Below are 114048 nucleotides of genomic sequence, written 5' to 3' on the forward strand. Positions count from 1 at the left end.
AGCGCGACCTTCGACTCCGAGCCCGTATCGCAGGACCTCACCCTCGCCGGAGCGCCTCGTATCCGCCTACGAGTCAGCGCGGGGGACCCGGTCCGCGATGTCGCGTTGTTCGCCAGCCTGCGACTGGTCAGTCCCGCCGGTACCGAAACCACTCCCCCAAGGTTTGGTGGCGCCCATTCGGCTCCCCCGGTTGGGTCCCGATCCGGTCGACATCGACGTGGAGTTACCGGCCATCGCCACCCGGGTCGCTCCGGGTGACCGGCTGCGGCTGGTGGTGACCACGACCGATGCCGCCTACCGCCTCCCCGACCGAGCAGCGATCTATGAGATCGGCCTGGCCGACGGTGGCTTGATACTGCCGGTGATCGACGGGGCCTCCGATGTGGGCCGGCCGATCTCGGGCTGGCTCTTGCTCGTCTTCCCGATTCTCGCGGCGCTGTCGGGCCTCGTCGTGCTCGTCCGGCCCCGCACTCCTCGTCCCCAGTCGCGGCCCGATCTGGCTGATACTCCCGTAACGATCCGGGCTGTGAGCAAGGCCTTCTCCGGGGGCGTGGTCGCCGTGGACGATGTGAGTTTCGATGTCCCCCGCGGCATCGTCATGGGACTGCTCGGCCCGAACGGCGCCGGGAAGACCACGACGATGCGAATGCTGATGGGGCTGATCTCGGCCGACTGCCGGGCGAGATGTACGTGTTCGGCGAACGAGTGCACCCCGGGGCCCCGGTGCTGGCTCGCATCGGTTCCCTGGTCGAGGGCGCGGGCTTCCTTCCGCATCTGACGGGGCGCCAGAACCTGGATCTGTACTGGCGCGCTGCCGGCCGGGACGGGACTCCCAACTTCGACGAGGTGCTGGATATCGCCGGACTGGGTCACGCCGTCGATCGCAAAGTGAAGTCCTACAGCCAGGGCATGCGCCAGCGTCTGGGGATCGCGCAGGCGATGCTCGGCAACCCGGACATCTTGCTGCTCGATGAACCGACGAACGGCCTCGACCCGCCCCAGATCCGGGAGATGCGTGACGTGCTCCGGGACTACGCGGCCACCGGGCGGACGGTCATCGTGTCGTCGCACATGCTGGCCGAGGTCGAGATGACCTGCACTCACGTCGTGGTCATGCACCGAGGACGCATGGTTGCGCAAGGTGAGGTCGCGGACCTGATGGCGGGCCGCACGGACGGCAGGCTCGAGGATGTCTTCCTCGAGATCGTGGGCGCCGACCGAACAGTTGGAGGTGGCTGATGGTGGTGGGCACTTCCCCCCGTGGCTCGGAACCATCCCGCCGCACCCCGAATCCGAGCGCGCCTTCGACCGGGTCCCGCCGGGCACTGCCCGTGCGGGTGGAGTTCGTGCGCCAGTTCCGACGGCGGCGCACGGTCGTGACCCTGGGGCTGCTGGTTCTGTTGCCACTCATCGTGGTGGCCGCGGTGAAGTTCGGGCCGTCCGCCAACTCGTCAGGCGGAGGCGGCGGACGGTTCGGCAGCGGCAGCTTCGATCTCGTGGGTCTGGCGACGGCAGGGGCGTGGAACTTCGCGGTCACCATGTTGTTCTTCGCCACGGGATTCCTGCTCATCTTGGTGACCGCGGTGTTCTTGGGCGACACCGTAGCCAGCGAGGCGCAGTGGTCGACTCTGCGGTATCTCCTGGCAGCACCTGTTTCCCGGCGACGCCTGTTGGCCGTCAAACTCATCGTCGGGCTTGTGTCCACCGCGATCGCCATCGTGGTACTCATCGCCACGTCGTACCTGGTTGGTCTGGTGGCGTTCGGTTCCGGGCCTCTGCAGAGCCCGGCAGGTGGCTCCTTCGACGGTGTCGATGCGCTGTGGCGGGTCGCCGTGATCGCGGGCTTCATCTTCGTATCCCTGTTGTTCACCGCGGGCATCGCCTTCCTGATGACGGTGTCCACGGATGTGCCGCTCGGGGCGGTCGGGACCGCGCTGATCCTGGTGATCGTCAGCAACATCCTCGACGCCATCGAGGCCCTGGGGGACCTGCGACGCTGGTTGCCCACCGACTACACGAACGCATGGATCGGCGCACTGCAAAGTCAGATCGACTGGTCCGACATGGCTCGCGGGGCGGCGTACTCACTGGTGGCGTTCGCCATCCTGGTCGCCATCGCCGTCATCCGCTTCGACCGCAAGGACATCCTGTCCTGATCCGCGAGCAAGGGTCTGTGGCCCATCGGCCCATCGGCGGGTCGGTCGGTTGGTGAAGGCTCAGGCGGGCGCTACAGGCTCGAAGCGGCGGTCACCGTCGACCCGGCTGAACCCTGCCGACTCGTACACCTTGATGGCGGCACCGTTGTCGGCATCGACGAAGAGGTGGACCTGGGTCATCCCCCGGTCGGTCAGGTGCCACAGGCCCTGGTCGAGTAGGGCTGCCCCCAAACCGCTTCCCCGCCAGGCGCGGTCAACGGCGATGATGAACACCTCACCGGAGGTGTCTCCCCCCGCAGTGGCGGTGGGGTCGACCTTGGTCCAGTGGAAGCCGATCATGTCTCCGTCGGGGCCGCGCGCCACCAGGAAATCGTCGGATCGGTACCACGGGGCGCCCAGACGAAGTTCGAGTTCGGGGCGATCCCAAGACGCTTGGTCGAGCAGGGCGGCGAAGGCCCGTCGGTTCAGGTCCAGCCAGTCGTCAACGTCGTTGTCCACGTCGAACGAATCGAGCGTCACCCCTGGGGGCAGAGTACGTGGCTCGGTGTCGGGAGGCAGCGACCGCGCCATCAGCACCAACTCGCGCACACTGCTCATTCCGAGCGCTTGTGCTGCGGTGCGCCCGGCGGACAGATCGCCGTGAGTCCACAGCGGGAGCCCGGGGTGGGCCCGCTCGACGGCTGCGAGCAACACCAAAGCCGCCGCGCTGTCAGCGGCGGACAGCTCGGCCACCTCGTCAGTGGTCACAACCGCGTATCCGACCAGTCCTCCGTCGGCGAAACTCAGCCAGTGCTCCCGTTGGTCGAGCAACTCCGACAGCTCTGTCACCGCCAGCCGATTCACTTCGTCGAGCGGCTGCCGCCCGGTTCGTTCGGCTTCGGCGCCGAGTAGTTCGAGCACGCGGCGACGCTGGTCCGGGGACAACCGTGCCAGCCGCTGGATCATTGTGCGGGCGCGTCCGCCGGGTCGGGTACGGCGTCCTCGACGAAGCGGTATCCGACATTGCGCACCGTTCCGATGAGCGCCTCGTACTCGAGGCCGAGTTTGGCCCGCAACCGGCGGACATGGACGTCGACGGTGCGGGTGCCGCCGTAGTAGTCGTATCCCCAGACCTCTTGCAGCAGTTGTGCCCGGGTGAAGACGCGGCCCGCGTGCGTGGCCAGATAGCGCAGCAGTTCGAACTCCTTGAAGGTCAGGTCGAGTTGCTGGTCGGCCAAGGTCGCCGCATAGGCGGATTCGTCGATCACCAAGGCACCGCGACGGATCCGATCCGGCGGATCGGCCTCTTCGGCCCCGGAGTTCTGGCGCACCTTGCTCAGGTTCAGGCGTAGCCTCGCCTCCACTTCTGCGGGGCCGGCCGAGTCGACGAGCAGATCGTCCATCCCCCAGTCGAACTGAACAGCGGCCAGGCCACCCTCGGTGACGATGAGCAGTACCGGTCCGGCGACGCCCGTGGCCCGGATCAGTCGGGTCAGCGAGCGCGCTTGCGGCAGGGACTGGCGGCCGTCGACCAGGATGGCGTCGTGCGGCGGCGCGTCGAGCAGAGCGGAACCCTCGGCAGGCAGGACGCGCAGAGTGTGGGTGAGAAGTTCGATCGCGGGCAGGACGTTCGCCGCCGGCCCCGACTGCGACGTGAGGAGGAGCAGTCGCATGCCACCTCCCTGTTCCTGTGCTGCGAGAATATCCCACCGTGATCGACGCGCTCCGAAGTGATTTCGCCGAGACCGCGACCCTATTCACGCGCGATCGGGTCCGACTCCGCGCGGGTTTCGCACCCGGTCCTGGCGGCGGTACCGCCCTGTTGTTGGTCCACGGTTTCAACGCCTCACTGTCCAAGCCACCCAACCGCGCCGTTCTGGCCACGCTCACGGAGCAGTTTCCAGTCGTGGCGGTGGAACTGCGTGGGCACGGCCGCAGTCAGGGACTGTGCACTCTGGGCGACAAGGAGATCCTCGATGTCGAGGCAGCGGCACGGTGGGCCGCGGTCCTCGGCTGTTCGCAGGTCGTGACCATCGGTTTCTCGATGGGTGCTGCCGTCGTGGTGCGCCACGCAGCCATCATCGGCGGCGTCGCGGGCGTCGTGTCGGTCAGCGGCCCAGCGTTCTGGAACTACCGGGGCACGTCGATCATGCGCGTCCTGCACTTCGGTGTCGAGAATCCGCTGGCCCGCCAGTATCTGTCGCGAGTGATGGGCACCCGGGTGGTGCCCCCGCCCTGGCCGAAACCGTGGCCGGAGAGCCCGTCGGAGGCGGCCGCCCGGATTCCGCCCGTGCCGTTCCTGGTCGTCCACGGGACCCAGGACGGCTTCTTTCCCGATGAGCATCCCCGTGCCCTCATCCGTGCCGCTGCTCGTGGTGCTCGGGAGAGGGGAGTGCCTGACAGCAGCGAGCTCTGGTTGCGCGATTTCGGTCATGCCGAGGCCGCCATCCCCGCCGGCTTGCTGCGTGAGATCACCGAGTGGGTGCAGGTGCGCTGCCGCTGAGGGTCTCGGTGAGGAGGCGCGCATTCCACGAGATGAACACATTCCAGTCGGCCGTCCACACCACCACCGCCGGGCGTGGGTCCTGGCCTGTTCCCTGCCAGTCCGAGGGCTGGTCCAGCCAGCGATCGATCGCCGCCCGTAGCTGGGCCACCGACTTGTCCGAGCGCACGTCCGGCATCGGTGTCTGCGGCACCGGGTCCAAGACGAGGTCGTCCTGAGTCATCTCACCGGTCAACATCTGGTCATCCCATGCCTTGGTGATCCCCCTCAGGCCGTCACGGACCTCGTGCGATGTCTCCAGCACCGAACCCGTCAGTTCGAGGGGGAAGACCCGGCTTCCCCCTCGCTGAGTGACCGCGTACTCGACTCCGGGCAGAATGTGCGCGGCGACGTTGATGTGGTTCGCCGCGAGGGCGACCCGGAACCACTTCTGCATAGGGACGGTCTTGGGTGGACGCTGGGCCAGCGATAGGTCGTAAGCCTCCTCAGCCCGGTCGAGCGCCCGCGCCGCCCGCAGGTTGGAATCCTCCAACATGTGCAGGTCCACAGCACCCCCGACGATGTAGTCGATGGCCATGAGCAAGTGATCGGATGCGGCGGTCATGGCCTCGGTCATTCGCCGGTGCAGCGTCGCCACGACGCCGCGCGGCCACATGACGGCGCTGATGAGCAGGCTCACGGCGAGCCCTATGGCGACATCGAGCAAGCGGAGTTCGGCCGTCGCCAAGGTGGCGGGGAACATCAAGGAGAACAGCACAATCACCGCGAGGCTGAATCCAGCTTGCCCCGTGGCCAGCGAGAAGGTCCCTGGCGTGAACGCGCACGCGAACAAGGCGATGGGCAGGAGCGCCCACCATGCGGCGGTGTTGTCGCCGATCAGTACGATCAACGCCGCACCCAATGTCACTCCGACGGTGGTGCCGAACAGTGCCTGCAGGGCGGTGCGCCCTGTCCCCAGGGCATCGAAGCGCAAGGCAGTCAGTGTTCCCAGCACGATCCAGAACGAATGCTCGAGCCCGAGAGCCTTGGCCACGCCGACACTGATAGAAAGGGCGATCGCCGCGCGCAGAGCGTTGCGGAACCACGGTGACTCCCACGAGAGGTTGCGTGTGAGCCGCTCTCCGATGCCTTCGCGGGCGGGGTCCAGTTCCCAGTCCAGGGTTCGGTCGCGAAATCCGGCATCGGCGGCCAGGCTGGCGCTGGCCAGTTCGGTACTGATGGAACTCAGGCGCAGCGGAAACGCGTCGTCCAGGTGACGCCGGATCGTACGTCCTGGCAGATTGCCGCGATGGGCATCACTCCAATCCAGCACCTTGTCGAGGTGGGCGTCTCGCGCAACACGGATTCGCTCGGGGGAGACCGTCGTCTTGCCGCTGCGCAGGTCCTCGCTTACTCGGTCGAGTTCATTGGCGATGATTCCCGCCAGTGCCGAATCGGCGGAGGCAAGTGAGGGCTGAGGCTCGGCGTCGTTCGCAGTGAGATCACGCCAGTTCAAGTAGCCGCGCAGTCGCGTGGCGAGATCGACCAGCTGTGCCAACGACCGATCGTTCGTGGTGAGTCCCGCAGGGCGCAGAAGGTTGCCGTCGTAGCGATCACGCAGGTCCCGCAGATACTCGTCGAACTCGGCAAGGGAGGCGGTGACGCTCTCCGCATCGCGGGCCACCCATCTGGCTCTGATCGCGGCGGCGGCTGTCACGTAGATCTTCGACAGGCTCCCGGCGAGCCCGCGGGACGGGCGGGCGGGCCAGAGCACCACAGCCGTCACTGCCGCGGTCAACCCTCCGATCGTCCACGCTGCGACGGCGGGCACAAGATCAGCGGGGGAAGCGCTCGTCACCGCGAGGACGGTTGCGAGGAGCAATGTGGACTGAGCGGCCGCCAACCGACCGCGCAGAACCGCAGCTAGCCCCAGGGCCATGGCCACCACGAACATGACGATCGCGGCACCGGCGATGGTCTGCCCCAACAGAATCCCACCGATGAGGATGGGGATCCCTGTGGCCGTGGTGGCCAGATAAGCCAAGAACCGCCCCCGGAGCGGGCCACCGAAGTCGGCGAAGAGCAGCATCACCAGACATGCGAAGGCTCCGAACAACTCGACGTTCTCCAGCCACGGAACCAGGCTGAGTGCCACCAGCATCACGGGCACGACGACAGCGACACGGGCCGCCCGGCGCAGAGCGATCTCGTTGCTCAGCCGCTTGCCGAGATCTTGGAGGTGGGCGGTCACCGGAGGCACATCGGCAGCGTAGTGCGGCACACGTCACCCCCGCCCTCCGAAAGACCACCCCCGCCCTCCGAAAGACCACCCCCGCCCTCCGAAAGACCACCCCGCCCCTGCTCCCGTGCTGCCGTGGGCGATGTCCGCCGCCCTCGCCGCAACGTCGCACACTCCCCGCCCGGACTCGGTGCCGTTCAGATCACCGAACCGCGAGCCGTTGCAGTCAGGCGCTCGGGAATCGGGCACTCAGGAATCGGGCACTCAGGAATCGGGCACTCGGGAATCGGGCACTCGGGAATCAGTTTGTCCTGAAGGTGGTTTCCGCTGACACTATTGCGATGCCCGTCAAGCCCGCGATGCCCGCAACACCGGCGGTGACCTCGATGACCCTCCAGAATCGGGCGGCGCAGAGCGACTCGATCGCGAGAACGGGTCCGATGGCGAGAAGGGAGCGACCGTGACCGGGATGTGGATCCTCGTGGTGGCGCTTGGCCTTGCCACCGGCTTCGGCTTGTGGCGCAGATGGTCTGATGGACGCATGCGCGACACAGTGCCCACTCCCGTGGGAGCTGATGACCCCCCTGCACACGTCGACACGCCCGACCCTGCGCACCACGGTGGCGAAGTGCTGGGGATTGCACAACTCGGAGTCCCGTTGGGAGAGCGAGCGACACTCGTGCAGTTCTCCTCGGCCTTCTGCCAGCCCTGCCGGGCCACCAGGCTGCTTCTGGCGGATGTCGTGACCGACCTTCCCGGTGTGGAACATGTCGAGATCGACGCCGAGCAGCACCTCGATCTGGTGAGGCACCTGGAGATCCGGCGCACACCCACGGTCTTCCTGCTCGACGCGACCGGCGCCATCCGCAAACGTGCCACCGGCTTGCCGCGCCGGTCCGAGGTTGTCGCCGCGCTCGGTCAAGTCGTGTAACTGTGGAGCCTTGGGAGGACACCATGGCGAATGAGGAATCCAGTTCCGGGGATGTGCTAGCAGTCGACGACCCTGAGCGCCAGTCGGCGCAACGAGGCACGGATCATGCCGAGGAGAGCCGCGAGAACGCCGAATCGAACGTCGGGGAGTCTCTCGCGAAGCCCGCAGGACGCATGATGATCGACCCGCGGGGGCCTCGATTCGGGGCTGCGATCACCGTTGTCGTCCTGGCCGCCGCCTTGCTGACCATTCCGTCGGTCGCCAGTGTGGCTCTGTTGTTCCTCCAGGCCATCGCTTTCGGGGCCGCTGCCCTGCTCGGAATCCAGGCCCAACCGTATGGATGGATCTACCGCAAGGCCGTGGCTCCACGGTTACGTCCGCCCCGTGATCTCGAAGACGCTGCACCGCCGCGCTTCGCGCAGCAGGTCGGTTTGGTCTTCGTTCTCATCGCACTGGTCGGCCTCGCCCTCAGCGCGCCGGTGGTCGCTCAGATCGCCACTGCGTTCGCTCTTGCTGCCGCATTCCTCAACGCTGTCTTCAACTTCTGCCTCGGCTGCGAGATGTACCTGCTGTTCCACCGCGTCCGTTCCCGGCGGGCAGCGCGCGGGCGATCCGCTGTGTCTGGGGCCGAGGAGTCCGGGGAGGAGGAGTCCGGGGAGGAGGAGTCCGGGGAGGAACCACAGTCAGATCACACAGAGGGTTCGACGAGAGACTCCGCTCACAGGACGGAAGAAGGAACCCCCCAGTCGGCGGAAGGAAGTGACGAGACGGCACAAGAAGCCGACGATGCCTCTGCCGCGGGGGACGCAGAAGCCGAAGGGGACGCAGAAGCCGCAGGGGACGCAGCGGACGAATCGGTCGTCGCCGATGGCGCCGATGGCGCCGATGCGGGAGGTATCGATGTCGAGGCGGACGACACTGCCGAAACCATTGTCGAAACCACTGCCGAAACCACCCGGGAAGACACCGCAGAAGATGCCGAAGGGACCCTGACCGACCCGGACGCGGATCCGGACCCGGACGCGGATCCGGACTCTGTCGCCGAGTCGGGGGCCAAGGCCGGCTGATCTCTGAGGTGCCGGGTCAACCGCCCTGCGAGAACCCCGGGTAGTAGAGATCGACGCACGCCAGTGCGCCCCCGTCAGCACCGTCGGCGAATGCCTGTAGCCGTTCCTCGGGCAGACCGTGGGCATCGGGAGCGTTCCACGGCACACCTTCCGGGTCAGCGACCGAGACGACAGCGTCGATCGCCTGGTCCACCGCATCGGCACCCAGCAGCCCGCGCTGGTCGGCCCAGGCCGCCCACGAGCCGGCGAAGCAGTCCGCCTGCAACTCCGACTCGATCGTCAGGGGGAACTGATCCGACAGGCCCAGTCGAGCCTGTGCGCCATGACCGAACTCGTGGGCCAGAACGACGGCGGTCGCCATATCCCCCTTCTCTTCGTAGAAGGGCAGCATCAGACCAGGTTCATCCCAGGCGATGAAGTCGGACTGGCCGTCGTAGCAGTACACGGCATTCTCCGGACCCAACTGCTCCGTACCGCACGTCGGGCCGCTGTCCTCGGGCGGGTAGTACGCGATGAACTCGCCCGGAGGAATCCATTCCATCCCGAACTTCCGCGGCATCGTGCGGGCCCAGTACTCGTTGACGGCCGCCAGTGCGAACTCCATCGACGCGTCGTAGGCCGCGAAGTCGATACCACCGTCGTCGCCGCTGACCGCCTGCAGTGAGAACGTCTGATCTCCTTGGACCTCAGCGGGGACAGTCCCGGTGCGCTGGCCACCAGGTGGCGTGCTGAACTGTCCGGGACTCGTCGTCGGGGCCGTGGTTGGTGTCACCGAACTGCACCCGGCGAGCAGGGTCGCCAGGGACAGGCCGACGGCTGTCGCCAGTCGCTTCTTCATGGTCGTCCCTTTCGAAGTAACCGATCGTGAGGTCAGTAGACCAGTGCCTGCGTGGATCCGCTCGTCACTTCGGCCACGAACGACGCGGTCCCCGCCACCGCGACCCCTGGCAGGAACGCATCCGCGGAAAGGCCCCTGCGCGCGGCGCAGGCGGTACACACCGTGACCCTGGCATCGGCCAGCAGTTGGTCCAGGAGATCCTCGAGTGGGGGAGCGTGGTCGAGGCGGAACTGCGCGGCCCGGCCGGGGACGGCCAGCCAAACGGACTCACCTGTCAACCACAGCGAGGTGGGGATCCCCGACGCCGCTGCGGTGGCGGCCACGGTGAACGCCTGAGCGCAGCGCTCCGGCTCATCGGAACCTGCAGTCGCCTTCACGACCAGCGAGCGTGTCACACCTGGAGACTACCGACCGGGGACCGCTGCGGTCCTGAGCGGAAGTGACTCGGCGGAACACCCGATCTCTCAGCACTCGCGACTCCTCCGTCAGCCAGACGCCGCTATCGTGGGGGCGTGACGTTGTTCTTCGAAGTACTCCTCGTCGTGGCGTCGGTCGCCATCGTGTGGTTCGCGATCTATGTGCTCCTGCAGCTCTTCAAGGGGCAGAACTGACCGGGCTCCCTGACCAGATCCTGCCCGTGTCGTGGTTGATCGGGCGGTGGATCGGCGTCGGGACGGGGCAATATCCGACGATCGACGATTTCCGGTTCGGCCAAGAAGTCCAGTTCTCGTGTGACGGTCGGCCGTTCCTGTCGTACTGGTCACGGTCATGGGAGTTGGATGACGACGGCAACCGGATCCGGCCCACCGGCACCGAGTCGGGGTTCCTGCGACCCGGTGCCGATCGCACGGTGGAGTTGCTGCTGACGCATCCCACTGGTTTCGTCGAGATCTGGGAAGGTGCCGTCGAGGTGACGGGGATGGTCCAGGACCGCATCACGGGCGCGAAACTCGAACTGCGTACCGATGTGGTCGCACGGACCGGTGCCGCCAAACCGTACACGGCCGGACATCGGTTGTACGGACTGGTGAACGACGAGTTGTTGTGGACGTTCGACATGGCGGCCATGGGACATGAACTGCAGAATCACCTGGCCGCCCGACTGACCCCCATGGTCGACGACCCCGCGCCCGGTGAGTGACGGTCGCTGGCGGGAACGGCTGCGGGCCAGTGGACACCGCATCACCCCGCAGCGAGAAGCTGTGTTGGAGGCAGTCCGGGGACAGTCGCACCCCACAGCCGAATCCATCCACGAGTCGTTGCAGGCGTCCGATCCGGGGCTGAGTCTCTCGACGGTCTACCGCAACCTGACGGTGCTCCAAGAGGCCGGGGTGATCACCCACGCCCACTTCGGATCCGGGCCGCCGGTCTACCACTTGGCGGGAACCTCGCCTCACATCCACCTGTCCTGCCTGGACTGCGGATCGGTCACGAGCGTTGAGACATCTGCTGCGGATGGTTTCGCCGAGGCGGTGGACGCCGAGTCGGGCTTTCGTATCGACCCGACCCACTCGGCCGTCTACGGCCTGTGCGCCACTTGCGCAGCCCGGGGACAATAAACCATGACCGACCAGGGAACCGTGACCGACCAGGGAACCACCACCGACCAAGGAACCACCACCGACCATGCAGTCCCCGCTCCCGAGGACTCCCCGGACACCGGCGTCGCGTGGCACTATGGCGATCCCCTACGCGAACAGCGCTGGCTGGCGTCGGGTGATGCGTTGGTCGACCTGTCTCACCGAGCCGTGGTCACAGTGGCGGGTAACGACCGACTCACCTGGCTGCACGACCTGACCACCGCGTATCTGCTCGACCTGAGCCCCGGAGAGTCGCGGTTGACGCTGATCTTGGACCCGCATGGGCGAGTGGAGCAGGAACTGCACCTGGTTGCCGATCACGAATGTGTGTGGCTCATCGTCGAACGTCGTGCGACGCCGGCGCTGATCGAGTACCTGCGTTCCATGCAGTTCCTACTCCGCGTCGAGGTGCGCGACGTCACCGCCGACCACGCGGTGGTGGGGTCCATCGGCGACCGGACCGTGCCCGGCCAGATAGTGGCTTGGCATGCCCCGGCGGAGTTCGCTGGGACCGGATCGACTCCCGCCGGGGAGGACCGTGGTGGTGATGCGAACAAGTACGTTCCCACCCGGCCCGGACAGTTCGCCGCGGTGGAACACATCGTGCCGCGTTCGACCCTGGTGGAGGCGATGGCGTCGGCGCCCCATCGCGCGGGCACCTGGGCGTGGGAGGCCCTGCGCGCCGCCGCGGGAGTCCCGCGTGCCGGTATCGATACCGACTCCCGATCGCTGCCCCACGAGCTCGGCTGGATCGGTCCCGCCGTGCACTTGGCCAAAGGCTGCTACCGGGGTCAAGAGACGGTGGCGCGAACCCACAACATGGGGCGACCACCCCGTCGCCTGGTGCTCTTGCACCTGGACGGATCGGCCGAGGTTCTTCCCGAGCCCGGTACGCCGGTCCTGGCGGGTGATCGCCAGGTCGGCCGTCTCGGTACGGCGGCGCGACACCACGAACTGGGTCCGATCGCGCTCGCTGTCGTCAAGCACAGGGTCGGCCCGGATGAACCTCTCACGGTGGCCGGCGTCGCCGCCGCGCAGGAGATTGTGGTGGTCTGACCGGCTCGGTCCTACTCGCCGAGGGACTTCAACTCGCGCAGCACATCGCCGGACGCCATCGGGTCGGTCGGTTTCTGAGTCCGGGTGTTCCAGGCTCGAGGTGGCGCGGTGGTGGTGACTTCAGCCTGGGGCTCATGTGAGGGCGGGGCAGGGGCGGAGTCGGTGAGCCCCTCGGTGAGGTTCTTCAGCGCGGACAGGGCCTCGCGACGCTCGTGTGGACCGCGCTGCGCCGGTTCGGCGTCCACGTCAGGTTCGACCGGCGCAGGAGCGAAGGGCCGCAGGACGATGACGTCCTCCGGCGCAGCGGTGGCCACCTCGGGGAGAGGCTCGGCTGCAGGGGGAGACTCGGGCGGCGGCGCCATCGCGACTGATACCGGCGGGGGAGGGGTTGGGCGGGCCATTCCCCGCCTTGCGTCAGGCGCGGTCATCGGGCGCAGCGTGAGGGCTCCGGCCTGACGAAGATCGCTGATGACCTGGATCATCTCCGCAGTGGTCAATCCACAGGACTCTGCAACCTCCAGTGGCTCCTGACGTCCGTCGCTGGCGGATCGCACCGCGCGGTGGATGGTCAGTAGGCCCTTCGGGTCGGTGCCGCTGGCGGACAGCGCCACCGCGGTCAATTCGGCGGGGAACTCGTGCGGAGCCACGAGTGCGGTGGCCAGCACATCCTGAGTGGCCACCATCAGCGGTCCGGTCCGCTGGACTCGTCCTGGCTCGTAACTGACGCCGGCACTCGGGGCATTGAGCATCGCCGAGAGCTGCTCGGCCATCGAGTTGCGCAGGTAGGTCTCGATGAACAAGTCCGAAGCCAGTCGATCGGCCACCAGGAGATCCACCAGCCGGACACCGGGCCGGGACCGCGCCCTTATCAACTCCGCTGCCACTCTATCGGCGTCCAGGACTCCGAAGGCGACGAGTCGGCGCGACAACAGCGGGCGTCGGGCCGCTCCCGAGACACCGCAGAGCAGGCCATCACGCAGGTACAGCCACCCGGATGCCCCCGCTTCGCCGGACACGACCAAACGCCCGGTCGCCTCTTGCGCGGCCAGGTCGAGCAGCTCATCAGTCCATTTCGGACGTGAGCGGGTCGGTGAACTCATGGATGTCTCCGATGTCGGATGCACCACTTCTGTCGTCGGCTCAAGTGTGCCGCGCCTTGAACGCACGCGCCACAGAAGTCCAGCACGCACCCGGTTGGGCGACAATGCGGCGCTGAGATGGCGAGCCCACTGACCGCCGCAGCCGCGCAGCGGCTCTGCGGCTAAGGTGTCTCTGGCAGGGAGTCGGGAGGTGCGAACGTGGTGACACCCGTGCCGGGTGGCAGACGCGGTATCGACCGGGTCATGGCTCCTGATTTCGTGGCGGATCTGGGCGAGTTGACCATGGCGCAACTGCGCGAACGACGCCAACTCGCCATGCGTGAGGAAGCCGACCTCAGTTATGTGCGGCGCATGCTGCAGGGTCGCCTCGAGATCCTCGAGGCGGAGTTGGAATTGCCTCCCGAGGAGTCGGACGAGGAGCTCGTCGCGCGCCTGACCCGGGCCTTGATGGCGAATACCACGGCGACTGGCTCCTCCGGTCGCTACATGGCGACTGAGCCCGTCCGTCTCGCGGAGCGGCGGCGTCACGTCGAGCGCCTGATCTCCGATGTCGGCCTGACGGATGTCGCCTCCATGTCGGAATCCGACATCCGGTCGGCCTTGTCGAAGCTGGCGGAACAGGAGCACGTCGTGTCGCGGCTGCGCCATGAGGTGCACGAGATCATCGACGTTCTGACCGCGGAGTTGGCGCATCGGTACCAGTCCGGGGCGGTGTGATCCCCCGCACGATCCTGTGAGCGGGCGGGTGACGGTTTGGAGTTACAGGCCGGGTCACGGACAATGGCGGAGACGTCCATTGCGGACGTTCACGACATGGGGCCGGGGGGCACTGGCCCGATGTACCCGACAACAGGAGTCACGAACGTGAGTACCACCGCCAAGCCGCGCGCGACGAAGACCGCCGCCAAGAAGGCGACCACCCGCAAGGCTGCGCCGAAGCAGACTGGTGCCAAGAAGACGACCGCCAAGCGGGCGACCACCGGAAAGGCCACCCAGAAGGCCACCGCCTCGACTCGGACCGCCTCGACCCGGACCGCCACGACCCAGAAACCGCCCACCCGCGCTCCTCGCAAGCCCGCCGCGAAGAAGTCGACCGCGGCCCCGCGCAAGACCACGTCGGCGCGACCGGCGCCCGAGGCTGTCACAGCCGCGGCCGCGGCTGCCGCCCCGGCAGCGGAGCAAGGCCTGCGGGCGTGGTTCGACCGGTTCGCCGAGATCAAGAGTTTCGACCTCGCGGCACTGGACCTTCCCGTGCTGGAACTTCCGAATGTCGAACTGCCCACCGTGGAGTTGCCGACGGCTGATGACGTCCGGCTGGGACTCGTTCGGGCGCTGGACAACATCCAGGACGCCGTCATGACGGCGCCGGAGCGCGTCGAGGAACTCGTCGTGGATCTGCGCGAGAGCATCAGCAAGTCAGTCGTCCTCCTGCGTGAGGCCGTCGGCATCTGATCCAACTCCGGCGCTGACGCGCTACTCAATAACGACGCGCCTACTCACTGACGATGCGCTGACTCACTGACGACGCGCTCACTCGTTGACACTCACTACGGGAGCCGCCTGCGGGTGGCTCCCGTAGTCTTTTGTGCCACGTCGGTGTCCTGTGCTCCCCCGCACTGGGCCCGAATCGAGGACAGTCCGGTCCCCAGAAAGCCGGTCCCCAGAAAGGTGGAGCTCGTGTCGACGTTCCTGGTCTTCCAGAACATCGTGATGGCTGCGATCTGGGTGGTCTTCGCGATCATCAAGATCTGGGCGTTCATCGACTGTGCGCGTCAGCGTCAGGATGCCTTCCCCGCCGTGGGCCGCCAGTCAAAGGTGCTGTGGCTCGTTCTGACCGGAATCGCCGCCCTGACCGGGCTGATCCTGGACCCGTTGAACCTCATCGGCATCGCCGGCATCGTGGTCGCGTTGATCTACCTGTTCGAGGTCAAGCCCCGGATCCAGCAGATCATCCGCCGTTAGCGGGACCCACCGCGCACGGCTCTCAATAGCCGGTGGCCCGCGAACCGGGCTAGCTGCCGTAGAGCAAGTCGTCGGCGTCGACGATCGAGTACGCGTACCCCTGCTCCGCCAGGAATCGCTGTCGTTTCGCGGCGAACTCGGCGTCGACCGTTTCCCGAGTCACGATCGTGTAGAAGTGGGCGGTGCGACCGTCCGACTTGGGTCGCAGCACTCGTCCCAGGCGCTGGGCCTCCTCTTGCCGCGATCCGAAGGTCCCGGACACCTGGATCGCCACGGTCGCCTCCGGTAGGTCCACGGAAAAGTTCGCGACCTTCGATACGACCAGGGTGGTGATCTCGCCGGTGCGGAAGGCTCGCGAAGAGTCGCTCCCGCTCACGCACCGGCGTCTTTCCGGTGACCAGCGGCACGTCCAGGGACGCGGCCAAGTCCCTCGAGTTGGTCCAGATACTGACCGATGATCAGCGTCTGCTCACCGGCGTGGCGCTGCAGCAACTTGCGCACCACCCGGGTCTTCGCGGGGGCGTGCGCGGCAAGCCGGTACTTGTCCTCGAACTCGGCGATGGAGTAGGTGGCCCGCTCGGCTCCTGACAGGTTGACCCGGATCTCGGTGCAGTCGGCTGGGGCGATCCATCCCTGGGCCTCGATCTCCCGCCATGGCGCATCGAATCGTTTCGGACCGATCAATCCGAAGACGTCACTCTCGCGACCATCCTCGCGGATCAACGTGGCCGTCAGGCCCAGGCGGCGTCGGGCCTGAATGTCGGCAGTGAACCGGAATACGGGAGCAGGAAGCAGGTGGACTTCGTCGTAGATGATCAGCCCCCAGTCGCGGGCATCGAACAGATCAAGGTGTGAATAGACGCCCTTGCGGCGGGTCGTGAGGACCTGATACGTGGCGATGGTGACGGGCCGGATCTCCTTGCGTGCGCCTGAGTACTCCCCGACCTCCTCATCCGTGAGCGACGTGCGGCGCAGTAGTTCGGCCTTCCACTGGCGCGCGGCAACGGTGTTGGTGACCAGGATGAGTGTCGTGGCGGCGAGTTCCGCCATCGCTGCGACCCCCACGATGGTCTTTCCCGATCCGCATGGGAGCACGACAACACCCGAACCACCGGCGAGGAACCCTGCGACGGCCTGCTGTTGATAGTCGCGCATGTGCCAGTCTTCGGTGGCCAAGGCGATCTCGTGGGCTTCGCCGTCGACGTAGCCGGCCAGGTCTTCGGCCGGCCAGCCGAGGGCCAGGAGAACCTGTTTGAGCCGACCCCGTTCGCTGGGATGGACCCTGACTGTGTCGGAGTCGATGCGAGAGCCGATCATCGGCTGCACCTTCTTGCTGCGCAGAACCTCATCGAGGATGGCCGGCTCGGCCGTACTCAGCACCAACCCATGGGCGGGGTGCATCTGAAGTCGCAGGCGACCGTAGCGCGACATCGTCTCGGCGACGTCGACCAGCAGCGAGTGGGGGACGGGGAATCGACTGTGGGTGATCAGGGTGTCCACGACATGTTCGGCATCGAAACCCGCGGCGCTGGCGTTCCACAGTCCGAGATCGGTCATCCGGTACGTGTGGATGTGTTCCGGAGAGCGCTCCAGTTCGGCGAAGGGGGCGATGGCATTGCGGCATTCCGCGAAGTTCTCGTGATCGACCTCGAGGAGGAGGGTCTTGTCGCTCTGCACGATGAGGGGTCCGCCGGTCATCAGACAAGTATCACCCGCCGGCAGTCCGATCGGTTCAGCCCGCAGCGGACGCGACGATGCGCTCCAGGGGAATGGTCCGGATCTCACCGGCCGTGACGTCGAACGCGCACACGTCCCCTCCGTGCAGATCCAACGGTTCCATCAGATGGATGAGCCGCTGCCCGTCGTCCCCCGCGAAGCTCAACCACAGCCGTCGATGGCTGGCCACGGCTTCCCGCAGGGCCGTCTGCAACTCGGCCGAGCCGATCGGTGGCAGGACCCCAGGTGCCTGCGGGTCCATGCCGGGTCGCTCGTCGACACCTCGTAGTGAATGGATGACCCGCGCTGCCACGGGTCGGTCGGCTGCTGGGTCGGACACCGGTCGGTGCGACGCCAGGACTGCAGGGGCGGCGTCGGGTTGTGTCGCCGCTCGTCCGGCGGCGCGCAGTCGGCGTGCCACTTCGTCGCAGGCCTGCTGTGACACCAGGACCCCGGGGGCGATTTGGCGCAGCCCGAGCCCGGCGAGTTCGGCGTCCGCGAGCAGTTCGGCGACCTGATCCACCGGTGCTGTGATGACGGACGGCCCCGGATGGACGCTGATGGCCGGCAATCCGGCTGCCTGATCAGCGATGAGCACGGACAGGGCTTGGGGGATGCCTGTGGTGGAAATGGACTCCAGCCACTCGATCAGCTCGGTCGGGTCGGCTCCCGCCGCGAGGGCATTACGCACGCTGTCAGGGGTGAATCGGAAGACCGCGGCGCCACCGCCGGATTCCCAGTCGGCGGCCTCCCCGAGCCGTCGTTCGACGCTGGGGTCGAGCGGACCGAGTGACGTGGCGGTCAGGTCCGCCTGCATGATGACCTGGCTGCCCAGGGTCGGCAGGGACGGGGCCAGGGCGTCGGCGAGTATGCGCTCATCACCCGGGCCGGCGCGCAGAGCAGCCGACGGGACACCGGCGAACGTCAGGCCCAGCGCCTCGCAGTCAGCCAGTACGGTGCCCACGAGGGCGGGCGATGGCTGCAACCGGGGGCGGTACCAGGTCAGCCAGTCGGCTGTGTCACGGCCGGCTCCCTCTCTCAGCCCGGCGAGGACGAGCTTGCGCAGCGTCGGGATCATCGCCTCGTCGCCGCCCTTCAGCAGTCGGGCGGGGTCTGCGGTCACAGCACGTGGGACACCGATCCAGGCATGGGTCAGTGCTGCCCAGCGATCGGCGATCGGGTCGTCCAGATGATCGGCGTAGTCCGTCGTCGGTCGCATCCGTGAGTCTTGATCCCAGTCGATCCACCGCGCCCCCCACGCCGACAACAGGATCAAGCCGATGCGCGCGGGGGGGATTCGGACCCGGTCGGTGAGCCGCTCCCAGTCCCGCGCAGGGATGGCGCCATTGGCCTGCCGGGCCACGGTCTGAGCCGCGAGATACGCCAGGACCCGGTCGGTGTCGCGCACCAATTGGTCGGCTGCATGCCCCGCGTGATCGTCCGCGGCGGCGAACTCCTTGGTGACCGGGGCGGGGAGAACGGGCCCCGGCAGACGGGGGTCGGCGATCAGCTGCCCGCGGCGCAGCAGCAAGGCGATCTCACGCGGCACCACCAGCGCCCCCGAGTCCTCGCAGGCCATGAATTCCTGCTCGGACAGCCAGTCCCAGCCGGCCACGCTCGGGGAAATGGTCGGGGGACCCCAAGCCGCTCGCACGAGCAGGTCGCGAGCCTCTTGCGGGGCTGACCGAACCCGGGCCTCGAACAACTCGGGATCGCTCACCATCTGGCGCACGCCAGGCAGGTTCGCCCGGACCACCGGGTCCAACCCGCCAGGAAAGGGTCCGAGGAGTTCCCGCACCGTCGAGGGCACTCGCAGATCGTCGTCCCCTCCCCAGAGAAGCACGCGGTCGTACAGTGCGGTGACAATGGGCCGGATGACCGCGGGGTCCTGATCAAGCCCGATCGCGAGATCGGCGGCTGAGAACTTCCCGGCCGGGGCCAAGGCGCAGCCCGCTTCGAGGACATCGAGTTCCGCCGCGGTCAGGTCATCGAGAGCCGCCAGAGTCAGTGCCGCGCTGTTCACCTTCAAGGCCAGATCGGAAAACGACTTAGGGACGGGACGCAGGAGGTCCGGTCGCAGGTCGAAGAGCAACTCCAACTGGTCATCGGTGCGGTAGCGCAGGTCCTCGGCAAGGCTGCGGGCGCGTGACGGCATCCTTCGACCCTATGTTGGGTCCCGGGCAGATGCACAGCCGGTGTCTGAGTCCCGTCGCTACGTCAGCCGGTTCCGCGGGACCTGCAGAGGATGAAGGGCTTCTTCTTCACGTGGTACTTCTGCTTCCAGACAGTGCGCCGGTGACCCGGCTCCTTCGCCGTGATCCGCACCGTGATCGTCAGACGATCACTGCACAGCGCCCGACAGGTGTGCGTGGGGGTCAGCGGGAGTCCTGCCACGTGAAGTATCTGCTGACGAGAGGCAAGTAGGACGAACTGAGCTTTGCCAGCGGGATGGCGCTGTGGCGTAGTCTCGCCACCGCAGGCATGTCCGCCTGACCGGTCAGGTGCTGTGCGATGCGGTGGCCCAGCCACGTGTTCGTCGCCACCCCACTGCCGTTGCACCCAGTCGCGTACCACGCGCCATCGTGTCGGCCGGCATGTGGCATCCGGTCCAGGGTGATCGCCACGTTGCCGCCCCAGGCGAAATCGATCGGGGTACCGGACAACTGCGGGTGCAGCCGGACCATGGAGTCGTAGAGGAAGTCCCGCGCCGTGGTCACGTCGACGGGATCGAGCGTGCGCCGGCCCCCGAAAGCCAGTCTCCCGTCCGGCGTGAGGCGCCAATAGAACAGCAGATTCTTGGTGTCGACCATCATCCGACCGGTGGGGCTGACGGAACTCGCCAGATCCGGCTCGAGCACCGCAGTGGCGATAATGTACGAGGCCACCGGAGTCACGCGCTTGGCCAACCACGGCAGCACGTTGTCAGCGTAGGCGTTGGTGGCCACGAAGACGTCTCGTGCCACGATCTCTCCCCGAGTCGTCGTCACATGATGGAACCCTGGCCGCCCCACCAAGTTGATGGCTGCCGTCCGGTCGTGGATGGCGGCTCCGCTGTCCAGCGCTCGTCGAGCCATACCTGCGTGGAACTGCGCGGGGTGCAATCCGCCAGTCCGTTCCAGGACCATCCCGGCCGCGAACGCGGAACTGCCGATCTCGGTGTCCAGTTGATCCCTGGAGAGAAATCGTGCTGGAGAGCCGTGTGCCTGCATGTCCTCAGCGTCGTGGCGTACCCCGCGGACCTGGAAGTCGCTGTGCGCCAGCATCAACATCCCTGATCGGCGGTAGTCGCACTCGATTTCGGTGGTCGCCAGATCCTCGACGAAGTCGAAGGCTTCGTTGACCTCCGCGAACATGCGGCGTCCGTTGTCCCCGTACTTCTTCACCAGAGTCGTGGGCCCAGCCTTCAACTCCGGGATGACCATGCCGCCGTTGCGGCTGGAGGCCCCCCATCCCACTCGTTCCTTGTCCAGGACCACGACAGACCGGCCCGCCCGCGCGGCAGTCGCGGCTGCCGCCAACCCGCACAGCCCGGCGCCGATGATCACCAGATCGGCCTGTGTCGGCGGGGGCCCCAGCGGGGGGCTCGGTGGTTCCGCCTGGGTCTGCCACAGGCAGACCTCCCGGTAGGTGTCGGACAGCAAGGCGGCCATGGATGCGACGCTATCAAGCGCAGAAACCAGTCACCTGTCACGGATATCCGGCGTCACAGGTCACTCGAGGACTACGCGGCAATTGCGAAGGCCCGCACCTTTCGGTGCGGGCCTTCGGCAACTGAGTCTGTGACTTCTGGTCCTCCGGGGTATCCCCCAGGGGCTCCTCAGAAGTCCATGCTCTTCTTGACATGGACTTCTTCGTCGGTCACTTCGCTCGGCAGGTACTCGCTTCGCTCGTCCCTACCTCGCTGCGTTCCCTCCTCAGAAGTCCATTCCTCCCATACCACCGTCACCAGCAGGCATCGGCGGCGTCTTCTCCGGCTTGTCGGCCACAACCACCTCGGTGGTGAGGAACAGACCGGCGATCGACGCGGCGTTCTGAAGCGCGGAACGAGTCACCTTTGCGGGATCGATGATGCCAGCGGCGATCATGTCCACGTACTCGCCTGTGGCGGCATTCAGGCCCTGACCCGGCTCCAAGGAGCGAACCTTCTCCGCGACGACGCCACCTTCGAGACCGGCGTTGACCGCGATCTGCTTCAGCGGAGCCGACACGGCGCTCTTGACCAGCGCGGCACCGGTGCCCTCGTCACCCTCGAGTTCGAGCTTCTCGAACACGGCCTCGGACGCCTGCAGCAAAGCCACGCCGCCACCGGCGACGATGCCTTCCTCGACGGCGGCCTTCGCGTTGCGCACGGCATCTTCGATGCGGTGCTTGCGCTCTTTGAGTTCGACCTCGGTCGCAGCCCCGGCCTTGATTACCGCAACACCGCCGGCCAGCTTGGCCAGACGCTCCTGCAGCTTTTCGCGGTCGTAGTCGGAGTCGCTGTTGTCGATCTCGGCGCGGATCTGGTTGACCCGGCCGGCGATCTGCTCAGCGTCACCGGCACCCTCAACGATGGTCGTCTCGTCCTTCGTGACGACAACCTTGCGGGCCTTGCCCAGCAGGTCGATGTCAGCGGACTCGAGCTTGAGGCCGATCTCCTCGGAGATCACCTGCCCACCCGTGAGGATGGCGATGTCCTGCAACATGGCCTTGCGACGATCCCCGAAGCCCGGAGCCTTGACGGCCACGGACTTGAACGTGCCGCGCACCTTGTTGACGATCAAGGTGGCCAGGGCCTCACCCTCGATGTCCTCGGCGATGATGGCCAGCGGCTTACCCGACTGCATCACCTTCTCCAGGATCGGGAGCATGTCCTTCACCGTAGAGATCTTGCTGTTCACGATCAGCACGTAGGGATCGTCGAGGACGGTCTCCATGCGCTCCGTGTCGGTCACGAAGTACGGCGAGATGTAGCCCTTGTCGAAGCGCATGCCCTCGGTGAGCTCCAGCTCCAGACCGAAAGTGTTGCTCTCCTCGACGGTGATGACACCTTCTTTGCCGACCTTGTCCATGGCCTCGGCGATGATCTCGCCGACCTCGGGGTCAGCCGCGGAGATGCTCGCGGTGGCCGCGATCTGCTCCTTGGTCTCGACCTCCTTGGCCATCTCCAGGAGCTGGCTCGAGACAGCCTCGACGGCCTTCTCGATGCCCTTCTTCAAGCCCATGGGGTTGGCGCCCGCGGCTACGTTGCGCAGACCTTCCTTGACCAGGGCCTGGGCCAGCACAGTGGCGGTGGTGGTGCCGTCACCGGCGACATCGTCGGTCTTCTTGGCGACCTCTTTGACCAGCTCAGCGCCGATCTTCTCGTACGGGTCTTCGAGCTCGATCTCCTTGGCGATGGATACGCCATCGTTGGTGATCGTAGGAGCGCCCCACTTCTTCTCCAGCACCACGTTGCGGCCCTTGGGCCCCAACGTGACGCGGACGGCATCGGCGAGGGTGTTCATCCCACGCTCGAGTGCCCGTCGGGCTTCCTCGTCGAACGCGATCATCTTTGACATCTGGTGCGTTCCTCCGAAAGAACTTGTTAACGGTGCTCCGACGCGGCGCCCGCGACGGCCGACCCGCACCCGGCCCCATCGAGAGGCTGGGCCCGGACCTCGCCGAGCCGAAGATTGTCCGCACTCGCTGCCTGCTCCAGCCCCGATGGCTGTCACTCGACACCTGAGAGTGCTAACACATGATTAGCACTCTCCCTGCGAGAGTGCAAGCCCGGCGGGTTCCGCCCAACGCGGATTACCCGGTTCTGGTGGACTGCGCCGTGAGCGCCGCGAGCAGCAGTACCGGCGGGTGGGAGCCGGATCGATGACGTGGGAGTGTCAGAATCGTTACGGAACCCAAATCGCTGGGGAGGCCGAGATGTCACGGCACGGACATGAGAAGTACGACGATCCGGCACAGGACGTCGTGGCGGAGCTCTATCACGAACTGTCCGAAGAGTTGGGCACGGACGGACCGGTCGAGACCTTCGGGCATCCGGCCGAGGATGTGGTCGGGCGATTGGTCGAAGAAGACGAAGGTGCCCGCGCCGACCGCACGGCGGAAGTGCTCGCCCTGGACACCCACGACCTGGAAGACCTCACGGCCGAAGAAGCGGCCATGCACTTGGTGACCGAGGACGACGAACAGCGCGACCCCTCACTGACCCGTCGGGCTCGCGAGGCGCTCGAGGAGTTCTGAGTTCCGGCCCGCCATCAAGGACTCCTCACCGGGGCGCCATGGCTAGGGTCAGAGCATGAGCGAAAGTGCGCCCGCCATCATCCTCGTCGGCAACAGTCACTCCGCACGGCTGCTGGAGGAGTTCGGCCGATACGCCAACGACTACGACGTTCGGTGGGTCGCTACCGCCACCGACGCAGATGTGCTGGCCCAGGAATTGGTGGGTCAAGGCCGACAGGTAGCCCTTTTCGTCGCCGAATCGGTTCTCACCGATGCCGCGGTGACCGATGCCTTGGACTCTTGGCGCAGAATCGTTCCGACGGCGCGCCGGGTCGTCGTGGTTCACCGGACGCGGGTCCTGGCCGACCGGGAGTCCCTGGTCCGCGACCTCGCCACAAATCATGTCGATGCCTTGCTGTTGATCCCGCAGGGCAAACGAGACGAGGAGTTCCACTCGGCCATCAGTGACCTGCTATCGGACTGGGGTTCGACGGTCGCGGGACCCGAGGCCGAATGGGTGCAGATCGTGGCCACCGGGGACGAGCCCGTGACAGTCGAACTCCGACAGTTCCTGGATCGATCGGGGTACCCGTACAAGGTGTACGCGCCGGGTTCGTTCACCGGGCGGGCGCTGCTGGCGTTGATGCGAAGTTCCGAACTGCCCATCGTCAAGACCCCGGTCACCGGAACACTCTTCGTCCCGACGTCTGCTGCCGACCTCGCCGCCGAGATCTACGGCCGCCCCGACGAACTGCCCGAAGGCACAGTCCTGGATCTGGTGATAGTGGGCGCCGGCCCCGCGGGGTTGGCGGCCGCCGTTTATGGGGCCTCCGAGGGATTACGGACCATGGCAGTCGAGTCCGACGCGGTTGGCGGCCAGGCCGGCACCAGTTCCCGGATCCGTAACTACCTTGGCTTCGAACGGGGAATCTCCGGCATGCGCCTGGCCCAGCGCGCGCTCAGCCAGGCGATGACTTTCGGGGCCTGGTTCTTCGTGGGCTCAGGCGCGGCCTCGATCACCGTGGGGCGCTCCGGCGAGCCACACGTGGTCCACACCGAGCGCGGCCCGGTGACCGCGCGAGCAGTTGTCATCGCGACCGGTATGGACTACCGCCGTCTGGAGGTGCCTGACGTCGAAGCTCTCGTGGGCCAGGGTGTCTACTACGGCAGCGCGGTCTCCGCTGCCCGCGAGATGGAAGGGCGGAACGTTATCGTCGTGGGAGGCGGCAACTCCGCTGGGCAGTCCGCGTTGCACCTGGCCCGATTCGCCGAATCAGTGACCATTGTCGTTCGGCGTCCGAGCTTGGAAGAGACGATGTCTCAGTACCTGATCGATGAGATCGCTGCCAACCCCCGGGTCCGGCTGCGGACATCCGCGCAGATCGTCGGTGGCGGGGCGCAGGACCGACTGCGCTACCTCGACATCAAGGATCTGGCCACGGGAACAGTCGATCGGCACGAAGTAGACGGGTTGTTCCTTCTTCTCGGAGCGGACCCCCATTGTGGTTGGCTACCCGACGAGATCGCGCTGGATGACCATGGTTTCGTCGTCACGGGTCGCGATGTTCCCGTCGACGGTTGGATCGACGGCGTGCCCCCGGACGAGTTGGCGACCTCGGTGCCGGGGATATTCGCCGTGGGGGATGTCCGCTCCGGTTCCATGAAGCGCGTCGCGTCCGCCGTCGGCGAAGGAGCCTCGGTGATCCCCATGGTCCACCGCTGGTTGGAAGCCGACCCCCGCTGAGAGCCCGTCAGCCGCCGGCGACGGCCGGGATCACGGCGATGTTCGCGCCGTCAGTGACCTCGGTGTCGAGCCCGGCGAGGAACCGGACGTCTTCGTCATTCACGTAGACGTTGACGAACCGCCGCAGGGCTCCGTCGTCGTCCAGGATTCGTGCCTTGATCCCCGGCGCCTCAGCTTCGAGGGCCTCGAGCGCCGAACCCAGGGTGGCGCCGGCGTCGACCAGGGTGACCTCGGCCGAGTCACCTGTGTAGGTGCGCAAGATGGTGGGGATGCGAACGGTGACGGCCATGGGCCTTCCTTCCGGGTTCAGCGGGTGTTGATGACCGCTCGGACTTCGTTGACGGATGGGTCGATGATCGCAGTAGGTCCGACGTGGTCGGCCACCGCGTCCAGAGTCTTCAATCCGTCGCCGGTGTTGAGTAGGACGGTTTCTGCGTCACGGGCGGCCTGACCGGTCGCCAGTAGTTTCTGGAAAGTCGCCAGGGTGACCCCGCCCGCGGTCTCGGCGAAAATGCCCTCGGTGCGGGCGAGCAGCCGAATCGCCGTCACGATGTCGGGATCACTGACGCTGGCAATCGCGCCTCCTGTGCGCCGCGCCGCATCCAGGGCGTAGGGACCGTCAGCGGGGTTGCCGATGGCTAAGCTCTTGGCGATGGTGTCGGGTTTGACTGGGCGCACCACGTCCAGACCGTCGGCGAACGCCTGCGCCACAGGGCTGCATCCGTCCGCTTGGGCACCGAACACCCGGTAGGGGGAGGACTCGATCAGACCCAGCGTCGTGAGTTCACGCCAGGCCTTGTCGACCTTGGTGAGGAGCGAACCGGATGCCACCGGGATCACGACCTGATCAGGGGTGCGCCATCCCAGTTGCTCGGCGACTTCGTAGCCGAGGGTCTTGGAGCCCTCGGCGTAGTAGGGCCTCAGATTCACGTTGACGAATCCCCACGAGTCGGTGATGGGGTCGCCGATCAGTTCGCTGCACAGCCGGTTGACGTCGTCGTAGTTGCCCTGGACTGCCAGCAGGATCCCGCCGTAGGTGGCGGTCGTGATGGTCTTGCCCGCTTCGAGGTTGGACGGGATCACGACCACCGAATCCTGACCCGCGCGTGCGGCTGCGGCAGCGACCGCGTTGGCAAGGTTGCCGGTCGAGGCGCAGGCGAGCGTCGTCAACCCCAGGCGGCGAGCGGCTGATTGCGCCACCGCGACCACCCGATCCTTGAACGAGTGCGTCGGGTTGCCGCTGTCGTCCTTGACCCACAGAGGGGCGGACATGCCCAAGGCATCGGCCAGATTGTCGGCTCTGACCAGCTTGGTCATGCCCGGTTCGAGGTTCGCCTCAGTTCCGGCGTAGGGGGCGACAGGGAGGAACGCCGAGTACCGCCACAGGGAGTGGGGTCCGGCTTCGATCGACTCGCGCGTGATGCCGCTGAGGTCGTAGGCGACCTCCAGGGGACCGAAGCACTCGATGCACGCGTAGGCGGCGCCCAAGGCGTAGGCGGCGCCACATTCCCGGCAGACCAGGCCCGTGGCATTGCCGAAGTCGGGCCCGCGTGGGCGGCGCAGATTCAGTGGCGGCGGTAGCGGCGGGGGTAAGGGTCACGGTGAGATCTCCTCATCTTTCCCTGACGGGACGGACTTGGCACCGACTGAACGGTTGCCGGGGCTTCGCTGGGCCGTTTCCCTCTGCCCCTCTGGATGAGACTGTTCAATTGTTCCCCACACTGTACTTGAGCACAATGAGTTCCTCGACCACCGCCGAGTCAACTTCAGCGCCGCCGAGTCAAGCGACCGCTGCCGGATAGCGGGACCATGGTCGCAGGCCGCTGAGTCAGCGGGCCGGCCGGGCGCGACCGTCGTGCTTGGCCAAGGGCGGCGACGGGGCCGGCGATGGCCGACGAAGGAGTCCGAATGAGACCTGAGGTGCGGTCCTGGTTCGACCGACGTACCTCGAGTGCGTCGCATTGGCCGTTGGATCGACTCCTCACCGCCAAGGGGGATGCCACTGTCGATGTGATCCTTCCCGCGCTGAACGAGGAGGCGACGGTCGGGGAGATCGTCGCCTCGGTTCGCGGGGCGCTGATGACCTCGGCATGTCCGCTGGTCGACGACTTGGTGGTGGTCGACACGCACAGTGCCGACGCCACGGCTGAACGAGCTGCCGCGGCAGGGGCGCGAGTCGTGTCGAGCGCTGACATCCTCCCAGGTGTCGCCTTGGAACGCGGCAAGGGCGAGGCGATGTGGCGGGGACTGGCCGCCACCAGCGGAGATCTGGTGGTCTTCGTCGATGCCGATCTGCGGTCCTTCACGCCGCACTACATCACCGGCCTCCTGGGGCCGCTCCTGCTCGATGACGGGGTGCATCTCGTCAAAGCCGTATACGACCGGCCGCTGGTCAGCGGCGACGTACGGATAGCCGCCGGGGGCGGTCGGGTGACTGAGATCCTGGCTCGCCCGCTGATCAATGCCCTGTGGCCGGACCTGTCAGCGGTGGCGCAGCCTCTGTCCGGCGAATACGCCGCCCGTCGCACGCTGTTGGAGGCTTTGCCGATGCCCTGCGGGTACGGCATCGAGATCGGGTTGTTGGTGGATACCTACCGGTCGGTCGGATTGGACGGGATTGCCCAAGTCGACCTTGGGGAGCGTGAACATCGCCACCAGGACGCCACACTGCTGGCGCGGATGTCGGCGCAGATTCTGCACGCAGCGCTGATACGGGCCGACCGCGGTGGCGCCGTGTACGCGCCGGCGGCCATTTCTGCGTTGCCGGTGTTCAGTCATGACGACGGCACGTTCGACGTCCAGGAGAAGCCCATTCAGACCGTGGAACGGCCACCCCTGTTGACGGTGCCGGAGTACCGCGAGTCGCGGTCAGCGCCGCGAGCGGTGCACCGCTGACCGGGCTTCCTGACGAGTCTGGCGGATGCGGCGCAGTCGGCGCACGAGTACCGGGTCGGTGGCCAAGGCGGCGTCGCTGTCGATGAGCCGGTTCAAGATCTGGTAGTAGCGGGTGGCGGTCAGGTCGAACTGTTCGCGGATCGCCTCTTCTTTGGCGCCGCCGAACCGCCACCATGTCCGTTCGAACTCCAGGATCTTCGCCTGCTGATCGGTGAGGCCGGCCCCCGCTCCGGCTCGCTCGTCGAGGTCGAGTGCCGTGTGGATCATCTGAGTTCGCTCTTCCCTTCGTGTCGCCTCCACCGGTACCAGCGCTCAGAATGCGTCGCACTGGCTGCCTGGGAGGTCGCCGTCACTCTACTGTCGAGGTCCGACATCTCCGCGTATCCGAGGGGCGGTGTTGCTCATCGGCGTACGGCTGGGGGCGCCTTACCCGCGCCGGTTGCCGGCAAACCCGGACCAGGCGGTAACAGGTGCCCGCGTCCCGATCGTTGTGGTTCCGCTATCTGGGGGAAGCGTTCCGTGAGCCGCCGCTGCACTGAGTGAGGGCACTTGTGCACCAAGTGAGTGCGCTTGTGCACCAAGTGAGTGCGCTTGTGCACCAAGTGAGGGCGCTTCGGCACCGCGTCAGGGAAGTCCGACCGCGTCGACGTCGGCTCCGAGGCACTGGGGGTGAGCACGGGGCCCCCGGCATTTCGGTCGTACTGTGACCGGGTGTCTGAATCCTTGTCCGACTACGTCCGCGCCGTGCCGCTGCTCGGTGTCCACGCCTTCGCCTTGGGATCGGCCTTGGACTACGGATCGAATCCGGCCTCTCGGCTGCGGACGTGGCGACGCGGTGGCCAGGCATCGTGGGTGGCTGCCGCCACCGCCGGCACCGCGGGGCGTCAGCTCTTGCGGGTGCTGGCGACGCTGGGTGGGTGCGCCACAGGTGCGCAGATCGCTTTCCAGACGCAGGGACTCGCCCCTGAGGTGCTCACCCAGGAACTGGCCCAGTTGGAGGCCGCGGGGCTGGTCACCCAGGGTTCGGACGGCTCGGTGGTGTTGGCTGAGCCGATCCCGGCGGACATCCAGGGCATCAGCGTGTCGCTGGCGGACAAGAACGTCATCACCAGTGACCGCCTGGCCGAGATCGCTCGGGAACTCGGGATCTCCCCCATCCCGACTCGAAAAGGAGATCGGCTCGATGCGATCGCCGCTGTCTTCAATGATCCCGCGCGAGCTGCCCAGATTCGGTCCGAGTTGTCTGATGAGGCCTGGGAGTTGCTGGCACGCATCGCCGATGTGGGTGGTGTCGGTGTCGACGCCGCAACGCAGGACCCCATTCTCGAGGAGTACCTGACCGAGTCGCAGATGTTCGGGTACTCCTTCCGGCCGTTGGGCAGAAGTGAGAAGGGCCAAGTGCTGCACCAACTCACCAGCCGCGGTTTGGTGGGAACGGGCTGGGAGTTCGACGTCTGGGTGTGGAAGGAAGCCTGGCCGCTGCTGAACCGCCCCTTCTTCACCGATTGGCCTACCCGACGGGCAGCGGAAGTGGTCACCGTGGGGGAGGAGCATGTCCGAGTTCCCCAACTTGTGGCGAACCTGGATCGTTCGCTTCAGGCATGGCGGGTGCACCCGCCGTCTGTGTTGAAGAACGGAGACCAGCGACTGGCCAAATCGGATGCGCGAGCTTTGGCCAAGTCCCTCGGAGTCCAGCCACGAGTGGTGGACCTCACCGCCCGGTTGGCGATCGGCGTCGGACTACTGCTCGCCAACGTGGTCAGCGAGTCCGGACGGGGCCGCTACCGGACCGTCGATCGAGTGTGGATGGTCGATCCGACCTTGATGGAGCAGTGGGCCCATGTGGCTCCGGTGCAGCGGTGGCTCCGGCTGGTCGCCGAATGGTGCCAGCCCGAAGGTCAGTGCTCCGAACAGATGCTCGTCAACCGCCACCTGCTGCTGTGGGAACTGGCGAATTTGCCTCCCGGTTCGGGATGGAGTCAACCTGACGAGTTCGCGGCGTGGTTCGGCGACCGGTATTCGCCCATGGGAGACGCGGGTGTCGTCAGCGAATGCATCGAGGATCTGCGCCACTTGGGGGTGATCCATCCATCCGGTCCACTGGCTTTGACTCAACTCGGTCGCCTGGCACTGCAGGACCCGAAAGCTGCCGCCGAGGTGCCGGTGGGTAGCGCGAGCGAGGTGGTTGTCCAGGCCGATCACACGATCATTGCTCCCCCTGATCTTCGTGCCGACTTGGTGGCCGAGCTCTCGCTGATCGCGCAGGTGGAAAGTGACGCTGGGGCGTTCATCTTCCGACTGGATCCGCCACTGATCACCCGGGCGATCCAAGGGGGTGCCACTGAGGAATCGATCATCGGATTCCTGGCCGAGGTGTCCTCCGTCGAGATGCCCAGCACCATCGAGTGGTTGGTCCGCGATGCGGCTCGGCGCGCCAACCGGGTGACCGTGATCGCGGCGCCCACGGTGATCGCGGTCACGAACCCGGCGGATCTGGATACTGCCTGCGCGGTCAAGAGCGCCAAACTGACGAAGGTCTCCGAGACGGTTGCCGTGTCAGACCTCCCGCACGCCAAGGTCCGAGCGGCGTTGGATCGCGCTGGGCTGGTTCCCGAGGTGGTGTTGGGCGGGTCCAAGAAGCCGCCCCGCTCCCAGACCGTCCCTCAGTCGCTCATGCCCAGGGCGAGTGGTGAACCGCCCTCAGGACCGCAGTCCGCGCTGGTCGCGGGTGAGATCCCCGCTCGCCTCCAGGTGCGAGGGCCTTTGGCGTTGACGCCGCAGTTGGTCGACGAGCTCGATCGGTGAGCTCGATCGACAGGTGAGCTCGATCCGTGAGAGTGCGTGGTCGTGAGCCTCGGCATCACTTCTGTTTGGGAGTGACGGCCCGCGCGAACAGGTACCCCCAGCCATTCGTCGCCCAGTGCAACCCCATCGGCGCGAAGAGCGACCCGGACCCGATCCGCAGGCCACAGAACACGATCCCGCCGATGGTTGTCGTGACGACCGATCCCACGATGGCGATGATGCGGGCCAGATGACCTCCGCCACCGACTTCACCGAGGCGACTGTTTCGCTCATGCAGGTCCAGGGAGGGCAGGATGTGCCACAGCCCGAACAGCAGCGACGACCACACTGTCGCCCACACGATCCCGTACCGGCGCGCCAACATCGCCCACAGCACACCCCGGAAGGCGATCTCCTCGAACAGGACCGTCCCGAAGGGCAACTCGACCAGTGACTGCCAGAACAGGCGGGGCAAGGACAGCCCGGCGATGTTCTGGTCGTGAAACGCCTGGCGGGTGCGACGCCAGGTGCTTCCGACGGCGTAGATCGCGAAGACCACGAGCATCGCGATACCGCCCCAGATCAGGCCTCGGATCCAGGTTCGCGGAGCCAACCCCAGGTCCCCCCAGGTGCAGCCATCCATCACCCCGAGCGCGAGGACCACGACTGATCCTCCCAGTGCCCAGAACAGGTAGTAACCCGGTACCGCTTTGTTGGCGGCGACATTGATCAGCAGCAGCAGTACGATGACGGCCACCACGGGCCACCACGGCAGGTTGGGTTCCAGTCCGGGCAGGGCGTAACTGTTGTCGTACAGCCACTCCATGAACATTCGGCCCTCCGGCCACTGATCGTAGTTCCCACGTGGGGAACTGGGCGGTCGGCGGATCCACGCCCCCGGGTCAACTGGCTTCGCTGAACTCCTGGAGCTTCTGGGTGCATTGGGTCACCTGGGTGATGCCCTCAGGGTTGTCAAAGAGTTCACCCGCGAGACTCGACGCTTGCGCCTGTAGGTTCTGGATCTGCTCCTGAAGTTCCTTCGTGTCGGCGTTCAAGGGGTCCGACGCAGCCTTGCGCGACGCCTTGAGGAACTCGTCGACCGCCTCGCAGTACTGGTCCGCAGCGTCTGCGTCGACGCCTGGGTCCGTCGTCGGAGTGGGGTCCGCGAAGTTCGGTGGTGCGGTCGTGTTCTCGACCTGCGGCGCGGTGGTTGCCGCGCTGGTGGGCTGCTCGGGGGCGGGAGCGGAGGTCTGCGGTGCGGACTGTTGACCACAGGCAGCAAGCACCAGGGGGGCGACCAGTAAGAGAAGCAGTCGTCTCATGGTGCGCGCCTCATTGTGTCCGTCTCATCGGGTCCGCCTCATCCTCATCGGGTCCGCCTCAACATCGGGTCCGTCTCATCCTCATCGGGTCCGTCCGTTCCGTCGAGCCTATTGCCTGGTGGCAGGTCGTGGGACGCCGTCGGCCACTTCCCACGGTGAGTGAGCCCGATCCACGTGGCTCCTGGGCGTGAGCCAGGATTAGGATCACGGGGTCGCCGTTCAAGAAGTCTCACGTTGGGAGTCGCCATGTCCGCAACGATCAACCGGAACGACGCGGAGTCTCGTTACGAGATCCGCGAGTCCGGGGAGCTCGCGGGCATCATCGACTATCGCGAGACGGACGGGGTCCGGGACCTGTTCCACACCGAGGTGTTCGAGGGATTCACGGGTCGGGGGGTTGCAGCGGAACTGGTCGCCGGGGCCTTGATCGACCTCCGCGAGTCCGGCATCGAGTTGATCCCGACCTGCCCCTATATCCAGTCGTGCCTGCGCAAGAACCCGGGAGACCTCGAGTTGGTCCCGACCGACAGGAGGGGCGACTACGACCTCTGATCGGTCGGTCCTACGACGAAGGTCCGATTGTGGCCGGGATCACTTTGGAGTGACTCTCGAGGTGAGTCAGAAAGACACCTTGGAGGTACTCGCCATGACGAAGATGCAGAACAACAAGACGCTGAACCGCCGGAAGTGGGTCGCTGCGTCCGCAGCGGTCGTCATGTCCTTCGGTCTCGCTGCCCCGGCAGTCGCCTACGCCGAACCTCCCACCGAGCCACCCGCGGTCGATCGCAGCGTGTGGCAGGACGCCCGAGCCGAATTGCGAGCGGCTCTCATGGCTGCGCATCAGGAGTTCCGTGCGGCTGCCCGTGCCGCCATGGACCAACTCAAGACGGACACCGCCGAGGAGCGAGAGGCGCTGAAGGCCGTCCTGACCAACCCCGAGTCCACCCCTGACCAGCGGTTTGCCGCCAAACAGCAGTTCCGCACCGACACGGCCGATGAGCGCGCCACTTTCAGGTCTGCCATGCAGCAGGCAGTCGCCGATCACCGTGCCGCGCGCAAGGCTGCGTGGGAAGCCTTCCGTGCAGCTGTGGGAGGAGAGGTCGCACCGCCTGCCGCCGGATAGCCGGCCCGATCGGGGCCGCATGGCCCGCACCCATGCGGTCCACCCACCTGGAGTGACGGTGGCCGCCCCGACAAGTCCCGTCGGGGCGGCCATTGTCGTGTGCTCAGTGAGCGTCCCGCGGTGTGTCTGTGGCTGGTGCCGGGGCAGGTTCGAATCCCTTGCGGGTCATGGTGCCCCACCCAGACGTTCGGCGCAGTGTCCAAAATGCCTTCAACCGGACCCATGCCAAGTACTGCCGATAGCCGAAGTTCTCGATGACGGCCGCGATGCAAAGCGTGCGCAGATCCTTCCAGTTCGGATACCGGGCGAAGGCGCGCTCCTCCATCATGATGACGACCAGGGAGAGGAACACGCCCCACACCGTGCCCAACAGGAAGATGGCCAGCGCGAGCGGCAGCGACACGAACCCGAAGATCACTCCCACCAGGACGTACACGTACCCGAATACCTCCGGTATCGGCCCCAGTAGCTCGAAGGCCCAGAAGTACGGAACCCCGAACATCCCCATCGTTCGGTACCGAGGGTTGAACACCACCCCTCGGTTCCGCCAGAGCATCTGGGCCAACCCCCTTTGCCACCGGTCCCGTTGGCTGCGGAGCACCGACAGCGATTCCGGCACCTCGGTCCAGCAGATGGGATCGGGAAAGAACACGATGCGGCAGGGCTTGTTGAGTTCCCGGTGCCGGCGGTGCAACCGCAGAACGAGCTCGGCGTCCTCGCCGACTGTGGTGGTGTCGTAGCCCCCGACATCCATGACGGCCTGGCGGCGGAACAAGCCGAAGGCCCCCGAGATGATCAGCAGACTGTCCAGTCGGGACCAGCCGATCCGAGAGCCGAGGAACGCGCGCAGGTACTCGAGAATCTGCAGATTGGCAAGCATGCGGGCCGGGGTCCGTACGGCGACCAGACGACCGTCACGCAACTCGGAACCATTCACCACCCGCACGATCCCGCCGACAGCCACGGTGTGGGGATCCGACTGGAACTCCCACACGAGTCGCGACAACGCCCAGGGGTCGAGCAGGGTGTCGGCGTCGATGCAGCACACCAGCGGGTAGCGGGCGTAGCGCAGCCCGGCGTTCAACGCATCGGCCTTGCCGCCGTTGTCCTTGTCCACGAAGACGACCCGGGGATCCGATCGGCTGAAGTAGACGTCTCGCACGGGCTGTGTGTGCAGGTGGCCTTGAGGAGCGCGATCGACCGCGATCATGTCGAACGCGTCGATGATGCGGGGAGCGGTCTCGTCGCTGGAACCGTCGTTGACGACGACGATCTCCAACTGCGAGAACTGGCTGGCCAGCAGGCTGCGAAGCGACGCGACGATCGTGGCTTGTTCGTTGTGGGCCGGCACGATGATCGACACCGGCATGCTCAGCGGAGACTCAGCAACGTCGCGGTACGCCCTCATGGGTCGCCGCCGAACGTAGTCGCGGACCCCGAACCATCCGACGATGGTCAGCAGCGTCGACGCGATGGCGATCGTCACGAAGTAGACGAGGACCGCTACGGTGACCACCCAGTTGAGGATCTCCAGGGCCTGACTCATCGGTGCTCCAGCAGGATGAGTTGCTCACTGGCTCGTTGGGCGGCGAAACGATCAGGACCCGATGCGACTTGTTCCAACGCTCGGTGACCGGTCGGTCCCAGGCGTCCCAGAGCCTCGGCCGCGTTGGAGCGTACCCACCACACGGGGTCCGTCATGGCTGTTCGCAGTGCCGAGACCCCATCGGGATTTCCCAGTTCGCCGATTGCCCGGGCGGCCTGAGTGCGCAGCGGCGGGTAAGGGTCCACCAGCGCGACCTCGAGGTCGGCAAGCGATGAGGTGTCACCGCAGTGACCGAGGGCTCGCACCGCGCTCACCCGTTCCTCGTGGGAGCCGATCGCGAACAGATGGTGCAGGGCGGGAGCGGCCGCCGGGTCGCCGATCAGCCCGAGTGCCCGCGCGAGGCCTGTGCGGACGGCCTCGTCGGGATGGGGCGAGTCGCATTCACGCTCGAGGGCCGTCAGGCAGGGCTGCAGTGCCCAGGGGCCGACGAGGCGTTCGACAAGGCGTTCCCAGGGCAGGCTCCGGGCCCGGAGGCCATCGATCAGAGCTCGCGCTGCGTTGTCGTTGTGGCGCAGGCCCAGGGCCCGGGCGGCCACGAGTCGAACGTCCGAGTCTCGATCCTGCAGGGCCCGCGCCGCGGCCCTGACTCCATCGGGGTCGTGGAGGAGATTCAGCAGCAGCACTGAGGTGCCGCGGGCTACCGGATCGCGACGGCTCGTCCGAGCGATGAGGTCGTCGTGCAGGGCCGCGTAGTTGGGTAGTTGCTGCAGGTCGCGGACATCCTGCTGCGATGTCGTGAGCACGGCGACCAGGTCGTTGAGGCCGGGTCCGTGACCCGCCGCCACGGTCAGGAGTTCGTTTCGGTCTGCGTCAGTTCCGACGAGGGCAGCCCGGTAGGCCGCACGCCTTTCGATCATGGTTGCTTCGCGCCGGTCGCGTCCTGCCTTACCGGTCGCGACGAGGATGAGGATCGTGACAGTCGCGGCGGCGATGACGGCCGTGACCAGCAGGACTGCGGTGGTGTCCATCAACCCCTCCGACGATTGCCCGCGCGGTGGAACCCCCCCGTATGGCCCCCCACGCCAACAAGCACAAGGCTAGTGGGGCGCGACGACAAGGGTGAACGGTTGGGACATCGTCAGGGGGTGGACCTGGGGCAGTGTCTGCCGGCGGTCAGGTGACGACCATGGCGATCGCGACGTACTGGGTCACGAACGCCGCGATCGTGAACGAGTGGAATACCTCGTGGTAGCCGAACCAGTCGGGGTGCGGGTCAGGGCGCTTGCGTCCGTAGACGATGCCACCGGCCGTGTAGAGCAGTCCGCCCAACGCGAGCAGTCCGACCACGCCGCCACCGTATTCCGTCCAGATCGCAGGCAGGAAGAACACCGCCACCCAGCCCAGGGCGAGGTAGGACCCTACGACGAGCCAACGCGGCGCCCCCCACCACAGCACCCTCACCACCAGACCCAGGAGCGCGATCGACCACACGAGGATGAGCATGATCGTGCCGGTGCGGCGATCGGTCAGTGCGGCGGCGAAGGGTGTGTAGCTGCCGGCGATGAACACGTAGATGTTCGCGTGGTCGAGGCGGCGCAGCATCGCATTGGTGCGTTGGCCGCCGGCCCCGAGGTGGTAGGAGGCGCTCGTACCGAACAGCAGAACTGTCGTGGCGACGTAGACGGCAACTGCCAGGCGCAAACCTTCGGACGGCGTGACGACGAGGAGTCCCAGGCCCATGACGAACGCCAGCGGAGCCGCGCCGAAGTGCAGCCAACCCCGCAGTCTTGGCTTCACCGCTGCCTCGAGCGAGTGACGCAGGTCGTCCAGCCGCTCGCCTGGATGTGCGTACGGTGCCGCCGGGCGCTCGCTCTCGTCTACTGCCATTTACCTACGGTACCGTAGGTTTCGGTTGTCGCCTCCCGGGTTCTGGGCCACGATGACCTGGTTCCGAGGGGTCCGCGCCGGTTGGGAGCAGAGAGTCAGGACAACGTTCCGATCTCGAACATGGCCAGCGCGGCGGTCGGCTCCAGCTGTCCGCCGTGCTGTGCGCTGAAGGAGTCGCTGGCATCCTTACCGCACAGTTGCTCGATCCGGGCTGCCCCTCCGGGATGTTGTCTGATCCACGCCGTCAAGTCGTAGACGGTGCTGCCGATGGCCACCCAGCAACTCGCCGGTGTTGCGTGGCGCTGCACGTCCGCCAGAGTGAACTCAGCCGTGGTCGGAACTTGTGAGGGAGAGGGAGATGGGGTCGCGATGGTGGGTCGCTGGGAAGGTTCTCCCGGGGAGCTGGCGGTCGACGGTGATTCGAGGGGTGATGCGGAACTCTCCGGTTCGGGCAACGGATCTCCTTGAGTCGCAGCGATCCGTGTTGCCCACACAGCCTGAGCCCCGGAGTCACCGACCCTGATGACCTGAACTGTGGCGACCAGTGAAAGGACGACCGCCAGCACGGCCAATATCCGAATAATCAGTGGGGTCCCCGCATCCTGGCCCCGGTCGACCAGGCGGTCAACCACCACGAGAAGCAGGACGCCGACGAACATCACGGCTGAGAACAAGGGCATGGTGTCCCCGAGCGCCGCGTGTTGGGCCGGTTCTCCGACTCGGGCGGCCAGTGCTTCCCCCGACTCCTTCGCCGCCCATGAACAGAACGTGGCCGCGAACGCCAAGCCGACGACCCACCACCCGAGGTTCTTGCGCCACTGTCGTCGTACTGAGATCACGAGGACCCCGACGAAGGTCAGCGGGACGAGAACGACCGCGGCGTGAACCACCAGCGCATGGACCGGAAGACCGTTGACCAGATCGAACACGCGGACCAGTGTGCCCGGTGCCGCGAGGAGTTACTGCCGATCGCTCAGGAAACGTTCGGCTGACTGCTACCTCGTCCGCTTCAGTGCCGCATCCAGCGCTGCGCGCTGCTGGCTCACACTGGGTGGCTTGCCGGTACCGCCCAACATGACCAGGGCCATCGACGGGCCTCGGGTGGTCCCGAGGACGTCCAGGTAGTGGTTGCGCACCGACCCACTCGGCAGCGAGTGCCTCACCTTGATTCGGGTTGACAGCAGCCCCGAGCCGAGCGCGCCCGTGGTCATGGGCTGGAGTCTGGCTTTCGCCTGCATCTCGTCATCGGTGAGAAGCTTGCGCAAGCACTTCACGCTCGCGGTCGACAGCGCCTCGGACAGGGTCGCGCGGGCCTGGGGCTTCTTCGCGAATCGGGTGGTCACCGCGCCTGACCACTGGTCGCCGCCCCGCCGAGTGAACAATCCTGTGGAGACCTTCTCGGGGGCAGATCCGGAGTCTGTGTCGGGGCAGATGTCGCCCACCTCACCGGAATCCATCAGTCCACCGAGCAACCCGAGATCATCCAGGCCGTCATCAGCCTCCTCCCAGCCGCTCCCCGGCATCTGGGATTGTCGCAACGTGGGCGGACCCTCCTTGGGCTGTCGTGGATCCAGCGGATCATTTCCGGTGCCCGAGCCGGAGGGAATGAAGATGTTGCCTGCGATGTCGTCGTCGTCCTCGATGATGCGAGTCGTGACGTTGCCGCTGCAGCTGAACGTATTGGCGCCCTTGGTGGGAGCGGACACCTCGCAACTGACGGTCGGTCCCGGGTTCGCGAAGTTGATGAACGCGTGGCATCCCCAGGTGACGGGGATCCCCGTATTGGTCAGTGCTGCGGACCCCGATGTCGGTATGCCCGTTGCGGCGAAGATCGCGTACTGCGCCATCGAGGCCGGATTGGGCATCACGGGCGTGTAGAGGATCGGTCGGACGTTCGTCTGAGCACCCGTCTTGTTGAAAATGAACATCGTGCAGGTGTCCTTCCACGCCCAGGCTTTCGCCGAGGGTGCCTGGACCGATGCGGACCCGATGAACAGTCCTGCGGTGGCGATCGCGATCGTCGCCAGGAAGATGCTGAGCCTACGCATGGGTCCTCCTGCAGTCGCCGCCACTCGGGTCGGATCCGAATGGAGAGTTAGGCGAACCTAACAGGAATGTTCCTGGCGCGAGCCGGTCTCGGTGCGACTCTCACCCGTTGGCCGCCTGTCGGATGGTGGATGCACCGTGGATGCACCGTGGATGCGCCGAAGCAGTTGCCCACAGTTCCTGACAGGCTCCACGTCAACTGAGGTCGAAGTTCTTCGTCACCAAGGTGGCGTCCGCTTGCTTGCCGCGGGGCCACCACGAGAAGGTGGTGTCCGGCCGGGGTGGCAGTCCGAGCGCGGGATCGTCAGGGAACGTATTCGTCTGGTCGGTCACCAGGACGTCGAAGCTGCTCCCGGGCGCCAGTCCCACCTCCACCGTGTACCCGTCTGCCGGAATCCCCTGGCCGAGGACGCTCCATGTGTCGGACGGTTGAGCAGGCACCGGTTTGCCGTTGATGGCGAGCGTCTTGAACTCGCCATCGGTTGTCATCGTGTACCACAAGTTCAGGGCATCCCTGGTTGAGCGCACGTCGAACTCGACCACTCTTTGCCCACCAGAGGTCCGGTCGGACTGCACCTTCAGGGCAGGTGCGGAGTCCTGCGTCGTCACGCGGGCGGGGTTGCTCAAGACCGTCTGGGTTTCATACCGTTTCGCTTCGACCGGGTAGTACATGATCAACTCCGCGGGCGCGGGCTCGCTGGCGGGGTTGGCTCCCAAGACGTTCTGCGTCCATTCGTCGGGCTCGCTGTCGTCACTGAACCACTGGGCCGTGCCGTTGTTGGCGTCGATCGCGTAAACCAGGCTGTTGGGCTGCTGATAGTTCGGGCCCACTAGCGGGGTGGCGGTACCGATCGCCAACAGCACTGCGGCGGTGGCTCCGAGAACGAGGGTGAAGTACTGCCCGAAGGCTTGTCCGATCAGATCCAGCACCGGCAACAGGATGCAGATCGTCAGCGCTGCGAAGAACGACACCAGGAACCCGGTCGAGAGGTTCAGACCCTGATAGATCAGCGCCAGCACCGGGAAGATGAAGACCACCACCACGAACGACAGGATCAAGTCCACCGTCGTAACGACCGTGGTCTTACTGACCAGGACCCGCACCAAGTAGGCGGCCGACATCAACAGCAGCGGGATGGCGACCAGATAGGCAGCGGGAGGGGCTGCGAGGGTGCCCAGGATTGCCAGAACGGCCCACACCAGCAAAGCGCCGAGTTGGAGACTTTCGACCGAGTGGAACTTGCGGGCCCGGATCAGCAGCGCCACCGTAGCCGTCCCCACGGCGAATACGAACGTCACCATGTACAACTGCCCGCGATACGGGTCGGTATCGAACATGCCCGACAGGCTGATGAATGCGCGAGTGTCCCAGCGCACCAGGTAGACGAATCCGAGGAGCAACTGCGTGATGAGGATTCCCAGCACGGCCGAACCCGCCGCGGTCACAGCACCTCGGGCGATACCCGACATGCTGATCATGTCCCGCCGGGCGGCGACCACGATCGCGATGATCAGCAGAATCAGTGCCAGAGCGAGTAACGCGTGGGCCACTACGACGGGGTACGACACCAGGATCGGTCCGACCGTGAACCACACGAGTTCCTGTTCGGGATTGGAGTCCAACGAAGGTTGATCGGCGATCGACCGGATGAGCCCCAGGAGCATGTCACCCGTGTACTGCAGGGCCCCGGGTGAGAAGTTCTCCAGGTTGTCGCTGGGGGTGTGGTAACGAACGTTGTTACCGATCGGTGCGAACGCGAGTCCTGGTGCTCCCAAGGTGTCGAGGATCGAGAAGTCCGTGCTGTTCTCCAGCTGTTGGTAGGCGAAGTAGAACAACGAACTGGCCAACGGAGCCGACTGGCTCTCGCGGTACGCGTTCAACAGATCCTGGTTCACACTGGAGCCCTCGAAGAACAGGCTCTTGCCCGTTGTTCCGCGGTACTCGAAGTTCAGGACGTACTTCACATCCTTCGCCCATTCGTTCTCGGTCACGAACAGGACCGAACCGCCGAGCACGGATTCCTCGGCATCGGAGAACAGGAAGATCACGTCGTGCTCGAGCGGTGGCGACGCTTTCATCGCGCGCAAGGTCTCGACGAACGCGGCCATCGCTCCACCGTCGTCGCTGGCTCCCGGGCCGTTCGCCACCGAGTCGTAGTGGCCATCGATGATGATGGCGTCGGAACTGTCGCTCGTACCGGGTACCCGGACCAAGATGTTGGTGACACTCGTCGTGGTGAACGGCGACGTGAACTCGGGAGCGTCGAACGGAACCTTCTTGCCCGTGGCGAACCACTGCTGGGTCTGGTCCCCGGACTGCAGTATCGGTTCGTATCCGATCTCCTCGATTTCCGCGACGAGTTGCTCGCGGACACGCTTGTTATCAGCACTTCCGCCGGGATGTGGGATCCCGTTGCCCGCGATCGCCTCCACTGTTGCCATCGCCCGTGCGGCGGAGAACTGATCGGCGGGAATGTCAGCCGGCGCCGGATTCGGGGTAGTCAGTTGCATGACTCCGACCCCGATGGCCGCGGCCATGACCACGAATGCGAGTGCGGCGCCGAGCACCTGGTGTCCGGTGGGCTTAGGGGGCATCTGCTCAGGCTTGCGAATCGGTCGGGGGCATGCAACCGCTTTGAGTGAGGGGAGAATCGTCGCGTGTGGCGCAGGCACGCGTTGGGTGTGCTGCGAGAGGCATATTGGATCAGGCGCCGGCTGGGGCCTACGTCGCGGTCTTCGGTCCGGCGGGCAGCGCCGCGACGGTGACCGTGGAGTAGGCGGTGCTGTCGCTCGTGCCCGGCCCTTGGTGCAGCGGTGGGCTTGTCCCGTGCCAGTTTCTGGGATGCCGTCGACTGTTGTGCGCGAGGATGGTGTCAGTCAAGTGATGGGATGACGGATGGAGCCTGCGGACACTGGTCGCCGGCAAGCGGTGACAGCGATGGAGTCCCACGAGGACATCGAGCGACTCCTGCCGGTGACCAGTTGGCGATCGTGGATGTTGGCGTTGACAGGACTGATCCTGGTGGCGGCCGCCCTGTTGTACGCGGGCGCGACCAGCAAAACGATCACCGTGACCGGCACCGGGCGGGCGGCTGATCTTTACGGTGTCCGTCTGGTCACGTCGACAGTTTCGGGGCAGTTCGATGACTTCACTGTCGATTCTGGCCAGGTCGTCAAGAACGGCCAGGTCATCGGCTACGTGATCACGGGCAATGAGCGCGTGCCGCAGCGGGCGCAGGTCGACGGTCGGGTGCTGGGCCTGGCGCAACGTCCCGGAGACCCCGTGAGTGTCGGGGACTGGCTGACCACCATCGCCGCCAGCGAATCCGACGGCACGCAGGTCATCGCGACTTTCGACGATCAGGACGGCACACAAGTGCAGCCGCAGCAACAGGTCATCGTGACGGTGGTGGCCGCCCTCTCGGAGGGGGTGGGCGGCACAGGGACCGTTGTCAGTGGGGTCGTCAGAGAAGTAGCCCCCGGCATGGCTGCCCGGGACGTCCGGCTGGGCCTGGCTCTGCCCGAGGAACCGGCAGCAGAACAGACTGTGGCCATCATCGCGCTCGACGAACACGTGGACCCAGGGTCCGTCGTCAAGGCCGAAGTCGTCGTCAGCGAGCGCAATCTCCTGCAGCAGGTGCTGGGACGGTCATGACTCCTGCCCCGACCTTGACCCGGAAAGGACCCCGGTTCCGGAAGCCGGTCTCGACGCCGGAGCGGATGCAGTTGGCACCCACGGAGAGTGGAGCCGCCTGTCTGGCCATTCTGCTCGCGCACTTCGGCCGTTGGGTGTCTCTGGAGGAGGCACGTGATGCCTGCGGCGTCAGCCGAGACGGCAGCAGCACCCAGTCCGTGGCCCAGGCGGCGGAGTCATTCGGGCTTCAGACTGAGGTGATACGCGCGGAGCCGCAGGATCTGGCCACGAGGGAAATGCCGGTCGTCCTGCATTGGCGGTTCAAACAGTTCGTGGTTCTCGAGGGTCGATCCAAGAAGGGCTGGCTGCTCAATGACCCCGCCGTCGGCCACCGGGTCTGCCCGGACGACGAATTCGACGAGGCCTTCACAGGTACCGTGCTCGCCGCCACCCCCGGACCGCAGTTCGAACCAGGAGGAAGTCCGCCGCGAACCCTGCAGCGGCTCGGCGCGCACCTGACCGGTTCCCGCGATGGTGTCGCCTTGATGGCACTCGTCGGCGTCATTCTCATTGTTCCGGCGATCCTGGTCCCCGGGTTGGCGCGAGTGTTCGTCGATGCCATCACCGGTTCGTCGGCCGCCGGAACGTCGCAGATCCTGGGGGCCTTGGTGTTGGCCGCGATCCTGCAGGCGGTCCTGGTCGGGTTGCAGGGCAGCATCGGTGTACGTCTGGCCAACAAGGTCTCGGTCCTGCTCAGCGCGGCCATGATGGACCGGCTGCTGCGCATCCCGATGCAGTTCTACGACCTGCGGGGACCCAGCACGCTCAACCAGCGCGCCGCCCAGCCGAACATCGTCGCCACGACCGTTTCGTCCTTGTTCTCCACGCTCGTGATAGCGGTGCTGAGCAGCACCACAGCAGCCGTCGTCCTGCTCTTGGCGTACTGGCCCGCCGGACTGGTCGCTCTGTTCTGCCTGGGCTTCATCATCGTGTTCCGGCGCTCCGCGCGAGGGCACCGAAGGACCCTGGCCCAGCGCAGCGTGCGCGGCCAGAACGATGTCGCGGTCATCACGGCGACCGCTCTCGGCCAGATCGAGGTCATCAAGGCCAGTGGTGCCGAGGACGCCATCGTGTCGAAATGGGCGCGAGCACACGACCGCATGCTTGCCGCCACGCAGGAACTGGGGGAGAAGACATCGGTTCTCCTGTTCTTGCCCCGTGTGATCACGACTGTCGCCGGCATCGCCGTCACCTTCACAGCGCTGTACGGCGTCAGTATCGGGGCGCTGTCGCTCGGTGGTCTGGTTGCCGTGCAAACGCTCAACGGATTGGTCCTCGGGTCGATCCCTTCCGCTGTCACTCAGTTGGAGCAGGCAGAGAACCTCACGGGTCAACTCGATCAGATCGACGACGTCCTCAACACCAAGCCCGACCCGCGACTGGTCACATCGTCGGATTGGACGGAGTCGAACTACCCAGCGGTCAACGGTGAGCTGATGCTGCGCCGGGTTTCCTTCGGCTACAACCCCAGCGAACCGCCACTCATCGCCGACCTCGACTTACACCTGACTCCTGGCAAACGGATCGCCCTGGTCGGCCCGAGCGGCTGCGGCAAGTCGACGGTGAGTCGTCTCGTGGTCGGCTGGTACCGGCCCTGGTCGGGGGACGTGCTGATCGACGGGAGACCCCGCGACGAGTGGCCGGAACCCGTGCTGACGAGTTACATGGCGATCGTCGAACAGGACCCGTCGATCTTCTCCGGCACCATCAAAGACAACATCTCGATGTGGAACGAGACGATCCCCGAGGCCGATCTCATCACCGCAGCCAAGGACGCCTGTCTGCACGACGACATCGTCAAGCGGCCCGGCGCCTACGAGTCGGTGCTCGCGGAGCAAGGAGATGACCTGTCCGGTGGGCAGCGGCAACGGTTGGAGATCGCCCGGGCTCTCGCCCGCAACCCTTCCCTGATCGTGCTGGACGAGGCCACATCGGCCCTCGACGCCGCCACGGAGGCGTCGGTGGATGCCGCGATCCGGAGACGGGGAGCAGCGGTGCTCGTCATCGCTCACCGGCTGTCGACCATCCGGGACTGCGACGAGATCATCGTGTTGGACCGGGGCAAGGTCGTCGAACGCGGAACCCATGAGGAGTTGCTGGCCCTGACCGGCGCCTACGCGGAGTTGGTGCGCGCATGAATCGGCGGCCTACCGCGAACAGCGTGACGTTGCCCCCCGGCACGTCAGTGCAGGTCCGCAGCGGTGCGGTGCTGGTGTTCGCGGCTCGCACCAGCGATGACGGTCTGGGGCGTTGGGTACCCGTCACCGAATTGATCGGCCCGGTCACGGTACTCGGCACTGACCTCCCGGGTGCGGTCCTGCTCGCAGCGCCGCAGCCGGGTTGTGAGTTCGAGTTTCTCGACGCGGCCGACACCACATCCACGGATGGCATCAGCCTCACTGCCGAGGCGACCGAGGCGTTGGCCGAGGCTGCTGAGGCGCTAGAGCGCAAGACGTCCGCCGACCGACTCCAGCGTGATCACGACGTTTGGCTGGTGCGAGACGCCTTGGAGGATCTCGCTGCCGCAGTGCCGGGGTCGGTCGAGACGAGTGCCGCCGACGACTCCTCTGCCGACGTAACAGCTATGCGTCGGTTGGCCGGCTACATGGGCTTGCCCATCGATCCTCTCCGGCTGCGGAGCGCGGTGGCGGACTCCCACGTCAGCGGGCGGGATCGCATCACCGCATTGGCCGCAGCCTGTGATGCCACGGTCCGTCGGCAGCAACTGCCGCCGTCGTGGTGGGAGTCACAAGGCCCTCCACTATTGCTCACCGAGAAGGCCTCCGGTGCGCACGTCGTGGCGCATTGGCGCCGTGGTGGTTACGCCATCTGGGATCCCAAGACAGGCGCGGATACCAGGATCGATGATGCGCTCGCCGTGGACCTGTCTCCCACCGGGATGCTGCTGCAACCCTTGCTGGATTCCAGCAGGCCGGCCGACCTGCGGGATCTGATCCGCCTGGGCACCCGCGGGCTCGGGAGTTCGGTCGCCATGCTGTTGTCGGTCACGTCGGTCATGGCGGTACTCAGCGCCGCCACTCCTGTCGTGACCGGCCGGCTGACGACAGAGGTGGCGGACGCGGGGGGCACGTCGTTGCTCGCCGTCGGGGCTGCCCTGGTGCTGGTGGTTGTGGCCACGATCCCTCTGGCCGCGGTCCGTGGGTATGCCCTGCGACGCATCAGGACCCAGGCAGTGGCGACATCATCAGCGGCGGTGTTCGAGCGGCAGCTGCGACTGCACATGCGCTGGCACAAGAACCGTCGCCAGAACGAGCGCATCGTCGACGCGACCGCCGTGGACACTGCGGCAGGCAACGCTTCCGACGGGACGATCTTCGTGCTCCTCGACACGGTGTCGGTTGTCGGTGCGCTGCTGGGTGCGTACCTCATGAATCACTGGCTGGCACTGGCCATCGTCGCCATTCTCGCGGTGCGTTCGGTGATCGACATCGCCCTGGTACGCCGACTCTCCGAAGTGAGTACGCGGGCCGTCGATGCTGACGCTCAGTCACCCGTGCTCGAGATGTTGCGCGGATCCACCCGCCTGCGCGCTTCCGGAGCCGGGAGCCGCGCCTACGCGCAGTGGGCGCACTTCTGGGCCGCCGTGGTGCGGGTCAAGGTCAGCCAAGGGCGGATCAACACCGCCCAGCAGGTGTCGGCCGCCCTCTGGCCGGCGCTCAGCCTGGCTCTCATGCTCGGTGTCATCGCCCTCACCATGCAGGACAGCAGCACTGCGCAAATGCTGGGTGTCATCGTCGCCGGGCAGGTGGCGCTGACAGCAGCCAACTCGTCCTTGTCGTTGGCGATCTCGAATATCGGCGTGCTATTGACGTCCGCAGCAATGCTGCGTCGGTCGGAGTCCATCCTGGCTGCGCTTCCGGAGTCCTCCAGTGGTGGCGAGGTCGCACCGTTGCGCGGTGGCGTCGACCTGCGGGATGTCCGCTACCGCTACGATCCCGATTCGCCGCCCCTCTTCGACGGACTGACGCTGTCGGTCCGTCCGGGCGAACATCTGGCTCTGGTCGGGCCGTCAGGGTCGGGCAAGACCACACTTCTTCGACTGGTCCTCGGGTTGGACGAACCGGAAGCGGGTCAGGTGTCCTTCGACGGTAAGGGTCTGCCCAGTCTGGACCGCGCCGCCGTCCGCCGTCAGATCGGCGTCGTCATGCAGTCATCGGCGTTACTGCCCGGCAGTATCCGCGACAATGTCGATCTCGGCCGAGGCCTGACTGCCACGCAAGTCTGGGACGTGCTTGATCGGGCCGCGGTGGGTGAAGATGTCCGAGCCATGCCGATGGGTATCAACACCGTGGTGGTCGAAGGAGGTAGTGGGATCTCCGGCGGCCAGCGGCAGCGGATCCTGTTGGCCCGGGCACTGGCCGGCAACCCACGGTTAATCATCTTGGACGAGGCGACGTCGGCATTGGACAACGTCAGTCAGGCGGCGGTGGTGGCGAATCTCGATCAGATGGACATCACCAGGATCGTCGTCGCGCACCGGTTGTCCACGATCCGCCGTGCAGACCGCATCGCGGTGCTCGACGGAGGCCGGATCGTGCAGGAAGGCTCCTACGATTCCCTGGTCGCGACTCCAGGTCCGTTCCGCACCTTGGTGGAACGGCAGTCCGTTGATGCGCTGGGAACGCCCGCGGGCTGACGGCCATCCTGGAACACGGGTGACCCCGCCTCCGGACGGGAGGCGGGGTCACGCGATTGCCGTCAACTGGCCTGGTTCTTGATCCGCTTGATCTCGAAGAAGGTGTTCCGGGCGTTGGTGTCCTTGAACATGATGGAGCGCTTGCCGCGACCGCCCTTCGACACTGTCCAGCCGGGCAGTGTCTCGCCGGTAGCCAGCCAGTTGTGCAGGTCGATGATCGCGCTGCTGCAGGGAAGTTTGCGGACATAGGTCTTGTAGTAGCCCGCTGGCACCGGGTAGCCGTTGACGGTGTCGCCGATGTGCTCCACGAGGAAACGGTTGCCCTTGCACAGGGTGCCGCGGTTGCCATCAGCCGCCGAGGCCGCCGTCATGGGTGTCAGTGCGCCTGCCGCGATCACGGCTCCTGCGCCGACGGCTGCCATCAACTTCTTGTTCATTCGAATCCTTCCGGGTGGCGGGGTCCATCCCCGCGTGTCGTTCGTTGGACGGGCAGGGGTTCGTTCGCGTTCCCCATGCTGGCCACGAAATGCTCTCCGACGAATGGGTGTTGATCGCTGAAGTCCACGCCAGCGGGTGCGGGGCCCGGCCACACTGCACTGACGCCCCCCAGGCCCGAGGCGGCAGGAGCCCGCGGAACAGGAGCCACCGTGAGCCACACCCAGCAGGTCCCGGCCCCCCACGTCATCGTGCTCTTCGGGGCGACGGGTGATCTTGCCGCACGCAAACTGCTGCCGGGGCTGTTCCATCTGCAGGTCAGCGGTCTCATGCCCATCGACTACCGGATCGTGGGGGCCTCACGCCGGGCGTCGTCGGATGAGTCGTTTCGCGCCCACGCCACCGAAGTGGTCACCGATTTCGGGCGTACTCCCGCCCGCGGCCCGGAGTGGGAGCAGTTCGCTGCACGCACCTCCCTGGTACCGTTCTCGACTTCGGACATGACCGAACTCGGCCAGGCCGTCAGCCGCGCCCGTGACGAGCTCGGCCCCGATGTGCGCACCTTGGTCTATCTGTCGATCCCCGCGCAGGGCATGCCGGATGTGATCGCAGCCCTTCCCGCGGCTGGTCTTGACGACCCAGCGACCCGCGTGATTCTGGAGAAGCCGTTCGGTACCGACCTGGACTCGGCGCGACACCTCGATGCGCTGCTGCACACGATCCTGACTGAGGACCAGATCTTCCGGATCGACCACTTCCTGGGCAAGGAGGACGTGCAGAACATCCTCGCGCTGAGATTCGGCAATAGGTTCTTCGAACCCCTGTGGAACGCCGAGCACGTCGCCCGTGTCGAGATCGATGCTCCGGAGACCTTGGGAGTCGAGAACCGGGCCGCGTTCTACGAGGAGACTGGCGCGTTCCGCGACATGGTGGTCACACACTTGTTGCAGGCTTTGGGTTTCGTCGCGATGGAACCTCCGGCGGCATTCAGCGCCGACGCGCTGGCGGCTGGTCGCCGAGCTGTCTTCGATGCCCTCGCTCCCGTCGATCCGAGTCGCGTGGTCCGCGGGCAGTACGCGGGGTACCGGGAGCACGCCCAGGTTGCTGATGACTCCGACACGGAGACATTCGTGGCGCTTGAGGTGCGTATAGACAACCCCCGCTGGGCGGGGGTGCCGATCCTGTTGCGCACCGGCAAGCACTTGTCGCAGTCCCGTAACGTGATCACGCTGACCTTGCGGCCCCCGGACTATGGGATCTTCTCCGCGCAGGCGAGCCTGCCGCCGAACCAACTGTCCTTCGAGGTCGGCCGTCGGGGAGGGCTGCGAGTCAGGTTCCGGGCCAAGAGGCCCGGACCCACCATGGAACTCGCATCGGCGGAGTTCGACTTGCCTTACGTGCAGCAATACAACGCGACCGCGGGACTCGAGGCCTACGAGCGCCTGTTGCACGATGCGATGCTCGGGGACCACACGCTGTTCAATACTTCCGGTGGGATCGAACGGCTGTGGGAGGTCGGTGCCCCGCTGCTGGCGGATCCGCCCCCCGTGGTCCCTTACGAGTCGGGGTCATGGGGCCCGGCAGAGGCAGATGCCTTGGCCGCCCCTGATGGATGGGCCTTGCCTGATGGTCATGATGATTGACGAGGATCAGGTCACCGGAGCCGGCCGCGGCCCACGCGTGAGCGGCCACAGCACGATTGTGAAGAGGATGGAGGCGGCCACGAGGGGTGCTGACACGTCCCACCTCAGCAGAGCGGCTCCGATCACTGCTCCGACCATGTACAGCAGGATGGACCCCAGGCGCCTCTGCCATTGAGTCGAAACACCGCGCGCGAGGCGTGACTCCGACACCAGCCCAGCCAGCGTCAAGGTCAGCACGTTGGTCGCGACATCCGAGACTCCGTGTCGACGCATCAAGGCGTTGTGAATCCCCATTGCGAAGGCCAGTAGTCCGACGATCACCAACCGAGCCGGCGGGGGAATCATGTCCTCGTCGATGATGCCGTCGGTCAGGAACAGGCTCTCGGACTGGTCGCCGGGAATCCCAGCCGAGACGATGACCGCTGTGACCGTGGCGGCGACGATGAACACCCACTCGACGCGGTAGCCGACTACCCGTGCCGCGTGTGGATGGCGCCCGTTGGTGGCGATTCCGGCTGCCAGAGCGCCCATCATGAACGGAGCGATCGCACCCACGTATGCAACGAGTCGCTCGGATGACAGTTCCCCTGCACCCAGGAACACCGAGAGCAGTAGCAGGTTGCCCGTCATGCGCTCTGCGAAGACGCCACCCAGCGCCAACAGACAGGTGGCGTCGACGATCCCGCAGATGACACCGAGGCTCATCACACCCGTCATGTAGGAGCGGGTCGCAGCGGTGGCCCGCGAAGGTTCTGGAGCCGATGGGGGAGCATTCACGTCTCAGGCCTGGGGTGGATGTTGGCCGGCGCCGGGGTGACGGGTTCCGCCACTCCTTGCCGCGTGTCCCGGCGAACCGACCGTGCCGTGCCGCCTCCTGCGAGACAGTTCTCGATTCCCATTATGGCGGTGGGAACACTCGGCGGATGGACACGTCTCGGGTGTAGCGTTCCGCCATGACCAGCAACGCGGACACTCCCATCGCCGAAGCCATCCCCTGCACCACAGCATTCGAGGTTCCGGGCCATGACATCGTCCAACACCTTGGTCTCACCTGGGGCGTTTTGGTCCGCTCCGTGGGGTTCGCCAAAGGCTTCACGGGCGGCTTCAAGGCCATGCGTGCAGGAGAGGTGCCGCAGTACACCGACGTCGTGGACCAAGCTCGCCGTGATGCGCTCGAGAGGCTCATCCAGCACGCCCAGAGTCTGGGCGCCAACGCGGTGATCGGAGTGCGTTTTGACTCCTCGGACGTGGGCGCCGATTCCGGACTGTCGGAGATCCTGGCCTACGGAACGGCTGTGGTCATTCAGCCCAAGGCTTGATTCGGCACGTGAGGTTCGGTAGTTGAGGAACGCGCTCGCCGCTGTTGCCGGTCACGTTCACCCAGGTGGAGTTGTTCAAGTCCGACATGTCCACGACTTGCCGCATCCACCTGGTCGGCTGCCGCCTGCAGTGAGGCGGTGACGGTCTGATTGCGGTCTTCCTTCTGGGCAGTGGCGACGTCGTCCCACCAAACGTTGTTCGGCTCCCTCCACAGAACGCGGATGACCTCCCAGATTCGGTCTCCCGCATTGAATGACACCGCCTTCCCCGCTCCGAGCTCATCGGTGAACACGCGCTGTACCAGCTGCGAGTGGAACGCATTGAAGTACATGGCCGCCGCGGACGTGGAGGGCGCGGCGGGTCTCAATCAAGAGGGGGAGCGGCGCCCTGGTGAGGTTCTTGGTCGCGCCACCCCCCATGAAGCGACTGTCAAGTGAGGGCTCTCGCTTGTCGAAGAGAAGAGGGTGGGTAGTGCCAGAATCCCGGCCCTGGGGTTGTGCGTCGTCGTGGCGTGCGTAGGTCTCGGCGGAGTGGCAGAGGCCGCGCAGTCCACTCCCGATTCGATGGGCAGTACCGATGCCCGGCTGCCGTACAGCTCGCGACCCGCGGCTGATTCGGCCGTGCGGCTCACCGCCGGAGTGACTCGGTCGATGACGCGAAGCGGGGAAAGACGGCGACGGCCCAAGCCCGGCGCTCGCTGCAAAGCACGGCAGCAAGGTCAGATTGTCGCCACCGTCCGCTTCGGGAAGTTGCAGTGTAAGAAGGGCTTCTGGAGGGCGATGCGACCCGCGAATCCCGTCCCTTCTCCGCCTGTGCCGCCGACCTGGATCCCGTCGCCGGTCCCGATGCGTGACTCCGACCCCACCCCTTCCCCGAGCTCCGGCACGGCGCCGTCCCCACCGTCACACCCGTCCAACGCGCCGCTCGCTCCTCCGGGCGACGCTGTCTCGTCTCCCGATCCGGCCAGGGCTCCCGCTCAGGACCCGGAGCCGGTTCCTTCCCCGACGACCTCGTCGTCGCCCTCTCCCGCGACCTCCACGCCGGTGGCGCCAATTCCCTTCACGGCGGACGTCGTATTCAGCCTCAACAGTGCGCAGAGCAACTACTGGATCTATGCTCCGTCCGCGTATGACCCCTCGCATGCCAAGCCGATCACACTCTTCGTGTGGATGCACGGTTGTGGTGGGCAGGGCCGGTGGGACATCTACCAAGTGTCACCGGGAGAGTCGCAGAACTTCATTTCGATCGCTTTGGGTGGCCGCGAAGGCGCATGTTGGGACGTGAACAGCGATACGGCGTTGGTGTTGGCCGCCATCGCCGACGTCAAGACACACTTCAATATCAACCCCCACCGGGTGGTCCTGGGAGGGTACTCGTCAGGCGGGAATCTCGCTTATCGGACCGCGTTCTACAACGCAGACACGATCGCTGGAGTCCTCGCGGAGAACACCGCGCCCTTCACCGGTACGGGTTCCAGCCAGTCCGCGTCCATGTCCGCTGCCGCATGGAGGTTCCCAATCGTGCATCTCGCGCACACCCAGGACGCTGCGTATCCGATCAGTCGTGTTCGCGACGAAATGAACGCCCTTACGACCGCCGGCTTTCCGGTCACGCTGATGGAGAGGCCCGGGGGGCACTGGGTGGACGACACTGCAGACACCGGCACAAACCACGACCTCCGCACTCTCCTCCTGCCGCACCTCGATGCCGACTGGCGCTCGCCCTGATCCCCCGCTGGCCTCCCGCTGTTCCCGCATGCCGTCGCCTGGGTGATTGCGCAGTCCGAATGACTGCAAAGTGTGGAAGCGGCTCCCCTCAGGAAACGGCGACCTTCGTCGTCTGGGTCGGGATGGCCACGGTCGACTCAACAGCGCCGGACCGGTCCAGCAAGTCGACGGACTGGGACGACGACGTGACCTGCGACGCGGTGTAGGACCAGCGGATCGCCCCACCAGAGGGGACCTTCAGCGGCGCCTGCCCCGCGTTCTTCATCGCGGTTTGCCCGTCCTCCGCCTGGATCAAGACCCCTGTCTCGATCGTCTCGGATGCGCCCTCGGGGGCGAACAGCATGGTCTGGGCGGCGGCGTCGAGGTCGGCGACAAAACCCCCGCCGGGCGTGGACGAAGCCGGCTGCCAACTGCCCGCGAACTCACCCGGACCGGCGGCGTTCGTGGCCGTGTCCAGGATCGTCAACTTGGGGTCGGATCCCCCGCTGCTGCGGAAGGCGATCTCACCGCCGGTCGGGTCGAAGGTGAACCCATCCGAGGATCCTGCGGGCAGCGTCCAATCGGACAGTTCCAGCGCGGCGGAGCCGAGGGCCTTCCGGCCCAGCCCAGCGGCGATCGACGCCAACATGCCGGTCTCCACCGCGGAAGGGTTGGCGCCGTTGTCGACCACGACCGTGAACGGGGCCTCGGCCGGCACGACGAATGTTGGGAAGGCCTGAGGCTGACCGGGACGCCACGGGCTCGTGGGGTGCTTCACGCGCAAACCCGGGATCGCTGACCCATCGGGGCTGGTCACGCGGACCTCCACTGGGGTGTCGGTCACCACTGGGTCGAGCCTGATGCGGGTCGCCTTGGTCCCGGGACAGAAGGGGCACGGGGCGTTCTCGGTCGGCATCGACTCCGCGACTGGGTACAACTCGATGCCGCCGGCCAGCATTGAGGGTGGCGATCCGGGGTTGGCCTGCACTTGGTAGTCGAAGCCGGCGTAAGTGGACGTCACCTTGGCTTTGGTGTCGGCGTGGATAGCCCGGACACGCTCAGGGTAGTTGTTGTCGTACACCGCGATGTCGTACTTTCCCTTGCCCCGGTCGTAGACCGCCAGCGGCGTGATGGCGTGACCACCACCGTCGTTGATCGATAGGGCGAGAGTGAACATCCCCGTCTCTCGCTGCATCGACTTCACCAACCGGGGCACCGCCTTGGCGGCGGTCAGCGTGGGCGGGGAGAGATACTCCTGGGTCGCAAAGCGCTGGGCCACGGGCCGGGTCACCTTCGATGCGAAGGGCGCCTTGACCACTTTGCGGGCGCCCAGTGACTGCGCGTCCACCATCCCCGAGAACACCTGTCCGACCAGCGCGGCGATGCCGAAGCAGTGTCCACCGTTCGAGGCCTGATTGGAGTAGTCCATCCACTGTCTGGCGGCGACGGTCAAGGCGCACCGGCCGGACTTCTCCGGCTTGGCGGCACAAACGTCATCGGAGCCGAAGAGGCCGATCATGTCGCGGGAGTCCATGTTGGCCACCTGGCCCAGCGAGGTCCCGAAGATGTAGTGGTTGACCTGGTTGGGGAATCCGGCGGATCGCGGGTGCCCGGAGTTGGAGTAGTTGAGGAAGAACAGTCCGTCTTTCTGAGGCCTGAATCCCGTGTCGGCGATCAGTTCCCCTTTGGGGCGCCACTTCTTCGGGGTCCGCCCGACCAGGTCGTTCCACAGGCTTTGGGGCACCCACTTCGGCGCGGGCTTGTCGGTCAGTCGCTTGCCCACCGGGATCGGGTTGTGGGAGCTCGAGGTGCTGAACTCCTTGGCAGGCTGAGCGCCCGCGGGGAGCGCGGTGGTCAGCAGGAGCATCCCCGCAGCCGTCAGTCCGACCGTTGCCTTGATCGCGTGTTTCACCGATACCTCCGGAGCGTGGCCGACCCGCAGCCCAGACGTGGCGGGTCCGAGGTTATTCTGTCAGGCCTGAACCGGGTCGAGTGGTCCACGTCCCGCTATGTGGCGCTCTGATCGGGCGCGCAACTCAAGAGCGCTCCCCATTCTGCTTGCGGGTGAGTGCGCTGGGAAGACGTGACTGGGGAGCCGAATCGAGGCATCGGTTTTCCCCAGATACACGCGAGAGCCGACGCCCGGACTCGAACCGGGAACCACCTGTTTACAAGTTGGCGCTCGCGGGTTGGCAGGGGGTTGGGCCAAGTGGCAAGTTACCGAGTGTTTCCAACGGTTTCCGTCTCATCTCGTTGCACCCGGTAGCATCGGGTACGGCCGCAGAATCGGTCTGTGGGTCCAGTCTCGTGGGTCCACTATCCGCAGCCCGCACCGGGGGCAACAATGGCGAAACCGAAGGAACGCGGCGACGGCACGGGCTCGGTCTACCGCCGCGGTGACGGGCAGTGGGTCGCTCAGGTCCGCCGCTTCGACCCACTGACCGGCACGTCGGTCAAGACCCGCCGCTACGCCACCTCCCGAGAGGCCGCGCGAGCGAAGTTGAAGCAACTTCGCGACGGCACCACACCCGCGACCACCACCGGCCCGGACGTCCTCCTGGCGGACTACTTCTCCACCTGGCGCACCCATCGACTGCCGCACACATCCCTATCGCCCAGGACCCAGACCATCTACGGCGATCTCCTACGGTGGTACGGCGAACCCGCAGCGGGACGACTGCAGGCTGCGCGACCTCGATCGCCGCACCGGGGAGTTGTGGCTGGCGGCCGTGCGCGATCACCGTCGCAAGGACGGCCAGCCGCTCGCCGCCTCGACGGTGCGCGGCGTCTACGTCGCGGCCGTACGTGCCCTCGACCTGGCCGCCGATGAAGGTCTGACCGAGGGCAACCCGCTTCGCCAGGTCGACCGGCCCACGGTCACGAAAGCGACGGTGCCGGTCACCTCGGCCGACGACGCTGATGCCCTGCTCGCGGCCTGTCAGGGACGACGCGTTGAGCACCTGGCGGTGTTCGTGGCGTTCACCGGGGTTCGCATCGGTGAGGCTCTGGCGTTGCGGTGGTCCGATGTGGACCTGTCCGCCGGGACGGCCACGATCCGCCGCGGATCACCGGACCGCGATGCCACGAAGTCCGGCCGGGTGCGGACCATCACCTGCATCCCCGAGGTGGTGGACGCGCTCCGTGCACAGACGACAGCGGCAGCGCAGCGATGCGGCGGACCTCGGTCCGAGCTGGGCCAACCCCGATGGTCTGGTGTTCACCTCGATCACCGGCCGGGCGCTGGACCGACGCAACGTCACCCATGAACTGCAGACGCGCGGCACGCGCCGGCAGGAGTCGAACCCGGCGCCGCCCTTGGCATTCGCTACGGCACGGCCTGGCGCACCGACTCCTGGCCCGAGGAGTGCCGCTGCAAGTGGTCTCGGCGCTGCTGGGGCACTCCGGCATCGGGATCACGGCGGACACGTACGGGCATGTTTCGGCGATCGTTCCCGCCGATGTCCTGTCCGCCGCGCTGAACCGCGATACAGACGGCTAGGCGTCGCTCGCCACCGCTAGCCGAGGTCTGCGACGGACCGCTACTGGACAACCGCGCCCCCGACGGCTTACGGTCGCGTCACCAGACCCAACCCAGTCCGGACAGGACACATAGGACGGCGGAACCTAGGGAATCCGCCCACCTCTGGGGGGCAATGCGTGAGCGGCCCCGGAGACGAACTCAACGTCTCCGGAGGAAACCCTCATGTCCGAATCTGTCGGGACCATTCCCGATGCCGAAACCACCCCACTGCTGAGCGTCATCGACGCCGGGCGCTATCTCGGGATGTCCCGTGACCGCGCCTACCGCGCCGCGCAGGCCGGGTACCTGCCCACCGTCCACCTGAGCGCAACCCGCCTCGCCGTGCCCACGGCGAAACTGCGGGAGCTGCTGGGGCTGCCCGTCACGGGCGGTGCCGAGTGACCACCATCCCCACGAACGACAACGCCCCCGCTGCGCGGGAAGCAGCGGGGGCAGTCGGCGGAGTTACCAGACCCATCGACGCCGAAAGTGTACCGCGCGACGGTTCCGTGAACACCGCCTCGATCGACGTCGCCGAGGCGGCGATCCTGACCGCCGCAGAGGCCGAGCAACTCGCCAAAGACGAAGCGATCATCGAAGCCGGGATCACGGTGTTCTACAAGGTCGGCATGGCCTTGTGCCGTATCCGCGATCAGCACACCTACCGGGCCACTCATGCCACGTTCGAGGACTACGTGAACGAGCGCTGGTCGATGTCGCGGACCCGCGCCTATCAACTCATCGAGTCCGGTGTGGTGGCCGATCAGATGTCCACAATTGTGGACATTCCGCAGATCGAGAACGAGGGCCAGGCCCGTGCGATCGCCCCGATCGTCAAGGAACACGGACCCGATGTGGCTGCCGATGTCCTGCGGGTCGCGCAGCAGGCGACCGAGGGCAAGGTGACGGCCAAGGCGATCAAGGCCGCAGCGAAGGAAACCGTCGCACCCAAGCCGGTCAAGCCGAAGGTGACCGTCATCCGCGAGCCGGAGCCCAAGCCGGTCAAGCCGAAGGTGACCGTCATCCGCGAGCCGGAGCCCAAGCCGGTCAAGCCGAAGGTGACCGTCATCCGCGAGCCGGAGCCCAAGCCGGTCAAGCCGAAGGTGACCGTCATCCGCGAGCCGGAGCCCAAGCCGGTCAAGCCGAAGGTGACCGTCATCCGCGAGCCGGAGCCCGACGACGCCACCATTCGGGCGCAGACGAAAGTGGCGCAGAGCCTGATCGAGAATTCGGACCCCGTGGCGGTGGCCTTGATTCTGGCCGACAGTCTCGACCACCGGGTGGCCAACACCACAGACCCGTTGCTGAGCGCTGGGGTCCTGCTGGCTGCTTGGTCGATAGTTCAGTTCTGCGGCGATGACCCGGACGGCGCATTGGAGATGGTGCGCCAGAAGGTCGCAGCCAGCCTTGGTGGTGACGCATGACCATCACCACCTCCACCGCCCCGCTGTCCGAGATGCTCGCCGCACTCGACATGGCCCCGGACACCCGGCTGTCCTGGCTGATCCTGCGCGACGGGCAACCGAACCGCTCCGGAGTCGGCAGCGTCGCGGACCTGACCGCGAGACAGTGGCCGGTCGATGCCGACTGCTACGTCGGCCTCAACCCATTGTCCGCGCCGGTCGCCACCGGATCACGCGGCAAGGCCGACGACATCGCCCAGCTGTCGACGCTGGTCCTCGACCTCGATGAGCGCCGGCCCCCACAAGCCGGAGGGGCTCGACGCCCAGGACGTCCCGGCAGTCATCGACGACATGTCCGCCCTGCTCGGTACCCGCCCCGTCGCCGTCATCGGCTCGGGCCACGGCTGGCAGCCGATCTGGGCCGTCGATGACGAGATCACCGAAGCCACCTCGGCCCAGGTCGCCCACCGTCAGGCCACCTGGCGACGGTTCACCGCCCTGGGGGTTCGGGTCGCGGCTCTGCGCGGCGGCACCGTCGATGACCTGTCCGACACGGCCCGCGTATGGCGGGTACCGGGAACGGTCAACCACAAGGCCGATCCCGTGCCGGTCACGTTCACCCACGACACCGGATACGCGATCGGGTACCGCGATCTGGTCGCCGCCCTCGATGCGGCCGGAGTCGATGACCCGGGCGATCCGAAGAGCCGTGACGGCGACTGGACCCCGCCGGAGGAGTGGCCGGTCATGCCGGAAGCGTCGGCACCGTGGGTGGCGGACATGACGGCCACCTTCGCGGGCCTGGAACGGCCACGGGAGCGCCACTACACCCACCTGGCCAAGTGCGTGCAACTCATGGCCGCCGTGCGGCTGGGAGCGGTGTGCAATGGCGATGCGGTCGTCCTGGCCGAGATCCTCAAGGACCGGCTCACCGCCTGGCGCAAGGACGGCAAGGTCCGGCCCGGCGAGCACGGCCAGAACTTGCGGGCGGCCGTCGTCCTCGTCGGGCGCAAGACCGACGAGGAGTGCCGTGCCGAGCTCGCGCAGTGGCCCGGGTCATGGATGCCGCAGGAGTCGGAGCCGGTGGTGGGTGACGGTGCTGTCGGAGATGCACCGCCACCACCCGACGACGGCATCCTGGCCAGTCGGATCGACTGGCGGACCGCGTTCAACCGCGAGCACACCGAGACCGACTGGATCGTTCCCGGTCTGGTCGAAGCCGGGCGGGCTGTGGCGCTCTACTCCCCGGCGAAAGCCGGGAAGTCATTGTTCCTGCTCTGGCTGGCCGCTCGGGTCGCCCTCGGGCAGGACATCTTCGGGCAGCCGGTCAAGGCGCGCACGGTGCTCTACGTCGATCTGGAGAACACCCAGGGCGATGTCCTCGACCGCATGGAGCACATGGGATTCGACGCCGACACCGAGGCGCTGGCCGAACGGCTGCACTACCTGTCCCTGCCGATGATGCGGCGGCTCGACACACCGGAAGGGGGACGGCAGATCACCGAGGCCGCCCTCGCGGTCGGTGCTGATCTGGTGGTCATCGACACGGCCGCGCGCACCATCACCACAGCAGAGAAGGACGCCGACACCTGGCACAACTGGTACTCCAACACGGGGTTTCCGCTGAAGCATCACGGCATCGCCGTGATCCGTCTCGATCACTCCGGCAAGGACGAGAAGAAGGGGCAGCGCGGGTCCTCGGCGAAGAACTCCGACGTCGATCTGGTCGTGAGACTGACGGCCACCCAGGACGGCGCTGGTGATGCCGTGTTCCTGAAGGCGGAGGAGTCCCGGCAGGCCCACTACCTGACCCGTGCGAAGTTGCGTCGCGGTCGGGATGACTGCGGATTCCTCACGCATGACGTGGAGTCGCTGGAGTGGCCCGCTGGGTCGATCGACCCCGGCGTTCAGGCAGTGATGGACCAACTCGACGGACTCGACGTCCCGGTGACGGCCGGGCGCGGGACGGTGCTGGCGGCCCTGAAGGCCGCCGGTCTGAAGTACCCGAAGCGGGTAGTTGAGCAGGCGATTCGGGTACGGAAAGAGGCGACCCGATGACGGCCACGGCGCGCCCCACACTTGCCCCCGACCTGCCCGGCACCCCCCGGGCAGGGTCGGGCAGGTGCCCGAAGCGGCCACCTTCGCCGATCTGGGCAGGCCCCGGACAGGGGCCGGGCAGGAGCGTGGGCACCCCCCCGGGCAGGGTCGGGCAGCGTTTCACCGCCGAACTGCCCAAAAAGGAGCACCCCTATATAGGGGTGCCCCTTTGGGCGGCCAAGACGAGAACGGCAGAACCAAGAAGAACCACCATCGAGAGGAACCACTCATGACCACCGACTGCACACCCGCCGTTCCCGGCGGAGACTGGCGATTCACCGACGCGCAGGGGCGTGACTACGCCATCGCCTACTTCACCGCCGAAGGAGGGCCGTGGACGTTCGCCCCGACGCCGCTGTACGGCAACGCGACCACTCACCCGATTCACTGCGACGAACTTGGACCCGGCTGGGTCTGGCACGCCGCCGTTGGCCGACCCGCACCCGGCGTCTCAGCGTGCGGCCTCGTGTTGGCACAGTCCATCCATCCAAAGGCGGCCAACCTGGCAGAAGCGCTTCTCGACAAGATCTTCACTTCCGACCGACCCCGCCCGACCGTGCGGGACGCAATGCGGCTCACGAGACGGTCGAAGGAGGAAACGGTGGCGGCCCTTGAGGTCCTCACCGACCACGGCTACGCCCGTCCGGCTGATCCGGTGCGCCGCTACTCGGCCGGGCGCAGTGACGGCATCGGCACACGCTCGGCGAGGATTCTGTGGCACCAGTCGGTCCTCGATGCCCTGACTCCCACCGAGGCCGACTCATGACCACCCGCTGCCCGACCTGCGGCCGCAGCCCTCGGCGGACCGTGGCCGATCGCGTGGTGGCCGGTGACCTCGACCCGAAGCGCGCCCCGAAGCTGCACGCCGCCTGGGACACGCTTCGTCGTGAGGTTGAGCGCTGGCCTGGAATCAGCGCCGTGGACCTGCGATGGATCCTCGCCGAGGACCTCGACCTGGCCCACAAGTCAACCGACCACCTGGTCCGCGCGGCGGTCGCGGCCGGGCTGCTGCATCGCAGCCTACGAGATCGGCGGAACACCGCGCCGTGCTCCGCGCGCGGATCTGGCCCGGGCCGGGTGAGGCGTCGTGGTGAGATGCCCCGTCGCGGTCTCCCGCAACGACCACGAGCAACGCCCTGGGCCTTTCCGGGTAGTTCCGGTACCCCCCGAGCCAGGGCCCACATCTGATTCGCGACCGAGAGCCATTCCCGACGACGACAGGAGACACCCACGATGAGGAACAAACCCAAGGCCGAGAGGCCGGAAACCATGTCCGAGACCCGCACATGGGACGTCACAAAGAACCACTACAAGCGCGACGGCTTGTGCCACCGCTGCGCCAGTCAGGCCGCGTGGGGCCACCAGATCGGTTTCTCCCGGCTGGAACACGCGCCCTGCTCGGACTGCGCTGCGGTCGTGGCCACGTTCCCCGTCGAAGCCTCACACCCGGCGTGGAGACGGCACCGCCAAGGGAAACGGCGGCCATGACCTCCCGCACCGCCCTGAGAGCGATCGGGAGCCCGACCGGGGTGATCGCCCCGGCCTCTGCTCCCGATCGCTCCTGCGTCGCCACCAGAGACACGCGCGGGGCATCTGTGTCGAAGCGGGCCGCGATCGTGGAGGAGGCGGAGGTCAACGGTGGGCGCAAACCTGCTAGTTCTAGCAGGTTGTCCCCGACCGAGTTCGCCGCCCTCGGCATCGTCGGGCTGCGCTCCAAGGACAGCGTGCGCCGCTACGTCCGCGCGTGGATGGATCAGGTTGGGGTGCGTCCCGAGCCGCGGCGGTCGAGCGACTCGACCTCGAGCCCGGCGTCCCGCCCACGCTCGAGGACCTCGAGCCAAGCGAACACCGCGACCACGGCCGCCGCGAACGATCACGACCACGAGCACGACCGGCACGGTGGTGGTGGTCATGACCATGCAGTCGATTCTTCGATCGCGTCCGCCGTGGTCGCCGTGCCCGCCCAGGTCCGACCGGCGGGCATCGACTCTCACGCGGATTCGGGCATCGGCACCGCGCCGGTATCACGGAGGTCCGACAGCCCGGACCGAGATCCCCCGTCGCGGACCTGTCGCCGGGCCGCCGGGCACGAGCTCGGCCTCGGCCCGCCAGGCGTGGCGGTTCCTCGGTGGGCCTCGGTGTCTGCGGTGCCCTTCTGGTGGCGCTTCGGGCCCGCCCCGGGACGCCTCGGTGCTCCTGGTCCCGGCATCGCTTCGGCGTCCGCCGACACGCCCCGGCGGTCGCCGCCACGGCCCCGCGGTTCATCGGTGCGCCCCCCGAAGGGGCGGGGGATACCCCCGTTCCGCCGACCCCTCGCCCCCACCCCGCACTGCTTCCAAGGGTCGATGCAAGCCACTCATTCAACGTTCAACTACACCTGAGAGGAACCCCAGCGATGCCCAACCCCGTGCCGAAACCGGCCAGCCAGTCCCGCCAGCCGAACCGAGGAATCCGCGCCCGCCGGGCGGTCGTGACCACGCCCCGAACGAGCCCACCGAAGCCACCGAAAGACCTTCAGGGACCGGGCCGCGACTGGTACGAGTCGCTGAAGTCATCCCGGCAGTCCGGGCTCTACGAGGACTCCGACTGGCACACCGCGATCGCCGCCGGATTCGCGTTGAGCGAGGCGTTCGACCGGACCCGCCCGCCGAGTCACCGCGAACGCCACCACCGCGAATGGCGGCAGCTCGCGGAGTCGTTGCTCGCGTCCGAGAAGGCCCGGCGATCCGTGCACTTCCACGACGACGACGCCGCACCCGGATCGCCGGACGGCCCGCCGCCGGACCACGCCCCACGGGTGGGCGGCCGAGGAGCCGCGATGTAGACCCCGATCACCCACGAACCCACGAATCAAACGAATCAACGAACAAGTAGGAAAACCAATGACAACAACAACAATCACCGACACCGAAGCCCGCGAGCGGATCGAACAGGCTCGCCGCCTCAGCGAACAGGCGGCCGCCGCACTGGACCGCGCCCATGATCTGCTGGCCGAGGTGCAGCAACACCGCAGGGATCTGGACTCACCCGAAGTGCAGGACGCGACCCTGCGGGTGATCGACGCCCGGCTGGACCTCGACGGCCGCGAAGGACTCATCGCAGAACTCGCCGACGCACTGACCGCCGTACTCGACGCCCCGGCTGGGGTGACGGCGTGACCGCGAAGACGAAACGACCCCCCGCGACCTTGGCCGTCGATGACCTCGCCGGACTGAGCCCGATGCCGAGCTTCGCGCAGAAGCTGCGATTCCTCGCGCAGATCGAGCACTGGAACGCCGACCCGCAACTGGTCCAAGCGCTCGGCAAAGCCTTGACCGCGCGGGACGCCCAACGTCAGGCACGAAGCACGTTGGGACAGGCCGCCGCCGAGGCGGGCGGATTCGCGCTGCAACACCTCGACGACGCGAAGTACTGCGGGAACTACCCCAGCGAAACGGTCAACCGGCTGCGGGACCTGCGGTTGGCGAGCAACCGGCTCGATGCCGCGCGGAAGCAAGCGGTCATCGCCCTGACCGTGGTGGTCGATCGCGCGATCGCCTCACCGCAGGCCCGGGAAGCGGCCGCCCAGCGGGTCGGGCAGGCCGAGGAGCTGACCCGGCAGGCGGTCTCGGCGATGGACGCCGCCGAGGCGTTGCTCGATGACGCGGTGTCGTCGTTGAATCTGAGCGGGCCCCTGTTGGGGCGGGCACGAACGGCCCTGGTGAACGGGCGCATGGCCGGAGACGATCGCTCCGACTGGCTGGGGGCGTACTGTACTGCGGTCAGCTCCGAAGTGGCGACCGAGGATCAGGAGGTGCCCGCATGAGCGAGAACGACGAACCCGACCGCGATCAGGGCGACGACAAGCCGCTGGGACCTGCCGAGCTGGCCCTGGCCGTGCGGCGACTGCAAGGCAAGGCCGCACCGGACCCGGACGCCGAACCGCTCCGGCTGGCGGCCGCCGTCCGCCGCCGGTAGCCGCCCCACAATCTCCGGGTGGCTCTCGCGGAGGAAACGTGCGGAACCTCCCCGCGCGAAGCCCCGGGGCCGAGAGCCACCCGGACCCTCACCTGAAGGGACGACCCGTTGCACGACATCGCCGAGGAGCTGAGCCACCTGGCCGCCGCGTGGCTGCGGTCCGAATCGGAGTCGGTGCTTCCGAGGCGGCCGGTTGGCGACATGTCCGGGTTGCGGGCCCGAACGATGAAAGCCAGCGAACCGCCGCAACCGATGAGCGTGCTCGCCGCCAGGATCGACGCCGAAGCCGCGATCAAGTCCTTGATCGCCCAGGTGAGCACCACCCACGGGTTACGGCACGACGGTTCCTCGAATGTCCCGTCACTACTGCACCGCCTCGGACGCTGGCGCGGGTATCTGCCGCTCGAAGCCGCCGACGACCTTCGCCACGCCCGCCGAGGGCTACTGCGGGCGCTGGACGGTTCCGACTCCCGCCCCGGGATCGTGCCGTGCCCGGACCTCGATTGCGAGGACGCCGGGATTCGGTTGCGCGCACAGAAGTTCGCCTTCGGCGTCGAGTGCCCGGCGTGCGGTCGATCGTGGACCGGGCCGGGCGAGCTGGAACGCCTGCGGGTCCTGGTGGACGCATGACCATCGAGATGCCGCCGTACCCGACCCACGGCTGGTGGGAACGCGCCCACTGCCGAGGCATGACCGACGAGCAGACCGAAGCCACGTTCTACTCGATTCAGACCAAGCGGGCCGTCGCCGAAGCGATGTCCTTATGTGCCCGCTGCGACGTCCTCGGCGACTGCCTGAGCGATGCCCTGACGGTCGAGTCCCGCACCGCTGCCGCCCCGCACGGGATCAGGGGCGGGTTACTCCCGACGCAGCGCGTGGAGATGATGCGGCGGTCGAGCCGCGAGTCACGGTGACCTACGGCCGGTAGTAGGCGTCCATCGCGGCATCACCCATCGACTCGACGGCCGCCGATTCGGCCGCCCGGAGCAACTGCGCCACGATCCGCCAGGTCGCGAGCCTCACCCGGTGACAGCGCCAGGAGCGACAGCGCGTCGGCGATCAGGACCCGGCCCGCGTGAACGTCGATGAGCCGGGCGAGATCGTCGTGCATGAGCGTGTCCATGCCGCCACCGTGAGGCCATCGCGATCGGGGCGGGTCAAGGGACATCTTCGAGACTGTCGGTGCCTGTCGGTGCCTGTCGGTGGATGTCGCTACCTGCCGACAGATGAGTGCACCTCCGGCTCGAACGGGGGGACGAGCCGGAGATGCCTGCCCAGTGTGACCGAGTGCCGCTGGTGGAGTCGAGCCACGGTGACGTGGGGCTGGTCACGGGCCGTGGGTCCAGCGGCGGGCCGTGGGTCCAGTCGTGGGTCCAGTCGGGGTGCTCAGGGGGTCGCCGCCGGGACCTTGGATGCGAGGAAACCCTTGTGAATCAAGGGCTTTCCGAAGAGCCGACGCCCGGACTCGAACCGGGAACCACCTGTTTACAAGACAGGTGCGCTGCCAATTGCGCCACGCCGGCGAGGCTGCCGCTTGATTCTAATGGGCGCGGATCCTGAGCCCTGCATGAGTCGACCCCGGCCCGTGACGGTCCAGGCCGGGGTCGAATGCCAATCGGAGGTCAGTCGTTGTCGCCGCCGGTGACGGGCATTTCATTGATGTAGGTGACACCGCGATCGTATTCCGTCCGCACGACGGTGAACTCGGCCGCCTTGATGCTGTTGGCAGCTGCACGCTTCTCCGCGAACACCTCGCGCAGGGCGGCTTCCGCCTCCTGCACGGCACGTTCACCGCGCGCCCTGGTCCGGGAGATGTTGCTGGCTGCTTGTTCGCGTGCCTGTTCTTCGAGGTTGTTGTACTTCGTCTGCACGGCCCGGAGATCGGACTGCTTCTCACTGTTCAGTGTGGCGATCTCGTCGTTGATCGAACTGATCTCCTCGCGCAGATTCGCGCGCACAACGGGGTCCTTGGCCTTGGCCAGGCGCTTCTGCAACTTCGCCCGCTTGTTCTGAAGTGAGTTGAGCTTGCCGTCGAACTGGGTATTGATTCTGGCGATCTCGGAACGGCGCTGTGACTCCAGCGAGTTCAATTTGTTCTTCAGGCCCTGCTTCAACTCGGCTACTTCGCTCTTCCACTGGGCGCGCAACTTGCGGACCTTGACCCTGCTCTTGGCCCGCTGGTCTTTCGCCTTTGCGATGCGGTCCTGGTACAGCGCACGAACCTTGTTGTCCGCCTTGGTCTTCTTCGCCGACAGTTCCCTGCGGTACTTGGCGATCTCCGCCTGCGTCTGAGGCTGATTCTTCTTGGCGTTCAACTGGCTGACGTAGGACTTGAGCGCCTGGTACTCCTTGGTATTGCGAATGCCGGGCTCAGCGGCTGTGGCAGTCGTTGCGGCCGTGCCCAGCAGTAGAGCAGGGAGGAGGAGTAGGGCGAGGAGGGTTCGAATTCGCATACCTCAAATGTACGCCGGGGTGGTAGCGCGACGTGCCGGGTCGGTCACATTGTGCTGTTGTCGAGACCTGAGGTGCCGGCGCCGCGTCAATGCCATTCCGTTCTCACAGCTGTTGACGCTGAGGTCGGATCCAGCCCCCGAACAGCCGTGAGCATTCCGGCGCCCTCAGCGCTTCCGGTGTAGAGCAGTTGACCCGGTGACACGTACCGCTGCCAGGCAGCGAGGAACTGCTCGGCGCTACGTCGATTTCGACCTGAGGTGTCAGGCAATGCGTGCCAGGCCTCGGCATTGAGCCGGGGCAGGTGGCGCGAGACAAGGTAGCGGGGCCAGTCGATGGGGGCCAGGACCTGGTCGAGTGCGGTGGCGAACGCGGTGGCTGGCGCGGGGTCATTCGTGCGTAGGGCGGCGCGCCACACCCCCGTGCCATCCGGATGGATCTCCACCAGAGCGGCCGAACCAGGCAACAAGGCATCGGCCACCGCCCGTCCGATCGCCAGCAGGGTGTCTTGCGGCCCGAGTTCGGCGAGGACACGAGAACGGCGGGTGCGGCGCCACATCACATCGATTCCATATCCCAGCCCCGCACCGACGGCAGCACCGACGGCAACCAGGCCGGTGGTCGCGCCCAGGACCACGGGTGCGGTTCCCCCTGCCGCGGTGGTGATCACCGGGACGTACCACCGCGGTTTTCTCCACCTCTCCACGGCTGTCTCAGGGGCATCAACCGCCTCGGCGCGGGGAGTGACGATCTGCACGACCGGAAGATCAACCCCCTCATAGGGCTGCCCCACTCCCCACAACCCGGCCAACTCCGCTGGGTTCTCGGCCACCGCCAACATGTCGGCATTGATGAACACCCGCTCGTCGGGTGCCGGTGGCGCGAACGGTCCGCACCGCGGTGTCACATGGCTGACACCCAAGACGATTCGCCCCGCGGGATCGACGGCATGGAACCCGTCGTGTTTCGTGACGAAGCGCCGGTAGTCGGCGTCGCCGCGTGGGTGTTCGTCGCTGATCGCCACCACCGACCAAATGTGCGCCGCTTTATCGGGGTCCGCGGGGTCGCGGCGGATGGCACGCCCGCGGACCTGGACAACGGACGTCGTGGTGGTTGCCGCGGTCAGGTCGACCAGTGTGGTGATTGCTGCTGCGTCCCACCCCTCGCCCAACAGGCCGCGCGTTCCGATCAGGACCTGCGACCCGCCGGTCAGGAACCATTGCGTGATCAGGGGCAGCCACGACCTGGGCTGCCACCGCGGGCCGACCAGGGTCACAAACCCCTCCTCGGCCGGCTCGCTGCGGAGTTCGAAGCCGGATTCCTGCGCATGCTTCGCCAGAGCCGCCATGGTGCGGGGCCGCCCGGCCACGACACGCCCCGTGACCAGGACAGGGTTCAGGGACTCGTCGACAGCGCAGATCGCAGCCAGGGCCTCCCACGCCGAACCTGAGCGAGTCGTCAGGACGTGGCGGAGATCCGAGTCCGGGGTGGCGGACGCTCGCTCGTAGTCGGTGATGATGACCGCTCGCAGACGATCTCCGCGGATCCGATGCTCATGGTGAACGATCTGGGCCGCCGCGTCCGCCTTGGCGACAGTGCGTTGCAGCACTTTGTCAACGGGGCTCTGGCCGCGGCGTACCCCGTTGCGGGTCAGAGTCCAGCCGACGGACCTCAGTCCAGCGCGCAGTTGTTGCCACGCGACCTCGTCCGCGGGCTCAGCAGAATCCACGAGGACCCGCCGCCCGTAGTCCCCGATCAGCACTGCCCAGTCGGTGACATCGGGTTCCTGGCGGTGTTCCTCGCGCAGCCGAGCCCCTTCGGGGAGGGCCACCAGAGTGGGACCGGCGTGCAGTCGCAGCACGGCGCGGGCGATGTCGGGCTGCTCCCGCTCGACGTGCCGCCAACTGACGCCCGGGTCACCATTCGTCGTGTTCCGCTGCACCCAAGCTGAGTCGATGTACGGCAGGAAATCAGTGCTCGCGAATCCGGGGGTCAGCAGGCTTGTGGTGAGTTCCCGCCAGCGGGTGGCCCGGTCTGCCAGGTACTCGCTTTCGGCGCGGGATGGAGTCACGAAACGGACCAGTTCCCGGAAGGGGGCGAGTACCCCCTCGCGTACCAGAGCCGGCGTGGGCACGCTGTACAGGACGGGTCCGAACAGCCGGTCGGTGAGGCTGGCCTGCGCATCGGTCAGCCGACTGCGCGGAGTCGCAGTGAGGGCGATCACCGTCGGAGACGTGGTCCCCGACAGTCGGTCCAGCAGTTCGGCGAGCACCTCGCCCCAGACCGCCGCCAGATGGTGGGCCTCATCGAGCACGATGGTCAGGGGCGGGCCGGTGGCCAGCCGGTCGAGTAGTCGTCCGGCGTCCGGATGGAGTCTCTCCGCGAGCGGGTCGTCGTCATCGGCGTCAGCGTCGAAAGTCGCCAGCGACTGATACGTCAGCACGATCACATCGGTGTCGGCGTCCCGCCCCTCGCCCACAGTGACTTCGGGCTGCGCCGATCGCCACAACTGGGACCACTGCGCCTGGATCGCGGTGTTGGGGACCAGAACCAGGGTGCGGCGACCCAGCCGGCGCGCGATCTCCGCGCCGATCAGGGTCTTGCCACTCCCCGGCGGAAGCACGAGATGGCAACGGGTGGCATCGGCGGCAGTTTCGCAGCACCGAACAGCCTGGACTTGGTGGGGGCGCAGGTCGTAGGGGAATCGAGCGGCCGCGAAGCGTTCGCCCGTCCCAGTGGCCATGACGGCCACATTAGGCCCGTGATCAACTGATCCCGCCGCTGATCAACCCATGCAGCCCCTGATCCACCGATCAAGTTCTGTCGCGGTTTGGGTCGAAGTCACCTGCTCTCGCTCCCGGTTCCGGTCTCGGTCGCGGTCTCGGTCTGGGCTGAGGAGTCGCTGACGGATGATGCGGCCGGGGGCTGTTCGGGAGCCTTTGGCAGGGACTGCGTCGCGGTTGCTCGCCCTCTAACGGCCAGGCTGACCGCACCCATCACCCCCCCGACGATTGCCGCCGCAAGGGGGTTCACGGAAACAGTGCTCTGCGCCCCGATGGCGGGCGGAACCATGACCTGCGCGTCCATCATCAGCGCCAGCCACCCCGCGAAAGCGGCAGCCCCCAGGGTTCCGCTCCAGAACGGACACTGGTCGTGTCGGCGACGCAGGACCCAGCCGACGGCTGCCGCGATGAGCACGACGACGAGGATGCCGACCAGTGCGATGACCGGGCCCGCTTGCCAGGTCGTCAGCACGTAGGGATCCGGTGCCACTCGGGTGAGACCGAAAGTGACGGGTACTCCCGCCATCGCAAACACAGCCAACGTTCCCGACAGCGGAAACAGAAGCCCGAGAGTCGCCGCGGCGGAGATGCTGCTGGTCAGCCAGGCAGTCCCGGCCAGCAACGCCACTGTCAGGATCAGTCCAGGCGCGACGACCACCGCCCATGCGACATGGCGCGCAGGTTGCCACCATGACAGTCCGACGGTGTTGGTGAGCCCGATGACGAGCAGTAGCAGCGCGGCGCCCACAATCGTGCCGGGGTGCAGATCGCCGGTCCACCACCACGTCAGCCCCTCACGCACGGAGACGGATCCTGCTGCGTTGGTCGTTGTATCCGTCGTACTCGATGCCCAGACCAGGACAGCGGCGAGCGCTGCGGTGGTGATGGCCGCGGTGATGACCCCGAGAATTCCGGGCTGCCACCGTCGGAACATCATGGCCGCGGGGAGCCCGGCGCCGGCTGTGATCAGCAGGGGTGCGCCCGCCACCCAGACGGTCCATCCCGCACCATTGGGCAGGTCGCTGACGACTTGCTGGCTCCACCCGCCCCACAGTCCGGTACCGGTCAGCCAGGTTCCGAGTGACATCGGTTCCGTGCTGGTCACGCCGAGTGCGATGAGTACCAGTGTCACGAACACGGCGACCAGCAGTGCTCCTACGAACGCCGCGACGCCGATGATGACACCGGCCCATGGACGGGAATGGCGGGTCTGCGACGCGTGGGTTGTCGCGACGGCGGTCATGACGATGCCCCGCCGGCAGACGATGCCCCGCCGGAAGACGATGCCCCGCCGGAAAGGGTGGTGCGGGTGGCGGCGTACGCATCGGTCATCACGATCGCCGTCGTTCGCTCTGGGAGCGAAGTGTCGCCGAGTGCGACCGAGGTGCCGGTGATGTTGCCGGACTCGTCGGTGCTCATCGTCGTCCCCGAGAAGTAGTCCAACGGCAAAGGTTGCCCGGTCAGTTCATCGATGAGCAAGATCGACACGAAGTGGTCTGTCGCGCCATAGGAGACCCCTGGTGCGACGTCCACAGTTGCGGTCACGCGGCCATCCGTCACCTCGACATCTCCGATCGTGACGCCTCGTGGGCTTCGGGCTGCGGGAGACCGTGTGATCTCGGCCAGGAAGGTTCCGGCCGCGGTGATGACGCCTTCGGTGTCACACATCCCGGTAATCGGCATCCGTGTGCCGTAGCCCGGGATTCCGGCGCACACTGCTTCGGCGAAGAACTGGGAATCGGCGCGGACGACACCGTCCGCCCCGAAGGTGCCGCGGAGGTCGAAGCGCCGTAGCGGCACTGGTCCGAAGGTGAACCACAGATTCACCTGTTGGGCGGACCACGCGAACTCCCCGCTGCGTTGCTCGCCCGTCGTCGCGAAAGCGAATCGGGCCGCGGGGTCTGACACGATGCGGCCTGCGGGTGTCCGTCGGGCGCCGACGAACCAGGTCACAGGTTCCGCGGCATCAGTGTCGACCTGGGTGCCGATGAGATCGTAGAAATCGAAGCCGATCTGGTTGACGCTCGTCAGCATCGGGGGAAGTGTCACCGCCAACCGGGACAATGACAGACCTTCTCCGGGAGCGAACCGGGGCGGATCACCATCCGGGCCCGTGCGAACTCGGAACTCGCCGCGGAAAGGTTGCACTTCACCAGGACCCAGATGCAGGTTCCCCAGTCGCGGCCCGCCGACCGTCGCCAAACCCGCAACGGTCACGGTGAACTCGGTCTCGGACGGGAGCAGGTCCGTCGGCCTGACGAAGACGTAGCGTCCGTCGCCCGACAAGGACACCTCGGCGGCGACCTCAGGTTCGACCGTCACCAACGACTCCGCATCCGGCGAGGGAATCATCCGGGCGGGTACCGTGCGGCCACCGTCGCGCACCACGAGGCGCCCCGTGAAATACCCCGCTGGAGTGATGACCGCAGGCGTCCCGTCGGTGACCAGTCCGCCCCCGACGTTCACCGGGTACAGGTAGGTACCGTCGGCGGGAAGCTCGGAGGACTGCGGGACGCACCGGCGGTCGGAGACCTTCGCCCGCAGGCAGTAGTCGTAGGGAACGAACCAGATCGTCCCATCCTGACTTCCGAGCACCACTCCGTCCCGAGTCAGGGCCGGTGACGAGTTCAGTTGGTTCCGGGTGGCCAGTTCCGGTTCGCGCGAGGTGGTGTCGAACGCCCACCGACGCGTGCCCGCAGCCGCGTCCACCGCCACGACGTGCCCCCCGGCATTGCCCACGTAGACGACCCAGTCTCCCTCGGCAGAGCGTCCCACCACGGGAGAACTCCGGATGGGTGCCCCGGTATCGAACTCCCACAGCAGCGTCCCGTCGGGTGCCGCCGAGTACAGGGTCCCGTCAGTAGAGCCGATGATGATCTGTTCGACCACTCCGTCGGGCGACTCGATCAACGCGGGGGAGGCGTAGATGTGATCCCCGGTCGCGAGCGTCCACTGAACCGATCCGCTCGCGCTGTCCAGCGCATAGAGCTGCCCGTCGAATGACCCCACGTACAAGGTTCCCGCCAGTGACAGGGCAGGCGACGACGTGACGTATCCGAGGGTTGTGCGCTGCCAGAGCTGTCCACCGTCGGGATCGAGGGCGAACACGCGGGTGTCCACCGACCCCCAGTAGCTGTTTCCCTGTTCGTCCAACGCCGGGACGGTCCAAACGGCGTCCCCGGCGGGCACGGCCCAGCGGATCGTGCCGTCCGGGTTGATGGCGTAGGCCTGGCTTCCCGTGTTGCCCTGGAAGATCGTGCCGTCCGGGCCGACATTCGGACTGCCCTCCCACCACGACACGAGCTGGGGACTGCCGTCAGCCACCGGAAGGGCATCGAGTTCCCAAACGGTGCGTTCGCCGCGGGGCAGGTCGGGGTCGGTGCGCACGCGGCGCAGGACCTGGTCGCCCGACCCGAACACCAGGGACTGCCCAACTCCGGGTTCGGGGGCCAGCAGCGCCGGGGCGGTATCGATGATTCCGCGGGTCCTGTAGGTCCAGACAGTGTCACCTTCTCGGTTCAGTCCATACAACGTGTGGTCTGCCGATCCGACGTAGATGGTGCCGTCGGAGGCGACCACTGGTGTCGAGAAGATTCCGCGCCCGGTGGGGACTGACCACGGTGTGAGGCCCGTGTCCCGTGCGACCAGCTCCGAGGCTCCAGTGTTGCGCAGATCGTGGCGCATAGTGGGCCATGGGGAGCCCGGTTGAGTTCCCGGCGACACCGTGGCGGCGGTGGGGTCCTCGGCGGCGTCCGTCGCGGCGTGAGTGGCGACGACGAGCGCTCCGAGCACCAGTGCAACAACTGCGATACGCGATCGCATGCCGACAGCGTAGCGCTGAGGCCTCGGCAGTTGCCTGCGGTGACGGTTGTCGGAATGCACCCTGTCCGAGCGTCGGTTCTGGGAGCATCTCGGTGTGAGGGCAGGCAAGCAGGGACACGCGCACCCCAAGGTGCAGACCGCGGATCCGCGGCTTGCGCTGGAGGTCGGGTTCCTGATCGCCGTCATCGTCGTCATCCAACTGGCGCTGCCGGATGAGCTTGCGGTCGGACCGATCCCCGCGTGGGCGATCCCTGTCATCGAGGTCATCGGCCTACCGGCCGGCCTGCTGATCACCCGGCAGTTGGGCGTGCACCCCAGACGTATCCAGACACTGATCGGCCTCTACCTCGGCTTCCTGGTACTTGCCAGTGTCGTCAACGCCGCCTCACTGTTCATCAGCCTCCTGGAGGGGGATCAGGACTCCGCCGACTACCTGTTGTTCGCGGGTTTCGGTGTCCTCGTGATCAACGTCCTGAGTTTCGCCTTGGTGTATTGGTGGGTCGATGCCGGTGGCCCCGTGGCGCGGTTGACAGCTACCAACGATCAACGGGACTTCCTCTACCCGCAGCAGGGCTGGAATGAACCGTGGCAACCGAAACTCGCGGACTACTGCTTCACGGCGTACACGAACATCATCGCCTTCAGCCCCACCGACACGATGCCGCTCACTCACCGCGCCAAGTTCATGTTCACGGTCCAGTCCAGCGTGTCACTGGTCACCGTTCTGGTCGTCCTGAGTCGGGCGATCAACTTGATCCCTTGAGATCCGAGCCGAGCAGCTCGACTTCAGATGCCTCAATGTCAGGCGAAGTGCGCCGCGGGTCGAAGTGCGCCGCAGGTCAGGGGTTGCGGATTCGATCCAGTGCGATCGCGGTGGCCACCGACGCATTGAGCGACTCGGTGCTGCGTGCGATCGGGATCGTGACCAGGAGATCGCACGCTTGCGCGACCAAGGGAGAAATCCCGGCGGCCTCGTTGCCGACCACCATCACCACCGGCTGATCCCACATGCCCCGGTCTACTTCCGACAGCGGAGTTCCGCCGGTCGTGGCCAGGCCTACCGCGACGTATCCGGCTTTGCGCAGCGACGCGACCGCTCGCGTCATGTTCACGACCTGCGCCACGGGCATTCGGCTCAGTGCGCCCGCCGATGACCGCCAGGCGGAGGCGGTCACGCTCGCGGCGCGACGATTGGGCAGTACGAGCCCGGAGGCACCGAATGCCGCAGCGGACCGGGCGATCGCGCCGAGGTTCCGGCTGTCTTGGATGTGATCCAAAGCGACGACCAGCGGCCCTCCACCCGAGGCCGGACCGGCGGCGATGACGTCGTGCAGTTCGGCGTAGGCGAACGGTGCCACCACCAACGCGATGCCTTGGTGGGGGAGGCCATCACCCAGCGCGTCCATTTCCCGTTTCGTGCGGACGTTGACCGGGACACCCGCAGCGAGCGCGTTGCGTTTGGCCCGCGATGTCCTGACGTCATCGGTCAGGAAATCTCCGACCGACAGTTCCACCGCGGGAACCTGCGCCGTCAACGCTTCGTCCACCGCGTTGCGGCCCAGGATCACCTCGCGCCGCGAACTGTCCGATCGCCGGCCGCCCCGGCGGGCCGCGCGGCGCGCTGCCGGGTGTCCCGGACGGCGCTCGGCAGGCGGGGTTGGTCCCTTGCCCGTGAGGCCTCTGCGGCGTTGCCCGCCCGAGCCCACCGTTTGGCCCTTCTTTGTGCTCGTGTCGCGAACCGCGCCCTTGCGGCGTGAGTTACCTGCCATCACGGTGCTTTCGGTTCGGCCCACGACCAGGAACTGCCCGTGGGGCCGTCTTCGATGGCGAGTCCTGCGGCCAACAGGTCATCGCGGATCCGGTCCGCGGCGGCGAAGTCCTTGGCGGCGCGAGCGTCGGCCCGCTGGGCCAGCATCGCCGACACGATGGTGTCCAGTGCCTGGTCGGAGGGGTTGTCGGTGGTGTCCTGCCAGGAAGGGGCCAGTGGGTCGAAGCCCAGGATGTCGCTCATGCGGCGGACTTGGGCCAGGAGGTCGGCGGCGGTCTCCAGGTCGCCGGTGGCCAGCGCCTCATTGCCGCGGGTCACGGTCTCGTGCAGGACGGCCAACGCCGCGGGTACGCCCAGGTCGTCGTTCATTGCCGACGCGAAGGACTCGGGGACGTCTGCCGCGGGTGCGCGGATGCCGCACCTTTCGACTGCTCGGCGAAGGAATGACTCGATGCGTCGGTAGGCGGTCGCCGATTCGTCGAGCGACTGCGGCGAGTACTCCAGCATCGACCGGTAGTGGGCCGATCCCAGGTAGTACCGCAGCTCGATCGCACGAACCTGGGACAGCACGTGTGAGACAAGAAGCGAGTTGCCCAGCGACTTGCTCATCTTCTCGCCCGCCGTGGTGACCCAGCCGTTGTGCATCCAGTACCGGGCGAAGCGGTCACCCGCCGCCTGGGACTGCGCGATCTCGTTCTCATGGTGCGGGAAGATCAAGTCGATGCCACCGCCGTGGATGTCGAACTCAGGGCCGCAGTACTTGGCGGCCATCGCCGAACACTCCAGGTGCCAGCCGGGACGGCCGGCGCCCCACGGTGTGGGCCAGGTCGGGCCGCCTTCACGTGCCCCCTTCCACATCGCGAAGTCCCGCGGATCCCGTTTGGCGGTCGAGGACGAGTCGGCTGCCGGCTGCATGTCGGCGAGCCGTTGACCGCTCAGTGATCCGTACTCGGGGAATGAGCGGACGTCGAAGTAGACGTCGCCGTCGTCCGTGGCGTAAGCGTGGCCCGAGGTGATGAGCCGATCCATCAAGTCGACCATTTCGGGGATATGCCCTGTCGCCCGCGGTGAGTAGGTGGGGTCAAGGACGCCGAGGCTTCGGTACGCGTCATCAAAACTGCGTTCGTGGGTGTAGGCCCACGACCACCAAGGGATGTCCGCCTCTCGCGACTTGGCGAGGATCTTGTCGTCGATGTCGGTCACGTTGCGTACGAAGGTGACGTCGTAGCCGGAGAAACTCATCCAGCGCCGCAAGATGTCGAAGACCAAAGCCGATCGGACATGTCCGATGTGCGGGTCCGATTGGACCGTCGCACCGCACACGTAGATGGACACTTCACCTTCCCGCAGGGGGATGAACTCACGCAACGAACGCGAGGCGGTGTCGTGCAGGCGCAGGGTCACCCGTCAAGGTTAGGGCCTGTGCGGGATCCATTCATAAGGGCTTGGCCGGGCGGATGGCCACGAGAGCCGTGGCGATCGCCGCCAGGCCCTCGCCGCGACCGGTCAGACCCAAACCGTCGGTCGTCGTGGCGCTGATGCTCACGTGACAACCGGCTGCCGCCGACATGATGGCTGCAGCCTCGTCGCGGCGAGGCGCCATGCGCGGCGAGTTGCCGATGACCTGAATGGCGATGTTCTGAGGCACGTGACCGGCGGCTCGGACCCGTACCGCCGTCTCGGTGAGCAATCGGCTCCCGCTCGCTCCCGCCCACTGCGGATCAGACGTGCCGAACTGCGAGCCGAGATCACCCAGGCCGCAAGCGGACAGCAACGCATCACACGCGGCGTGGCTGGCGACATCGGCATCGCTGTGACCGGCCAGTCCCACCTCTCCGGGCCACAACAGTCCGCCCAGCCACATCTCCCGGGTCGCGTCGAAGGCGTGGACATCAACCCCGATCCCGACGCGCAGATCAGTGAACATGAGGTCTCCTTCTACTCACGATGTCCATGGGTTCTGGCGCCGGGGTCCACGGCCCTGGCCACGAGGTCCTCGGCGATCAACAGGTCAGTCGGTGTCGTGATCTTGAAGGCATTTGGATGACCCGCGACCACCTGTACCGGTAGCCCCAAACGCTCAACGAGTGCCGCGTCATCGGTCGCGTCCGCGCCCGGCTGTGCCAGGGCCCTGCTCAGCACGTCTCGCGTGAATCCCTGCGGTGTCTGGATAGCCCGTAAGTTCGCCCGGGCGGGAGTGGCGAGCACTGTGTCGGATTCGTCCACCTGCTTGATCGTGTCGACCACAGGCAGTCCGGGAATCACTGCTGGCACGTCGACCGACACCTGGGTGATGACCCGGTCGAAGACGTCGTAAGGCGCGAAGGGTCGGGCCGCGTCGTGCACCAACACGCCGGTCGATCCGGCGGGCAGGGCCGCGAGCCCGGCGCGCACGGAGTCGGAGCGCTGCGCTCCGCCGGCCACGATGACCAGCGGGATCTCGGTGTCGATGGTGGCGGTCATCTGCCGAACCTGGTCGAGATGCCCAGGTGGGGCGACCACCGCAATCGACCGGATGGCCGGGTGCGCGGCTACGGTCCGCAAGGCGTGGACGAGCATCGGTGTGCCCGCGATCGGAACCAAGGCCTTGGGGATCCCACTGCCGAGCCGTTCCCCCTGCCCGGCTGCGGACACGATGCAGCCGAACTCGATCACGGGGCCACTTCCCGCATTTTCGCGAAAGCCAGCCTGCCGTTCGAGGTGGTCAGGACACTGGTGACTTCGACGGTGACATCGGTGCCGATCGCGGGTAGCCCTTGATCGACGACCACCATAGTGCCGTCGTCCAAGTACCCGACTGCCTGGCCGTGTTCTTTGCCCTCGCGGATCAGCGACAGGTGGGTGACATCACCGACGACGATCGGTGGGCGTAGTGCGAGTGACAGTTTGTGCAGATTCTGGACTTGAACGCCGGAGATCTCCGCGACCTTGGCCAGACCGCTGTCGGATGTGAGTAGGGCCAGTTGCCGAGACCGTGCGATCTGGACGAGCTTGGCGTCGACGGTCGCAGCGCCGGCTGCCTCATCGGGGATGACCGAGACCTCGACAGCGGGCAGTCGGCGCAGTTCCTCCAACGTCGTGAGACCCCGGCGGCCCTTCTCGCGTCGCCGCTGGTCCGGGGAATCGGCCAGTGCCTGCAGTTCGTCGAGGACGGGTTGGCACACCACCAGAGGTCCCGAACTGAATCCGGCTCGCACGACGTCCACGATCCGCCCGTCGATGGCGACCGAGGAGTCGAGGAGACGTCCGGCGCGGACCCGCTCGGGCACGGCGACACCGGCGCGGCTGCCGATCGTCTGGAGCACTTCGCTGCGGCGGCGCTGGGCCACGGTGAAGCCGAAGGCGCCGGCGAGAATCACGGCGAACGCGAAGATGCACAAGGCGATGATGGGCGTCGTGATGAGGAACACGGGCCACACGACGAGGGCCACCAACGCGGCCCCCACCAGCGCCCCGATGGCACCCGATACAACTTCCTCAGGAGTGATTCCGCCGAGTGCCTGCTCGCCGCGGTCCAAGGCTCCGACCGCCTGACGGGCGATCACGCCTCCGAGCGAGTACCCGAGGCCCGCGCCGACGATCAATCCGACCATGGGTGCGGTGAACAGTCCGAGAACGGCAACGTCGGGGGTTGTGGTGACCGACTCGCCGATCTGCAGACCCACAGCGGCACCCAGAACGACGACGAGAAGTCGCAGGACCTCGACGACGGCATCGGCTCGGCCGCGCTTGTTCACACGTTCATTGTGGCGCTGCGCGCCGGGTCGTGGGGAAAGTTCAGGAAGCGAGGATCTCGTCGAGGAGGCTCTCGGCCTTGTCCTCGTTGGTGTTCTCGGCGAGTGCGAGTTCGCTGATCAGTACCGAGCGGGCTTTGGAGAGCATCCGCTTCTCGCCGGCCGAAAGGCCGCGATCGCGTTCCCTGCGCCAGAGGTCGCGGATGACCTCGGCGACCTTGACGACATCGCCCGAGGCCAACTTCTCGAGGTTCGCCTTGTAGCGACGGGACCAGTTGGTGGGCTCTTCGACATAGGGCTGACGAAGCACTTCGAAGACACGGTCCAAGCCCTCAGAACTGACGACGTCGCGAACACCGACCAAGTCGACGTTCTCGGCGGGAACACGAACAGTGAGGTCGCCTTGCTGGACCCGAAGAACCAAGATCTCCTTGTCTTCGCCGGCGACAGTCTTGCGCTCGATCGCGTCGATCTGCGCGGCCCCGTGATGCGGGTAAACGACTGTGTCGCCGACCTTGAACGCCATGGAGATTGCCCCTTTCCCGAACCCCCAGACTAACACGCAAACAGATGCCGGAACCCCGGGCGAACTCCGTGCACCGGCCGGGCACACCCTGTCCGCGATACCGGTCGGACAACACCACAGGCCATGATCCCGCTAGGCTGTGGCCGCTGATTGAACGGTGATACTGGAGGCCCTTGTGAAGCGCTCGCGTCTCGTTGCCCTTGGTCTGACCGCCCTGCTCGTTCCGGGGCTGGCGGGTTGCTGGTCCGGGAACCAGGCGGCCACGACCATGCAGTCCGCATCCGGTGACGGCACTCAGATCACCACCACAGACATCACCATCGACTCGGCGACAATCGTTGCGGGGGACCCGGGCAGCGGCAAGGCGGCCTTCCTCGGGACGGTCTACAACCCAACGGACAAGGAGGACGCCCTGCTGTCGGTCGTCGCCGATGGGGTGCAGGCGAAGTTGACTCCCGAACCGGTCCCCGTCCGCGCGCAGGAGGCTGTCCCGATCCAGACTGGTCGACCCGTCACCGCTGACCTGGCGGGCATGACCGCCGCAGCCGGCGAATACGTCGAGGTGTCGATGACGTTCCAGAACGCCGGCAAGCGCACCTTCTCCGCCCTTGTCGTCCCGCCGTCCGGCTTCTACGCCGAGGCCGCTCCGGAAGGCACCACCCCCATCCCGGTCAAGGTGAACACCGACACCCATCTCTCGGGCTCCGAGGAAGGTTCCGGCTCTGAGGAAGCCATGTCGGGGACAGAGGGCGAGGGTGCTGCCGAGGATGCCGGCGCTTCCGAATCCGAGGTCACCGAGCCGCGCCCCGCTGGTTCCGCCGAACCGGAACCCATGCCCTCGAACTGAGTCCGGTGGTTCCCTGAGGGTCTCGGCGGTTGCCTCAGGGTCGGGCCAGGTCAGGCCTCGAACTTGTACCCGAGGCCGCGCACGGTGAGCAGGTGCTCCGGGTTCGCCGGATCGCTCTCGATCTTGGAGCGAAGTCGTTTGACGTGCACGTCCAGCGTCTTGGTGTCGCCCACGTAGTCCGATCCCCACACTCGGTCGATGAGAACGTCGCGGGTGAGAACACGGCCGTTGTTACGCAGCAGCAGTTCCAACAGGTCGAACTCCTTCAACGGAAGCGCGACGTCTTCACCGCGCACAGTGACGACGTGCCGTTCCACGTCCATGCGCACCGGCCCGGCCTCGACGGTGGTGGATTCCTGGACCTCGATCTCCGGACCGCGTCGCAGCACCGCCTTGATACGGGCGGTCAGCTCCCGGCTGGAGAACGGTTTGGTCACGTAGTCGTCGGCGCCGAGTTCCAGCCCGACGACCTTGTCGATCTCGGTGTCCTTGGCCGTCACCATGATGATGGGCACGCGGGACTGTCGGCGGATCGCGCGACAGACGTCCATTCCGGAAAGGCCGGGCAGCATCAGGTCCAGCAGGACCAGGTCCGCCCCGGTGCGTTCGAACTGCTCCAGGGCCACGATGCCGTCCGGTGCGAGGTCGACGTCGTAGCCCTCCTTCCGCAACATGAACCCCAGGGCGTCGCGGAACGACTCCTCGTCCTCGATGACCAGCACTCGGGTCACTGCTGTTCCTCCGTCATCTCGTCGTCCTGTTTGATGTCTTGTTTCATGTCCTGGTCCTGGCGTCCTGGTCTCGGTCTGGTCTTCGGTCTGGTCTTCGGTCTGGTCCTGGTCTTCGGCGGGGTCGGTTTCCTGGTCGGCGGAGTAGCTGGGCAGTTGCAGCGTGAAGGTTGAGCCTTCACCCGCCACTGACCACACGAGGCAGTCACCACCATGGTTACGACATACGTTACGCACGATCGCCAAACCGAGTCCGGTTCCGCCGGTCACGCGGCTCCTCGCCTCGTCCACACGGTAGAAACGTTCGAAGATGCGGTCGATCTCCGCCTCCGGGATCCCCATTCCCTGGTCCTTGACGTCGATCTCGACGAGGTGGGGGCTGGTGCGCACGGCGAGCGCCACCTGAGTTCCAGGCTCGCTGTAGGCGATGGCATTGATCATGACGTTGCGCAGCGCCGTTTCCAACTGTGCCGGGTCCCCGTAGACCAACTGGCCCCGGTCTCCCCCGCGGACCACCTGTATCTCTTTCAACTCCGCGGGATGGGCGACGAACTCGACGGCTGCGTCGACGAGAGCGTCGACCTGAACCACCGACGCGTGCTGCAGGGGGTCGTCACCTTGGACGCGGGAAAGGTCGATCACGTCGTTGATCAGTTGCGCCAGCCGAGCCGACTCAGTCTGCATGCGGTGGGCGAAATGCTCGACTGCCTCGGGGTCGTCTCGGGCGGCGACGATCGCCTCGGACAGTAGGGACATGGCTCCGACCGGTGTCTTGAGTTCGTGGCTGACGTTGGCGATGAAGTCGCGGCGCACTGCGGCCAGACGCGACTCTTCGGTGAGGTCCGTGATCAGCAGGACGACCCGGTCGTGGTCCAGCGGGATTCCGTGGACCCGCAGGTGCAGGCTGCTCTTGCGCAGTGGGGGACGACGCAGGGTCACTTCGTTTATCACGGAGGTCCGGTTGATGAGGGTCTTGGAAGCGCAGTCCCGCAGCGACTTGAAACCGATCTGCCCGCGGCGCACCAGCCGCAGGTCGTCCGCACCCGGTGATGTGTACTCGACAGCACCGCCCTTCGTGACGACCAGCACCAGTCCGGGAAGTTCGCGGATCAGGTCCATGCGTGGATCGCCGCCAGGTCCTATGTCGTTGCCGACGGTGGAAGGGCCGACGGTAGAAGCGCCGACGGTGGAAGAGTCGCGGGACGCTGGGGGTTCGGCGTCGGCGACCGACGAGCGCGGGGACGTCATGCGCGCGATCCGGGCAGAGCCCGGACCCACCGGCCCTCGGGGTGGCGCGCAGTCGCCGAAGGATCGGTGGATCCGGGCTGAGGAGCAAGAGCGCACGTCGACCTCACAGGGCGAATGTACGCGTCAGCGAGAGTGGGGCTGCGCGGATTCCCGCCGCCGACCTGGGCGTTGAGGTGACCGTCATCTGTTGATTGCCGGAAGTTCCCCGCGTGGCAACGTCGAATTCATCCAAGTTCTGTGGGTGGGAACTGCGATCTCAGTCGGGCGGGGCGTCTGAACCGTACACTGGGGCGGGTCACATGAGGAGGTGCCGACGTGCGCGAGGCTTATCACGAGCAACTGGATGCCGTGTCCGAGGAACTCGTCCAGATGACGCGCATGGTGGGTTCGGCGATCAACCGTGCTACTCAGGCGCTGCTGGATGCGGATCTGCAACTGGCGGAATCAGTCATCGAGGCGGACGAAGTCGTCGACACGCTGGCGGCGGAGATCGATGAACAGTGTTTCGATATTGCTGCCCGCCAACAGCCGGTGGCCACCGATCTGCGTGTGGTGATGTCCGGCATGCGCATCTCCATGTCCCTGGAGCGGATGGGGGACCTGGCCAAGCACGTGGCCAAGCAGACCCGTCTGCGCTACCCCAAGTCGAGCATCCCGCCGGAACTGCGGGGCACCTTCGCTCAGATGGGCGGGCTGGCCGAAGCGATTTGCAGCAAGACCGGAATGGTCATCCTCAGCCGCGACGTCACGCACGTCAGCGCGATCGAGCGATACGACGACTCGATGGACGCCCTCCACCGGGAGTTGTTCGGCATTGTGCTCAGCGACCACTGGTCACACGGCGTCGAGGAGGCCATCGACGTCACTTTGCTCTCTCGCTACTACGAGCGGTTCGCCGATCACGCCGTCACGGTGACGAAGCGGATGGTTCACATCGTCACGGGCCGCTCGTATGCCGAGGTCAGTGTGGAGCCATTGGCGGCCATCACCACTCCGCAGGACCAGCCTGGATGACTCCGTAGGACCGGACCGGGCAACTTCGCGGGACCGGTCAGGACAACTGACCGCTCTGATCGGCGCGAACCCCCGGGGACTCGGCTTGCGGATCGCAGCCGCGGGAATCAGCATGGGGCGCGCAGCGTTGCTGCGTGGGGAATCGAGCCGGGAAGGGTGCTGATGACGGTGGCGCGCACTCACGACGTTGACATGCGTGTCGCGATGATCAGCATGCACACCTCCCCGCTCGATCAGCCCGGGTCGGGTGACGCGGGCGGCATGAATGTGTACGTGGCACGAACTGCGCAACTGGTGGCTCAGGCCGGAGCGGCCGTTGACGTGTTCACGCGGGCCACGTCATCCCGACAGCCCGAATCAGTGGCGATGGGGCCGGGCGTCACCGTTCACAATCTCCCCGCGGGGCCTTTCGCCGGACTGCGCAAGGAGGAACTGCCCGAGCAGGTGTGCCCCTTCACCTCCGAAGTCCTGCGTTTCGCCATGGCGAAGTCCGATTCCCCCTACGACGTCGTCCACAGCCACTACTGGTTGTCGGGGCAGGCGGGTTGGCTGACGTCCCAGAGGTGGCAGGTTCCCCTGGTTCACTCCATGCACACGATGGCGAAGGTCAAGAACGACAACCTCGCTGTCGGCGACCGCCCCGAACCACTGGTCCGGGTGGTCGGGGAGGAACAAGTAGTACGCGCGGCCGATCGGTTGATCGCAAACACCGCCGACGAGCGGTTCGAGCTCATTCGCCATTACGGTGCGCCCGGGGAGCGTGTCGATGTCGTCCACCCCGGCGTCGATCTGGCGACCTTCTCGCCGCGGGACCGCGATGCCGCCCGGCGCCGCACCGGACTGTCAGCCGATCGCGACGTCGTCGTGTTCGTCGGTCGCATCCAGCCGCTGAAGGCCCCCGACCTGCTGGTTCGCGCCGTCGCCGACCTGGTGGCACGTGAACCGCACCGGCGGGAGCGACTGCAGTTGGTTGTGTGCGGTGGGCCGTCGGGCGCCGGCGTGGCGCATCCGGAGGAACTGCTTCAGTTGGCGGGGCATCTCGGGGTGGCGGACCTCATCACGTTCCTGCCCCCACTGGCGCCCACGGCACTGGCCGATCTGTACGCGTCGGCTGATGTGGTGGCCGTCCCGTCCTACTCCGAGTCGTTCGGACTGGTGGCGCTCGAGGCGCAGGCGTGCGGTGTGCCCGTCCTCGCGGCGTGTGTCGGCGGACTGCGTACTGCGGTGTCCCACCGCAGCAGCGGGGTCCTGGTCGACGGACATGAGCCGCACACGTGGTCGAAAGAGTTGGCGGATCTTCTCGATCGGCCCCGGGAACGGAGCCGGCTGGCTGCAGGAGCCCGGCGCCACGCGCAAGACTTCAGCTGGGCCGCAACCGCCGCAGGCACCCTCGCCGCCTACTCCGAAGCCCGGGCCGGGCGCAGGGTCCTTAGCCCACCACCTGAGACCCATCACCTGAGAGCAGCCGCATGACCCTGAGAGCAGCCGTATGACAGGGTGATCGCCGAGACGGGAAAGGCCGACACGGGAAAGGCCGAGACGGGAAAGGCCGAGATCGAGGAGAGACAGTCGATGAGTAAGAGGTGAGGGCATGGCCGATACCGCCGACATCATCCGTGCCTACCTCGGCGACACAGGCCTCGACTTCGAGGAGCCCGATCCAGGAACCTTCGTCGTCCAGCTCCCCGGTGAGACGAAGTTGCGCACTACGGTCTCTGTTCGTGTCGGCAACCACTCCGTGAGTATCAACGCGTTCGTTGCCCGCCATCCCGACGAGAATCTGGCGGAGGTCTACCGCTGGCTGCTGGAACGTAACGCGAGGATGTTCGGTATTGCCTACAGCGTCGATCATCTGGGCGACATCTACCTCGTCGGAAGGCTGCCGCTGGAATCGCTCACGACACAACGCCTCGATCAGGCGTTCGGGTCGGTCCTGGCACACGCAGACGGTGACTTCAACACGATCCTGGAGAAGGGATTCGCGGGGGCGATCGCTGCGGAATGGCGCTGGCGTCTCGCGCGCGGCGAATCCACCCGCAATTTGGAGGCGTTCCGCCACCTTGCCCCTGAGGAGATATCTCCCCTGACCCCTAGAAGTAGATGTCTGCCTCCTGAGTAGATGCCGCCATTCCCACATTGGTGAGGTGGGCCCCTGAGTAGGCACGGTCCGAGGCGCCAGAGCAGGCGCGATGTGGGCCCCTGATGAGGCACGATAGGAGCCATGAGTTCCCCCATGACCTTGATCCTGCTCCGCCACGGGCAGAGCGAATGGAACGCGCAGAATCTGTTCACCGGGTGGGTCGACGTCGACCTGACCGAGCAAGGACGCGCCGAAGCCGAACGCGGTGGTGCCATGTTGGCCGAGCAGGGAATCCTGCCCGACGTGCTCCACACCTCGTTGCTCGAGCGCGCGATCCGCACCGCAGAGATGGCGCTGCATTCCGCCGGTCGATCGTGGATCCCGGTGCGCCGGCATTGGCGCCTCAACGAGCGCCACTACGGTGCGCTGCAGGGCAAGAACAAGGCCGAGGTGCTGGCTCAGTACGGCGAAGAGCAGTTCATGCTGTGGCGGCGCTCCTATGACACCCCGCCACCGCCGATCGATCCGAACGACGAGTGGGCGCAGACGTCGGACCCCAGGTATGCGCAGTTGGCACCCGAACAGATGCCCGCCTCGGAATGCCTCAAGGACGTCGTCGGGCGGATGCTGCCCTACTGGTACGACGCCATCGTTCCCGACCTGCGCGCTGGCCGTACTGTGCTGGTCACCGCTCACGGCAACTCGCTCCGGGCGCTCGTCAAGCACCTGGACGGCATCAGCGAGGACGACATTGTCGGTCTCAACATCCCGACCGGCATCCCCCTGCTCTACCGCCTGGATCAGAACCTCACCCCCATGGTCGCCGGAGGCGAATACCTCGACCCTGCCGCAGCCGAGCAGGCGGCGGCCGCCGTTGCCGCACAAGGTAAGGCGTGAGCGACGAACAACTGTCTGACCGCCTGCGCGACCTCGATCGCCGGCTGACGCGACTGGGCCCCACGATCGTCGCGTTCAGCGGTGGCGCCGACTCGGCCTTCTTGGTCGCCGCGGCTGCCCGGGCGCTCGGCCCCGACCAAGTGCTGGCCGTCACGTCGACCAGCGCCTCATTGGCAAGCGGCGAATGGGCTGGCGCCCATCAGTTCGCCACATCACTCGGCGTCGAACACGTCGCCGTCGTCACCGACGAGATGACCCGCACCTCCTACAGGGCCAACGGACCCGATCGCTGTTATCACTGCAAGTCCGCACTCGGCGACCTGCTGCTGGACCTCGCCCGACAGCGGGGACTGCCTTCGATCGCTTATGGGACCAATGCCGACGATCTCGCTGAGTTCCATCGTCCCGGTCTGCGCGCTGCCCGTGAGCGACGTGTCGCCACGCCCCTGGCCGATGCCGGGTTCACGAAGCAGGATGTCCGCACAACCTCGCGTGCCTGGGGACTGCCCACCTGGGACAAGCCGCAAGCCGCCTGCCTGGCCAGCCGCGTCGCGTACGGCGTGGAGGTCGACCCCGAGCGTCTCGCGCGGGTTGATCGCGCCGAGACCGCCGTCAGGTCGGAGTTGGCTCGGTGGGGGATCCCGGTGGTCAACCTGCGGGTCCGGGACCTCGGAGACCGGGCCCGGATCGAGGTGGACCGCGAGCATGTGGCCGCAGTCCGTGAATGCGTCGTCGGCTGTCGCGGTGGTGGTGGCCGCCGGTTTCCGGACCGCGGAGGTCGATGACCGGGGATTTCGCAGCGGTGCCATGAACGAGGTACTCGGATCTGGTGACCTCGCGCGAAGTTCGTGGGATCTGCCGCTGGTGGACTAGCCTGGGGCCCTCACGAGTGTGGGGGATCCCTCATGACTGTGGGGAGCTCCCTCATCAGTGCGAGGGGACGAGTACGAGGAGACAATGTGCCGACCGGGCGGGTCAGATTCTGGAATGACGAGAAGGGCTTCGGTTTTCTGACGACCGATGACGGGGAGGACGTTTTTGTCCACGTGTCCGCTCTTCCCGGCGGCACGTCGACGCTGAGCCCTGGGACCAAGGTGGACTTCAGCGTGGCCGAAGGCCGCAAGGGCCGGCAAGCGTTGTCCGTCACCATCGTCGAAGCCCCCAAGTCCGTGGTCAAGGCGAAGCGGCGCCCCCCGGCGCAACTCGCGGAAATCCTGCAGGACGTCTCGAAACGCCTTGACGACATCGCGGTGGGCCTCGATCGGGGTCACTACCCTGACGATGCCACCGCGCGCACCACCGCCAAGGTTCTGCGTGCGATCGCCGACGATCTGGACGTCTGACCGATCGTCACGCCGCCCGGGGCTCACCCGGCGTTGGGCTGGAGCCCCACGATCCAGACCCCACGGATCTTGGTGTTCTGGCCGGCGATGATCTGCATCGGCAGTTGCTCAGTGCCCAGTTGACTGGGCAGATCCGGCAGGGTGAAGCGGAAGTACGTGGTGGTCAGTGGGGTCTCGATCAGTTTCTGGCCCCCGATGGAGATCGTCCAGCCCGACTCCGCGACGACCGGGTCGACGCTGACTCCGACGGTATCGCCGGGAGTGACGCTCAGATTCTGGATCCCCCCCGTCGGCTGACCCTGCAGGATCTCCTGGGCGCATTCGCCCGGGGTCAACTGATCGGACTCGAATGCCCAGCACAACGCCTCGCTGCGAACGCTGGCCGGACCGCTGAACACCGAAACACCGGGCGGCGGCTTCTCGCAGGCGGTCAACGTCATCGCAGCCCCGGCGAGAGCAACGAGACCGAGTACTTGTGCGCGACGCATGGCCCCTCCTGGACGATTCGGGATCAAGGCTAGTGTCCCGGACGACAGACGCCGACGGGTGGTCAGGAGTGACCCATGTCGAGTTCGTCGACCATGTGGTCATCGACCACCGAGATGGTTCGGACCGTGCGCACTGCCGTGGCGGCGTCCTCGGAGTGCCCGCCGCATCCGTGGTCGAAGGACACGGTGCGCCCATCGGCCGGTGACAGCATGTTCGTGCACACGCCGAACATCTGTCCGAGCGGCCCTCCGATCGTCAACATCCAACCGCAGGTCCGGCAGGGACCGGGAGCGGCCTTGGCCAATGGGCTGCGCGGACCGTGCTCACCCGCATACCAGCGCGACGCCGCAGACTCGCGCCCGAATGGTGACGGGACCCGCTTGCGGCCGAGTCCGGGTTCCCAGTTGACGGGGTGGAGCGGTCCGGGGTCGAGTTCGCCTGCGAGGTCATCTGCACCGCTCCAGCCCGGAGCCAGTCGCGCCTCGTCGGCGGCGGTGGGCACTACGGTGCCAGGACTCAGATCACCTGGCTGCAGACGCTGCGCCCACGGGACCCAGGGCGGTGCCACGAGCGAAGCCGGCCCGGTGGCCAGGGTCACCTCGTTGATCGTCACGGAACGTGAGCGTTTGGCGCGAACGACGCTGACGTGCCACTCCCATCCCGGATATCCCGGCAGGGTGCAGGCGAACCGGTGGGCGACGACCCGGTCGGCGACCGCCGTGGCGCCCAGGTGGGCCCCGACAGCCTCGGGCCCGTGATCGGCCAGCACCGCCTGCCAGGCGTCCTCGGTGGCAGCGGCGCAGATGGGGTCCGGTGTGACCGGTTCCGTGGCGCGCACGACTGTCGACCGCGAGGCCGGCGGGAGGGCTGCCTGGGGGGCTCCCGGGGAGCCTGACGGCAGAGCCGAGAGGGGGGTGGACATGGGGTCAGTGTCTCCCATCACGACAGGCTCAGGAACAGTTTCTCGAGCTGCTCGGCCGTCATCGGGGGGTCTTCGCCGCGGGCAGCGGCCACCGCGCACTGCTGCAGCCCGTCGCTGATGACCCGCAGCCCGGCCCGGTCCAGGGCGCGGCTGGCGGCAGCCATCTGGGTGACGACCTCGGCGCAGTCCCGACCGTCCTCGATCATCGCGATGATGCCCGCGACCTGCCCGTGGATGCGCTTGAGTCGATTGGTGACTTCCTGTTGGCAACTGTCGTCCAACTGCATCAGATGCCTCCTTCTGGATCCTGGGATCCCTCGTCACGAGCCTCTGGGTCTTCGCGGGTAGGGCGCACCCAGACGTGAGCTGCGACATCCGCCGCGATCTCCGTGTACTCCCCGCCGCTGCCCACTTGGACGCTGCCGTCGGCCCGGCGCCGACATTTCACCGCGGCACCCATACGGACCCCGGCGCGACGGAACGCGGCGATCCCGGCTTCGTCGGCTTGGACGGTCTCTCCGATCCGCAGCACGACGGCGTAGCCGACATCGTCGGCAGCAGCCGCCAGCAGGGTTACGCCTTCCTGACGCGTGACGGGTGCGTCAGGTGCCGCGTCGAGTTCCTCCAGGGCGGGGATGGGGTTGCCGAAGGGCGAGAGTGTGGGGTAGCCCAACAAGTCCAGTAGCCGCCGCTCCACCTCATCGCTCATCACGTGCTCCCAGCGGCAGGCCTCTGCATGCACCTGGTCCCATTCGAGTTTGAGGACATCGACCAGCATGCATTCCGCCAGCCGGTGCTTGCGCATGACGCGCGCCGCCATGGAACGTCCGATCGGACTGAGTTGGATGATGCGGTTGTCGTCCACGCTGAGCAACCCGTCGCGCTCCATCCGCGCCACCGTCTGGGAGACGGTGGGGCCACTTTGGCGCAGCCGCTCGGCGATCCGCGCTCGCATGGGTGGCGTTCCTTCCTCCTCGAGTTCGAACACCGTGCGCAGGTACATCTCGGTCGTATCGATGAGTTCACTCACGATCGCCTCCTGTCCCGCATCGCACCAGTGTCCCCCACAACGGCCGTGCCGTGCACCCGGCTCGCGTGAGCCGCCGGGGGTGCCGAGGCGTCCCGTCACACGTACCGTGGCGACATGCCCGTCATCGTGTGGTTGCGCCGGGACCTGCGCTTGTCGGACCACGGAGCGTTCGCGGCCGCGGGGGACCAACCCGTCATCGCCGTCTTTGTCCTGGATCCGCGCCTGCTCGATCGCGCGGGTCCTGTGCGTCGCACGTACCTGTTCGCATCCTTGCGCTCGTTGGATGCCGAGATCCGCGGTCGCGGCGGCGAAGGACTGCTGGTGCTGACGGGAGATCCGGTCACCGTCCTGCCCAGCCTCGCAGCGCGGACCGGCAGTCCCACCGTTTTCGTCACGGGTGACTATGCGCCTTTCGGGGTGCGCCGCGATGCGGCGGTCGCGCGCGCGCTGTCCGACATCGGAGTCACGATGACTGCGGCGGACTCGCCGTATCTCCACCCCCCTGGAACGGTCACCAAAGTCGATGGCGAGCCGTTCTCGGTGTTCACGCCGTACTACCGCACCTGGGCGCGGTTGCCGGTCCCGGCTGCGTTCCACTGCGCGCCGCACATCACCCGACCGCTGACCGGTGACCCGATCCCGCATTCGGACTCCGAGTCGGGGGGAGTAGCCGAGGGTCGAGCGGGCGAGTTGGCTGCGCAACAACTGCTCGACCGATTCCTGGGCGGGCCACTGGACCGATACGACGACGACCGAAACCGGACCGACCTCGCTGGAACGAGCGGGCTGAGCGCCGCTTTGCACTTCGGGGAGATCCACCCCCGATCCGTAGTGGCTGCCGCAGGTCCCGGTGGAGGATACGTGCGGCAGTTGTGCTGGCGGGACTTCTACGCCGATGTGCTGTTTCGTCACCCGCAGGCTGCGTGGCGCAACGTCGATCCCCGGTTCGATGCTCTGCCGTGGCAGGACGACGACACGGTCTTCGCTGCCTGGTGTGAAGGTCGGACGGGGTACCCCATGGTCGATGCCGGGATGCGCCAACTACGGGACACCGGATGGATGCACAACCGCACTCGCATGGTTGTCGCGTCCTTCCTGACCAAGGATCTGCTCATCCCCTGGCAGCGGGGGGCGCGATTTTTCCTGGATCACCTGCGCGACGGTGACGTGGCCAACAACAGTCTCGGCTGGCAGTGGACTGCCGGCACCGGAATGGACCCCGCGCCCTACTACCGCGTGTTCAACCCTGTGCTCCAAGGCCTCAAGTTCGATCCGAACGGAGACTACGTGCGCGAGTTCATCCCAGAACTGCGCCATTTGCCCGGGGCGGCGGTCCACGAGCCCTGGGATCAGCCCGACGGCTACGCCGGTGGCTACCCGGACCGCATCGTCGACCACGCGGCCGCCCGGAAGTCAGCTCTTGCAGCCTACGAACTGGTCAAAGCGCACTGATCCGCGCGGCGTCCGGCTTCCGCGATCCTGGGGTGACACACTGGCCGCCGTGTTGGCAATTTCCGTCGTGGCGCTCAAGGGCGGTGTCGGCAAGACGACGGTCACCCTGGGAATGGCCGAGGCCGCCCAGCGCCGGGGTCTGCGGGTGCTAGTCGTCGATCTCGATCCACAGGCCAACGCCACGCTGGGGCTGAACCCGGAAGTCATCCGGTTCACGACCGGGGATGTCCTGGCCGATGCCCGTGATGGCATCGCCGCCGACGCCATCACGGTGAGTGGCTGGGGCGATGGTGTCGACCTGATCGCCGCCGAACCCTCGCTCGAGCACCGCAACCGCCCAGGGGGTTCGGGTTCGGCCCTGCGCCTGCGCAGGGCGCTGCGAGGCGTCGCCGATGGATACGATCTGGTGTTGCTCGACAGCCCTCCATCGCTGGGTGAGATCACACGCAACGGCCTGGCTGCCGCAACTCACGCCGTCGTCGTGACCGAACCTGGCTACTTCGCACTGAAGGGGGCCGAACAGGCGCTCGACGCGGTCACCGTCGTCCGGGACAACACCAATCTGCGTTTGCGGGCGCTGGGGATCGTGGTCAACCGGATGCGGGGCACACTGGCCGAACACAAATACCGCTATGCCGAGATCGCCGACGCCTACCCGGACTTGCTCATCGAGCCGGCCATCCCCGAGCGGTCGTTGATCCAACGCGCCGAAGGTGCCGGTGTGCCGTTCCGCGCCCTCGGGCGCTCAGGAGTCGGCGTCGGACAGATCTTCGACCGCGCATTCGCCGAGGTCTACAGCCGGGCCACCAGCAACCCACGACGGTCAGGAGCCGCCAAGTGAAACCGCAACCACGCCCCGCACTCAAGCGTGCCGAGGACGCCGACCTACATCCCGCGCTGACGGTCGCGCCCACTCAGATGCCCGTGCCGCGCGGCAAGGAGTCTGCCGGCGACACGGTGACCCTCGTCCCCCCGGGCAAGCCCAGCGACCGGAAATTGCGCGCTCCGGGGCATGCAACCTCCGATGTCCTGCGTCGGGGGAAATCCGCCAAGAAGGCCCGGCTCGACGTCAAGATCCCCAAAACGTTGCGCAAGCAGGTCAAGCAGGTGGCCAAGCATTCCGGTGCGTCCGTCGACGACATCGTCGCGAGGGCCTTGGCGGATTGGCTGGGTGACCCACGGCGATGGTGAGCGCCGGAGAGGATCCACTCGCGGCGCGGGTCGACTACACCGTCCCGGGGCTGGGCGACGACGAGGTCTCGTCCGATCCGTTGACCCAGTTCACTCTGTGGCTGCACCAAGCCGCCGACGCCGGAGCCCCGGAACCGAACGCGATGGCGCTGGCAACCTGCGGCGTGACGGGGCCCGCGGTCCGCGTGGTTCTGGCCAAGAGCGTCGATAGCTCGGGGGTTTCGTTCTATACGAACCTCGAATCCGACAAGGCTCGCGACATCGCCCATGATCCGCGGGTGGCCGCGGTGTTCTCGTGGCTGCCCCTTCATCGTCAGGTGCGGTTCACCGGCACCGCCGCACTGGTCGATCGCGCCACCGCCGACGCGTATCACCGCACCCGGCCGCGTGGCGCCCAGATCGGAGCCTGGGCGTCACCACAGTCCCGGCCGCTGACGTCGCGCGATGAACTCGCGGCGATGGTCACCGATGTCGACGAGCGATTCCACGGCGACGTCCCCCTCCCCGACCACTGGGGGGGATTTCGGATTCAACCGGTGCGAGTCGAGTTCTGGCAGGGGCAGCCCTCTCGACTGCACGACCGTCTGCGGTTCGAGGCGCGCCGACCTGATGCACCGCTGGACGACCCGGGATCCTGGCGCATCGCCCGACTTGCTCCGTGAGCACAGCCCGTGATGCCGCCGAGTGCCGGAACGTGCAGTGCCTGACCGGTGAAGCCGATTCGGGGGACCGCTGCTGCACTCGAGGTTCCCATCAGGTTGAATCGGGCGAAAGAAAGTGAGGGTCGTCATGTCGGAGTTCGTCCCAGGACTGGAAGGTGTCGTCGCCTTCGAGACCGAGATCGCCGAACCAGACCGAGACGGTGGCGCCCTGCGGTACCGCGGAGTGAACATCGAGGACTTGGTCGGCCGGGTGTCTTTCGCCAACGTCTGGGGTTTGCTGGTCGACAACGAGTTCAACCCGGGACTGCCCCCGGCCGAGCCATATCCCATCCCGATCCACTCCGGTGATGTGCGGGTGGACATCCAGTCGGCCATCGCGATGCTCGCGCCGGGGTGGGGACTGCGACCCCTGCTGGACTGCGACGATGACACCGCCCGCGAGAATCTCGCCCACGTGTCGGTGATGGCGATGTCTTTCGTGGCCCAATCGGCCCGGGGCCTCGGCGTTCCCATGGTGCCGCAGGGCCAGATCGATCACGCCAAGACCATTGTCGAGCGCATGATGATCCGCTGGCGCGGCGAACCCGACCCCCGCCATGTTGAGGCCGTGGATGCGTACTTCGTGTCAGCGGCCGAGCACGGCATGAACGCGTCCACATTCACCGCTCGGGTGATCGCGTCAACCGGGGCCGACGTCGCCGCTGCCATCTCCGGGGCCGTCGGCGCGATGTCGGGGCCCCTGCATGGCGGTGCCCCGTCGCGCGTGCTCGGCATGATCGAGGAGATCGAACGGACCGAGGACCCCCGCGGGTACGTCAAGAAGGTTCTGGACCGAGGTGACCGTCTGATGGGTTTCGGGCATCGTGTGTACCGGGCCGAGGACCCCCGGGCCCGGGTCCTGCGCCGGACCGCCCTGGAGTTGGACGCACCTCGCTACGAGGTCGCCGCCGCATTGGAAGAAGCCGCCCTGGCGGAATTGCGGGAGCGCCGACCCGACCGGGTGCTGGAAACCAACGTGGAGTTCTGGGCGGCCATCGTCCTCGACTTCGCTGAGGTCCCCGCGCATCTGTTCACCAGCATGTTCACCTGCGCCCGACTCGCGGGCTGGAGCGCGCACATCCTCGAGCAGAAGAAGACCGGCCGACTGATCCGGCCCTCCGCGCGCTACGTCGGTCCCGGTCCCCGGATCCCGGAACGGGTCCCCGGCTGGGACCCCGCGATGTTCACCGCGGCAGGCATGCCCGCTGATCGCCCGCACGCCTGACCGGCCCACCCGGGTCGCAGCATTGCCGCTCGGGGGGAGTTTGGGCCCCGTCACCGAGTAGGACTACCGTTGAGAAAGGCCGCGCCGCAACCGGTGGGCTGGTTTTCTGGAGGGTTCCCACATGGCCGCTGACGCCGCCGACATCACAATTCCCGCCGACCTCAAACCTGCTGACGGCAGGTTCGGATCAGGACCCTCGAAGGTGCGTCCCGCGCAGGTCGAATCCCTGGCGAGAGTGGCCGACACCTATCTCGGAACCAGTCACCGCCAGGCGACGGTCAAGTCACAGGTCGCACGTCTGCGATCGGGGTTGAGCGACCTGTTCTCGCTGCCCGACGGCTACGAGGTCGTCCTGGGCAACGGTGGCACCACAGCATTCTGGGAGGTCGCCACGTTCGGGCTGGTACGCGACCGCGCGCAGTTCCTGTCCTTCGGCGAGTTCGGTGGCAAGTTCGTAAAGGCTGTCCAGGCGGCTCCGTTCTTGTCCGAGCCGACCGTCGCGAAATCGGACCCCGGGAGTGCGCCGCAGTTCACCGCGGAGCCAGGCGTCGATGTCTATGCGTCGCCACACAACGAGACCTCGACCGGAGTGGCGATCTCCCCCGCCCGTGTCACAGGTGCGGATGACGATGCCTTGATGCTCTTCGATGCGACATCTGCTGCCGGTGGCCTGTGGGTCGATCCGGCACAGGCCGACGTGTACTACTTCGCGCCCCAGAAGTCGTTCGCCAGCGACGGTGGCCTGTGGCTGGCGCTCATGTCGCCGGCCGCGTTGGAGCGCGCCGAACAGATCAGCGCGTCCGGGCGCTACATTCCCACGTTCTTGGACCTCATGACCGCGATCGACAACTCGCGCAAAGACCAGACCTACAACACTCCGGCCTTGGCGACGATTTGGCTCATGGCCGAGCAGGTCGACTGGTTCCTGGGCAACGGTGGGCTGAAGTGGTGCGCCGAACGAACAGCCGAGTCAGCGGCGAATCTCTACTCCTGGGCCGAGAACAATCCGCTGACGACCCCGTTCGTCGCTGATCCCGCACTGAGGTCGAACGTCGTGGGGACCATCGACTTCGATGACTCCATCGATGCGTCCGCCGTGGCAAAGGCTCTGCGCGCGAACGGGATCGTCGACACCGAGCCGTACCGCAAACTGGGCCGCAATCAACTGCGCGTGGCCATGTTCCCGGCCGTGGAACCCGACGACGTCGCGGCGCTCACGCGCTGTATAGACGTCGTCGTCGACCAAATCAGGGCTTAGCCTGTACCCGTGACCGATCTGCAGGACAAGCCACGTACCAAGGACCGGCGCCCGGATGAGGTGCCACATCACCCCAAAGTGATGGCGGTCGCAGTGCTGATCACGGGCACAGCGATGCTGTTCATGGGCCTGTGGTTCTGGCAAGCCATGACCAGTCCTGGGATCATCTCGCAGGAAGAGGCGATCACCGCCGACCAGCCAGGAGACGAGGAACTGTCGTCCGACCGCGACCGGGCAGCTGAAGATGCCGCAGCGGGTGAGGAGGGACCTGCTCCCCAGGCCAAGGGCGGCCCCCCGGAAGCGCCCGGCGAGAACGACCCTGTGACGCCACAGTGGGAGCTCAGCGGCTGGTCGATCCTGTCCGTCAACGGGATTCTGCAGGTGGGCGGCACGCTGACCAACACCACGAACCAGCCGCTCAGCGGCACGGTCAAGGTGTACGTCTACAGCGACGGAGTGCCGGTCGCCACGGCCAAGACCGAGGTCGACAACTTCCAGCCGGGTCAGTCCGAGCAGGTCAACCTTGTCAGCGACAGCGAGTGGGAGGCCGGGGAGAAGACCATCCTGCTGGACTTCCAGCCGTCCAAGGCCCAAGCACCCGGCTGATCGGGGATGGATCCCCGGACGCGGCGGACCATCACGTTGGTGGTCCTGGCGCTCCTCGTGGTCGCCGTGATCGTCGGAGCGCTGTTCTCCGGCGGAGGCGCTCGTGCCGCCGGTACCTCAGAGCAGGCCCTCGCGGATCGATTCGTTCCGGTGGTCGTCGTCCGGGTCCAGGAAGAACAATGCGGTCCCGGAGAGCCGTACCGTCCGGTTCCCGCCACCTCGGTGCTTGAACGCAGTGATGTTCTCTTGCGTGGGCCCGACGGGTCTGTGGTGGACCGAGCCCCGAAGGCCCAGGATCTGAAGGGACTTGGAGATGGCTACTATCTGGACTTCCCCGGCCGCCCGCTCGATCCGGGATGCGACTACGAAGAGTGGTTTCGCAGCATGGCCACCGAGCCGACCACCGTCCATGCTCGGGTGACGACCGACGCCGACCATCCCGGCATGTTGGCCCTCCAGTACTGGTTCTTCTGGGTCTTCAACGACTGGAACGACAAGCATGAGGGCGACTGGGAGATGGTCCAGTTGCTGTTCGCGGCGGATTCGATCGAGGAAGCGCTCAGCGGCACACCCGTGAGCGTGGCGTTCGCGCAGCATGAAGGCTCCGAGGTCTCATCCTGGGACGATCCCAAACTCCTGCGAGACGGCGACCATGTCGCGGTCTATCCGGGCGAGGGATCCCACGCTGCCTATTTCACGCAGGCCGAATGGTTCGGCAAGAGCGCGGCGGCGGGATTCGGGTGTGACAACACCGGCCTGACCGACGGGGTGGTCGCCACCGAGTTGAGGCCGCGTGCGGAGGTCGTGAGCGGTGCCGAGCCGTGGCTGGAGTTCGCCGGGCGCTGGGGGGAGAAGGCGCCTTCGTTCAACAACGGACCCACCGGGCCGAACATGAAGATGCAGTGGGATCACCCGGTCTCCTGGCAGGAGGAGCAGGGCCGTCCGGACGCTGTGGCACTGCCCAACAACATCAGTCCCGCCGAGGAGGCGTTCTGTGAGTTGACCGCTGCCGGATCCCTGCTGTTCATCGCGCTATTGGATCACCCCATCGCGGTGGTCGTCGCTCTGCTGCTCGTGATCGTGGCTGCGGTTGTGCTGATCAGATCCACCGTCTGGCGGGGATCCCCTTCGGAGCCGGACAGCAGGCGCACGGCGGGTCAGATCCTGTTGGGTCCGGTGGGCGTCATCGTCCGCCACCCACGCACTTACGGTCCCGTGGTGGTGGCCCTGGCGCTGATCCTGCTGGTGTCCTACCTCCTGCAAGACTTGCTGCAGCGCCCGCTTCCGACCCCCAGCCTGACCACCGTCGGGGCGCTGGACGTCTCGTTGCTCGACGTCGGGCTGCTCGTCATCCTCGCGATTGGTGTGGGCCTGCTGATCTCCTGGTGCGTCAGCGTGGCCGTCGGACGCACGGGAGACCTGAGTTCACCCGGTCTGGCAGCCGGACGCAAGGCCGCTCTGCGGGGGATGTGGCGCACTGTTGTGACGTACTGGGTGATCGGCCTGCTGGCGCTGAGTGTCGTGTTGCTCCCGCTGGCCGCATATCTGCTATCCCGCTGGGCAGTCGCCACCCCGGTCGCCGTGCTTGACGGCTCTGGGGTCCTGACTGCGGGACCACGCAGCGCCGGACTTGCCGTCGGCAGGCGGTGGCGAGCGCTCGGCATCATGATCGGCACCGCCGTGCTGGTCACCGCACCGGGTCCGGTGCTCGGCGCGCTGCTGCTGCTCGGCACCCCGCTTCCCTTCTGGGCGGTCAACTTGGTCGCCATCGTCGTCACCTCTTTCGCGCTGTGCCTCGCCGGAATCTCGATGACGTTGCACTACTACGATCTGAGATACCGAATCCACGCTCCGGGGAACCCAACCCACGACCCGGGGAACCCAACCCACGACCCGGGGAACCCAACCCACGACCCGGGGACTCGACCCGACGATCCCCACAACCTCATTCCCCAGCCCCCCGCCGAGTCCGCCGCCAAGGAGGCCGAATCATGACAGAACCCGATCCGGTAGAGGTCGCCCCGCTCGATGAGGACGGTGTCGGGGCGGTTGCCATCGGGACCATCGCGTGGGTGATCGCCTTCGTGGTCCTGTGGTTCCTCCGCGACCAACTGGCCGCTTCAGACGCGCAGTGGTGGTTGTGGGTGGCGGGCGCTGGTGCCCTACTCGGATTGCCGGGCCTGTGGTACACGACGCGCCGCAGGTCCGCCTACCGACGCGCGAATGGCGCGACGACATGAGCGCCGTGGATGTCCTCGCCCCCGATTGCCTGGCCGGCCGTTCGGTGTGGGTCAGCGGTGCCGGCTCGGGGATAGGCCGCTCGACGGCGACTGCTCTGGCTGCGCTGGGAGCGGCCGTGTTCTGCGTCGGGCGCCGAGCGGAACCACTGGCCGACACCGTGGCTGCCATCACCGAGTCCGGAGGGACTGCGTGGGCCCACTCCACGGACGTCCGTGACCCGGAGCAGGTCGACGCGGCGATTGATGCGGCGATAGCGGCGGCTGGTTCGTTGGACGGCGTGGTCAACAACGCCGGCGGTCAGTTTGTCGCCCCCGCTGAGACGATCAGCGAGAACGGGTTCCGCGCCGTTACCCGATTGAACCTGGACGCGGTATGGCGCGTCACCACACAGATCGCCCAGCGTTGTCTGATTCCGGCGGGATACGGCAAGATTGTGTCGATCACCATGACTCCGCGGCGAGGCATGCCGGGGATGTCCCACTCATCGGCCGCCCGCGCGGGAGTCGAGAGCCTGACCGCGACTTGGGCGCAGGAGTGGGGGCGGTACGGCATCCGCACCTCGGCGGTAGCGCCGGGAATCGTGCATACCGAGGCGTGGGAGTCCAAGTACGGTTTGGACCCGGCTGCGGTGTCGCGCGTCATCCCTTTGCTGCGGTTGCAGCGCCCCGACGAGATCGCCGCAGTGGTCGCCTTCCTGATCTCACCCGCAGGGGACTACATCACGGGACAGACCATAGTGGCGGACGGTGGCTGGGATCTGGTCGGGCCGGCTGCTGTGCTGGCGGGGGTCAACTGAGGAGGGGTCTCAAGGTCGCTCGCGCAGCGCCAGCACCAGACTCCGCCCGCCCGCCGTGGTTCCGCGTCGATCCGGATCAAGGCTCAGCCAGAACCAAGTCCACGGCAAGGCCCCACATAGACAGTCGCCGGGTCGCCGTCACGGTGAATCCGGCGTCACGCAGCCGTCGAGGTGCGTCGATGGGGCGGCAGTCCACGGCATTGGGGAAGTGCCGGTGCGACCAGCGGTAGAGGTGCTCCATCGTGTTGTCCGGTCCTTGGTCCGACATACACGCCACACACAGTCGTCCGGATCCCTTCAGCACCCTGTGCACTTCGGTCAGGACCGCCGGAATCTGGTCGTCCGGGAACAGTTCCAGGGTGAAGCTCATGAAGACCCCGTCGAAGGTAGCGGCGTCCCAAGGCAGGTCCGTGGCACTGCCTCGTCGCACATCGGCGCGCTGGGCCAGCGCGTGCTTCTCGAGCCGTTCCTGCGCGCGCTTGAGCATCCCGTCGGAGATGTCTATTCCGGCGACGTGCCCTTCTGGGCCGACCGCCTCGGCCAGCGCGAGGAGCACTTGGCCGGTTCCGAAACCCGGCTCGAGGATCCAGTCTCCGGGCTGTGGCCGCAACAGGCCCGCCACCGCTTGCTCGACGAACTCGCGTTCGCTCGCGTCCGACAGCCATCCGTAGACGCGGCTCATCCTGTTGTAGGTGGTTCGGGACTTCTCCTGCTGGTCGAGCCACGGTTCTCGCTGCGGGTCGTCGTCGGGTCGCTGTGGCGGCGGATGCGTCATGGGCGTCCCTTCCTCCCATGCACGGTAACGCCCCCGATCGTGCACTGTTGCCGTCAGTGAGCCCTTTTCAGGAACAGGTACCACTGGCCGGCGATGGCCTTGAATCCGAACCTCGCTCTTGCGTGTAGGCCATTCGACAGTTTCGCCCGTCCAACGCACTTCAAGACAACGCCATCGGTGGGTGACTCGATGATCCGATCGACCCTTGCCTTCGTCCGGTCGATACTCACGACGTAGGGACGCCCCTGATCCGCACCGTTCTCGGCGCTCCACTCGATGACCTGCGTCTCGGCCTGCGCACACCAGTACGTGGCGTCCACCGCACCAGCCGGGACCTGGGACAGAACCAGCACCAGCATTGTCAGGAGGGCGGTGCGCCGCATGTAGCCAGGATGAGCCCGGCAACGGGCAGCGGCCGCGCGATCCACCCGATCAGGTCAATGGCGCGATCCACCCGATCAGGTCAATGGAACGTGTCAGTCAGCCGCGGCCGATCACTCCCACCGCGGTGATTGGTGGATCCCGGCGGGATTAGCGTTGGATGTATGACCACTCAGTCGCCATCGTCGTTGCGTGACCGCTCGTTCCGCCGGTGGCCCTGGCGCGCTATCACCGCGGCGATCACCACGTTCGTCGCGGTCGGCGCCTACTACGGCAGTTGGTACCTGATCAGCGGACCGGCCGCCTCCGAGCTGCAGTTCCCGGCTCCGGAGTTCCTGCCCGGAGACGCCTGGACGGCCGGCGGCTGGGCGCTACTGGTGATCGTCGCGCTGCCCATGACCGTGGTCGCTGTGACCTCGGCGGTCGGGTCGAGTTCGGCACCCCAGGCGGCGCTGGTCGCTGGCACCCTGCTCATTGTGTGGATCGCGGTCCAAGTCGCCCTCATCGGGCTCGTGTTTTTCCTGCAGCCGGTGATGTTTGGCTTCGGTGCCCTCGTTGTCGCGCTGGGGATCTGGGGTCGGCGGTGACTGTCAGGCCGGGATGCCCCCCGGCACGTCCTCCGGTTCCTCATCCGTGAAGATGCTGTCCAGGCGTTGGGGGATGGGAGGCAATGCCGGGATCGGTGCTGCGATGCGCAACGCGATCTCGGCGGCCCGCCAGGTGGGTTCGATTCGATTGTCGTCGCCGAACAGGGTCAGAGGTTGCTCTGCGCCGCGATCGAGGTACTCGACCCAAGCGCCGTTGTGATCCAAGTAGGCGGCCTGGGCGCCGATGAGTTCCGTGTGCCAGGGCAGGAAACTCACCGCTGCCACCTGCTGCCCGGCGCTGCGGATGGAGTCACGGCCATCCGCGGCGGCGTCCTCCAACTCCTGGATGGCTGCGCGCTTGTCGGGTTCGGCGGCGTCGTCAGGCAGGTCCACTGCCCCGATGTCGTCCTGCGCGACTCGCATCGCGTCCTCGGACTTCTCGATACGGCTGAGGAGCTGGTTCATCTCCCAGGTCCGCGTGGCCCAGTCACCCATGAGTCCAAGGAATCCCAGGATCATCAAGGTGATTCCGCCCCAGAACAGGATGCGGGGCCAGACTTTTCGGACCGGCGGATCGGTCGCGACCGGAGGACCGGTGGGAGGCAGCCACTGCTGCGATGGCCCAGTCATCAGCGACCGGCCGGTGTCACGCCGAGATCGAGCCCGGCCAATCCTCGTTTACGCTCCGCCAGCGACGAGGCCACCGCCACGATCGACTGAGCCGCGGCGCAATCAGGGTCGGTCGTGACCAGGGGGCGCCCGGTGTCGCCACCTTCGCGCAGGCGCGGATCGAAGGGAATGCGGCCCAACAACGGGACGTCGACTCCGAGCGCGCGCGTCAGGGTCGCCGCAACGGTGTCTCCACCCCCGCGACCGAACATGTCGATGGCTTCCCCGCAATGGGGGCAGGCGAATCCACTCATGTTCTCGATGACACCAGCGACCTTCTGCTTGGTCTGCTGGGCGAGCATGCCCGCCCGCACGGCCACCTCCGCTGCAGCCTCTTGTGGCGTGGTGACCACCAGCATCTCGGCGTTCGGCAGCAACTGCGCCGAGGAGATCGCCACATCTCCGGTACCCGGCGGAAGGTCAAGGAGCAGGACGTCGAGATCGCCCCACCACACGTCGGTCAGGAACTGTTCTAGTGCCCGGTGCAGCATCGGTCCGCGAAAGGCAACTGGTTCGGCGGAACCACCCGGCTTGAAAGGCAGCATGGAGATCGCTCTCACGCCGTTCGCGTCAGGCGGTAGCAGCATGCCGTCGACGACAGTGGGGTTGCGCTCGAGGCCCAACATCCGTGGGACCGAGTGTCCGTAGATGTCCGCGTCCAGGAGTCCGACGGCCAGACCCCGATCGGCCATAGCCGCCGCCAGGTTGACCGTGACCGACGACTTGCCGACACCGCCCTTGCCCGAAGCCACGGTGTAGATCCGGGTCAGGTTTCCGGGGCGGTTGAACACGATGTCGCGTCCCGCGCCGCGCAGCGATTCACGCAGTCGCGTGCGTTGCTCGTCGCTCATCACGTCCAGTTGGACGGCGACAGAAGCGACATCGGGAACCGTGCTGACGGCGGTGGTCACCCGGTCGATGATCTCCGTTCGCAGGGGGCAACCGGATACGGTCAGCAGCACCGTGACATTGACGGATCCGTCATCAGCGATGTCGACCGATCCGACCATTCCCAGGTCCGTGATCGGTCGCCTGATCTCGGGGTCGTGAACAGTCGCCAATGCGGCGTCAATCGCGGCACGGTCGGGTTGAGCCATGACGTAAGGCTATGACGAATCACGTATCCGGCAGAATCGGGCGGCTGAGCGCGAACACTCAGCTGTCCTTCTTTCCCTTTCGCCTTTCCCGCAGGATCTGCTCGATCTCCTCGGTGATGTCGCGCAGCTCTCCGCGGATGTAGTCGCGAGTGGCGACCTCACCGAGCGCGATCCGAAGAGCGGCCACCTCTCGCATCAGGTACTCCGTGTCCGCGATGAGGCGATCGTCCCGCTCCCGATCCTCCCGGTACTGCACCCGGTCGCGGTCGTCCTGCCGGTTCTGGGCCAGCAGGATCAAGGGGGCCGCATACGACGCCTGGAGTGACAACAACAGCGTCAAGAAGATGAAGGGGAACGGGTCGACCTCCCACAACCCCGACCAAGCGCCATAGATGTTGAAGGCGATCCAGGCCACGATCAGAACGGTCATCCAGGCGATGAACTTCCAGGACCCGATGTATCGCGCCACTCTCTCACTCAATCGCCCGAACCGTTCCGGGTCGTATTGCGGGCGCAGGCTGCGACCGCGCTCGAACGGTTCATCGAGCGCGGGACCACTCGAGCGCTTCGGCCCACGGGGACGGTCAGCCATTCAGATCACCTGCCAGGTCCGACTCCTCAGGCAGTTCGCGCCAATCCTCAGGGAGCATGTGGTCCAGCAGGTCGTCGACCGTCACCGCCCCGAGCAGGTGATCGGTCTCGTCCACGACCGGGACCGCGACGAGGTTATAGATGGCGAAGTAGCGAGCAACCTGTCCCAGGGGTGTTGCGGGGCCAATCGCCTCCAGTTCCTGGTCGACCACCTCGACAACCAACGTCGAAGGAGGCTCGCGCAGCAGAACCTGGAAGTGCGCTGCACCGATGAAGCGGCCGGTCGGGCTCTCCAGTGGGGGGCGGGTGATGTAGACCTGCGATGCCAGCGCCGGCGACAGGTCACTGGCACGCACGTAGGCCAGAGCGTCGGCGATCGTCGCGTCGGGGCCTAGGATCACGGGCTCAGTCGTCATCATGCCGCCCGCCGTGGACTCCTCGTATGTCAACAGTCGACGGATGTCCTCGGCGTCATCGGGTTCCATGCGTTGCAGTAGCAGCGCCGCGAGCTGCGGGTCGAGTTCGCTGACCAAGTCGGTGGCGTCGTCGGGTTCCATCTCTTCGAGAACGTCCGCTGCCCGCTCGAGATCGAGCGCGGAGAGGATCTCGACCTGATCGTCTTCGGGCAACTCCTCCAGTACTTCGGCCAGCCGACTGTCATCCATCCAGGATGCGATCTGGTCGCGACGCTGCGGCTCCAGCTCCTGCAGCATCTGGGCGATGTCGGCGGGACGCATGCTCTCGATGCTCTGCAGCACCTCGTCGGCCGCCTGGTCGGAACCCGCATCGCTGAGCCGCTGGACGTAGTCCCAGGGCACCACGAACGTCTCGCCCTTGCGCCGGAATCCGCCCCCGCCTCGCTTGACGTAAAGGCGGGTCACATCCCAGTCGCGGGTGCGGGTCTGCTCGATCGCGACATCCTTGATCGCCACGACAGACGAGTCCTCGACGAGCGTGACGGAGCGATCCAGCAATTCCCCGATGACCAGCGTCTCGGCCGGACGCTTCTCGAACCGTCGCAGGTTGACCAGCCCGCTGACCACCACATGCTTGGCGTCGAAAGATCGCACCCGTCCGATGGGCAGGAAGATGCGGCGCCGCGGAGGCACTTCGACCAGCAGGCCGAGCACCCGCGGAGGCTTGTCCCCCGTGAGCAACGACACCACGAAGTCACGCACCTTGCCGACCTGATCGCCGTTGGGATCGAACACGGGGACACCTGCCAGCCGTGCCACGAAGATTCGTGTCGCCGATCCACTCACAGTGCGAACCTTAGCCGTGATCCATTGCTCGTTCGGCTAGTGCGTCGGCACCAGTGAGGCGCCCGGGCGATGTCCGCCGATCTTGCACCATCCGTCCACCACGGTGTCCGCGATCCCCTCGCCATCCCTTTGCTCTCCCCACACCATCCCCACACCATCCCCTCGCCATCCCCTCACCATCCCCTCCTCACCATCCCCGACCATGAGGTGTGACCCAGTCCGATCTGCGCCTTCCGGGACCGCGCGACACCATGGTGCTTACGGTGGCGGTGCTGGCGATCTCCGCATCCGCCCCGATGATCGTGGCGATCACTGCGCCGGCGCTGGCCATCGCGTTCTGGCGCAGCTTCCTCGGCGGTCTGATGACTGCGCCTTTCGTCCTGGTCGGTGGGGTGGAGCGGCTCCGGTCGGTGCCCGCTCGGCAATGGCAGCAAGCGGCGCTGTCCGGTGTGTTGTTGGCGGCGCATTTCGCGACGTGGGTGCCTTCGCTACGTTTCACATCAGTCGCCTCCTCTACTGCGCTCGTTGCGACCCAGCCGGTCTGGGCGGCGCTGATCGCGAGGTTCCGCGGAGTGCGGATTGCACGCGGAACCTGGGTGGGCATTGCGGTGGCGCTGGTCGGTGTCGTCGTTCTCACAGGTATCGACTTCTCGTTGGATCCCCGGTCCCTCGTGGGGGATGCATTGGCGCTGGTCGGTGCCATCCTGGCGGCGGCCTACGTCACAGTCGGCGAGTCGGCCCGGCAGTCGATGAGCACCGCCGATTACACCGGGGTGGCGTATCTGGTGTCAGCTGCAGCGCTGATCCCGCTATGCCTGGGATTCGGGTCTTCGCTGGTCGGCTATCCGACCAGCGATTGGGTGCTGATCGTCGCCCTCACCGTCGTCGCCCAGCTGCTGGGACACACCCTGGTCAGCTTCGTATTGCGCCGCGCCTCCGCGACAGTGGTGAGCCTCGCCATCTTGTTCGAGATGCCTGGAGCGGTGGTGTTGGCTGCCCTGTTCCTGAGCCAAGTTCCTCCCGTGCAAGTGCTGCCGGCGCTGGTTCTTCTGGGTGCGGGACTCGTGCTCGTCATCCGTTCGACCCGCGCTGCCCAGCCGGTGGAATCGCCGCCGGTCTGATTCCCGTCTTGCGTGACCCACCGCGGCCCTCCTCCGCGACGGGGGCGGCAGGCCGGGTGTCGGGGCCGGTTTCTTGGTCGATGCCTTGGTCGGTTCCCGGTAGGTGGGTGGCCGACACCACAGAGGCGCCCACCCCGTGGCGCGCGGCCGGCGCAGCCCGGTTACCGTGGCTATGGTCAATCTCTGGCCGACCGCCACTGTCTGGCCGAATGATCCGCTCCCAACCGAACATGATCCGCTCCCAACCGAACATGATCCGCTCCCAACCGAAAAGGTGTCCGCGATGACCGACCAGACCACCCGCTCGCTGCGCTCCCGCCGTTCGAATCTGGCTGTGCCGGGTTCGAGTCCCAAGATGTTGGACAAGGCCAAGGGGCTGCCCGCCGACCAGGTCTTCATGGACATCGAGGACGCCGTGGCCCCGATCGCCAAGCCCGAGGCGCGCAAGAACATCGTCGCGGCGCTGAACGAAGGTGGCTACGAGGACAAGGTTCGGGTGGTCCGGGTCAACGACTGGACCACGCAATGGACCTACGCCGATGTCGTCGAAGTGGTCGAAGGAGCCGGTCAGAATCTCGACTGCATCATGCTGCCGAAGGTCCAGACCCCTGAGCAGATCGTGGCGCTCGACCTGCTGCTCACGCAGATCGAGAAGTCGATGGGCTTCGAGGTCGGGCGCATCGGCATCGAGGCGCAGATCGAGAACGCGCTCGGGCTGATCAACGTCGACGGCATCGCCACGGCGAGCCCGCGCGTCGAGACGATCATCTTCGGGCCCGCGGACTTCATGGCGAGCATCAACATGAAGTCGCTGGTCGTCGGGGAACAGCCTCCGGGTTATGACGTCGGCGATGCTTACCACCACATCCTCATGAGCATCCTCATGGCGGCCCGCGCCCATGACAAGCAGGCGATCGACGGTCCCTACCTGCAGATCAAGGACATCGAGGGCTACAAGCGGGTGGCCGGGCGCAGCGCCGCGCTGGGCTTCGACGGCAAGTGGGTGCTGCATCCCGGTCAGGTCGAGGCGGCCAACGAGGTCTACTCGCCCCGGCAGGAGGACTACGACCACGCCGAGCTGATCCTGGACGCTTATGAGTACTACACCTCAGCCGAAGGGGGTGCGAAGGGCGCCGTCATGCTCGGTGACGAGATGATCGACGAGGCGTCGCGCAAGATGGCATTGGTCATCTCGGCGAAGGGTCGCGCGGCAGGCATGCAGCGCACCAAGACGTTCACACCACCTGAGGCGTGACCGAAGACACACCGGACAGACACTTGGCGTTTACCTCTTGTTCATCTAAGGTGGGGGACTTGTTAACCTGCGAACGGAGGGTTCACCGTGAACCGCAACAGGCTCCAAGTGGCCTCGGGCCGCAATCCCTGGTCGTACTGGGCTTACGAGTTCCTCGACACCGACGCCAATCACCGGCCTCGGCCGCAGTGGCTGCGCCGACTACTCCCCACGCCCGGCAGGCATTCGGAGCACACGACCGCGTGACGTCGGCGGCCTGACCCATGTGTGGTCGGTACGCAGCCAGTCGGGACACCGCGACGTTGATCGAGGAGTTCCACGTCCAGCGGCCGCCTGAACACGACCTGGCCGCCGACTACAACGTCGCTCCCACCAAGGAGGTCTACGCCGTCGTCGATCGGGAATCGACTCGTGACGCCCAGCGGATGCGCGAACTGGCGATAGTGCGCTGGGGCTTGGTGCCCAGTTGGGCGAAGGATCCCCGCATCGGTTCCCGGATGATCAACGCCCGTGTGGAGACCCTCACCGAAAAGCCCGCCTACCGGCGGGCAGTCTCTCGCCGGCGGTGCCTGCTGCCCGCTGACGGCTACTACGAGTGGTACCAGTCGCCCGACCCACAGGCAGTGATAGGCAAGAGCGGTAAGCCACTCAAGCAGCCATTCTTCATCCATCCCACTGACGGATCAGCGCTGGCGCTGGCCGGGCTGTACGAGTTCTGGAAGGACCCGCAGGCGGCTGCTGATGATCCCGGCGCCTGGCTGTGGACGGTCACCGTAATCACGACATCGGCTCCCGATGATCTCGGTCGGATTCACGATCGCATGCCCATGTGTGTGCAACCCGATCAGTGGGACCCCTGGCTCGACCCGGAGGCCACCGACGGAGCTGCCGCGGTTGCCTTGCTCACTCCTGCGGCGCCCGGCTGGCTGCGGGCGGACCCCGTCAGCACCGAGGTCAACAACGTGCGCAACAACGGACCCGAACTGATCGTGCCGCTGAAGGCGGAAGAATCCAGTTGAGGCCCACGTGAGGGGATCCGGAGGCGCACATGGCTGACGCCCGCTTCACCCGCCGCATCGAGGACTTCGACTGCGGTCACTGCGGCGCCCACGTCTCGGGCGACGGCTACACGAACCACTGCCCCCGCTGTCTGTGGTCCCGCCACGTCGACGTCAATCCCGGGGACCGGGCCGCGGAGTGCGGCGGGCTGATGGAACCGGTGGCGGCCGGTATCAAGCAGGATCGGTGGTTCATCTCGCACCGCTGCGTTGTCTGTAGGTTCGTACGTCCCAATCGCAGCGATGCGCGTGACAACGCCGATGCCCTGCGATCCCTGTGGGGGCGCCCCATCCCGGATCCCAGCTGAGTCAGAACTCCTGGCGCGCTGCGAGACGCGCAAAATGGCCGTTGGTGCGCCGAAGTTCCTCGGGTGGGCCCGACTCGACGATGCGACCGTCGGACACGACCAACACCCGATCAGCGTTCTCGATCGTGGTGAGTCGGTGGGCGACCGCGATCCGGGTGATCGGCTTGGCGAGGAGCGCCTGCATGACCACCTCCTGTGTGATGTTGTCCAATGCGCTGGTCGCTTCGTCGAGCAGCAGAATGCGTGGCTTTCCGGCCAGTGCACGAGCGATCATGAGGCGCTGCCGCTGCCCGCCGGAGATGGCTCCACCACGCTCCCCGATGGGTGTATCTAGGCGATGGGGCAACTCGGCGACGTCGTCTGCGAGGCCGGCGTCCGCCAGGACCTGCCACAACTCGTCGTCGGTCAGTTGCAGTGGACCACACACGCACTCGCGCACGGTCACCCCGAAAGGGATCGAGGACTGCAGCACGGTGCCGATCTGTCGTCGAACGGCGGCGACGTCCACTTCGGCGAGATCCTTGTGGTCGTAACTGACGACGCCACTCCACGGCTCCTCGAATCCGAGGATGAGGCGCAGGATCGTGGACTTGCCGCTGCCCGAGGGGCCGACCACGGCGACGAACTCACCTGGCTCCACCGTCAAGGACAACTCCTCGAAGAGTGGGGGTCGGTCCCGGTCGTAGCCGAAGCTGACGTCCCGCAGTTCGATCGACCCCTCCAACGGCCCCGGTGGACGCCGCTCGCCGGGACGTTCGATGGGGCTGGTGGTGATCGGTGTCAGCCGCGAAAGGACGGGGCCGATCTCCCACAGGCGTACCAGGTTGGCTGTGATGAGCCCCATCGCCACCGTCAGCTGCACCACTGCGGCATACGCCGGCATGAAACGCGAGAGCGGCAGCGCCTCGCTGCCCACGACGACCACCGCGATGACCAACACGATGTTCACGAGCAGCGGACCGGCCGCCAGGATGGGTGCTGATGCGTCCGCTGAGCGCATCCGAGTCGACAGGGCTTCGATCGCCCGGCTCTGAAGCACCGACCACCGCGCCATCGCCCTGCTCTCCGCACCCGCCACTCGGATGGGGACCAAGGAGTCGGCCAGGGCGATAGTGCCGGCATCCACCTGGCTGCGGCTTTCGAGCAACTCCGCCACAGCGGCACGGGCCCGGATCTGGGCTCGCAGCGTGATGAGGACCACGATCGCCACGGCGACGGTGATGAGCAGCGCCAGCATCGGATTGATCAGCGCCAACAACACCAGATTGACCAGTCCGAAGACTGAGGTGACGATCAGGGAGGGCACACCGTCGTCGACGAGGTTACGGGCCTGCTCGATCGACAACAGCCGGTTGAGCATGTCCCCAGTGGTGATCCGCCGGAAGAACGTGGCCGGCAGCCGCAGCGCGTGGGCCATGACTCCCGGTGACAGGGTCGCATCGGACACATCTCGCAGGTGAATTACCGTCATGTTGCGGGCGAGGAAGACAACGGCCGCCCCGATGCTTCCCAGAGTGAACGCCAGCAGGATCGCGATCACCAGTTCGCGTTCCCCCTGCGGAAGCGCGTACGAGAACAGCGCGCCGGTGGCCAGTGGGAGCAGCAGTGCGGCGGCACCCCCGAGAGCCGACAGGACCAGTAACTCCCACAGCCGCACTCGCTGGCGCGCCAACGACCACCAGACCAGTGCGCGCCACGAACGATCGTCCGGCAGATCCCCGGTGATGGTCACGCCCTCGGGCGGCAGTGCCGAACCGCGCCGCAGGCGGCGGAATCTCCGTGTCTCCGGGGTCACGATCGTCGTGCCGTTGTGTCCGGGCAGCACGGCGACGGCATCCGATCCGCTGCCCGCCACCACCGGCCCCGACAGTTCCCGCCACCATTCCTCCCCCGCAGGTACGGGGTAGGTCATGAGGTCGGAGGCGGCGGCGATCGCGTCGCCGGGGGAGAGGTTCTGCTCGACCTCGGCATGAGGGCGACGCACTTCCACCCCGATCGACGCCCCCGCAACCGAGTAGGCGTCGGTGAGCGGATCCGCGAAGTGGCGCCCCGCGGTCGCGATCCGCGCCGGCGTGGCCGCGGCGGAAATCACCTCGATGGTCTGCTGATTGGGGTCCCGCTCAGCCATGGATCAACTCCGCGAACTGGCCGCGGCGCTTGATGTCGTCGTACTGGCCCCGTTGCACGACGCGACCGTCCTCGATCACCAGGATCTGGTCAGCGTCACGCACGGTGCTCAACCGGTGAGCCACCACCAGGCAGGTACAGCCACGGCGCCGCAGGTTCGCCTCCACTTCGGCTTCCACGACGGGATCCAGTGCGCTGGTGGCCTCGTCGAGGATCAGGATCGTGGGGTCCGTGACCAACGCCCGCGCGATCGCCAGGCGTTGCATCTCGCCGCCACTGAAACCGCTGTCGCGCCCTGTGACGACCGCGTGGTACCCGCCGGCCCGAGAGGACGGCGGACTCGATGCAGGCGTCCTGAGTGGCCGTGCGCACCTGCTCGTCGCTCACTGAGTCGTCCCACATGGTGAGGTTCTCGCGGATCGTCCCAGGGAACAGCGTCGACTCCTGAGGGACGTAGGCGATCTCCGCTGTTCGGGCAGCGCGTGGCACCAGCAGGCGGGGGGTGCCGTCGAGCAGGACCTCACCGCGCCAGGGACGCAACTCACCGATCACCAGGCGGGCAATCGTGGTCTTGCCGCTGCCGCTGCTGCCCACCAGCGCCAACCGGGTACCGGCGGGGACAGACAGATCGAGGGAGTCGATGAGGGGTACGCCCGCGCGGTCGTAGCCGAACGAGATGTCCCGCAGTTCGATCCCACCGCGTAGGGTCTGGGGTGCCGGGCGGTCATCGATCTCGATCACCTCGGGGTCCAGGGGGACACTCAGCAAGGTGTCGGTCTGGTCAGCGGCGCTGACGACGAACTGGAACAGAACCCCGAACCACACCAACTGCGCCAGTGCGTCCAGGAGCAGGACAGCGAAGGCCTGGGCAGCGACCACTGTCCCGAGCGAGGTGTCGCCGTTCATCACCAGCAGACAGCCGACCGCGAGTACCGCACCGAGCCCCAGGGCGGTTGCGGTGGCGGGGATGAGCACAATCCACTGGTTGACGACACCCAACCTGCTCAACGCCCGCGCCGTGCGGCGCCGCGCGGCTGCCCACCGGGAGAAGGCGAACTGCTCCCATGACGCCGCCTTGATCGATTCGATCGAACCCACCACTTCGGCGGTGATGCTCGACAGGCGCACCAACTCGTCGTCTGCCAAGGTCTGCACACTGCGACGTCTGCGCAGGACCACCAGGGACAGTAGGACCGATGCGGCCGCGACTGTGGTGGCTGCCAGGCCCACGCGCAGGTTCAGCACCAGCAACGCCAGCGAGAACACCACGGCGTTCAAGACGTTCACACCGGCGAGAGGCAAGAGCAGGCCACCTTGGTAGGACAGTCGCTGCCGCAGGTTCAGTCGGGCGATCAAGTCACCGGCGCCGAACCGGGCCACCTCGGGGGGTGGCATGTTCAATGTGTGCCACATGAAGCCGACTTGTCCGGTGCGACTGAGATGAAGCACGAACAACCGCAGGACGGCGTATTGCAGGGCGATGATGGTCCCGCTGACCAGCGCCGACCCGATAAGCCCGATGAGCACCGGAGCCACCCAGAGCTCATCACCTGCCACCAGGTAGCGATCGACGAAGAGGCGCAACAGGAGGGGGACCGCCAGGGTCGGGACCAGTCCTGCGAGGGCAGCCACGAACAAGAAGATCATCGTATTGCGGCCACGCCCGAGCAGGTGAAGGATCCCGCGCCACGGTCCGCGGGCAGCCAGGAAGCTTCCGGTGGGACGGCCGTTCTCGGCGACGCCGTAAGTCGCCAGGGTCACCGCGCGCTTTTGGTCGGCGCTCAGGCCGTCGAGTCCTGCTTCGGTCGCGGCGACATCCGCCTCGGCGACGGGGCGACCCAGCCGGTTGAGGGTAACCGTGACGTCGGCGGCGGTACTCACGGCACGATCCGCTCGATCACGGCCGGTTCGTCGATCACCACGGTCACGTCTGCCAGCAGCCCGGCATTCACCGGCTTGTCTGGACCGTCTCCCACAGTCCACAGGTAGCCGCTGGGGGTGTCGGCGATGGTCAGCTGCACCGTGACCTCTCCGACTGGTCCCTGGGCCAGGAAGTAGTCGGTCAGAGCGACGTTGTCCCCCAACAGGGTCAGCAGCCGACCCCGATTGGCCGGGGCGGGTGATGTGGCGATGACCTTGCCCTCGATGTATCCGTACTGTGCGCGCGGCACGTTCGAGGGTGACACCAGAGCGCGCATGCCGGTCTCGACGAGTTCTTGGGTGGCCGACGGGAGAAAGCCCTTCGCCTGCTGTGCACCCCCTTCGGGGTCCATGGTCAGCAGCGGTTCCCCGCCCTCGGTGGATCGACCCGGTCGCGCGAGGACATCGATGACGAGGCCGTCCTGCGGAGAACTGACCGGGTCTGTGCCCTCGGCGGTGCGAACCGTCACCAGGGTCTGCCCGGTCTGCACCTCGTCGCCGGGTGCCACCAGGACCCGGTCGACGATGCCGATGACGCTCGTGCCCAGCTCCGCGTAGCCGCCTTCGGGCAGGATGATGCCGCGCCCCGTGACGGTCTCGGGCGCCCGCCCGAACAACGCCCACAGCACCGCGGCGCCGACGAGCAGGCAGACGCCGACGAGTGCTATCACGAGCCGGTGAGGAGTCAGCGAACTGCGGTTGGCGATCTCCTGGGTCGGATCTGCCGGGGCGGTCGCCATGATTCCTGATGGTAGGCGCAACGGCAGTAGCGCTCACGGTGATTGGTCGCTCCCAGACACGCTGGCAGACTGACGCCGTGGAGTCGTCGATCGACCGGGAGCACCTCACCCGCGAACTACTGTCCGGTTTCGCTGGGGCTCCGGGACGTTCGGTCCACCTGCGAGTCCGGACACCCACTGAGACCGCCGAGTTCGGTGTCCATGCAGATGTACCGCGACCCGCAGCGAGTCTGCTCAAGTTGCCGCTGGCGATGGCCGCCGAGTCCGCCGGGCTCGCGGAACCCGGGCGGCGGATCCCGGTCGGGCGTATCGGTGTAGGCGACAGTGCGCTGCTGAACATCCTCACCGCGGACACGGCGTTCACAGTCACCGAGTTGATCGGCATCACGATCGGACTGAGCGATAACGACTGCGCGCGCTGGCTTCTGGGCGAGGTGGGCATCGCCGCGGTTCGCGATGCCGTCGCTGCGGCGGGCTGTGACGCCACAACTGTGGCGACCGAGTCCGGGCGCATCCCACTGGTGGGGATGACCACGGCGCGCGACAGCGTCAGGCTCATCGAGCGGGCCACCGACACCGGCAGGTACCCCGTCACCGCGCATGCGCTGCGTCACAACATCCACGCCTCAAGAGTGCCGCTCGGAGTCGAGGAGCAGGACATCACGATCGCCCACAAGGGTGGGACATTGACCGGCGTCGCCCATGATGCCGCGGTCCTCGACTGCGATCGGGGGCAAGTGATCGTGGCTTTCCTCAGCGACGCCCAGCACGACACCCTGGTCACGGGCTACGAGATGGGCTTGTGCACCCGCGGAGTTCTGCAGACCTGGGGCCTGTCGGTGCGGCGCACCAGTGGACTGACATGACCGACCCTGTCACGCCGTCGGGCCCGGGTCGGTCACATGTTCCGCCGGGCCACCCTTACTCTCCGATTCCATCGACGGCCGATGTGGAACGCGCATTGACCGTCGCGGAGTCGACACCATCTCATCTGGTCGGGCTCGATCTCCGGGAACAGCAGCAGATGGAGTTCCTGACCTCACTCCAGTCGTTGTACCAAGACCTGGACCTCCCGTTCGCCCCAGGCGAGGGCCGGTTCTTCCTGGACAACACCTGGTTCACGTATGGGGATGCTGTGGGTTACGCACTCATGCTGCGACACGACCCACCGAGCCGGGTGATCGAGGTCGGCTCGGGATTCAGTTCGGCGCTGGCCCTCGATGTGGCCGAGCGGTTCCTCGAGCCCCAACCTCGTTTCACATTCATCGATCCGGACCCAAGTCGGTTGGCGGACCTGGCCCGACCGGCGGACCTCACCGATCGCGTGGTCATCGACGAGGTGCAGAACGTTCCGGTGGCCCGGTTCGCCGAGTTGAACTCCGGCGACATCCTGTTCATCGACAGCAGTCACGTTCTGAAAGCCGGATCAGATGTCCAGTTCCTGTTCGATCAGGTGTTCCCGGTTCTGGCTGCGGGCGTGCGTGTCCATATCCATGACGTCTTCTACCCGTTCGAGTACCCCAGCAGTTGGCTCAGATCCGGAACCGCCCTGAACGAGGCCTACGCCGTGCGTGCGTTGCTGCTCGGCGGCAGTCGGTTCCAGGTACTGCTGTTCAACTCCTATCTCGTGCGGTTCCACCGCGAGTGGTTCGAGCGCCACATGCCCCTGTTCCTAGGTGGCGATTACCCCACGGGCGGCATCTGGCTGCGGGTGCAGGAACCCGGCAGCGGGCCCGCGCACACCGGCTAGGTTCTTGCCTGTGCGATTCGTCAGATGGGCCGCTGCCTCAGCGGCGGCCGCAGTGGCCGCAGTGATCGGCATCAACCTGTACGTGCTGTGGTCGGCCCGAAGCCGGACCATCACGGATCTGGACGACTTGCCCCATCGCGCCGTGGGGGTGCTGCCGGGGTGCAGTGAGTGG

At 66.6% G+C, this 114048-nt stretch carries 114 protein-coding genes, 1 tRNA gene, 2 pseudogenes and 1 riboswitch (2 of these 118 only partly in view); of the genes and pseudogenes, 64 read left to right on the top strand and 53 right to left on the bottom strand.

From position 1 onward, the window contains the following. The 3 genes from V9E98_01775 to V9E98_01785 form a co-directional block, all read left to right on the top strand. Window positions 1-778, top strand: the 3' end of a protein-coding gene (locus V9E98_01775) for an alpha/beta fold hydrolase (protein ID MEI2715720.1). Its footprint begins 1235 nt before the window's first position; 778 of the gene's 2013 nt are visible here — the last part of the coding sequence; the start codon falls outside the window, past its left edge; the stop codon is at window positions 776-778. Beyond that, entirely contained in the window at window positions 724-1239 is a 516-nt protein-coding gene (locus tag V9E98_01780; GenBank protein MEI2715721.1) for an ATP-binding cassette domain-containing protein, read from the top strand. The genes V9E98_01775 and V9E98_01780 overlap by 55 nt, the downstream gene beginning before the upstream one ends. A gap of 107 nt (window positions 1240-1346) precedes the next feature. Beyond that, entirely contained in the window at window positions 1347-2156 is an 810-nt protein-coding gene (locus V9E98_01785) for an ABC transporter permease subunit (protein MEI2715722.1), read from the top strand. A 60-nt stretch (window positions 2157-2216) separates the two neighbouring features. Here the strand turns inward: V9E98_01785 and mshD are convergent, their stop codons facing one another. After that, entirely contained in the window at window positions 2217-3101 is an 885-nt protein-coding gene (mshD, locus tag V9E98_01790; protein MEI2715723.1) for a mycothiol synthase, read from the bottom strand. Next, window positions 3098-3808: a response regulator transcription factor gene (locus tag V9E98_01795; GenBank protein ID MEI2715724.1), complete on the bottom strand. Its 711-nt coding sequence runs from the start codon at window positions 3806-3808 to the stop codon at window positions 3098-3100. Before V9E98_01795 ends, mshD begins: the two co-directional genes overlap by 4 nt. 38 nt (window positions 3809-3846) lie before the next feature. Here V9E98_01795 and V9E98_01800 point away from each other — a divergent pair, with 38 nt between their 5' ends. Next, window positions 3847-4638, top strand: coding sequence for an alpha/beta fold hydrolase (locus tag V9E98_01800; GenBank protein ID MEI2715725.1), 792 nt, complete (start codon window positions 3847-3849; stop codon window positions 4636-4638). Here V9E98_01800 and V9E98_01805 read toward each other — a convergent pair. Continuing rightward, window positions 4607-6898 (bottom strand): FUSC family protein, encoded by a 2292-nt coding sequence (locus V9E98_01805; protein ID MEI2715726.1) that lies wholly within the window; start codon window positions 6896-6898, stop codon window positions 4607-4609. The two genes, V9E98_01800 and V9E98_01805, sit on opposite strands and share 32 nt — an antisense overlap. A 427-nt stretch (window positions 6899-7325) precedes the next feature. Here V9E98_01805 and V9E98_01810 point away from each other — a divergent pair, with 427 nt between their 5' ends. Both V9E98_01810 and V9E98_01815 read left to right on the top strand, forming a co-directional pair. Next, entirely contained in the window at window positions 7326-7787 is a 462-nt protein-coding gene (locus V9E98_01810; protein MEI2715727.1) for a thioredoxin family protein, read from the top strand. Window positions 7788-7810: 23 nt separating this feature from the next. After that, window positions 7811-8854, top strand: coding sequence for a DUF4395 domain-containing protein (locus V9E98_01815; GenBank protein ID MEI2715728.1), 1044 nt, complete (start codon window positions 7811-7813; stop codon window positions 8852-8854). A 16-nt stretch (window positions 8855-8870) separates the two neighbouring features. Here V9E98_01815 and V9E98_01820 read toward each other — a convergent pair whose 3' ends face one another. Both V9E98_01820 and V9E98_01825 read right to left on the bottom strand, forming a co-directional pair. After that, window positions 8871-9692, bottom strand: coding sequence for a neutral zinc metallopeptidase (locus tag V9E98_01820; GenBank protein ID MEI2715729.1), 822 nt, complete (start codon window positions 9690-9692; stop codon window positions 8871-8873). Between the two features lie 32 nt (window positions 9693-9724). Further along, window positions 9725-10087 (bottom strand): DsrE family protein, encoded by a 363-nt coding sequence (locus tag V9E98_01825; GenBank protein ID MEI2715730.1) that lies wholly within the window; start codon window positions 10085-10087, stop codon window positions 9725-9727. A 242-nt stretch (window positions 10088-10329) separates the two neighbouring features. Here V9E98_01825 and V9E98_01830 point away from each other — a divergent pair, with 242 nt between their 5' ends. The 3 genes from V9E98_01830 to V9E98_01840 are packed head-to-tail and all read left to right on the top strand — an operon-like array spanning window position 10330 to window position 12328. After that, entirely contained in the window at window positions 10330-10833 is a 504-nt protein-coding gene (locus V9E98_01830; GenBank protein MEI2715731.1) for an FABP family protein, read from the top strand. Further along, on the top strand, window positions 10826-11251 hold the full coding sequence (locus tag V9E98_01835) for a Fur family transcriptional regulator (GenBank protein MEI2715732.1): 426 nt from the start codon (window positions 10826-10828) through the stop codon (window positions 11249-11251). The genes V9E98_01830 and V9E98_01835 overlap by 8 nt, the downstream gene beginning before the upstream one ends. Window positions 11252-11254: 3 nt before the next feature. Then, window positions 11255-12328: a folate-binding protein gene (locus V9E98_01840; GenBank protein MEI2715733.1), complete on the top strand. Its 1074-nt coding sequence runs from the start codon at window positions 11255-11257 to the stop codon at window positions 12326-12328. Window positions 12329-12339: 11 nt separating this feature from the next. Here V9E98_01840 and V9E98_01845 read toward each other — a convergent pair whose 3' ends face one another. Next, the gene (locus V9E98_01845) at window positions 12340-13428 is read right to left on the bottom strand and encodes a hypothetical protein (protein MEI2715734.1); all 1089 of its coding nucleotides are present in this window, start codon (window positions 13426-13428) and stop codon (window positions 12340-12342) included. Window positions 13429-13626: 198 nt separating this feature from the next. Here V9E98_01845 and V9E98_01850 point away from each other — a divergent pair, with 198 nt between their 5' ends. The 3 genes from V9E98_01850 (at window position 13627) to V9E98_01860 (ending at window position 15390) form a co-directional block, all read left to right on the top strand. Next, complete coding sequence (locus tag V9E98_01850; GenBank protein ID MEI2715735.1) at window positions 13627-14145, top strand: aerial mycelium formation protein; 519 nt, start codon at window positions 13627-13629, stop codon at window positions 14143-14145. 147 nt (window positions 14146-14292) lie between these two features. Next, entirely contained in the window at window positions 14293-14880 is a 588-nt protein-coding gene (locus tag V9E98_01855; protein ID MEI2715736.1) for a hypothetical protein, read from the top strand. A gap of 225 nt (window positions 14881-15105) precedes the next feature. Next, window positions 15106-15390 (top strand): DUF2516 family protein, encoded by a 285-nt coding sequence (locus V9E98_01860; GenBank protein MEI2715737.1) that lies wholly within the window; start codon window positions 15106-15108, stop codon window positions 15388-15390. Between the two features lie 49 nt (window positions 15391-15439). Here V9E98_01860 and V9E98_01865 read toward each other — a convergent pair whose 3' ends face one another. From V9E98_01865 to groL, 5 genes are all read right to left on the bottom strand, one after another. Next, the gene (locus tag V9E98_01865; protein MEI2715738.1) at window positions 15440-15766 is read right to left on the bottom strand and encodes a helicase-related protein; all 327 of its coding nucleotides are present in this window, start codon (window positions 15764-15766) and stop codon (window positions 15440-15442) included. Further along, the gene (locus V9E98_01870) at window positions 15763-17088 is read right to left on the bottom strand and encodes a DNA repair helicase XPB (GenBank protein MEI2715739.1); all 1326 of its coding nucleotides are present in this window, start codon (window positions 17086-17088) and stop codon (window positions 15763-15765) included. The genes V9E98_01865 and V9E98_01870 overlap by 4 nt, the downstream gene beginning before the upstream one ends. Before the next feature lie 34 nt (window positions 17089-17122). Beyond that, entirely contained in the window at window positions 17123-19261 is a 2139-nt protein-coding gene (locus tag V9E98_01875; GenBank protein MEI2715740.1) for a helicase-associated domain-containing protein, read from the bottom strand. A 220-nt stretch (window positions 19262-19481) separates the two neighbouring features. Beyond that, the gene (locus V9E98_01880) at window positions 19482-20756 is read right to left on the bottom strand and encodes an FAD-dependent oxidoreductase (GenBank protein MEI2715741.1); all 1275 of its coding nucleotides are present in this window, start codon (window positions 20754-20756) and stop codon (window positions 19482-19484) included. Window positions 20757-21020: 264 nt separating this feature from the next. Continuing rightward, complete coding sequence (gene groL / locus V9E98_01885; GenBank protein MEI2715742.1) at window positions 21021-22646, bottom strand: chaperonin GroEL; 1626 nt, start codon at window positions 22644-22646, stop codon at window positions 21021-21023. A gap of 358 nt (window positions 22647-23004) precedes the next feature. Here groL and V9E98_01890 point away from each other — a divergent pair, with 358 nt between their 5' ends. Together V9E98_01890 and V9E98_01895 are read left to right on the top strand one after the other, a co-directional pair. Then, a complete protein-coding gene (locus V9E98_01890; GenBank protein MEI2715743.1) occupies window positions 23005-23325 on the top strand; it encodes a DUF5709 domain-containing protein in 321 nt (106 codons plus the stop codon). Between the two features lie 55 nt (window positions 23326-23380). Further along, window positions 23381-25048 (top strand): FAD-dependent oxidoreductase, encoded by a 1668-nt coding sequence (locus tag V9E98_01895; GenBank protein ID MEI2715744.1) that lies wholly within the window; start codon window positions 23381-23383, stop codon window positions 25046-25048. A gap of 7 nt (window positions 25049-25055) precedes the next feature. On the opposite strand, the gene V9E98_01900 is transcribed toward V9E98_01895, so the two are convergent. Further along, window positions 25056-25337: a ubiquitin-like small modifier protein 1 gene (locus V9E98_01900; protein ID MEI2715745.1), complete on the bottom strand. Its 282-nt coding sequence runs from the start codon at window positions 25335-25337 to the stop codon at window positions 25056-25058. A 17-nt stretch (window positions 25338-25354) separates the two neighbouring features. Further along, on the bottom strand, window positions 25355-26536 hold the full coding sequence (thrC, locus tag V9E98_01905; protein MEI2715746.1) for a threonine synthase: 1182 nt from the start codon (window positions 26534-26536) through the stop codon (window positions 25355-25357). A 121-nt stretch (window positions 26537-26657) separates the two neighbouring features. Continuing rightward, window positions 26658-26750, bottom strand: a riboswitch (SAM riboswitch). A gap of 206 nt (window positions 26751-26956) precedes the next feature. On the opposite strand from thrC, the gene V9E98_01910 reads away from it, so the two are divergent. Continuing rightward, the gene (locus V9E98_01910) at window positions 26957-27943 is read left to right on the top strand and encodes a glucosyl-3-phosphoglycerate synthase (protein MEI2715747.1); all 987 of its coding nucleotides are present in this window, start codon (window positions 26957-26959) and stop codon (window positions 27941-27943) included. Here the strand turns inward: V9E98_01910 and V9E98_01915 are convergent. Continuing rightward, window positions 27917-28210: a DUF3263 domain-containing protein gene (locus V9E98_01915; GenBank protein ID MEI2715748.1), complete on the bottom strand. Its 294-nt coding sequence runs from the start codon at window positions 28208-28210 to the stop codon at window positions 27917-27919. The genes V9E98_01910 and V9E98_01915 overlap by 27 nt on opposite strands. Window positions 28211-28654: 444 nt before the next feature. On the opposite strand from V9E98_01915, the gene V9E98_01920 reads away from it, so the two are divergent. Next, window positions 28655-30748, top strand: a complete 2094-nt coding sequence (locus V9E98_01920; protein MEI2715749.1) for a helicase-associated domain-containing protein — start codon at window positions 28655-28657, stop codon at window positions 30746-30748. A 55-nt stretch (window positions 30749-30803) separates the two neighbouring features. On the opposite strand, the gene V9E98_01925 is transcribed toward V9E98_01920, so the two are convergent. Together V9E98_01925 and V9E98_01930 are read right to left on the bottom strand one after the other, a co-directional pair. Further along, window positions 30804-31559, bottom strand: coding sequence for a CPBP family intramembrane glutamic endopeptidase (locus V9E98_01925; GenBank protein ID MEI2715750.1), 756 nt, complete (start codon window positions 31557-31559; stop codon window positions 30804-30806). 70 nt (window positions 31560-31629) lie between these two features. Next, a complete protein-coding gene (locus V9E98_01930) occupies window positions 31630-32049 on the bottom strand; it encodes a hypothetical protein (GenBank protein ID MEI2715751.1) in 420 nt (139 codons plus the stop codon). Between the two features lie 246 nt (window positions 32050-32295). On the opposite strand from V9E98_01930, the gene V9E98_01935 reads away from it, so the two are divergent. Continuing rightward, window positions 32296-32601, top strand: coding sequence for a GNAT family N-acetyltransferase (locus V9E98_01935; GenBank protein ID MEI2715752.1), 306 nt, complete (start codon window positions 32296-32298; stop codon window positions 32599-32601). Window positions 32602-32662: 61 nt separating this feature from the next. Then, window positions 32663-33172 (top strand): hypothetical protein, encoded by a 510-nt coding sequence (locus V9E98_01940; protein ID MEI2715753.1) that lies wholly within the window; start codon window positions 32663-32665, stop codon window positions 33170-33172. A gap of 103 nt (window positions 33173-33275) precedes the next feature. On the opposite strand, the gene V9E98_01945 is transcribed toward V9E98_01940, so the two are convergent. The 6 genes from V9E98_01945 to V9E98_01970 form a co-directional block, all read right to left on the bottom strand. Further along, window positions 33276-34718 (bottom strand): glycosyltransferase, encoded by a 1443-nt coding sequence (locus tag V9E98_01945; protein ID MEI2715754.1) that lies wholly within the window; start codon window positions 34716-34718, stop codon window positions 33276-33278. Beyond that, complete coding sequence (locus V9E98_01950) at window positions 34715-35746, bottom strand: HEAT repeat domain-containing protein (GenBank protein MEI2715755.1); 1032 nt, start codon at window positions 35744-35746, stop codon at window positions 34715-34717. The genes V9E98_01945 and V9E98_01950 overlap by 4 nt, the downstream gene beginning before the upstream one ends. Window positions 35747-35891: 145 nt before the next feature. Further along, window positions 35892-36605 carry a hemolysin III family protein gene (locus V9E98_01955; protein MEI2715756.1) on the bottom strand — a complete coding sequence of 238 codons (714 nt, stop codon included), beginning with the start codon at window positions 36603-36605 and terminating at the stop codon, window positions 35892-35894. 95 nt (window positions 36606-36700) lie between these two features. Then, the gene (locus tag V9E98_01960) at window positions 36701-37534 is read right to left on the bottom strand and encodes a cytochrome b5 domain-containing protein (protein ID MEI2715757.1); all 834 of its coding nucleotides are present in this window, start codon (window positions 37532-37534) and stop codon (window positions 36701-36703) included. 66 nt (window positions 37535-37600) lie between these two features. Further along, on the bottom strand, window positions 37601-38653 hold the full coding sequence (locus V9E98_01965) for a hypothetical protein (GenBank protein MEI2715758.1): 1053 nt from the start codon (window positions 38651-38653) through the stop codon (window positions 37601-37603). A 193-nt stretch (window positions 38654-38846) separates the two neighbouring features. Then, window positions 38847-41246 (bottom strand): M20/M25/M40 family metallo-hydrolase, encoded by a 2400-nt coding sequence (locus tag V9E98_01970; protein ID MEI2715759.1) that lies wholly within the window; start codon window positions 41244-41246, stop codon window positions 38847-38849. 301 nt (window positions 41247-41547) lie between these two features. Here V9E98_01970 and V9E98_01975 point away from each other — a divergent pair, with 301 nt between their 5' ends. The 3 genes from V9E98_01975 (at window position 41548) to V9E98_01985 (ending at window position 47002) form a co-directional block, all read left to right on the top strand. After that, window positions 41548-42306, top strand: a complete 759-nt coding sequence (locus tag V9E98_01975) for an HlyD family efflux transporter periplasmic adaptor subunit (GenBank protein MEI2715760.1) — start codon at window positions 41548-41550, stop codon at window positions 42304-42306. Between the two features lie 65 nt (window positions 42307-42371). Further along, window positions 42372-44483: a cysteine peptidase family C39 domain-containing protein gene (locus V9E98_01980; GenBank protein MEI2715761.1), complete on the top strand. Its 2112-nt coding sequence runs from the start codon at window positions 42372-42374 to the stop codon at window positions 44481-44483. 23 nt (window positions 44484-44506) lie between these two features. Beyond that, window positions 44507-47002, top strand: a complete 2496-nt coding sequence (locus V9E98_01985) for an ATP-binding cassette domain-containing protein (GenBank protein ID MEI2715762.1) — start codon at window positions 44507-44509, stop codon at window positions 47000-47002. 62 nt (window positions 47003-47064) lie between these two features. Here the strand turns inward: V9E98_01985 and V9E98_01990 are convergent, their stop codons facing one another. Next, complete coding sequence (locus tag V9E98_01990) at window positions 47065-47439, bottom strand: hypothetical protein (protein ID MEI2715763.1); 375 nt, start codon at window positions 47437-47439, stop codon at window positions 47065-47067. 210 nt (window positions 47440-47649) lie between these two features. Here V9E98_01990 and zwf point away from each other — a divergent pair, with 210 nt between their 5' ends. After that, the gene (gene zwf, locus V9E98_01995; GenBank protein ID MEI2715764.1) at window positions 47650-49080 is read left to right on the top strand and encodes a glucose-6-phosphate dehydrogenase; all 1431 of its coding nucleotides are present in this window, start codon (window positions 47650-47652) and stop codon (window positions 49078-49080) included. A 6-nt stretch (window positions 49081-49086) separates the two neighbouring features. On the opposite strand, the gene V9E98_02000 is transcribed toward zwf, so the two are convergent. Then, window positions 49087-49857, bottom strand: coding sequence for a YoaK family protein (locus V9E98_02000; protein ID MEI2715765.1), 771 nt, complete (start codon window positions 49855-49857; stop codon window positions 49087-49089). A 176-nt stretch (window positions 49858-50033) separates the two neighbouring features. Here V9E98_02000 and V9E98_02005 point away from each other — a divergent pair, with 176 nt between their 5' ends. Next, on the top strand, window positions 50034-50399 hold the full coding sequence (locus V9E98_02005; GenBank protein MEI2715766.1) for a YbjQ family protein: 366 nt from the start codon (window positions 50034-50036) through the stop codon (window positions 50397-50399). Here V9E98_02005 and V9E98_02010 read toward each other — a convergent pair. Continuing rightward, window positions 50384-50767 (bottom strand): penicillin acylase family protein, encoded by a 384-nt coding sequence (locus V9E98_02010; GenBank protein MEI2715767.1) that lies wholly within the window; start codon window positions 50765-50767, stop codon window positions 50384-50386. The genes V9E98_02005 and V9E98_02010 overlap by 16 nt on opposite strands. 676 nt (window positions 50768-51443) lie before the next feature. Between V9E98_02010 and V9E98_02015 the strand changes: the two genes are divergently transcribed. Further along, window positions 51444-52127, top strand: coding sequence for a dienelactone hydrolase family protein (locus V9E98_02015; protein MEI2715768.1), 684 nt, complete (start codon window positions 51444-51446; stop codon window positions 52125-52127). A gap of 88 nt (window positions 52128-52215) precedes the next feature. Here the strand turns inward: V9E98_02015 and V9E98_02020 are convergent, their stop codons facing one another. After that, on the bottom strand, window positions 52216-54018 hold the full coding sequence (locus tag V9E98_02020) for a hypothetical protein (protein MEI2715769.1): 1803 nt from the start codon (window positions 54016-54018) through the stop codon (window positions 52216-52218). Window positions 54019-54835: 817 nt separating this feature from the next. Between V9E98_02020 and V9E98_02025 the strand changes: the two genes are divergently transcribed. From V9E98_02025 to V9E98_02085, 13 genes are all read left to right on the top strand, one after another. Continuing rightward, the gene (locus V9E98_02025) at window positions 54836-55372 is read left to right on the top strand and encodes a site-specific integrase (GenBank protein ID MEI2715770.1); all 537 of its coding nucleotides are present in this window, start codon (window positions 54836-54838) and stop codon (window positions 55370-55372) included. Further along, complete coding sequence (locus tag V9E98_02030; GenBank protein MEI2715771.1) at window positions 55369-55605, top strand: tyrosine-type recombinase/integrase; 237 nt, start codon at window positions 55369-55371, stop codon at window positions 55603-55605. Before V9E98_02025 ends, V9E98_02030 begins: the two co-directional genes overlap by 4 nt. Window positions 55606-55809: 204 nt before the next feature. After that, window positions 55810-56028 carry a hypothetical protein gene (locus tag V9E98_02035; protein MEI2715772.1) on the top strand — a complete coding sequence of 73 codons (219 nt, stop codon included), beginning with the start codon at window positions 55810-55812 and terminating at the stop codon, window positions 56026-56028. Further along, window positions 56025-57050 (top strand): hypothetical protein, encoded by a 1026-nt coding sequence (locus tag V9E98_02040; GenBank protein MEI2715773.1) that lies wholly within the window; start codon window positions 56025-56027, stop codon window positions 57048-57050. Before V9E98_02035 ends, V9E98_02040 begins: the two co-directional genes overlap by 4 nt. Continuing rightward, window positions 57047-57460 (top strand): hypothetical protein, encoded by a 414-nt coding sequence (locus tag V9E98_02045; protein ID MEI2715774.1) that lies wholly within the window; start codon window positions 57047-57049, stop codon window positions 57458-57460. Before V9E98_02040 ends, V9E98_02045 begins: the two co-directional genes overlap by 4 nt. Window positions 57461-58091: 631 nt before the next feature. Beyond that, window positions 58092-59087, top strand: a complete 996-nt coding sequence (locus tag V9E98_02050) for an AAA family ATPase (GenBank protein ID MEI2715775.1) — start codon at window positions 58092-58094, stop codon at window positions 59085-59087. A gap of 268 nt (window positions 59088-59355) precedes the next feature. Continuing rightward, the gene (locus V9E98_02055; protein ID MEI2715776.1) at window positions 59356-59892 is read left to right on the top strand and encodes a hypothetical protein; all 537 of its coding nucleotides are present in this window, start codon (window positions 59356-59358) and stop codon (window positions 59890-59892) included. 1629 nt (window positions 59893-61521) lie between these two features. After that, entirely contained in the window at window positions 61522-61950 is a 429-nt protein-coding gene (locus tag V9E98_02060; protein MEI2715777.1) for a hypothetical protein, read from the top strand. Between the two features lie 58 nt (window positions 61951-62008). Beyond that, window positions 62009-62284 carry a hypothetical protein gene (locus V9E98_02065; protein MEI2715778.1) on the top strand — a complete coding sequence of 92 codons (276 nt, stop codon included), beginning with the start codon at window positions 62009-62011 and terminating at the stop codon, window positions 62282-62284. Continuing rightward, window positions 62281-62931 carry a hypothetical protein gene (locus V9E98_02070; protein MEI2715779.1) on the top strand — a complete coding sequence of 217 codons (651 nt, stop codon included), beginning with the start codon at window positions 62281-62283 and terminating at the stop codon, window positions 62929-62931. The genes V9E98_02065 and V9E98_02070 overlap by 4 nt, the downstream gene beginning before the upstream one ends. After that, window positions 62928-63083, top strand: a complete 156-nt coding sequence (locus tag V9E98_02075; GenBank protein ID MEI2715780.1) for a hypothetical protein — start codon at window positions 62928-62930, stop codon at window positions 63081-63083. Before V9E98_02070 ends, V9E98_02075 begins: the two co-directional genes overlap by 4 nt. A gap of 108 nt (window positions 63084-63191) precedes the next feature. After that, window positions 63192-63713 (top strand): hypothetical protein, encoded by a 522-nt coding sequence (locus tag V9E98_02080; GenBank protein ID MEI2715781.1) that lies wholly within the window; start codon window positions 63192-63194, stop codon window positions 63711-63713. Next, entirely contained in the window at window positions 63710-63997 is a 288-nt protein-coding gene (locus V9E98_02085) for a WhiB family transcriptional regulator (protein ID MEI2715782.1), read from the top strand. Before V9E98_02080 ends, V9E98_02085 begins: the two co-directional genes overlap by 4 nt. A 32-nt stretch (window positions 63998-64029) precedes the next feature. Here V9E98_02085 and V9E98_02090 read toward each other — a convergent pair whose 3' ends face one another. The 6 genes from V9E98_02090 to V9E98_02115 all read right to left on the bottom strand — a co-directional run bounded on the left by V9E98_02090 (window position 64030) and on the right by V9E98_02115 (window position 72139). Next, window positions 64030-64206, bottom strand: a complete 177-nt coding sequence (locus tag V9E98_02090) for a hypothetical protein (protein MEI2715783.1) — start codon at window positions 64204-64206, stop codon at window positions 64030-64032. A gap of 327 nt (window positions 64207-64533) precedes the next feature. Further along, window positions 64534-64606, bottom strand: a tRNA-Thr gene (locus V9E98_02095). 99 nt (window positions 64607-64705) lie between these two features. After that, window positions 64706-65536, bottom strand: coding sequence for a hypothetical protein (locus V9E98_02100; protein ID MEI2715784.1), 831 nt, complete (start codon window positions 65534-65536; stop codon window positions 64706-64708). Between the two features lie 86 nt (window positions 65537-65622). Beyond that, window positions 65623-68277, bottom strand: a complete 2655-nt coding sequence (locus tag V9E98_02105; GenBank protein ID MEI2715785.1) for a DEAD/DEAH box helicase family protein — start codon at window positions 68275-68277, stop codon at window positions 65623-65625. A gap of 98 nt (window positions 68278-68375) precedes the next feature. Beyond that, a complete protein-coding gene (locus V9E98_02110; protein MEI2715786.1) occupies window positions 68376-69560 on the bottom strand; it encodes a hypothetical protein in 1185 nt (394 codons plus the stop codon). Then, on the bottom strand, window positions 69557-72139 hold the full coding sequence (locus tag V9E98_02115; GenBank protein ID MEI2715787.1) for a PQQ-binding-like beta-propeller repeat protein: 2583 nt from the start codon (window positions 72137-72139) through the stop codon (window positions 69557-69559). The genes V9E98_02110 and V9E98_02115 overlap by 4 nt, the downstream gene beginning before the upstream one ends. A 46-nt stretch (window positions 72140-72185) precedes the next feature. Between V9E98_02115 and V9E98_02120 the strand changes: the two genes are divergently transcribed. Continuing rightward, complete coding sequence (locus V9E98_02120; protein ID MEI2715788.1) at window positions 72186-72902, top strand: hypothetical protein; 717 nt, start codon at window positions 72186-72188, stop codon at window positions 72900-72902. A 76-nt stretch (window positions 72903-72978) separates the two neighbouring features. On the opposite strand, the gene rlmB is transcribed toward V9E98_02120, so the two are convergent. From rlmB to V9E98_02150, 6 genes are read right to left on the bottom strand one after another with little or no spacing between them, the layout of a single operon-like run. Continuing rightward, on the bottom strand, window positions 72979-73908 hold the full coding sequence (gene rlmB, locus V9E98_02125; protein ID MEI2715789.1) for a 23S rRNA (guanosine(2251)-2'-O)-methyltransferase RlmB: 930 nt from the start codon (window positions 73906-73908) through the stop codon (window positions 72979-72981). After that, complete coding sequence (gene cysS / locus V9E98_02130; GenBank protein ID MEI2715790.1) at window positions 73908-75311, bottom strand: cysteine--tRNA ligase; 1404 nt, start codon at window positions 75309-75311, stop codon at window positions 73908-73910. Before cysS ends, rlmB begins: the two co-directional genes overlap by 1 nt. A 31-nt stretch (window positions 75312-75342) precedes the next feature. Further along, window positions 75343-75834 (bottom strand): 2-C-methyl-D-erythritol 2,4-cyclodiphosphate synthase, encoded by a 492-nt coding sequence (gene ispF, locus V9E98_02135; GenBank protein MEI2715791.1) that lies wholly within the window; start codon window positions 75832-75834, stop codon window positions 75343-75345. A gap of 11 nt (window positions 75835-75845) precedes the next feature. Continuing rightward, the gene (gene ispD, locus V9E98_02140; protein ID MEI2715792.1) at window positions 75846-76562 is read right to left on the bottom strand and encodes a 2-C-methyl-D-erythritol 4-phosphate cytidylyltransferase; all 717 of its coding nucleotides are present in this window, start codon (window positions 76560-76562) and stop codon (window positions 75846-75848) included. After that, entirely contained in the window at window positions 76559-77644 is a 1086-nt protein-coding gene (locus V9E98_02145) for a PIN domain-containing protein (GenBank protein ID MEI2715793.1), read from the bottom strand. The genes ispD and V9E98_02145 overlap by 4 nt, the downstream gene beginning before the upstream one ends. A 40-nt stretch (window positions 77645-77684) precedes the next feature. After that, on the bottom strand, window positions 77685-78167 hold the full coding sequence (locus V9E98_02150; GenBank protein MEI2715794.1) for a CarD family transcriptional regulator: 483 nt from the start codon (window positions 78165-78167) through the stop codon (window positions 77685-77687). A gap of 175 nt (window positions 78168-78342) precedes the next feature. Here V9E98_02150 and V9E98_02155 point away from each other — a divergent pair, with 175 nt between their 5' ends. After that, the gene (locus V9E98_02155) at window positions 78343-79014 is read left to right on the top strand and encodes a hypothetical protein (GenBank protein MEI2715795.1); all 672 of its coding nucleotides are present in this window, start codon (window positions 78343-78345) and stop codon (window positions 79012-79014) included. 50 nt (window positions 79015-79064) lie between these two features. Here the strand turns inward: V9E98_02155 and V9E98_02160 are convergent, their stop codons facing one another. Together V9E98_02160 and V9E98_02165 are read right to left on the bottom strand one after the other, a co-directional pair. Beyond that, complete coding sequence (locus tag V9E98_02160) at window positions 79065-79745, bottom strand: response regulator transcription factor (GenBank protein MEI2715796.1); 681 nt, start codon at window positions 79743-79745, stop codon at window positions 79065-79067. A 156-nt stretch (window positions 79746-79901) separates the two neighbouring features. Then, window positions 79902-80990 (bottom strand): annotated as a pseudogene (locus tag V9E98_02165) (ATP-binding protein). A gap of 315 nt (window positions 80991-81305) precedes the next feature. Here V9E98_02165 and phoU point away from each other — a divergent pair. From phoU to V9E98_02195, 6 genes and pseudogenes are all read left to right on the top strand, one after another. Then, entirely contained in the window at window positions 81306-82004 is a 699-nt protein-coding gene (phoU, locus tag V9E98_02170; GenBank protein ID MEI2715797.1) for a phosphate signaling complex protein PhoU, read from the top strand. 192 nt (window positions 82005-82196) lie between these two features. Continuing rightward, complete coding sequence (gene mshA, locus V9E98_02175; GenBank protein ID MEI2715798.1) at window positions 82197-83477, top strand: D-inositol-3-phosphate glycosyltransferase; 1281 nt, start codon at window positions 82197-82199, stop codon at window positions 83475-83477. A gap of 118 nt (window positions 83478-83595) precedes the next feature. Further along, entirely contained in the window at window positions 83596-84123 is a 528-nt protein-coding gene (locus V9E98_02180; protein ID MEI2715799.1) for a YbjN domain-containing protein, read from the top strand. 102 nt (window positions 84124-84225) lie between these two features. Continuing rightward, window positions 84226-84981: a phosphoglyceromutase gene (locus V9E98_02185; protein ID MEI2715800.1), complete on the top strand. Its 756-nt coding sequence runs from the start codon at window positions 84226-84228 to the stop codon at window positions 84979-84981. Then, window positions 84978-85766, top strand: a complete 789-nt coding sequence (gene larE / locus V9E98_02190) for an ATP-dependent sacrificial sulfur transferase LarE (GenBank protein ID MEI2715801.1) — start codon at window positions 84978-84980, stop codon at window positions 85764-85766. The genes V9E98_02185 and larE overlap by 4 nt, the downstream gene beginning before the upstream one ends. Before the next feature lie 174 nt (window positions 85767-85940). Further along, window positions 85941-86129 (top strand): annotated as a pseudogene (locus V9E98_02195) (cold shock domain-containing protein). A 218-nt stretch (window positions 86130-86347) separates the two neighbouring features. Here V9E98_02195 and V9E98_02200 read toward each other — a convergent pair. The 4 genes from V9E98_02200 to V9E98_02215 form a co-directional block, all read right to left on the bottom strand. Beyond that, window positions 86348-86812 (bottom strand): hypothetical protein, encoded by a 465-nt coding sequence (locus V9E98_02200; protein ID MEI2715802.1) that lies wholly within the window; start codon window positions 86810-86812, stop codon window positions 86348-86350. 62 nt (window positions 86813-86874) lie between these two features. After that, the gene (locus V9E98_02205) at window positions 86875-87735 is read right to left on the bottom strand and encodes a DUF3027 domain-containing protein (GenBank protein MEI2715803.1); all 861 of its coding nucleotides are present in this window, start codon (window positions 87733-87735) and stop codon (window positions 86875-86877) included. Window positions 87736-87752: 17 nt separating this feature from the next. Then, window positions 87753-88022, bottom strand: coding sequence for a metal-sensitive transcriptional regulator (locus tag V9E98_02210; GenBank protein MEI2715804.1), 270 nt, complete (start codon window positions 88020-88022; stop codon window positions 87753-87755). Continuing rightward, window positions 88022-88765 (bottom strand): metal-dependent transcriptional regulator, encoded by a 744-nt coding sequence (locus V9E98_02215; protein MEI2715805.1) that lies wholly within the window; start codon window positions 88763-88765, stop codon window positions 88022-88024. The genes V9E98_02210 and V9E98_02215 overlap by 1 nt, the downstream gene beginning before the upstream one ends. Before the next feature lie 114 nt (window positions 88766-88879). On the opposite strand from V9E98_02215, the gene V9E98_02220 reads away from it, so the two are divergent. The 10 genes from V9E98_02220 to V9E98_02265 all read left to right on the top strand — a co-directional run bounded on the left by V9E98_02220 (window position 88880) and on the right by V9E98_02265 (window position 98235). Further along, complete coding sequence (locus tag V9E98_02220; protein ID MEI2715806.1) at window positions 88880-90217, top strand: deoxyribodipyrimidine photo-lyase; 1338 nt, start codon at window positions 88880-88882, stop codon at window positions 90215-90217. Window positions 90218-90266: 49 nt separating this feature from the next. Further along, the gene (locus V9E98_02225) at window positions 90267-91058 is read left to right on the top strand and encodes a ParA family protein (protein MEI2715807.1); all 792 of its coding nucleotides are present in this window, start codon (window positions 90267-90269) and stop codon (window positions 91056-91058) included. Beyond that, on the top strand, window positions 91055-91408 hold the full coding sequence (locus tag V9E98_02230; GenBank protein ID MEI2715808.1) for a hypothetical protein: 354 nt from the start codon (window positions 91055-91057) through the stop codon (window positions 91406-91408). The genes V9E98_02225 and V9E98_02230 overlap by 4 nt, the downstream gene beginning before the upstream one ends. Further along, window positions 91402-92070 (top strand): pyridoxamine 5'-phosphate oxidase, encoded by a 669-nt coding sequence (gene pdxH / locus V9E98_02235; protein MEI2715809.1) that lies wholly within the window; start codon window positions 91402-91404, stop codon window positions 92068-92070. The genes V9E98_02230 and pdxH overlap by 7 nt, the downstream gene beginning before the upstream one ends. 127 nt (window positions 92071-92197) lie before the next feature. After that, window positions 92198-93334: a citrate synthase 2 gene (locus V9E98_02240; GenBank protein ID MEI2715810.1), complete on the top strand. Its 1137-nt coding sequence runs from the start codon at window positions 92198-92200 to the stop codon at window positions 93332-93334. A gap of 121 nt (window positions 93335-93455) precedes the next feature. Next, window positions 93456-94592 carry a phosphoserine transaminase gene (gene serC / locus V9E98_02245; GenBank protein ID MEI2715811.1) on the top strand — a complete coding sequence of 379 codons (1137 nt, stop codon included), beginning with the start codon at window positions 93456-93458 and terminating at the stop codon, window positions 94590-94592. 9 nt (window positions 94593-94601) lie between these two features. Beyond that, window positions 94602-95198, top strand: coding sequence for a hypothetical protein (locus tag V9E98_02250; protein ID MEI2715812.1), 597 nt, complete (start codon window positions 94602-94604; stop codon window positions 95196-95198). A gap of 6 nt (window positions 95199-95204) precedes the next feature. Continuing rightward, a complete protein-coding gene (locus V9E98_02255; protein MEI2715813.1) occupies window positions 95205-97193 on the top strand; it encodes a hypothetical protein in 1989 nt (662 codons plus the stop codon). Beyond that, complete coding sequence (locus V9E98_02260; protein MEI2715814.1) at window positions 97190-97438, top strand: DUF2530 domain-containing protein; 249 nt, start codon at window positions 97190-97192, stop codon at window positions 97436-97438. The genes V9E98_02255 and V9E98_02260 overlap by 4 nt, the downstream gene beginning before the upstream one ends. Continuing rightward, complete coding sequence (locus tag V9E98_02265) at window positions 97435-98235, top strand: SDR family oxidoreductase (GenBank protein ID MEI2715815.1); 801 nt, start codon at window positions 97435-97437, stop codon at window positions 98233-98235. The genes V9E98_02260 and V9E98_02265 overlap by 4 nt, the downstream gene beginning before the upstream one ends. 76 nt (window positions 98236-98311) lie before the next feature. On the opposite strand, the gene V9E98_02270 is transcribed toward V9E98_02265, so the two are convergent. Both V9E98_02270 and V9E98_02275 read right to left on the bottom strand, forming a co-directional pair. Continuing rightward, entirely contained in the window at window positions 98312-99010 is a 699-nt protein-coding gene (locus tag V9E98_02270) for a methyltransferase domain-containing protein (GenBank protein ID MEI2715816.1), read from the bottom strand. A gap of 53 nt (window positions 99011-99063) precedes the next feature. Further along, on the bottom strand, window positions 99064-99393 hold the full coding sequence (locus V9E98_02275; protein ID MEI2715817.1) for a hypothetical protein: 330 nt from the start codon (window positions 99391-99393) through the stop codon (window positions 99064-99066). Between the two features lie 162 nt (window positions 99394-99555). On the opposite strand from V9E98_02275, the gene V9E98_02280 reads away from it, so the two are divergent. Next, window positions 99556-99978 carry a hypothetical protein gene (locus tag V9E98_02280; GenBank protein MEI2715818.1) on the top strand — a complete coding sequence of 141 codons (423 nt, stop codon included), beginning with the start codon at window positions 99556-99558 and terminating at the stop codon, window positions 99976-99978. Between the two features lie 3 nt (window positions 99979-99981). On the opposite strand, the gene V9E98_02285 is transcribed toward V9E98_02280, so the two are convergent. From V9E98_02285 to V9E98_02300, 4 genes are read right to left on the bottom strand one after another with little or no spacing between them, the layout of a single operon-like run. Then, window positions 99982-100608, bottom strand: coding sequence for a hypothetical protein (locus V9E98_02285; protein MEI2715819.1), 627 nt, complete (start codon window positions 100606-100608; stop codon window positions 99982-99984). Beyond that, complete coding sequence (locus V9E98_02290; protein ID MEI2715820.1) at window positions 100608-101744, bottom strand: Mrp/NBP35 family ATP-binding protein; 1137 nt, start codon at window positions 101742-101744, stop codon at window positions 100608-100610. The genes V9E98_02285 and V9E98_02290 overlap by 1 nt, the downstream gene beginning before the upstream one ends. Before the next feature lie 58 nt (window positions 101745-101802). Further along, window positions 101803-102336, bottom strand: a complete 534-nt coding sequence (locus tag V9E98_02295; GenBank protein ID MEI2715821.1) for a DUF1003 domain-containing protein — start codon at window positions 102334-102336, stop codon at window positions 101803-101805. Next, window positions 102329-103597, bottom strand: coding sequence for a CBS domain-containing protein (locus V9E98_02300; protein MEI2715822.1), 1269 nt, complete (start codon window positions 103595-103597; stop codon window positions 102329-102331). Before V9E98_02300 ends, V9E98_02295 begins: the two co-directional genes overlap by 8 nt. 209 nt (window positions 103598-103806) lie before the next feature. Between V9E98_02300 and V9E98_02305 the strand changes: the two genes are divergently transcribed. From V9E98_02305 to V9E98_02325, 5 genes are all read left to right on the top strand, one after another. After that, window positions 103807-104718 carry a DMT family transporter gene (locus V9E98_02305; protein MEI2715823.1) on the top strand — a complete coding sequence of 304 codons (912 nt, stop codon included), beginning with the start codon at window positions 103807-103809 and terminating at the stop codon, window positions 104716-104718. 283 nt (window positions 104719-105001) lie between these two features. Beyond that, window positions 105002-105973, top strand: coding sequence for a CoA ester lyase (locus V9E98_02310; GenBank protein MEI2715824.1), 972 nt, complete (start codon window positions 105002-105004; stop codon window positions 105971-105973). An 87-nt stretch (window positions 105974-106060) separates the two neighbouring features. Then, window positions 106061-106219 carry a hypothetical protein gene (locus V9E98_02315; protein ID MEI2715825.1) on the top strand — a complete coding sequence of 53 codons (159 nt, stop codon included), beginning with the start codon at window positions 106061-106063 and terminating at the stop codon, window positions 106217-106219. Between the two features lie 17 nt (window positions 106220-106236). Beyond that, the gene (locus V9E98_02320) at window positions 106237-106992 is read left to right on the top strand and encodes an SOS response-associated peptidase (protein ID MEI2715826.1); all 756 of its coding nucleotides are present in this window, start codon (window positions 106237-106239) and stop codon (window positions 106990-106992) included. A 29-nt stretch (window positions 106993-107021) separates the two neighbouring features. Further along, complete coding sequence (locus V9E98_02325; GenBank protein ID MEI2715827.1) at window positions 107022-107339, top strand: RNHCP domain-containing protein; 318 nt, start codon at window positions 107022-107024, stop codon at window positions 107337-107339. Window position 107340: 1 nt separating this feature from the next. Here V9E98_02325 and V9E98_02330 read toward each other — a convergent pair whose 3' ends face one another. The 3 genes from V9E98_02330 to V9E98_02340 all read right to left on the bottom strand — a co-directional run bounded on the left by V9E98_02330 (window position 107341) and on the right by V9E98_02340 (window position 112126). Next, entirely contained in the window at window positions 107341-109467 is a 2127-nt protein-coding gene (locus V9E98_02330; GenBank protein MEI2715828.1) for an ATP-binding cassette domain-containing protein, read from the bottom strand. 95 nt (window positions 109468-109562) lie between these two features. Then, window positions 109563-111347, bottom strand: a complete 1785-nt coding sequence (locus tag V9E98_02335; GenBank protein MEI2715829.1) for an ABC transporter transmembrane domain-containing protein — start codon at window positions 111345-111347, stop codon at window positions 109563-109565. After that, the gene (locus V9E98_02340) at window positions 111344-112126 is read right to left on the bottom strand and encodes a biotin/lipoyl-containing protein (protein MEI2715830.1); all 783 of its coding nucleotides are present in this window, start codon (window positions 112124-112126) and stop codon (window positions 111344-111346) included. The genes V9E98_02335 and V9E98_02340 overlap by 4 nt, the downstream gene beginning before the upstream one ends. 77 nt (window positions 112127-112203) lie before the next feature. Here V9E98_02340 and V9E98_02345 point away from each other — a divergent pair, with 77 nt between their 5' ends. The 3 genes from V9E98_02345 to V9E98_02355 form a co-directional block, all read left to right on the top strand. Next, the gene (locus V9E98_02345; GenBank protein MEI2715831.1) at window positions 112204-112992 is read left to right on the top strand and encodes a serine hydrolase; all 789 of its coding nucleotides are present in this window, start codon (window positions 112204-112206) and stop codon (window positions 112990-112992) included. 83 nt (window positions 112993-113075) lie between these two features. Then, a complete protein-coding gene (locus tag V9E98_02350) occupies window positions 113076-113876 on the top strand; it encodes a class I SAM-dependent methyltransferase (GenBank protein MEI2715832.1) in 801 nt (266 codons plus the stop codon). A gap of 164 nt (window positions 113877-114040) precedes the next feature. Then, window positions 114041-114048, top strand: the beginning of a protein-coding gene (locus V9E98_02355; protein MEI2715833.1) for an ElyC/SanA/YdcF family protein. It continues 427 nt past the right edge of the window; the window shows 8 of its 435 coding nt (coding positions 1-8); the start codon lies at window positions 114041-114043; its stop codon lies beyond the right edge, outside the window.

It is taken from the genome of Candidatus Nanopelagicales bacterium (genome assembly GCA_037045355.1).
In the GTDB taxonomy this organism is placed as follows: Bacteria; Actinomycetota; Actinomycetes; order S36-B12.

What these genes read in the sequence shown, in the direction of transcription:
- mshD (MEI2715723.1), bottom strand. Translation starts at nt 3,101, where the DNA reads ATGATCCAGCGGCTGGCACGGTTGTCCCCGGACCAGCGTCGCCGCGTG.
- V9E98_01795 (MEI2715724.1), bottom strand. Translation starts at nt 3,808, where the DNA reads ATGCGACTGCTCCTCCTCACGTCGCAGTCGGGGCCGGCGGCGAACGTC.
- V9E98_01810 (MEI2715727.1), top strand. Translation starts at nt 7,326, where the DNA reads ATGTGGATCCTCGTGGTGGCGCTTGGCCTTGCCACCGGCTTCGGCTTG.
- V9E98_01815 (MEI2715728.1), top strand. Translation starts at nt 7,811, where the DNA reads ATGGCGAATGAGGAATCCAGTTCCGGGGATGTGCTAGCAGTCGACGAC.
- V9E98_01820 (MEI2715729.1), bottom strand. Translation starts at nt 9,692, where the DNA reads ATGAAGAAGCGACTGGCGACAGCCGTCGGCCTGTCCCTGGCGACCCTG.
- V9E98_01840 (MEI2715733.1), top strand. Translation starts at nt 11,255, where the DNA reads ATGACCGACCAGGGAACCGTGACCGACCAGGGAACCACCACCGACCAA.
- V9E98_01845 (MEI2715734.1), bottom strand. Translation starts at nt 13,428, where the DNA reads ATGAGTTCACCGACCCGCTCACGTCCGAAATGGACTGATGAGCTGCTC.
- V9E98_01870 (MEI2715739.1), bottom strand. Translation starts at nt 17,088, where the DNA reads ATGACCGGCGGACCCCTCATCGTGCAGAGCGACAAGACCCTCCTCCTC.
- V9E98_01875 (MEI2715740.1), bottom strand. Translation starts at nt 19,261, where the DNA reads ATGCCGTCACGCGCCCGCAGCCTTGCCGAGGACCTGCGCTACCGCACC.
- V9E98_01880 (MEI2715741.1), bottom strand. Translation starts at nt 20,756, where the DNA reads ATGGCCGCCTTGCTGTCCGACACCTACCGGGAGGTCTGCCTGTGGCAG.
- groL (MEI2715742.1), bottom strand. Translation starts at nt 22,646, where the DNA reads ATGTCAAAGATGATCGCGTTCGACGAGGAAGCCCGACGGGCACTCGAG.
- V9E98_01890 (MEI2715743.1), top strand. Translation starts at nt 23,005, where the DNA reads ATGTCACGGCACGGACATGAGAAGTACGACGATCCGGCACAGGACGTC.
- V9E98_01895 (MEI2715744.1), top strand. Translation starts at nt 23,381, where the DNA reads ATGAGCGAAAGTGCGCCCGCCATCATCCTCGTCGGCAACAGTCACTCC.
- V9E98_01900 (MEI2715745.1), bottom strand. Translation starts at nt 25,337, where the DNA reads ATGGCCGTCACCGTTCGCATCCCCACCATCTTGCGCACCTACACAGGT.
- V9E98_01910 (MEI2715747.1), top strand. Translation starts at nt 26,957, where the DNA reads ATGAGACCTGAGGTGCGGTCCTGGTTCGACCGACGTACCTCGAGTGCG.
- V9E98_01915 (MEI2715748.1), bottom strand. Translation starts at nt 28,210, where the DNA reads ATGATCCACACGGCACTCGACCTCGACGAGCGAGCCGGAGCGGGGGCC.
- V9E98_01925 (MEI2715750.1), bottom strand. Translation starts at nt 31,559, where the DNA reads ATGTTCATGGAGTGGCTGTACGACAACAGTTACGCCCTGCCCGGACTG.
- V9E98_01930 (MEI2715751.1), bottom strand. Translation starts at nt 32,049, where the DNA reads ATGAGACGACTGCTTCTCTTACTGGTCGCCCCCCTGGTGCTTGCTGCC.
- V9E98_01935 (MEI2715752.1), top strand. Translation starts at nt 32,296, where the DNA reads ATGTCCGCAACGATCAACCGGAACGACGCGGAGTCTCGTTACGAGATC.
- V9E98_01945 (MEI2715754.1), bottom strand. Translation starts at nt 34,718, where the DNA reads ATGAGTCAGGCCCTGGAGATCCTCAACTGGGTGGTCACCGTAGCGGTC.
- V9E98_01950 (MEI2715755.1), bottom strand. Translation starts at nt 35,746, where the DNA reads ATGGACACCACCGCAGTCCTGCTGGTCACGGCCGTCATCGCCGCCGCG.
- V9E98_01955 (MEI2715756.1), bottom strand. Translation starts at nt 36,605, where the DNA reads ATGGCAGTAGACGAGAGCGAGCGCCCGGCGGCACCGTACGCACATCCA.
- V9E98_01965 (MEI2715758.1), bottom strand. Translation starts at nt 38,653, where the DNA reads ATGCGTAGGCTCAGCATCTTCCTGGCGACGATCGCGATCGCCACCGCA.
- V9E98_01970 (MEI2715759.1), bottom strand. Translation starts at nt 41,246, where the DNA reads ATGCCCCCTAAGCCCACCGGACACCAGGTGCTCGGCGCCGCACTCGCA.
- V9E98_01975 (MEI2715760.1), top strand. Translation starts at nt 41,548, where the DNA reads ATGGAGCCTGCGGACACTGGTCGCCGGCAAGCGGTGACAGCGATGGAG.
- V9E98_01980 (MEI2715761.1), top strand. Translation starts at nt 42,372, where the DNA reads ATGCAGTTGGCACCCACGGAGAGTGGAGCCGCCTGTCTGGCCATTCTG.
- V9E98_01990 (MEI2715763.1), bottom strand. Translation starts at nt 47,439, where the DNA reads ATGAACAAGAAGTTGATGGCAGCCGTCGGCGCAGGAGCCGTGATCGCG.
- V9E98_02005 (MEI2715766.1), top strand. Translation starts at nt 50,034, where the DNA reads ATGACCAGCAACGCGGACACTCCCATCGCCGAAGCCATCCCCTGCACC.
- V9E98_02030 (MEI2715771.1), top strand. Translation starts at nt 55,369, where the DNA reads ATGAACTGCAGACGCGCGGCACGCGCCGGCAGGAGTCGAACCCGGCGC.
- V9E98_02035 (MEI2715772.1), top strand. Translation starts at nt 55,810, where the DNA reads ATGTCCGAATCTGTCGGGACCATTCCCGATGCCGAAACCACCCCACTG.
- V9E98_02045 (MEI2715774.1), top strand. Translation starts at nt 57,047, where the DNA reads ATGACCATCACCACCTCCACCGCCCCGCTGTCCGAGATGCTCGCCGCA.
- V9E98_02050 (MEI2715775.1), top strand. Translation starts at nt 58,092, where the DNA reads ATGCCGCAGGAGTCGGAGCCGGTGGTGGGTGACGGTGCTGTCGGAGAT.
- V9E98_02055 (MEI2715776.1), top strand. Translation starts at nt 59,356, where the DNA reads ATGACCACCGACTGCACACCCGCCGTTCCCGGCGGAGACTGGCGATTC.
- V9E98_02060 (MEI2715777.1), top strand. Translation starts at nt 61,522, where the DNA reads ATGCCCAACCCCGTGCCGAAACCGGCCAGCCAGTCCCGCCAGCCGAAC.
- V9E98_02065 (MEI2715778.1), top strand. Translation starts at nt 62,009, where the DNA reads ATGACAACAACAACAATCACCGACACCGAAGCCCGCGAGCGGATCGAA.
- V9E98_02075 (MEI2715780.1), top strand. Translation starts at nt 62,928, where the DNA reads ATGAGCGAGAACGACGAACCCGACCGCGATCAGGGCGACGACAAGCCG.
- V9E98_02085 (MEI2715782.1), top strand. Translation starts at nt 63,710, where the DNA reads ATGACCATCGAGATGCCGCCGTACCCGACCCACGGCTGGTGGGAACGC.
- V9E98_02090 (MEI2715783.1), bottom strand. Translation starts at nt 64,206, where the DNA reads ATGGACACGCTCATGCACGACGATCTCGCCCGGCTCATCGACGTTCAC.
- V9E98_02100 (MEI2715784.1), bottom strand. Translation starts at nt 65,536, where the DNA reads ATGCGAATTCGAACCCTCCTCGCCCTACTCCTCCTCCCTGCTCTACTG.
- V9E98_02105 (MEI2715785.1), bottom strand. Translation starts at nt 68,277, where the DNA reads ATGGCCACTGGGACGGGCGAACGCTTCGCGGCCGCTCGATTCCCCTAC.
- V9E98_02110 (MEI2715786.1), bottom strand. Translation starts at nt 69,560, where the DNA reads ATGACCGCCGTCGCGACAACCCACGCGTCGCAGACCCGCCATTCCCGT.
- V9E98_02115 (MEI2715787.1), bottom strand. Translation starts at nt 72,139, where the DNA reads ATGCGATCGCGTATCGCAGTTGTTGCACTGGTGCTCGGAGCGCTCGTC.
- rlmB (MEI2715789.1), bottom strand. Translation starts at nt 73,908, where the DNA reads ATGGCAGGTAACTCACGCCGCAAGGGCGCGGTTCGCGACACGAGCACA.
- ispF (MEI2715791.1), bottom strand. Translation starts at nt 75,834, where the DNA reads ATGTTCACTGATCTGCGCGTCGGGATCGGGGTTGATGTCCACGCCTTC.
- V9E98_02150 (MEI2715794.1), bottom strand. Translation starts at nt 78,167, where the DNA reads ATGGCGTTCAAGGTCGGCGACACAGTCGTTTACCCGCATCACGGGGCC.
- mshA (MEI2715798.1), top strand. Translation starts at nt 82,197, where the DNA reads ATGCGTGTCGCGATGATCAGCATGCACACCTCCCCGCTCGATCAGCCC.
- V9E98_02180 (MEI2715799.1), top strand. Translation starts at nt 83,596, where the DNA reads ATGGCCGATACCGCCGACATCATCCGTGCCTACCTCGGCGACACAGGC.
- V9E98_02185 (MEI2715800.1), top strand. Translation starts at nt 84,226, where the DNA reads ATGAGTTCCCCCATGACCTTGATCCTGCTCCGCCACGGGCAGAGCGAA.
- V9E98_02200 (MEI2715802.1), bottom strand. Translation starts at nt 86,812, where the DNA reads ATGCGTCGCGCACAAGTACTCGGTCTCGTTGCTCTCGCCGGGGCTGCG.
- V9E98_02205 (MEI2715803.1), bottom strand. Translation starts at nt 87,735, where the DNA reads ATGTCCACCCCCCTCTCGGCTCTGCCGTCAGGCTCCCCGGGAGCCCCC.
- V9E98_02210 (MEI2715804.1), bottom strand. Translation starts at nt 88,022, where the DNA reads ATGCAGTTGGACGACAGTTGCCAACAGGAAGTCACCAATCGACTCAAG.
- V9E98_02220 (MEI2715806.1), top strand. Translation starts at nt 88,880, where the DNA reads ATGCCCGTCATCGTGTGGTTGCGCCGGGACCTGCGCTTGTCGGACCAC.
- pdxH (MEI2715809.1), top strand. Translation starts at nt 91,402, where the DNA reads ATGGTGAGCGCCGGAGAGGATCCACTCGCGGCGCGGGTCGACTACACC.
- V9E98_02240 (MEI2715810.1), top strand. Translation starts at nt 92,198, where the DNA reads ATGTCGGAGTTCGTCCCAGGACTGGAAGGTGTCGTCGCCTTCGAGACC.
- serC (MEI2715811.1), top strand. Translation starts at nt 93,456, where the DNA reads ATGGCCGCTGACGCCGCCGACATCACAATTCCCGCCGACCTCAAACCT.
- V9E98_02255 (MEI2715813.1), top strand. Translation starts at nt 95,205, where the DNA reads ATGGATCCCCGGACGCGGCGGACCATCACGTTGGTGGTCCTGGCGCTC.
- V9E98_02260 (MEI2715814.1), top strand. Translation starts at nt 97,190, where the DNA reads ATGACAGAACCCGATCCGGTAGAGGTCGCCCCGCTCGATGAGGACGGT.
- V9E98_02265 (MEI2715815.1), top strand. Translation starts at nt 97,435, where the DNA reads ATGAGCGCCGTGGATGTCCTCGCCCCCGATTGCCTGGCCGGCCGTTCG.
- V9E98_02270 (MEI2715816.1), bottom strand. Translation starts at nt 99,010, where the DNA reads ATGACGCATCCGCCGCCACAGCGACCCGACGACGACCCGCAGCGAGAA.
- V9E98_02275 (MEI2715817.1), bottom strand. Translation starts at nt 99,393, where the DNA reads ATGCGGCGCACCGCCCTCCTGACAATGCTGGTGCTGGTTCTGTCCCAG.
- V9E98_02280 (MEI2715818.1), top strand. Translation starts at nt 99,556, where the DNA reads ATGACCACTCAGTCGCCATCGTCGTTGCGTGACCGCTCGTTCCGCCGG.
- V9E98_02285 (MEI2715819.1), bottom strand. Translation starts at nt 100,608, where the DNA reads ATGACTGGGCCATCGCAGCAGTGGCTGCCTCCCACCGGTCCTCCGGTC.
- V9E98_02290 (MEI2715820.1), bottom strand. Translation starts at nt 101,744, where the DNA reads ATGGCTCAACCCGACCGTGCCGCGATTGACGCCGCATTGGCGACTGTT.
- V9E98_02295 (MEI2715821.1), bottom strand. Translation starts at nt 102,336, where the DNA reads ATGGCTGACCGTCCCCGTGGGCCGAAGCGCTCGAGTGGTCCCGCGCTC.
- V9E98_02310 (MEI2715824.1), top strand. Translation starts at nt 105,002, where the DNA reads ATGACCGACCAGACCACCCGCTCGCTGCGCTCCCGCCGTTCGAATCTG.
- V9E98_02320 (MEI2715826.1), top strand. Translation starts at nt 106,237, where the DNA reads ATGTGTGGTCGGTACGCAGCCAGTCGGGACACCGCGACGTTGATCGAG.
- V9E98_02325 (MEI2715827.1), top strand. Translation starts at nt 107,022, where the DNA reads ATGGCTGACGCCCGCTTCACCCGCCGCATCGAGGACTTCGACTGCGGT.
- V9E98_02330 (MEI2715828.1), bottom strand. Translation starts at nt 109,467, where the DNA reads ATGGCTGAGCGGGACCCCAATCAGCAGACCATCGAGGTGATTTCCGCC.
- V9E98_02340 (MEI2715830.1), bottom strand. Translation starts at nt 112,126, where the DNA reads ATGGCGACCGCCCCGGCAGATCCGACCCAGGAGATCGCCAACCGCAGT.